At 32.8% G+C, this 115,343-nt stretch carries 75 protein-coding genes (2 of these 75 cut by a window edge); 50 read left to right on the top strand and 25 right to left on the bottom strand.

Going from position 1 to position 115,343, the window contains the following annotated elements:
* The 6 genes from ACXAG4_RS00610 to ACXAG4_RS00585 form a co-directional block, all read right to left on the bottom strand.
* On the bottom strand, nucleotides 1–444 hold the 5' portion of the coding sequence (locus ACXAG4_RS00610; protein ID WP_475294145.1) for a DUF4249 domain-containing protein. 366 nt of this gene lie to the left of the window's left edge; 444 of the gene's 810 nt are visible here — the first part of the coding sequence; its start codon is at nucleotides 442–444; its stop codon lies beyond the left edge, outside the window.
* A gap of 4 nt (nucleotides 445–448) precedes the next feature.
* Nucleotides 449–2,818 carry a TonB-dependent receptor gene (locus ACXAG4_RS00605; protein ID WP_475294144.1) on the bottom strand — a complete coding sequence of 790 codons (2,370 nt, stop codon included), beginning with the start codon at nucleotides 2,816–2,818 and terminating at the stop codon, nucleotides 449–451.
* 76 nt (nucleotides 2,819–2,894) lie between these two features.
* Complete coding sequence (locus ACXAG4_RS00600; protein ID WP_475294143.1) at nucleotides 2,895–5,105, bottom strand: NADP-dependent isocitrate dehydrogenase; 2,211 nt, start codon at nucleotides 5,103–5,105, stop codon at nucleotides 2,895–2,897.
* Between the two features lie 773 nt (nucleotides 5,106–5,878).
* Entirely contained in the window at nucleotides 5,879–6,232 is a 354-nt protein-coding gene (gene rplS / locus ACXAG4_RS00595; protein WP_147131071.1) for a 50S ribosomal protein L19, read from the bottom strand.
* A gap of 157 nt (nucleotides 6,233–6,389) precedes the next feature.
* Nucleotides 6,390–7,067 (bottom strand): tRNA (guanosine(37)-N1)-methyltransferase TrmD, encoded by a 678-nt coding sequence (gene trmD / locus ACXAG4_RS00590; RefSeq protein WP_475294142.1) that lies wholly within the window; start codon nucleotides 7,065–7,067, stop codon nucleotides 6,390–6,392.
* Between the two features lie 119 nt (nucleotides 7,068–7,186).
* A complete protein-coding gene (locus ACXAG4_RS00585) occupies nucleotides 7,187–9,667 on the bottom strand; it encodes a TonB-dependent receptor (protein WP_475294141.1) in 2,481 nt (826 codons plus the stop codon).
* A gap of 250 nt (nucleotides 9,668–9,917) precedes the next feature.
* On the opposite strand from ACXAG4_RS00585, the gene ACXAG4_RS00580 reads away from it, so the two are divergent.
* From ACXAG4_RS00580 to ACXAG4_RS00555, 6 genes are all read left to right on the top strand, one after another.
* On the top strand, nucleotides 9,918–11,873 hold the full coding sequence (locus tag ACXAG4_RS00580; RefSeq protein WP_475294140.1) for a peptidylprolyl isomerase: 1,956 nt from the start codon (nucleotides 9,918–9,920) through the stop codon (nucleotides 11,871–11,873).
* A 27-nt stretch (nucleotides 11,874–11,900) separates the two neighbouring features.
* Entirely contained in the window at nucleotides 11,901–12,725 is an 825-nt protein-coding gene (locus ACXAG4_RS00575) for a peptidyl-prolyl cis-trans isomerase (protein WP_475295226.1), read from the top strand.
* Complete coding sequence (locus tag ACXAG4_RS00570; RefSeq protein ID WP_475294139.1) at nucleotides 12,709–14,145, top strand: peptidylprolyl isomerase; 1,437 nt, start codon at nucleotides 12,709–12,711, stop codon at nucleotides 14,143–14,145. The genes ACXAG4_RS00575 and ACXAG4_RS00570 overlap by 17 nt, the downstream gene beginning before the upstream one ends.
* Before the next feature lie 3 nt (nucleotides 14,146–14,148).
* Nucleotides 14,149–15,102, top strand: coding sequence for an AAA family ATPase (locus ACXAG4_RS00565; RefSeq protein WP_475294138.1), 954 nt, complete (start codon nucleotides 14,149–14,151; stop codon nucleotides 15,100–15,102).
* Between the two features lie 224 nt (nucleotides 15,103–15,326).
* Nucleotides 15,327–18,107: a bifunctional aconitate hydratase 2/2-methylisocitrate dehydratase gene (locus ACXAG4_RS00560; RefSeq protein ID WP_475294137.1), complete on the top strand. Its 2,781-nt coding sequence runs from the start codon at nucleotides 15,327–15,329 to the stop codon at nucleotides 18,105–18,107.
* A 201-nt stretch (nucleotides 18,108–18,308) separates the two neighbouring features.
* Nucleotides 18,309–20,576 carry an aconitate hydratase gene (locus tag ACXAG4_RS00555; protein WP_475294136.1) on the top strand — a complete coding sequence of 756 codons (2,268 nt, stop codon included), beginning with the start codon at nucleotides 18,309–18,311 and terminating at the stop codon, nucleotides 20,574–20,576.
* 181 nt (nucleotides 20,577–20,757) lie between these two features.
* On the opposite strand, the gene ACXAG4_RS00550 is transcribed toward ACXAG4_RS00555, so the two are convergent.
* Nucleotides 20,758–21,081, bottom strand: coding sequence for a YtxH domain-containing protein (locus ACXAG4_RS00550; protein ID WP_475294135.1), 324 nt, complete (start codon nucleotides 21,079–21,081; stop codon nucleotides 20,758–20,760).
* 110 nt (nucleotides 21,082–21,191) lie between these two features.
* On the bottom strand, nucleotides 21,192–21,866 hold the full coding sequence (locus ACXAG4_RS00545) for a hypothetical protein (protein WP_475294134.1): 675 nt from the start codon (nucleotides 21,864–21,866) through the stop codon (nucleotides 21,192–21,194).
* Nucleotides 21,867–22,066: 200 nt separating this feature from the next.
* Between ACXAG4_RS00545 and mazG the strand changes: the two genes are divergently transcribed.
* The 5 genes from mazG to proB all read left to right on the top strand — a co-directional run bounded on the left by mazG (nucleotide 22,067) and on the right by proB (nucleotide 25,438).
* Entirely contained in the window at nucleotides 22,067–22,840 is a 774-nt protein-coding gene (mazG, locus tag ACXAG4_RS00540) for a nucleoside triphosphate pyrophosphohydrolase (RefSeq protein ID WP_475294133.1), read from the top strand.
* A gap of 335 nt (nucleotides 22,841–23,175) precedes the next feature.
* Complete coding sequence (locus ACXAG4_RS00535) at nucleotides 23,176–23,613, top strand: GNAT family N-acetyltransferase (protein WP_475294132.1); 438 nt, start codon at nucleotides 23,176–23,178, stop codon at nucleotides 23,611–23,613.
* Nucleotides 23,614–23,623: 10 nt separating this feature from the next.
* On the top strand, nucleotides 23,624–23,815 hold the full coding sequence (locus ACXAG4_RS00530) for a hypothetical protein (protein ID WP_475294131.1): 192 nt from the start codon (nucleotides 23,624–23,626) through the stop codon (nucleotides 23,813–23,815).
* A gap of 35 nt (nucleotides 23,816–23,850) precedes the next feature.
* Nucleotides 23,851–24,657: a pyrroline-5-carboxylate reductase gene (proC, locus tag ACXAG4_RS00525; RefSeq protein ID WP_475294130.1), complete on the top strand. Its 807-nt coding sequence runs from the start codon at nucleotides 23,851–23,853 to the stop codon at nucleotides 24,655–24,657.
* A gap of 1 nt (nucleotide 24,658) precedes the next feature.
* Complete coding sequence (gene proB / locus ACXAG4_RS00520; protein WP_475294129.1) at nucleotides 24,659–25,438, top strand: glutamate 5-kinase; 780 nt, start codon at nucleotides 24,659–24,661, stop codon at nucleotides 25,436–25,438.
* 86 nt (nucleotides 25,439–25,524) lie between these two features.
* Here the strand turns inward: proB and ACXAG4_RS00515 are convergent, their stop codons facing one another.
* From ACXAG4_RS00515 to ACXAG4_RS00465, 11 genes are all read right to left on the bottom strand, one after another.
* The gene (locus ACXAG4_RS00515; protein ID WP_475294128.1) at nucleotides 25,525–27,462 is read right to left on the bottom strand and encodes a DUF349 domain-containing protein; all 1,938 of its coding nucleotides are present in this window, start codon (nucleotides 27,460–27,462) and stop codon (nucleotides 25,525–25,527) included.
* Nucleotides 27,463–27,556: 94 nt separating this feature from the next.
* Nucleotides 27,557–28,300: a shikimate dehydrogenase family protein gene (locus ACXAG4_RS00510; RefSeq protein WP_475294127.1), complete on the bottom strand. Its 744-nt coding sequence runs from the start codon at nucleotides 28,298–28,300 to the stop codon at nucleotides 27,557–27,559.
* Nucleotides 28,297–29,316, bottom strand: a complete 1,020-nt coding sequence (locus tag ACXAG4_RS00505) for a DUF368 domain-containing protein (protein WP_475294126.1) — start codon at nucleotides 29,314–29,316, stop codon at nucleotides 28,297–28,299. The genes ACXAG4_RS00510 and ACXAG4_RS00505 overlap by 4 nt, the downstream gene beginning before the upstream one ends.
* Nucleotides 29,316–30,236: a polyprenyl-phosphate transporter gene (locus ACXAG4_RS00500; RefSeq protein WP_475294125.1), complete on the bottom strand. Its 921-nt coding sequence runs from the start codon at nucleotides 30,234–30,236 to the stop codon at nucleotides 29,316–29,318. The genes ACXAG4_RS00505 and ACXAG4_RS00500 overlap by 1 nt, the downstream gene beginning before the upstream one ends.
* Before the next feature lie 53 nt (nucleotides 30,237–30,289).
* Entirely contained in the window at nucleotides 30,290–31,678 is a 1,389-nt protein-coding gene (locus ACXAG4_RS00495) for a tetratricopeptide repeat protein (RefSeq protein ID WP_475294124.1), read from the bottom strand.
* A 155-nt stretch (nucleotides 31,679–31,833) separates the two neighbouring features.
* Nucleotides 31,834–33,015, bottom strand: a complete 1,182-nt coding sequence (locus ACXAG4_RS00490) for an aspartate aminotransferase family protein (protein WP_475294123.1) — start codon at nucleotides 33,013–33,015, stop codon at nucleotides 31,834–31,836.
* A gap of 89 nt (nucleotides 33,016–33,104) precedes the next feature.
* Nucleotides 33,105–34,868 (bottom strand): OstA-like protein, encoded by a 1,764-nt coding sequence (locus ACXAG4_RS00485; RefSeq protein ID WP_475294122.1) that lies wholly within the window; start codon nucleotides 34,866–34,868, stop codon nucleotides 33,105–33,107.
* Nucleotides 34,869–34,980: 112 nt separating this feature from the next.
* A complete protein-coding gene (locus tag ACXAG4_RS00480; protein WP_475294121.1) occupies nucleotides 34,981–36,255 on the bottom strand; it encodes an adenylosuccinate synthase in 1,275 nt (424 codons plus the stop codon).
* Nucleotides 36,256–36,268: 13 nt separating this feature from the next.
* Nucleotides 36,269–36,721 (bottom strand): Fur family transcriptional regulator, encoded by a 453-nt coding sequence (locus tag ACXAG4_RS00475; protein ID WP_147131029.1) that lies wholly within the window; start codon nucleotides 36,719–36,721, stop codon nucleotides 36,269–36,271.
* Nucleotides 36,722–36,750: 29 nt separating this feature from the next.
* The gene (locus tag ACXAG4_RS00470; protein WP_475295225.1) at nucleotides 36,751–38,970 is read right to left on the bottom strand and encodes a RelA/SpoT family protein; all 2,220 of its coding nucleotides are present in this window, start codon (nucleotides 38,968–38,970) and stop codon (nucleotides 36,751–36,753) included.
* Nucleotides 38,971–39,032: 62 nt separating this feature from the next.
* Entirely contained in the window at nucleotides 39,033–39,611 is a 579-nt protein-coding gene (locus tag ACXAG4_RS00465; RefSeq protein ID WP_475294120.1) for a non-canonical purine NTP diphosphatase, read from the bottom strand.
* Between the two features lie 230 nt (nucleotides 39,612–39,841).
* Here ACXAG4_RS00465 and ACXAG4_RS00460 point away from each other — a divergent pair, with 230 nt between their 5' ends.
* From ACXAG4_RS00460 to hpf, 3 genes are all read left to right on the top strand, one after another.
* Nucleotides 39,842–42,769, top strand: a complete 2,928-nt coding sequence (locus ACXAG4_RS00460; RefSeq protein WP_475294119.1) for a PAS domain-containing sensor histidine kinase — start codon at nucleotides 39,842–39,844, stop codon at nucleotides 42,767–42,769.
* A gap of 11 nt (nucleotides 42,770–42,780) precedes the next feature.
* A complete protein-coding gene (locus ACXAG4_RS00455) occupies nucleotides 42,781–43,197 on the top strand; it encodes a response regulator (RefSeq protein ID WP_475294118.1) in 417 nt (138 codons plus the stop codon).
* 113 nt (nucleotides 43,198–43,310) lie between these two features.
* Nucleotides 43,311–43,610 (top strand): ribosome hibernation-promoting factor, HPF/YfiA family, encoded by a 300-nt coding sequence (gene hpf, locus ACXAG4_RS00450; protein WP_475294117.1) that lies wholly within the window; start codon nucleotides 43,311–43,313, stop codon nucleotides 43,608–43,610.
* A gap of 30 nt (nucleotides 43,611–43,640) precedes the next feature.
* Here hpf and rlmH read toward each other — a convergent pair whose 3' ends face one another.
* Nucleotides 43,641–44,114, bottom strand: a complete 474-nt coding sequence (gene rlmH, locus ACXAG4_RS00445; protein WP_475294116.1) for a 23S rRNA (pseudouridine(1915)-N(3))-methyltransferase RlmH — start codon at nucleotides 44,112–44,114, stop codon at nucleotides 43,641–43,643.
* Between the two features lie 127 nt (nucleotides 44,115–44,241).
* On the opposite strand from rlmH, the gene nadC reads away from it, so the two are divergent.
* The 3 genes from nadC to priA all read left to right on the top strand — a co-directional run bounded on the left by nadC (nucleotide 44,242) and on the right by priA (nucleotide 48,565).
* Nucleotides 44,242–45,099 (top strand): carboxylating nicotinate-nucleotide diphosphorylase, encoded by an 858-nt coding sequence (gene nadC, locus ACXAG4_RS00440; RefSeq protein WP_475294115.1) that lies wholly within the window; start codon nucleotides 44,242–44,244, stop codon nucleotides 45,097–45,099.
* A gap of 83 nt (nucleotides 45,100–45,182) precedes the next feature.
* Complete coding sequence (locus ACXAG4_RS00435) at nucleotides 45,183–46,109, top strand: YihY/virulence factor BrkB family protein (RefSeq protein WP_475294114.1); 927 nt, start codon at nucleotides 45,183–45,185, stop codon at nucleotides 46,107–46,109.
* Nucleotides 46,109–48,565, top strand: coding sequence for a replication restart helicase PriA (priA, locus tag ACXAG4_RS00430; RefSeq protein ID WP_475294113.1), 2,457 nt, complete (start codon nucleotides 46,109–46,111; stop codon nucleotides 48,563–48,565). Before ACXAG4_RS00435 ends, priA begins: the two co-directional genes overlap by 1 nt.
* Nucleotides 48,566–48,648: 83 nt before the next feature.
* On the opposite strand, the gene ACXAG4_RS00425 is transcribed toward priA, so the two are convergent.
* Nucleotides 48,649–49,344 carry a LytR/AlgR family response regulator transcription factor gene (locus ACXAG4_RS00425; protein WP_147131013.1) on the bottom strand — a complete coding sequence of 232 codons (696 nt, stop codon included), beginning with the start codon at nucleotides 49,342–49,344 and terminating at the stop codon, nucleotides 48,649–48,651.
* Between the two features lie 200 nt (nucleotides 49,345–49,544).
* Between ACXAG4_RS00425 and rpsF the strand changes: the two genes are divergently transcribed.
* The 7 genes from rpsF to hisS all read left to right on the top strand — a co-directional run bounded on the left by rpsF (nucleotide 49,545) and on the right by hisS (nucleotide 57,082).
* A complete protein-coding gene (rpsF, locus tag ACXAG4_RS00420) occupies nucleotides 49,545–49,883 on the top strand; it encodes a 30S ribosomal protein S6 (RefSeq protein WP_147131011.1) in 339 nt (112 codons plus the stop codon).
* 2 nt (nucleotides 49,884–49,885) lie between these two features.
* A complete protein-coding gene (gene rpsR / locus ACXAG4_RS00415) occupies nucleotides 49,886–50,182 on the top strand; it encodes a 30S ribosomal protein S18 (protein ID WP_147131009.1) in 297 nt (98 codons plus the stop codon).
* 13 nt (nucleotides 50,183–50,195) lie between these two features.
* Nucleotides 50,196–50,648, top strand: coding sequence for a 50S ribosomal protein L9 (gene rplI / locus ACXAG4_RS00410; protein ID WP_475294112.1), 453 nt, complete (start codon nucleotides 50,196–50,198; stop codon nucleotides 50,646–50,648).
* A 132-nt stretch (nucleotides 50,649–50,780) separates the two neighbouring features.
* The gene (locus ACXAG4_RS00405; RefSeq protein WP_475294111.1) at nucleotides 50,781–53,915 is read left to right on the top strand and encodes a TonB-dependent receptor; all 3,135 of its coding nucleotides are present in this window, start codon (nucleotides 50,781–50,783) and stop codon (nucleotides 53,913–53,915) included.
* 61 nt (nucleotides 53,916–53,976) lie between these two features.
* A complete protein-coding gene (locus tag ACXAG4_RS00400; RefSeq protein WP_475294110.1) occupies nucleotides 53,977–54,843 on the top strand; it encodes a glycerophosphodiester phosphodiesterase family protein in 867 nt (288 codons plus the stop codon).
* A 24-nt stretch (nucleotides 54,844–54,867) separates the two neighbouring features.
* Entirely contained in the window at nucleotides 54,868–55,335 is a 468-nt protein-coding gene (locus tag ACXAG4_RS00395; protein WP_475294109.1) for a DUF6495 family protein, read from the top strand.
* A gap of 124 nt (nucleotides 55,336–55,459) precedes the next feature.
* Nucleotides 55,460–57,082, top strand: a complete 1,623-nt coding sequence (gene hisS / locus ACXAG4_RS00390; protein ID WP_475294108.1) for a histidine--tRNA ligase — start codon at nucleotides 55,460–55,462, stop codon at nucleotides 57,080–57,082.
* Between the two features lie 62 nt (nucleotides 57,083–57,144).
* Here the strand turns inward: hisS and ACXAG4_RS00385 are convergent, their stop codons facing one another.
* Nucleotides 57,145–60,387, bottom strand: coding sequence for a DUF8202 domain-containing protein (locus tag ACXAG4_RS00385; protein ID WP_475294107.1), 3,243 nt, complete (start codon nucleotides 60,385–60,387; stop codon nucleotides 57,145–57,147).
* Between the two features lie 228 nt (nucleotides 60,388–60,615).
* Nucleotides 60,616–62,187, bottom strand: a complete 1,572-nt coding sequence (locus ACXAG4_RS00380; protein WP_475294106.1) for an alpha-L-fucosidase — start codon at nucleotides 62,185–62,187, stop codon at nucleotides 60,616–60,618.
* A gap of 218 nt (nucleotides 62,188–62,405) precedes the next feature.
* Between ACXAG4_RS00380 and ACXAG4_RS00375 the strand changes: the two genes are divergently transcribed.
* The 9 genes from ACXAG4_RS00375 to ACXAG4_RS00335 all read left to right on the top strand — a co-directional run bounded on the left by ACXAG4_RS00375 (nucleotide 62,406) and on the right by ACXAG4_RS00335 (nucleotide 83,893).
* On the top strand, nucleotides 62,406–66,620 hold the full coding sequence (locus tag ACXAG4_RS00375) for a hybrid sensor histidine kinase/response regulator (protein WP_475294105.1): 4,215 nt from the start codon (nucleotides 62,406–62,408) through the stop codon (nucleotides 66,618–66,620).
* 172 nt (nucleotides 66,621–66,792) lie between these two features.
* Nucleotides 66,793–69,978, top strand: coding sequence for a SusC/RagA family TonB-linked outer membrane protein (locus tag ACXAG4_RS00370; protein ID WP_475294104.1), 3,186 nt, complete (start codon nucleotides 66,793–66,795; stop codon nucleotides 69,976–69,978).
* Between the two features lie 58 nt (nucleotides 69,979–70,036).
* A complete protein-coding gene (locus ACXAG4_RS00365) occupies nucleotides 70,037–71,947 on the top strand; it encodes a RagB/SusD family nutrient uptake outer membrane protein (protein WP_475294103.1) in 1,911 nt (636 codons plus the stop codon).
* Nucleotides 71,948–71,997: 50 nt separating this feature from the next.
* On the top strand, nucleotides 71,998–74,043 hold the full coding sequence (locus ACXAG4_RS00360; RefSeq protein WP_475294102.1) for a SwmB domain-containing protein: 2,046 nt from the start codon (nucleotides 71,998–72,000) through the stop codon (nucleotides 74,041–74,043).
* A 106-nt stretch (nucleotides 74,044–74,149) separates the two neighbouring features.
* Nucleotides 74,150–76,033 carry a sulfatase family protein gene (locus ACXAG4_RS00355; protein ID WP_475294101.1) on the top strand — a complete coding sequence of 628 codons (1,884 nt, stop codon included), beginning with the start codon at nucleotides 74,150–74,152 and terminating at the stop codon, nucleotides 76,031–76,033.
* Nucleotides 76,034–76,180: 147 nt separating this feature from the next.
* On the top strand, nucleotides 76,181–78,004 hold the full coding sequence (locus ACXAG4_RS00350) for an arylsulfatase (RefSeq protein WP_475294100.1): 1,824 nt from the start codon (nucleotides 76,181–76,183) through the stop codon (nucleotides 78,002–78,004).
* A gap of 274 nt (nucleotides 78,005–78,278) precedes the next feature.
* Nucleotides 78,279–79,805 (top strand): alpha-L-fucosidase, encoded by a 1,527-nt coding sequence (locus tag ACXAG4_RS00345; RefSeq protein WP_475294099.1) that lies wholly within the window; start codon nucleotides 78,279–78,281, stop codon nucleotides 79,803–79,805.
* A 109-nt stretch (nucleotides 79,806–79,914) separates the two neighbouring features.
* A complete protein-coding gene (locus tag ACXAG4_RS00340; RefSeq protein ID WP_475294098.1) occupies nucleotides 79,915–81,411 on the top strand; it encodes a sulfatase family protein in 1,497 nt (498 codons plus the stop codon).
* A 28-nt stretch (nucleotides 81,412–81,439) separates the two neighbouring features.
* On the top strand, nucleotides 81,440–83,893 hold the full coding sequence (locus ACXAG4_RS00335) for a glycoside hydrolase family 2 TIM barrel-domain containing protein (protein WP_475294097.1): 2,454 nt from the start codon (nucleotides 81,440–81,442) through the stop codon (nucleotides 83,891–83,893).
* 56 nt (nucleotides 83,894–83,949) lie between these two features.
* Here the strand turns inward: ACXAG4_RS00335 and ACXAG4_RS00330 are convergent, their stop codons facing one another.
* Complete coding sequence (locus tag ACXAG4_RS00330) at nucleotides 83,950–84,972, bottom strand: LacI family DNA-binding transcriptional regulator (protein WP_475294096.1); 1,023 nt, start codon at nucleotides 84,970–84,972, stop codon at nucleotides 83,950–83,952.
* A 139-nt stretch (nucleotides 84,973–85,111) separates the two neighbouring features.
* Between ACXAG4_RS00330 and ACXAG4_RS00325 the strand changes: the two genes are divergently transcribed.
* From ACXAG4_RS00325 to ACXAG4_RS00265, 13 genes are all read left to right on the top strand, one after another.
* On the top strand, nucleotides 85,112–86,767 hold the full coding sequence (locus ACXAG4_RS00325; protein WP_475294095.1) for a sodium:solute symporter family protein: 1,656 nt from the start codon (nucleotides 85,112–85,114) through the stop codon (nucleotides 86,765–86,767).
* Nucleotides 86,768–86,790: 23 nt separating this feature from the next.
* Nucleotides 86,791–89,070, top strand: a complete 2,280-nt coding sequence (locus tag ACXAG4_RS00320) for an FAD-dependent oxidoreductase (protein WP_475294094.1) — start codon at nucleotides 86,791–86,793, stop codon at nucleotides 89,068–89,070.
* Nucleotides 89,071–89,114: 44 nt separating this feature from the next.
* The gene (locus ACXAG4_RS00315) at nucleotides 89,115–90,206 is read left to right on the top strand and encodes a glycoside hydrolase family protein (protein WP_475294093.1); all 1,092 of its coding nucleotides are present in this window, start codon (nucleotides 89,115–89,117) and stop codon (nucleotides 90,204–90,206) included.
* A 7-nt stretch (nucleotides 90,207–90,213) separates the two neighbouring features.
* Nucleotides 90,214–93,384, top strand: coding sequence for a glycoside hydrolase family 2 TIM barrel-domain containing protein (locus ACXAG4_RS00310; protein ID WP_475294092.1), 3,171 nt, complete (start codon nucleotides 90,214–90,216; stop codon nucleotides 93,382–93,384).
* A 28-nt stretch (nucleotides 93,385–93,412) separates the two neighbouring features.
* Nucleotides 93,413–95,503, top strand: a complete 2,091-nt coding sequence (locus ACXAG4_RS00305; RefSeq protein ID WP_475294091.1) for a hypothetical protein — start codon at nucleotides 93,413–93,415, stop codon at nucleotides 95,501–95,503.
* 95 nt (nucleotides 95,504–95,598) lie between these two features.
* Nucleotides 95,599–96,717, top strand: coding sequence for a glycoside hydrolase family protein (locus ACXAG4_RS00300; RefSeq protein ID WP_475294090.1), 1,119 nt, complete (start codon nucleotides 95,599–95,601; stop codon nucleotides 96,715–96,717).
* 2 nt (nucleotides 96,718–96,719) lie between these two features.
* Nucleotides 96,720–97,841, top strand: coding sequence for a glycoside hydrolase family protein (locus tag ACXAG4_RS00295; protein ID WP_475294089.1), 1,122 nt, complete (start codon nucleotides 96,720–96,722; stop codon nucleotides 97,839–97,841).
* Nucleotides 97,842–97,873: 32 nt separating this feature from the next.
* On the top strand, nucleotides 97,874–99,568 hold the full coding sequence (locus ACXAG4_RS00290) for a glycoside hydrolase family 2 protein (protein WP_475294088.1): 1,695 nt from the start codon (nucleotides 97,874–97,876) through the stop codon (nucleotides 99,566–99,568).
* Nucleotides 99,556–100,803, top strand: coding sequence for a glycoside hydrolase family 16 protein (locus tag ACXAG4_RS00285; RefSeq protein ID WP_475294087.1), 1,248 nt, complete (start codon nucleotides 99,556–99,558; stop codon nucleotides 100,801–100,803). Before ACXAG4_RS00290 ends, ACXAG4_RS00285 begins: the two co-directional genes overlap by 13 nt.
* 54 nt (nucleotides 100,804–100,857) lie before the next feature.
* Nucleotides 100,858–102,141 carry a glycoside hydrolase family 117 protein gene (locus ACXAG4_RS00280; protein ID WP_475294086.1) on the top strand — a complete coding sequence of 428 codons (1,284 nt, stop codon included), beginning with the start codon at nucleotides 100,858–100,860 and terminating at the stop codon, nucleotides 102,139–102,141.
* Nucleotides 102,134–102,964, top strand: a complete 831-nt coding sequence (locus ACXAG4_RS00275) for a hypothetical protein (protein WP_475294085.1) — start codon at nucleotides 102,134–102,136, stop codon at nucleotides 102,962–102,964. The genes ACXAG4_RS00280 and ACXAG4_RS00275 overlap by 8 nt, the downstream gene beginning before the upstream one ends.
* 18 nt (nucleotides 102,965–102,982) lie before the next feature.
* Nucleotides 102,983–105,310 carry a hypothetical protein gene (locus ACXAG4_RS00270; protein ID WP_475294084.1) on the top strand — a complete coding sequence of 776 codons (2,328 nt, stop codon included), beginning with the start codon at nucleotides 102,983–102,985 and terminating at the stop codon, nucleotides 105,308–105,310.
* Nucleotides 105,285–106,760 (top strand): sulfatase family protein, encoded by a 1,476-nt coding sequence (locus tag ACXAG4_RS00265; RefSeq protein WP_475294083.1) that lies wholly within the window; start codon nucleotides 105,285–105,287, stop codon nucleotides 106,758–106,760. The genes ACXAG4_RS00270 and ACXAG4_RS00265 overlap by 26 nt, the downstream gene beginning before the upstream one ends.
* Before the next feature lie 13 nt (nucleotides 106,761–106,773).
* Here the strand turns inward: ACXAG4_RS00265 and ACXAG4_RS00260 are convergent, their stop codons facing one another.
* Nucleotides 106,774–107,931, bottom strand: a complete 1,158-nt coding sequence (locus ACXAG4_RS00260) for a hypothetical protein (RefSeq protein WP_475294082.1) — start codon at nucleotides 107,929–107,931, stop codon at nucleotides 106,774–106,776.
* Nucleotides 107,932–108,052: 121 nt separating this feature from the next.
* Here ACXAG4_RS00260 and uxaC point away from each other — a divergent pair, with 121 nt between their 5' ends.
* From uxaC to ACXAG4_RS00240, 4 genes are all read left to right on the top strand, one after another.
* On the top strand, nucleotides 108,053–109,456 hold the full coding sequence (uxaC, locus tag ACXAG4_RS00255; RefSeq protein ID WP_475294081.1) for a glucuronate isomerase: 1,404 nt from the start codon (nucleotides 108,053–108,055) through the stop codon (nucleotides 109,454–109,456).
* Nucleotides 109,457–109,465: 9 nt separating this feature from the next.
* Nucleotides 109,466–112,300, top strand: coding sequence for a glycoside hydrolase family 2 TIM barrel-domain containing protein (locus tag ACXAG4_RS00250; protein WP_475294080.1), 2,835 nt, complete (start codon nucleotides 109,466–109,468; stop codon nucleotides 112,298–112,300).
* Nucleotides 112,301–112,378: 78 nt separating this feature from the next.
* Nucleotides 112,379–115,207 carry a glycoside hydrolase family 2 protein gene (locus ACXAG4_RS00245; RefSeq protein WP_475294079.1) on the top strand — a complete coding sequence of 943 codons (2,829 nt, stop codon included), beginning with the start codon at nucleotides 112,379–112,381 and terminating at the stop codon, nucleotides 115,205–115,207.
* Between the two features lie 8 nt (nucleotides 115,208–115,215).
* Nucleotides 115,216–115,343: the beginning of a sulfatase-like hydrolase/transferase gene (locus ACXAG4_RS00240; RefSeq protein ID WP_475294078.1), read on the top strand. It continues 1,714 nt past the right edge of the window; the window shows 128 of its 1,842 coding nt (coding positions 1–128); the start codon lies at nucleotides 115,216–115,218; its stop codon lies off the right edge, out of view.

Genomic DNA, 115,343 nt, shown 5'->3' with positions numbered 1-115,343 from the left:
GGCCTTTATTTCAATATCTTCACCCGAAAAACCACCATTATCATTTTGTTCCACAAAATCAATAGGAACAACGGGCATTAAGGTTTCTGTAGCTGTATAGGTTTGGTTTTCGTAAATTACAGTAAGCTTATATTCCATGTTAATTATGGGCGCAAAATTGTAGTTTTTATAAGAACCTTGAAACTCTTCATTAAAAGTAAAGGTATTGTTATCAGCATCAGTAACTGTAACAATTGCGCCGGTTGCAGGTGGTATATTAACATCAAAATAGGGTGCGGTTAGGCTTAATTTTATTTCTTGTTCATTACCTGTAGTGCCTTTTTCCCAAGAGAGTGTTGCATCAATTACTAATCTTGGTGGCGTGTTTTCTAAATCTACATCAATAACATCTTCACAAGAAAACATTAAACAAAATAGAGTTAATAAGGTTATTATTTTTTTCATGATGTTAAAACTTAAAATTATAAGAAACAGATGGCACTATACCAAAAATGGTAAGTCTTGTAGCTTCATTTTGCATTTTATCAAAGTTTTTTCCAAAGGAAATAGATGCTGCATTTTTTCTGTTGTAAACGTTGTAAATACTAAATACCCAGTAGTTTTTCCAGTTTTTTTCGCGTTTTTGTTTAGGGGTATAATTTACCGCAATATCTAACCTGTTGTAAGACGGCAACCTGTTTTCATTACGTGCACCAAAATTAGGAATATTTACACCGTTATATTCATATTGGCTGTTTGGAAACGTTACTGGTTGCCCGGTTTGAAACAAAAAATTAGCATTTAATTTTATACGATTGCTTAAATTATAGCTTGATGTAATTGAAATATCATGAGTTTTATCATAAGGTGTATTGTACCACTGGCCATTGTTAATACCTATTTCATTGGGTGTTCTGCCTTTTGTTTGTTGCTCAGATTTTGAAAGCGTGTAGGCTAACCAACCTTTAAAACGTCCTTCGTTTTTTCTAAATAAAAATTCTAAACCATAAGCTCTGGCATTACCGTTTAAAATAACTTGTTCAATGGCGTTGTTAGCAATTAAATCGGCACCATCAATGTAATCTATTCGGTTTTTTATGGTTTTGTAAAAGCTTTCAACTTCTAATGAAAATAAATTATCATTAAAATCTTTAAAATAGCCAACAGCATATTGGTGCAACTCTTGCGGTTTTATGTATTTGCCACTGGGTGTCCAAATATCTAAAGGCGTTGGTGCGTTGGTGTTTGATAGCAAATGTAAATACTGATACATTTTGTTATAACTGGCCTTTACAGAGCTTGTATTGTTTAACTGATAAGCTAAAGAAAATCGTGGTTCTAGGTTAAAAAAGCTTTCAATAACATCACTACGTTTAAAGAATTGAGTATCTGTAGGTGTGGCTTTTTCGTAAATTTTTAAATCGTTATTAAAAACTACAGCTTGGTTATTTTGGTAAACGTTAAGTTCATCTTGCCCTAACCTTAAAAACGAACTTAAGCGTAGGCCGTATGAAAGTGCTAGCTTTTTGCTTATTTTATGTTCAACATCAAAATATAAAGCGTTTTCAAATGCATATTTATCTATTAGTTTAAATGGATTAATACCTGAACTAGATGATGTTGGGTTAATTTCACCTGGATTAAATTTATGATAAATACTATTTAAGCCATATTGAAGTTTTATTTTGTTGTTAAGGTAATGTTTAAAATCATATTTAATGTTGAAGTTTCTAATACCGGATATCCAATCAAACTCAACAAAATTAAGTTTTAAATTATAGTCGTAATCTGAATAAATGAGTGATAAGTTTGAAAAAAGCTTATCAGAAAACAGGTGGTTCCATCTAAAATTTAAAACCGTATTGCCGTAGGTGTTTTCAAAAGTATCTTCAATACTAAACACATCTCTTCCAAAATAACCTGATAAGTAAATATTGTTTTTACTGTTTAATTTATAGCTTAATTTGGTGTTTAAATCGTAAAAATAGGCCTTGTTTTCAATATCAAAAAGTGGTAAAAATAGGTGCGCGTAACTAGATCTTCCACCTAATAAAAAAGAACCTTTGTCCTTTTTTAAAGGGCCTTCGGCCAATAACCTGCTAGAAACTAAACCAATGCCACCATTCATGTGAAATTCTTTACTATTTCCTTCTTTTTGATAAATATCTAAAACCGAAGAAACGCGTCCGCCATAGCGTGCAGGTATTCCGCCTTTGTAAAGACTTAAATCTTTAATGGCATCTGGATTAAACACAGAAAATAATCCGAATAAATGTGATGAATTGTAAATAGTAGCTTCATCTAAAAGAATTAAATTTTGGTCTGCAGCACCACCACGTACGTTAAAGCCAGAAGCGCCTTCGCCAACCGATGTTACACCAGGTAAAAGGGTAATGGCTTTTATAATATCAGCTTCACCCATAACAACCGGAATTTCTTTAATTGTTGAAGACGTGAGCTTGTTAACGCTCATTTGTGGCTTTTTTATACTTAATTTTTCAATGTTTTCGGTAATTACAACGGCATCTAAATCTTCAATGGCATTTTTTAAACTGAAGTTTTTGGTAATATCAGTATTAAGCTGAATAGTATCAGTAAGGGTAGTGTAGCCTAAATAGCTAATTATCATTTTATAAGTACCCTTTGGTAGCGTTATTGAAAAGAAACCATATTCATTTGTAGTTATACCGGTTTGCAAATCGGGAAAAATAATGTTTACACCAATAAGTGTCTCGTTACTTTTTTCTTCGGAAATGGAGCCGCTTAACGTAAATTTTTCTTGCGCATTAATTGAAAAACAGAAAAAAATGGAGAGTACCCATAAATATGAGATTTTCATGCAATAACAATTTTTTATAAATGTATAAAAAAAGCTCCTAGAAAAGGAGCTTTTAACAAGTTGTTAGGCTTTTTGTTTAACCTATTATTTTATTAAATGTTTCACTTGGTCTCATAACTTTACTAGTTAGAGCCTCGTTAGGTATGTAATAACCATCAATATTTGTGGGGTTACCTTGTATGCTGTTTAACTCATTAACAATGGTGTTTTCATTATTAGCTAATGCCGTTGCAATGGTTTTAAACTCTTCTTTTAAAGTAGCATCTTCATTTTGGCTAGCTAAAGCTTCGGCCCAATACATAGCAAGGTAAAAATGACTGCCTCTGTTATCTAACTCACCAGCTTTTCTAGAAGGGCCTTTTTTGTTTTCTAATAGTTTTTCAGTGGCGTCATCTAAAGCTTCACCTAAAATTTTAGCTTTGGTGTTATTGTTAACTTCAGAAAAATGCTCTAAAGAAACCGCTAAGGCTAAAAATTCACCTAAAGAATCCCAACGTAAGTGGTTTTCTTCTACTAATTGGTCAACGTGTTTTGGAGCAGATCCACCAGCACCAGTTTCAAATAAACCACCACCATTCATTAATGGTACAATTGATAGCATTTTAGCACTGGTACCAACTTCTAAAATTGGGAATAAATCTGTTAAATAATCACGTAAAACGTTTCCTGTAACAGATATAGTGTCTTCGCCATTTTTAATTCTTTCACAAGTGAAAAGCGTAGCATCAATAGGTGCTAAAATTCTTAAATCTAATCCGTTTGTGTCATGATCTTTTAAGTATGTGTTTACTTTTTTAATAAGTTCTGCATCATGAGCTCTGTTTTCATCTAACCAGAACACAGCAGGAGTTTCAGAAGCTTTTGCACGTGTAACAGCTAGTTTTACCCAGTCTTGAATAGGAGCATCTTTAGTTTGGCACATACGCCAAATATCTCCAGTTTCAACGTTGTGTTGCATTAATGTGTTACCAGCAGCATCAATTACAGATACTGTTCCGTTAGCTTCAATTTCAAAAGTTTTATCATGCGATCCGTATTCCTCAGCTTTTTGAGCCATTAAGCCAACGTTAGGAACAGTTCCCATTGTTGTAGGATCAAAAGCACCGTGTTTTTTACAGAAATCTATAGTTGCAGCATAAACACCTGCATAACTACTATCTGGAATAATTGCTTTTGTATCTTGTAATTCACCTTTAGCGTTCCACATTTTTCCTGATGTTCTAATCATTGCTGGCATTGAGGCATCAATAATTACATCACTTGGTACGTGTAAGTTTGTTATACCTTTATCTGAATTTACCATAGCAATTGAAGGTCCGTTTTTGTAGGTAGCTTCAATTTCGGCTTCAATTTCAGCTTTTTTATTGGCAGGTAATTCGTTAATGCGCTCTAGTAAGTTTCCTAAACCAGAGTTTACATTTACGCCTATGTTTTCTAAAGTTTCACCATATTTTTCAAATACATTTTTAAAGTAAGCTTTTACTGCATGCCCAAAAATAATTGGGTCGCTTACCTTCATCATGGTACCTTTCATGTGTAGCGAAAAAAGAATGTTTTTTTCTCTAGCATCAGCTACTTGGGCTTCTAAAAAGCTTACTAATGCTTTTTTGTTCATTACTGTTGCATCAATAATTTCGCCTTCTAAAATTGGGAAACTATCTTTTAAAACGGTTTCAGTTCCGTTTACATCAGTATGTACAATTTTAATATTTGTAGCCTTGGGTAGTGTTACAGATTTTTCGTTGTGTGCAAAATCATTGTCTTGCATGGTGGCTACGTGTGTTTTAGAATCGCTAGTCCATTCACCCATAGAATGCGGATTCTTTTTTGCGTAGTTTTTTACTGCTTTAGGTGCGCGTCTATCAGAGTTTCCTTCACGTAAAACAGGGTTTACGGCACTACCTTTAATTTTATCGTAGCGGTTTTTTATATCCTTTTCAGTGTCGTTTTGCGGTTCATTTGGGTAATCAGGAACTGCAAAACCTTTAGATTGTAATTCTTTTATAGCACCTTTTAACTGCGGAATAGAAGCACTAATGTTAGGTAATTTTATAATATTAGCTTCTGGTTTTTTAGCTAATTCACCTAGCAATGCCAAATCATCTGGAACACGCTGATCTTCGTTTAAATAGTCTGGAAAAACAGCTAAAATTCTAGCGGCCAAAGAAATATCTTTGGTTTCTATGTTAATTCCTGCAGACTTAACAAAAGCCTGAACTATAGGTAAAAAAGAACGTGTTGCTAAAGCCGGAGCTTCATCGGTTTTTGTATAAATAATTTTAGACATTAGTATTGCTTTTTTTGTTTAAAATGGTTGCTAAAAATTGTTGGATAAATAGAAGATACATTTTTAGCGATGCGAATATACAAAATTAGACTAGATATAACAGCCTAATTACTAAATGAAAATGTTAAGAAAGATATAATTGTTATAATGGTAAAAAACTGGTTAGCCACTACTTTTTTTGTAACGAAAAGGAGCTTTGTTTGTTAAAAAACAAAAGCCATATCACTGTAGAATTTAATCTGCTTTGATATGGCTTTTTCTTTGAAAAGCTTAAAAGCTATTTCAAGGAGGAACATTTGTTAATTTTCAAAATGTATTGACCTAATTACCAAATGCTCAAAAGTATTGTTTTTCTTAATGCTATTAGTCTTTTTACTTAGTTAAACTAAAAGAATAGCATTGCTTAATTTACAGAATGTACTGGTGTTTAAGCTTTCAACTATATTTTGTATTTAATTTTCATAATATACAGTTTAAATATAGTATCATGGTTTTTAAATAATCACACATACACATGATGCTTTAAAACCTAGAAAAACAATAGTGTAATAAAGAACGTTACATTATTTAGATGCACTTTTATAATTTTGAAATGAAAACAATATTATTTATTTGTGTATCTATTGTAAATATAGAACATTTTGGTGTAAAATAACGTTTTTTAAATATTTAAATATCAACAGGTTATAAACTACAGTTGTCAACTTTTGTTAATAACTAAAAAAGCCTTGATTTTATAATCAAGGCTTTTTTTATATGTTTTTGTAGAAATTTTACTTGTTTCTAAGCTCTTTAATTCTAGCTTTTTTACCAGTAAGACCTCTAAAGTAGAAAATACGAGCTCTACGTACTTTACCACGTTTGTTAACTTCAACTTTTTGTAATGCAGGTAAGTTTACAGGGAAGATACGCTCAACACCAATAGAACCAGACATTTTTCTAATTGTAAAAGTTTCTGAAGCACCAGATCCTCTACGTTGTATTACAACACCTTTAAAAAACTGTGTTCTTGTTTTATTACCCTCTTTAATTTCGTAATAAACAGTAATAGTATCACCAGCACTAAATTCTGGTAAGTCTTTTCTTGTTACAAATTCGTCTTGTACAAATTTTACTAAAGATTCCATCTTTGTATTTATTTTATAAATGGTTGATTCAGAACAACATTCACGATTTTCGCCAGAGGTTAACCCGAAATTGGCTGCAAATATAATTAAAAAGTTATAAGTAGAAAGTAAAAGGTTTAGTTTTTTGTTTTATTGTTAGATGTTAGTGTTTGAAATACTATTCATCTAACAAATCGGGTCTGCGTTCTTGGGTGCGTTTGTATGCTTTGTTTTCGCGCCATTTTTCAATTTCAGGAAAATTACCACTAAACAGTATTTCGGGTACTTTCCATCCGTTATATTCTCTTGGGCGTGTGTAAATTGGTGGTGCTAATAAATTATCTTGAAAAGAATCGGTTAAGGCAGAGGTTTCATTGCCTAAAACACCTGGAATTAGCCTAATTACAGCATCGCAAAGTACGGCAGCTCCTAATTCGCCACCCGATAAAACATAATCGCCTATAGATATTTCTTTGGTTATAAAATGGTCGCGCACGCGTTGGTCTACACCTTTATAATGCCCGCATAAAATAATAATGTTTTCTTTTAGTGATAGTTGATTGGCAATACCTTGGTTTAGGGTTTCTCCATCGGGTGTCATGTAAATTATTTCATCATAATGTCTTTCGGCTTTTAAGCCAGAAATACATTTGTCAATAGGCTCAATCATCATAACCATACCTGCGCCACCACCAAATTGGTAATCGTCAATACTTTTGTAATTATCGGTAGCATAATCTCTTAAATTGTGAAAATGAACTTCAACCAAATTAGCATCAATGGCTCTTTTTAAAATTGAAGCTTCAAACGGACTTTTAAGTAATTCTGGTAAAACGGTAATAATATCTATACGCATTGTATTATTTTATAATGGACAAAGATAGTTTAATTGTTGTTTTTAAAATACCTAAAAACACAAATAGCGATTTTTATTGAATAAAAATCGCTATTAAAAAAAATTATTAAGTGTGTGTTTTAAAACTCTCTTTTACCAAATTCACTATCAATAAATTTAGCTTTGTTTTTACCGTTTTTAAAGGTGTAGGTTAAGTTTAGTGTAACCATATCTACCTCGTAAATGTAATTTGTTGTGGTGTAAAACTCATTGGGCCTAAAGGTTGTAATGCGTTGCTCATTAGTATCTAAAAGTCCCATATCAATATTTTGCCACTGTAGGGTAGCGGTTAACCTATTATTTAAAAACGCCTTTTGAAAAGTTAAGTTAGGTGAATAGTAACGCGAGTCTTCACCTTGTGCTGTAACTCTATCAGATAAATAATTGAAGGTGAATTGAAGCGAGGCATTTTCCCAAAAACTGTAAGTAGAATTTAAGTTTATTGAATACATGGTAGCTTTTGAGTTTACATCTCTATTATCAAACTCGCCATCAATTTTATAGTTGTAAATATTTGCACCAATAAAATTACTCCAGTTTTTTGTTGGTTTTAGGTTGGCGCCAACTTCAATACCAATAGCTTTGGCATTACCAACATTTGAATAAATTCTATTTAAAATAGTGTCATTATAAGTGGTATTTACTCTGTTTACTAAGTTTTTTACGTTTCTGAAGTAGCCTGTAGCAAAAATAGAATTACCGCCTTTTATTTTTTTAGTAATACCAAGTTCAACTAAATCAATAAATTCTGGTTTAAGGTTTGGGTCTCCTTGTTCTAAGGTTTCAGAGTGTTCACGCTCAGGGAACGGATTCATTTTAAAAGTTGTTGTACGCTCTACACGTTTGCTATAAGCGGCTTTAATGTTTGTTTTATCATTTATTTCATATTGAATAGAGGCCGAAGGATATAGTTTTGTAAAGTCATATTCATAGGTTTCATCTATGGTGTTGGCTTTATCTTTTAAATCTAAAGTTCTATCACTAACTTCAACTCTGGCGCCAGCGCTGTAATCCCATTTTCCTTTTTTGCCTGTAAGTTGTGCGTAAACAGAGTGAATGCTTCGTTTTAAGTTAACTTCACTTGAAAATTCTGGAACTAATACAAAATCATCATTAAAATCTGTGCGTCTTTCATATACAAAATCGCCTGTATGATCTAAATTTCTGTATTGATATCCAGTTTCTAAAGTACCAAAAGAAAAAGGTTTAAAACTATAATCTATTTGTGCGCGTAAACCGTTTAATGGGTTGTCATTAGTGTTGTATTCATCTTGATAAAGAATTGAATTATCAGGATGTCCTAAATTTTGGTTAACGGTTGGGCCACCTAACAGTGTGTATTCGTATAAAAATGATGTAGATAATTTAGAGTTGTTATTAAAGGTGTGTGCATAATCAAAACTACCCAAAGCAAAATCACTTTTTCTAATTCTTAAGTTATGATTGAAATATTGAAATGTATAATCTCTATCAGCATCAGTGCCATTGGCAGGTGTTATGGCGTGGTTATCAAAATACACAATATCAGCTAACCTGTCTTTACTGCGTTTACCGGCAAAAAAGCCTAAAGAGAATGTGTTATTATCATTAGGAGTGAAATCTACAGTAAAGCGTCCGCTATAGTTTTCTTCATCAAAACTACGTTCGCCAGTTGATGGAAATTGTGTGCGCGTATTATTAATAATGGTGAAAACATTACCTTCGCGTCTTCCGCCTAAATCGTTACGTTGGTAGCTTGCGCCTAAAGAAACATTCCATTTATCATTTCGCATGTTGTAAGTACCATCAATACCGTATCGTTGGTGCGCTTTGTCATTGTCATACGTTTCAATAGAAGGTAAACCACCTTTAATGTTTATTTGGCCAAATGCGCCATTTGTAGCGCCTTTTTTGGTAATTATGTTAATTAAACCTGCTTTTCCTTCGGGGTCATATTTAGCTGAAGGAGCTGTAATAACTTCAACACGTTCAATAGCATTAGCAGGTAATTGCGCTATTAATGCGCTTGCGTTACCCTGTGTTGGTTTTCCATTAAGTAAAACTACAAAACCAGAGCTACCTCTTACATTAATTTCACCTTGGCCATCAATACTTACAGATGGTAGGTTTCTAATAACATCAACACCAGAGCCTCCTTGAGTATTTTTAAATTTTTCGGCATCAAAAACTTGCCTGTCAATTTTATTTACAACGGTAGCGCGTTCTGCTTGTACTACAACTTCGTTTAACGCATTGCCAAGTTTTAATTGTAAAATACCCAAATTTGTGGTGCTTTTTGTATTGGTAATTGTTATATTTTTTAAGGTTGTAACATCATAACCAATAAAAGATGCTTCAATATAATATGTGCCTTTTTTTAGGTTTTCAAAAGTGAACTCGCCATCTATATTAGTAATAACACCTGTAATTAGTTCTTGCGTGTTTTGGTTAAAAATAGCAGCGGTTGCATACTCTAAAGGGGTGTTTGTTTCGTCTACAATTTTACCTTTTAGTTGCCCAAAAGAAAAGGTAAAGCTCATTAATAAAGCAAAGGTTGTTAAATATTGAATAGTTGTTTTCATAAATTAAAATAGATTTCGGGGTGCAATTTACACCCATAAAAAATGTGGTATTTGGTCTATTTGAAAAATTTATGGTACAATTGAATTAAGAGTGTTAAATTGGTGTTAAAACAAGTGTTTTAAATGTAATTGAGTAGCACAATTTTAATCAATTATTTAAGTTAAATAATAAAGCATTGCCAAAACTAGAGTTACTTGCATAATAGCTTTATATTAGTATTTTTGTAGCCGCTTGAATAATTTTTAATCCATGAAATTAGCATATTTATTTACATTAGTATCAATACTTTTTTTTAGTGTTTGTAATGCACAGTTAAAAACAGATGAAGTACTTTTTACAATTGGCAATGAACCTGTTTATGTGTCTGAATTTTTAAGAGTTTATAATAAGAATTTAGATTTGGTAAAAGATGAATCTCAAAGAAATGTAGATGAATACTTAAAACTATTTACCACTTATAAATTAAAATTAAAAGAAGCTAAAGCACAAAAACTTCATGAAAAAGCATCATACAAAACAGAGTTAGAAAGCTACCAAAAGCAACTTGCTAAAAGTTTTATGAAAGATACTAAAGTAACAGATGCTTTACTTGAAGAGGCTTACCAAAGAATTTCATTTGACGTTAATGCAAACCATATTTTAATAAAACTACCTAAAAATGCAAACCCAAGTGATACTTTGGTTGTTTATAACAGGCTTTTAAAATGGCGAGAAGCAGCTTTAAATCAAGGTTTTGAAACCATTATGAAGCAAAAGCACGATGGTAAAAATGTGTTTGGTGAAACTTTAGGATATTTTTCTGGTTTTAAAATGGTTTACAGTTTTGAAAATGCGGCCTTCAATACACCCGTGGGCGAAATTTCTATGCCTTTTAGAACGCGTTTTGGTTACCATATTATTCAGGTTTTAGATAAGAGAAAATCTAAAGGAGAGCGCACCGTTGCTCATATTATGGTAACAGAAAAAAAAGGTGATACTTTAAACACTTCTGAAGAGCGTATAAACGAAATTTATAACAAATTTAAACAAGGTGAAACCTTTGAGAGTTTAGCTAAACAGTTTTCAGATGATAAAAACTCAGCAGTTAACGGTGGAAGAATGGCGCCATTTTCTAGCGGACAATTAAATGCGCCAGAATTTGAAAAAGTAGCTTTTGCTTTAGAAAATAAAGGTGATGTTTCAGAGCCTATTAAATCGGCTTATGGTTGGCATATTGTTAAACTAATTGATAAAAAACTAATACCACCTTTTGAAGATGTTAAAGCAGATTTGTTAACAAAAGTAAAAAGAGACGATCGCTCAAAACTTATAGATGATGCTTTATACAACAGCTTAAAAAAACAATACAACCTAACCGAAAATAATGCAGCAATACCATATTTTGTATCTATTTTAAATGAAGATTATTTTAAGCGTAGTTGGCGTTTACCAGAAAATTTCAATGCAGAAACAACATTGTTTACCATTGCAGATTCAACCTTTACATACAATAATTTTGCAACGTATTTGTTAGAAAAACAGCAAGGTAGAATAATAAAAAAACCATTAAACACATTTGTTAATGAGCATTACAATACATTTTTAAATGAAACTTTAGTGGCTTATAAAGAAGCTCGTTTAGAGTTTGAAAATGAAGACTATGCCCATGTACTATCTGAATACAGAGATGGCTTATTGTTGTTCGATTTAATGGAAAATACCATTTGGAATGCTTCAAAAACAGATTCTGTTGCCATAAAAGAATACTACCAAAACAATAAAGAAAACTATAAAACACCACAGCAAATTGATGCTGTTGTAGCTTCAGCTTCAAAACAAAAAACATTAAAAAAAGTTGCTAAAATGCTAAACAAAGGTGTGTTAGTTAATACAATAAAATCGCAATTAAATACTAATGGCAATACCAACGTTATTTTTACAACAGAGGTTATGGATGCCAATAATGCTTTATTGCCCAAAAAACTGCCCTTTAAAAAAGGAGTTTCTAAAATTTACGAACATAATGATGCTTATGTTTTAGTACAAATTAAAGAGGTGTTACCGCAAACTCAAAAATTATTTGAAGAAGCTAAAGGCAATGTAATTAGCGATTATCAAACCCATAAAGAAAATATTTGGGTTAATACTTTAAAAGAAAAATACCCTGTAAAAGTAAACCAAGCGGTGTTAAAAAACGTAAAATCAATAATAAAAAATAAAAGCTAAGTGCGTAGTAGGTTTGTAGTAATTTTAATGCTGTTATTTTTAGTGTCTTGCAACTTTTTTAAAAGTACAGATACCCAAACTGCTATAGCAAGAGTTAATGAATCATATTTATATTATGATGATATTAAAAATCTAGTTTCGCCTGAAACAAGCCCGCAAGACAGTACGCTTATCATTCAAAATTACATAAATAAATGGGCAACCCAACAGCTGTTAGTTGATGGAGCCAAACTTAATTTAAGCGAAACAAAACAAGAGGCTTTTAATAAACTTGTAAACCAGTATAAAAATGATTTATACACAAAAGCTTACATGGAAGCACTTGTAAAACGTAGCATTGACACCGTTGTTAGTACTACTGAAGCCGAAATGTATTATGAAAATAATAAAGAGGTATTTAAATTAAATGAAGACTTAATTAAATTTAGGTACATTCACGTAAATGAAAATATTAATAACCTAAAAGATATACAAGATAAGTTTGAGCGTTTTAATGAAACAGATAAACAAGAGTTAGATTCTATTTCAATACAGTTTACATCATATTCTTTAAATGATTCTATTTGGATAAAGTTAGCTCAGGTGGTTGATAAAATACCAGTAGTTACTGCAGAAAATAAAAACGAATTGTTAAAAAAATCTAATTTTGTGCAACTCAAAGATTCATTAGGAGTATATTTGATGCAAATAAATGACGTGCTGTTAAGAAATAATACAGCGCCGCTAGAATATGTAAAGCCTACAATAGATCAAATAGTTATTAATAAACGAAAACTAGAACTTATTAGGCAGTTAGAAAAAGATATTACAAAAGATGCTATTAAAAACAAACAATTTGAAATTTATAAATAATACACAAGCCCTAAAGGTTTTATTTACAGTGCTTTTAGCTGTAAATGTACTATCTGCTCAAGAAATTATAGAAGATAAAGTTGAAACAAAACCAACTAAAAAAACAGATAGTGTTTCATCAACATTTCAATCTGTAAAAGTTGATGGTGTTGCTGCCGTAGTGGGAGATTTTATCATTTTAGAGTCTGATATTCCCAAAGAAAGAGAACAAATTCAAGCAGCAGGTGGTAACGTTGATGGTGTAACAGATTGTGAATTAATGGGCTCTTTATTAGAAAATAAACTCTACGCACACCATGCTATTCAAGATAGTATTCAGGTTTCGGATGCCGAAATTAGAGGTCAAGTAGATTATCAAATTCAGCAATTTTTACAATATTTTGGCGGCAACATGGATAAGCTTCTTAAATATTATAAAAAGGAAGACGAGCAAAGTTTTAGAGATGAAATGTTCGAAATCAACAAAAACAATCAGTTAGCATCAAAAATGCAAGCTAAAATTGTTGAAGCAATAGAAATTACTCCTGAAGAGGTAAGAGAATATTTTGATAAAATACCAAAAGACCAACGTCCATCATTCGGTACAGAGTTAAAAGTGGCACAAATAGTAGCAGAGCCAAAAGTATCAGAAGAAGAAGAACAACGCATAATTGATAGACTTAATGGTTTTAGAGAAGATGTTATGGAAAGAGGCGCAAGCTTCAGGTCTAAAGCCGTACTTTATGGTGAAGATCCAGGGCTTAAGCAATCAGGTTACATTTATACTTTAGATAGAAAAAAGCCAAGAATGGTAAAAGAATTTAGACAAGCAGCCTTCGCTTTGCAAGAAGGTGAAGTGTCTGAACCTTTTAAAACAGATTTTGGTTATCACATTGTATATTGTCAAAAAATTAGAGGTCAGCAATATGATGTTAGTCACGTTCTTTTAAAACCAAAAGTATCAAATGATGCCATAAAAGAAGCAAAAGAACGCCTTGAAAAAGTAAGACAGCGTATTATTGATGGCGATATTACTTTTGCCGAAGCTGCCAGAGAAGCCAGTGATGAAAAGGAAACAAAAAATGATGGTGGCCAATTAATTAACCCAGAAACACAAGATTATAATTTTGAATTAACAAGAATGGATACTGGCTTGTATGCACAAATTCAAAATTTAAAAGATAACGAGGTAAGTTTGGTGTTAAAAGATGAAGATAATAGAGGTAACACCAAATATAAAATTTTAATGGTAACCGATAGAATTGACGAGCATGAAGCAGATTATGCTAGAGATTTCTTAAAAATAAAAGAGTTAGCATTAAAAGAAAAAAAGCTTAAAGCCATTGCCAATTGGCAGTCTGAAAAAATAACAGACACCTATATAAACATTAACGGCACTTATAGAGATTGTAACTATACAAGTAACTGGTTAAAAAAATAGTATATGTCTGACGTAGCAGCAATTGAACAATTTGTAACAAAGTATAAAGCATTAAAGCAAGAAATTGCAAAAGCTATAGTTGGTCAAGATGAGGTAATAAACCAAATACTGATTTCAGTTTTTTCAGGAGGGCATTCACTTTTAATTGGCGTGCCTGGTTTAGCAAAAACCTTAATGGTAAACACCATTGCACAGGCTTTGGGTTTAGATTTTAAACGTATTCAGTTCACACCAGATTTAATGCCAAGTGACATTTTAGGTAGTGAAATTCTTGATGAAGACCGCCATTTTAAATTTGTAAAAGGCCCTATTTTTGCTAATATCATTTTAGCCGATGAAATTAACAGAACACCACCAAAAACACAAGCAGCTTTATTAGAAGCAATGCAAGAAAGAGCCGTTACAGTTGCTGGTCATCATTATAAATTAAATTTACCTTATTTTGTATTAGCAACCCAAAACCCCATTGAACAAGAAGGAACATATCCATTACCAGAGGCTCAGTTAGATAGGTTTATGTTTGCAATAAATTTAGAATATCCTTCGTTTGAAGAAGAAGTTGAGGTTGTTAAAGCCACAACAAGCAATAACAAACCGGTAATAAATTCACTTTTTTCAGCAACCGAAATCACTAAATTTCAAGAAGTTATTAGGCGAATTCCTGTGGCCGATAATGTAGTAGAATATGCAGTAAATATGGTTGGTAAAACAAGACCAAATAGTAACACTGCCGCAGACTTAGTAAAACAGTATATAGATTGGGGCGCTGGCCCAAGAGCATCACAAAACTTAATTTTAGCAGCCAAAACACACGCAGCAATTCATGGTAAATTTTCACCAGATATTGAAAACGTTCAGGCTGTTGCTCACAGTATTCTTCGTCATAGAATTATAAAAAACTACAAAGCCGAAGCTGAGGGTGTTTCAGAAAATGAAATAATAAGTAGTTTATTTTAAAATTTAACCCTTAATTTTTTGTGAATAACGTAAAATTAAGCGCTTCAAAATATTAAAATCGCAATCATTTTATTTTAAAATACCACTATAATTAAAACGTATTGTAAGTGACTGTATTCGCATGTTTATTTTTAAATCTTTGTATTAATTTCGTATTTTGCGAAGCTTTTTTTAACAAAAAGTAAACAGTTTCAACCCAACTTAAACATTGAAATATTTCTTTTATGAATACTTATAATGATTATCTCAAGGAGATAGAAGCGCGTAAAGCGCAAGGGCTACACCCTAAGCCTATTGATGGCAGTGAATTGTTATCTGAAATTATTGCTCAAATTAAAGATGAAAATAACGAGCATAGAAAAGATTCTTTAAACTTTTTTATATATAACGTTTTACCGGGTACTACCAGTGCTGCACGTGTAAAAGCAGATTTTTTAAAAGAAATTATTTTAGGTGAAACTAAAGTAGAAGAAATTACTTCAGAATTTGCTTTCGAGCAATTATCTCACATGAAAGGTGGACCATCTGTAGAAGTACTTTTAGATTTAGCTTTAGGTGAAGATAAGGCAATTGCTGAAGCTGCAGCTAAAGTATTAAAAACACAAGTATTTTTATACGAAGCAGATACCGATCGATTAGAACAAGCAATGAAAGCTGGTAACGCTATCGCAAAAGAGATAATTGAAAGTTATGCACAAGCTGAATTTTTTACAAAACTTCCTGAAGTTCAAGAAGAAATTCAAGTAGTAACTTATGTTGCTGGTGTTGGAGATATTTCAACAGATTTATTATCACCTGGTGCAGATGCACACTCACGCTCAGATCGTGAGTTACACGGTCAATGTATTTTCGAACATAATAAAGACATGCAACAAGAGGTGTTGGCATTAAAAGAGCAACACCCTGATAAACGAGTAATGTTAATTGCCGAAAAAGGAACAATGGGTGTAGGATCGTCTCGTATGTCTGGTGTAAATAACGTGGCATTATGGACAGGTATTCCATCATCACCTTATGTACCATTTATCAATATTGCACCTGTAATCGCAGGTACTAATGGTATTGCACCAATCTTTTTAACTACAGTTGGTGTTACAGGAGGAATCGGAATTGACCTTAAAAACTGGGTAAAACAAAAAGACGAAAACGGTAACACAGTTGTAGATGCAGATGGCGAGCCAATTTTAAAAGAGGTTTATTCTGTAAAAACAGGTACGGTTTTAACAATTAATACAAAAGAGAAAAAATTATATAACGGAGACCAAGAGCTTAAAGATATTTCAACAGCATTAACACCACAAAAAATGGAGTTTATCAAAGCTGGTGGATCTTACGCTGTGGTTTTTGGTAAAAAATTACAAACCTTTGCTTGTAAAGCTTTAGGTATCGAAATTCCTCAAGTGTACGCAGCTTCTAAAGAAATTACTGTAGAAAACCAAGGGTTAACAGCAGTAGAAAAAATCTTTAATAAAAACGCTGTTGGTACAACACCAGGAAAAACATTACACGCTGGATCTAACGTTCGTGTAGAAGTAAACATTGTAGGTTCTCAAGATACTACAGGTTTAATGACGTCTCAAGAATTAGAAATGATGGCAGCAACGGTAATCTCACCAATTGTAGATGCTGGTTACCAATCTGGTTGTCATACAGCTTCTGTTTGGGATGATAAATCAAAAGCTAACATTCCTCGTTTAATGAAGTTTATGAACGATTTCGGTTTAATTACTGGTCGTGATCCTAAAGGGCATTATCACGCAATGACAGACGTAATTCATAAAGTATTAAACGATATTACGGTAGACGATTGGGATATCATTATTGGTGGAGATTCGCACACACGTATGTCTAAAGGTGTTGCCTTTGGTGCCGATTCTGGTACTGTTGCATTAGCTTTAGCAACTGGTGAAGCTACAATGCCAATTCCAGAGTCTGTAAAAGTAACGTTTAAAGGTAACATGAGAAGTTTCATGGATTTCCGTGATGTCGTACATGCAACCCAACAACAAATGTTAAAGCAATTTGATGGCGAAAACGTATTCCAAGGTCGTGTTATCGAAGTACACATTGGTACATTAACATCAGATCAAGCCTTTACATTTACAGATTGGACTGCAGAAATGAAAGCAAAAGCGTCTATCTGTATTTCTGAAGAAGAAACGTTAATCGAATCTTTAGAAATTGCTAGAGATCGTATCCAAATCATGATTAAAAAAGGTATGGATAACGAAAAGCAAATGTTACAAGGTTTAGTAGATAAAGCAAACAACAGAATAGAAGAGCTTAAATCTGGTTCTAAGCCAGCATTAAAGCCAGATGCAGATGCTAAATATTATGCAGAAGTGGTTATCGATTTAGATGAAATCGCAGAACCAATGATTGCAGATCCAGATGTAAACAACGAAGATCCTTCAAGACGTTATACACACGATACTATTCGTCCATTATCATACTATGGCGGAACTAAAAAAGTAGATTTAGGTTTCGTTGGATCTTGTATGGTACATAAAGGTGATATGAAAATTTTAGCGCAAATGCTAAAAAATATCGAAGCTCAACATGGTAAAGTAGAATTTAAAGCGCCATTAGTTGTAGCGCCACCAACATACAATATTGTAGACGAGCTTAAAGCTGAAGGTGATTGGGAAGTGTTACAAAAGTACTCAGGATTCGAGTTTAACGACGACGCACCAAAAGCAGCTGCACGTACTAAATACGAAAACATGTTGTATTTAGAGCGTCCTGGTTGTAACCTTTGTATGGGTAATCAAGAAAAAGCTGAGCCTGGAGATACTGTAATGGCAACATCAACACGTTTATTCCAAGGTCGTGTTGTAAAAGATGCCGATGGTAAAAAAGGTGAATCATTATTATCATCAACACCAGTTGTAGTATTATCAACTATTCTAGGTCGTACACCAACTATGGAAGAATATGAAGCTGCAGTAGATGGTATTGTATTAACTAAATTCAAACCATCTCAAAAACAATTAGTAATGGCGTAAAAGTCATAATAATTTATAATCAAAAGCCCGAATTTTTTAATTCGGGCTTTTTTATTAACCTTTTCTTATGATAGTTTTTTCAAAATTTTATTAACTTGAACACAATCTAAATTAAGGTGGTATATCAGTAAAACAGCTACTTATATCACTTTTTTTTAATATTTTAGTTTGAATATAATTAAGAAAAAAAAAGAAGAATTTATGGCATTTGACATTAATATGATTAAGGGTGTTTATTCAAAAATGGCAGAGCGTGTAGATGCTGCTCGAAACATTGTTGGTAAACCATTAACATTATCTGAAAAAATATTATACAATCATTTATGGGACGGAACGCCCACCAAAGCGTTTGTTAGAGGAAAAGATTATGTAGACTTCGCCCCAGATAGAATTGCTTGTCAAGATGCAACTGCACAAATGGCTTTATTGCAATTTATGCAAGCAGGTAAAGCCAAGGTAGCAGTACCAACTACAGTACATTGTGATCACTTAATACAAGCCAAAGAAGGTGCCGCAAAAGATTTAAAACATGCAAATAGTGTAAGTAGTGAAGTTTTTGATTTTTTAGAATCTGTTTCAAATAAATATGGCATCGGGTTTTGGAAACCAGGAGCAGGTATTATTCATCAAGTAGTTCTAGAAAATTATGCATTTCCTGGAGGAATGATGATTGGAACAGATTCGCATACGGTAAACGCCGGCGGATTAGGAATGGTTGCCATTGGTGTTGGAGGAGCCGATGCAGTTGATGTTATGGCAGGCATGGCTTGGGAACTTAAATTTCCAAAGTTAATTGGTGTTAAACTAACAGGAAAATTATCTGGTTGGACAGCGCCTAAGGATGTTATTTTGAAAGTGGCCGAAATTCTAACTGTAAAAGGCGGAACTGGTGCTATTGTAGAATATTTTGGGCCTGGAGCTACAGCCATGTCGTGTACAGGTAAAGGTACTATTTGTAATATGGGTGCCGAAATTGGTGCTACAACTTCAACTTTTGGTTATGATGAATCTATGGAGCGTTATTTACGTGCCACAGATAGAAGTGATGTTGCTGATGCTGCCAATACTGTGAAAGAATATTTAACAGCCGATCCTGAAGTGTATGCAAACCCTGAACAGTATTTTGATCAGGTTATCGAAATAAATTTATCTGAATTGGGGCCTTTATTAAACGGTCCATTCACTCCAGATTTATCAACTGAAGTTGGTGCAGCAATGACAGAAAAGGCGGTTTCTAATGAGTGGCCATTAAAAGTAGAATGGGGTTTAATTGGGTCTTGTACTAATTCATCTTATGAAGATTTATCGCGTGCAGCCTCAATAGCCCAACAAGCTTTAGACAAAAATTTAAAAACCAAAGCAGAATTTGGTATAAATCCTGGTTCAGAACAGGTGCGTTACACTGCAGATCGTGATGGTATTTTGCAAGTGTTTGAAAAATTAGATGCTACTATTTTTACCAATGCGTGTGGACCATGTATTGGGCAGTGGGCTAGATATTCAGATCCTAAAAATGCACCTAAAAACAGTATTGTTCACTCGTTTAATAGAAACTTTGCTAAACGAGCAGATGGTAATCCAAATACGCATGCTTTTGTAGCATCGCCAGAGTTAACTGCAGCTATTGCTATTGCCGGTCGTTTAGATTTTAACCCGTTAACCGATAAATTAATTAACGAAAACGGAGAAGAAGTAATGTTAGATGAACCTACAGGTTGGGAGCTACCACCAAAAGGTTTTGAGGTAAAAGAAAATGGTTATTTAGAGCCTGTAGCAGATGGAAGTGGCGTAAATGTTGTGGTAAAAGACGACTCTGAACGTTTACAACTTTTAACGCCTTTTGAACCTATTGGAGATACTTTAACGGGCGCTAAACTTTTAATAAAAGCATTTGGTAAATGTACAACAGACCATATTTCTATGGCAGGACCATGGTTACGTTTTAGAGGACATTTAGATAATATTGCCAATAATACACTAATTGGAGCCGTAAATGCTTTTAACCAAAAAACAAACTTTGTTAAAAACCAGTTAACAGGAGATTATGGTGGCGTGCCAGATGTACAACGTGCATATAAAGCAAAAGGTATTAAAACAGTAGTTGTTGGTGATCATAATTATGGTGAAGGATCTTCTAGAGAGCACGCCGCAATGCAACCACGTCATTTAGGTGTTGCTGCCGTTATAGTAAAATCGTTTGCGCGTATACATGAAACAAACCTTAAAAAACAAGGTATGTTAGGCTTAACATTTGCCAATGAAAACGATTATGATTTAATTGAAGAAGATGATACGTTTAACTTCTTAGATTTAAATGAATTTGCTCCAGACAAGCAATTAACAGTTGAAGTTGTTCATGCTAATGGTAGTAAAGACACAATTAAGTTAAATCACACGTATAACAATGCTCAAATAGCATGGTATAATGAGGGTTCAGCATTAAATTTAATTAAAAAGCAAAATGCTTAGTTTATAAAGCTAACAGGTTTAAATGTAAAAAAAATCCAACTCGTGAGAGTTGGATTTTTTGTTTTACATTAGTATTTATAATGCTGAATTTGATTTTCATCTCATAATCATACAGATTATATCAGTCTTAATAATTACGCTTCTTAGAGGTTATCACATCGCTAGAATCCTTAAATAACTTTCAGCTTGTTTGCTGTAACGTTTTATTTTTCTCTTTTAAAATAGCTAATTGTTTCTCTAAAAATGTAATAGCCCTTTCGGTTTTATAACTAGCCTTTGAAGCGAAATCTTTTAAATCTTCCTTAAATTTTGCTTTACCAGATTCTGCTGCTTTACTAACATCGTCTTTTACCTCATTAAAATCTTTAGTAATTTGATCTTTTATTTCTTTACCTTCTTTGGTAAGTTTATCTCTAGTTATTTTACCTTTTTCGGGAGCCAGTAAAACACCAATGCCAGCACCAATTATAGCTCCTGTAATTAGGGTTCCTTTGTTAATAATCATGTCTTTTTCTTTTAATTTAACTTGCTTTTAATAGTTAGTAGTAAAAGTTGCCAATTTGTTACAAACAAATTCAATACCAGAAAGTTATAGCTTAAATTAAAATAGTAATACTATCTAAGTTGGTAAATAGAACAATAACTATCAGAATTCTTTCCTAATATATTAACTGAAGCTAATGATGCGGCTAGTTTAAATGTAATGGTATCTCCTGCCGCTAAATCTATAGTTGTAGATACATTTCTAAAAGGAGAAGTTACGTTAACCAAAGCAACAATTATACTTGTAAAACTTTGCTCAGCAACTAAAACATTATTTTTATAAATTCCAATACCAAAATCTGTATCAGCACTAATTGTTGAATTTATTCTTATTTGAGCACTTACATGGTAAATACCATCTTGTTTGGCTGTAAATGTATAAGTAGCAGGGTCAAATTCATCATTAGAGTCAATAATTTCATTATCAAACTCAACTAAAGTATAGCCAAAACCAAGGCTTAGTGTAATTAAATGTGCAACATCAGTAGCTGAACTAAATGAAGCTCTTACCATTGAAGGAATAGCTGCATTAACAATATCATTAGCTTCAACTCTATTAACTATTCCGTCTCTAGAAATAACCATTATAGAGTCTTTTATAACTTCCATATTGGTTTCAAGGGTAGTTGTTCTAACTTTTAAGTTGCCATTAACATCTAAAGTAGCCTCTGGGTTTGTTGTACCAATTCCAACTTGGGCAAAACTATTAATTGAAATTAGAAAAAAGAAAACAAAAATTCTGCTCATAATTTTAATAATTTGAATAAAAAAAACGAGAGAAATTTTTTCTTTAAATATAATGAAAAGAATAAAAGGAAAGCCCATATGTGTTTTTTTTTTTTTTTGAAGTAAAGTATTAAAAATTAATGTTTTAATAAGTTTCTTTTACTTTGGAATAAATAATAAGCCATTACGTTCAAAAGTTTTATTTTTACAAAAACATCAAAATGAACTCTAGAGAAAACCAGCTTAAAGCTTTTAATCGTTTACTAACCATAATGGATGAGTTACGAGCGCAATGTCCATGGGATAAAAAGCAAACCATGGAAACGCTTCGTCATTTAACCATTGAAGAAACCTATGAATTAGGAGATGCTATTTTAGATAATGATTTAGAAGAGGTTAAAAAAGAACTGGGAGATGTTTTGCTTCACATTGTATTTTACTCAAAAATAGGAAGTGAAACTAAACATTTTGATATCGCCGATGTATGTAATGAAATTTGTGAAAAATTAATACACCGTCACCCACATATTTATGGTGATGTTACTGTTGAAAACGAAGAAGATGTAAAGCGCAATTGGGAAAATTTAAAGCTTAAAGAAGGAAAAAAAAGTGTCTTGCAAGGTGTGCCTAAAAGTTTGCCAGCACTAGTGAAAGCTAACAGAATACAGGAAAAAGTAGCAGGTGTAGGTTTTGATTGGGAACAACCAGAACAGGTTTGGGAAAAAGTACAAGAAGAACTTCTTGAATTTAAAGAAGAAATAAAAACAGGTAATAAAGACGCTATGGAAAGTGAATTTGGCGATGTACTTTTTTCTATGGTAAACTATGCAAGATTTTTAAACATTAACCCAGAAAATGCTTTAGAGCGTACCAACAAAAAATTCACAAAAAGGTTTCAGTATTTAGAAGAAAAAGCAAAAAAGTTAAACAAAAATTTAAAAGACATGACTCTTGCCGAAATGGATGTTTTTTGGGAAGAGGCTAAAAAACTTTAATTTTTTGTAAAATTATTCTTAATAAAATTTATAAGCATCTTAACATTAGTAATTTGCTATAAGCGGTGTGTTTTACTAAATTTGCACCATGAACAAAATTCATAATAAGCGTAACGCCAGAGTTTTTAACTTCAATTTTCTAGTTTTTAGAAATCAATCAGATAAATTCATTCCACCTTCGCTCTAAAAAACTTCAATTTATTCTAAGCATACGTGCTTAAAGTAATGTTAGTTAACCGTTTTAAGTGGTTAACTAATTTTGCATGTCTATTTGTTATTTGAACACTTTGGTTTTTGGTATGTTTTACAGCCATTAATAGTTATACCATTATTACATGATTATTAAAACTTTTGACGCTTTTTCAAAGTTGTCAATTATAGAAATTAATAAAGTAACCAACTTTATATTAGCTAATTATGCCCAGTTTAGAGAAACTAAAACGGCCATACGCAAATCTATTTTGTATGCTATTAAAGAAATATCGGGTTTGGGTGGTTTTGTTTTTTTGGTAGAACATAATAATGTTATTGTAGCAGCTGCTGTAGTTAATAAAACAGGCATGCATGAATATTTAGCTGAAAACATATTAGTGTATTTAGCTGTACAAGAAGAGTACCGAAGACAAGGTATTGGTGATATGTTGGTAAAACATATTTTGTTGTATTGCAAGGGAGACATAGCAATTCACATTCATAAAGATAGTAAGGTTATTGAGCTTTTTGAAAAACATGGTTTTAAACCAAGAAATATTGAAATGCGATTAAAAAGATAAAAAAAACAACATGGGAATTATAAAAATTAAAAGAAGAACAGTAGTAGAACAAAGGTATGCTAAAAGTATGGGTGTATTAATTACACAAGTTACATACATAAAAAAACACATTTTAGGAATGCCTTTTAAAACACTGCACAAATATCGTAAAACGTATTATGGTAAAGTAAAAGACTGTAGAGACTGCGTTTTATTTGTTTAGAAAAAATCAAAATTAACAAATAACTAAATAAACAAATGAAAATACTAGTAATTGGCGCCGGTAACATGGGCCTAACGTATGCCGAAGGCATGTCTAAATCCAAACTGTTAAAGAAAAAAAACATTATGGTTTTAGATAAATCTGAAGAAAAATTAAAAGAACTAGATCAAATGTCGCAGTTTGATGCTTTTAAAGAATTAGAAGACTGTGTGCCAAAAGCAGACATCATTTTTATGGCAGTTAAGCCATACCATGCCGAAAGTGTATTTAAAGCCATACAACCCTTAGTAAAGCCACAACAAATAGTAATCTCTATAATGGCAGGTGTTACCATTGAAACAATGAAAAACCTAACAGGTTTAAATAAAGTTGTTAGGGCAATGCCAAACTTACCTGCAAAAATAGGTAAAGGTTTAACATCATACGTTACTTCGGCTGAGGTGTCAAGAATTGAAAAATTAACCATTGAAAGCCTTTTAGATACCACAGGAAAATCTATTGAAGTGTCAACAGAACAACTCATTGATGCCTCAACAGGAATTTCAGGTAGTGGGCCAGCTTACGTGTTTTATTTTATGCAAAGCATGATGGAAGCTGCACTACAAATGGGATTTTCAAAAAACGACTCGGTAACCCTTGTAAGCCAAACATTTACAGGGGCTGTAGAATTATTTAACCAATCAAATTTATCGCCAAATTCATGGATGGAGCGTGTAGCTTCAAAAGGAGGAACTACCAGAGCTGCGCTAGATTCTATGGAAGATAATAACGTAAACACATTAATTAAAGAAGCTGCTTTTTCTGCATTTAATCGTGCAGTAGAGTTAGGTAAAGAACATTAAAATGGCTAAAGAAATTAAAGAAAGAATAGTTATTAAAGTTGGTACTAATGTTATGACCAACAAAGATAACAGAATAGTAAGACCAGTTTTAAAGCGTTTAGTATCACAAATTGCCGAACTTTATGAACGCGATATTATGACAATTTTAGTGTCTTCAGGTTCTGTAATAGCAGGTAAAGAGGTACTTGGCAAATCTAAAATTGAAGATAATACGCAACGTAGGCAAGTATATTCGGCCATTGGGCAACCTAGAATGATGCGTTTGTATTACAACATTTTTCATGATTATGGTATGAAATGTGCCCAAGTATTACCAACAAAACGCGATTTTAGTCCTGGTGTTCACAGGCAAAACATGATTAACTGTTGCGAAGGGTTACTTTCTGAAGGGGTTATTCCTATTGCAAATGAAGATGATGCTGTATCAGTAACCATGTCTATGTTTTCTGATAATGATGAGCTTGCAAGTTTAATTGCGCAATTATTAAATGCAGATAAATTAATTATTTTAACTGATATTGACGGACTTTATACGGGCCACCCGGAAGAAGATGACAGTAGTTTAGTAAAAGATGTTAGTCCAGAAGAAGACCTTTGTAAATATATTAAAGATAGTGGCAAAGTTGAAGGCGAGGGCAGAGGAGGTATGGGTTCAAAGCTTGATTACGCACAACAAGCTGCAGCTAAAAACATACCTACTTTTATTGCAAACGGCAAAAAAGATAATACCATTATTGATATTATTGATGGAAAATCTATTGGTACAAAAGTGTCTTTGTAGATTTTTCATACAAATGGAATTAATTAAAAAAAGGCTTTATAAAATGTAGCTACATTTTATAAAGCCTTTTTAATGATGTTGTTTTTTTAGTATAGATTTTTAATTTTTTGAAGCTTACTTTTCCATACGTTTAAAGCATCTTTATGAGATTTTATGTTGTTTCTAACTTCTTTCACCAAAGGGTTGTCATCATCAACATTTGTAAAAAATTGCAGGTTATTTTCTAACTGATTAATTTTACCTTTAACTTCATCAATTTTCTTTCTTATAAAAATACGTTCGTTATCTAAATCTTTAGTGTTTTCAGTTGTATCAATATTATCAAGTCTGTTTTCAAACTTAATCATTTCCACCTCATTTTTTTCAATTTCTAATGAAGCAAATAATTCATCAATGGTTTTTTGAAATTTTCCTTCAATATAACGCTTATCATTAGGTATTTTTCCAATAGATTTCCATTGGGTAATTTTATCTTTTAAAAACGCTATGTTTTCTTCTTTAGTGCCTTCTAATTTTAAATCTTTTAATGTGTTTAGTAATTCGTTTTTCTTATTGAAAGCTTCTAAAGTTTCTTTGTTTTGAGCATTTCTACTTGCGTGTAATTTATCAAAGTAGTGGTTGCACGCGTTTTTAAATTGTTTCCAAATTTTATCACTATCACGCCTTGGTACATGACCAATTTTTTTCCAATCGGCTTGTATTTTTTTCATTAAAGGCGTTGTAGCTTCATAATCTTCGCTATCCTTATTATCTTCAGCTATTTTAATAAGTTCTAGTTTTTTTTGAAGATTTGTGTATTGTTCCTTTTTTAGATCTTTATAGAAAGCATTCTTTTTTCTGTTAAAAGTTCTAACAGATTCTTTAAATTTTGCCCACGTATCTTCATTTACTTTTATGGGCACTTTACCGGCATTGAAAAAGTCGTTTCTTAGTTTTTCAATTTCCTTAATTTTCTTTTGCCAAGCATTGTGTGTATTGGCATTGTTTTGATTGGTGATAGCATCAATATTAGCTATTATTTCAAGTTTATGTTCTAAGTTTTTTTCGTAAACTTTATCAATTTCTTTAAAATAAACTTGCCTTTTGTCATTTATAACTTTGGTGGCGGCTTTAAAGCGTTCCCATATGGTTTCTCTATGTTCTTTATCAACAGGACCAAGTTCTTCTTTCCACATTTTATGTAGCTCTTGCAGTTCTCTAAAAGCATACATGGCGTCTTCTTCTTTGGCTAATTCTTCGGCGCGCTCAATTATTTTTAGCTTTTTTTCTAGGTTGTGTTTAAAATCTAAATCTCGTAAATCTCTATTTAGGTGAAGAAAATCATAAAAAATTTCAACGTGGTGGTGGTAGCTATTCCAGGCATTGTTGTATTTATCTCTAGGAATTGGGCCAGTATTCCGCCAGCGTTCTTGTAACTCTTTAAAGTGTTTGTATGTTGTATTTATGTTTTCATCAACATTAATTAAACCTTTTAGTTCTTCAATTATTTCTAGCTTTTTAGCTAAATTTTCTTTTAGGTTTTTTTCAATGTTTTGGTAGTGGTCATTGAGTTTTTTACGGTAATCTTTGTAGGCTTGTTTAAACCTTTTTTGAACCGGTGATGTGTAATAAAAATCTATTTCATTTCCACCATCGTTTATAAATTCTTCTTTTTTATCGTCTATTAACGCCTGAAATTTAGTTTTAAAAACACCATTTATTGTATCTACATGCGATTTTATAGCTTGAACTTTTTGATTTTTTAATAAGTTTTCAAGTTCTATAGCTAAGGCTTCCAAAGACATGGAATCGTATTCTTTTGCAGCAATTTTATGTCTGTCTTTATTGCCTTCGTCTTCGGCATCTTCAGCATTTGATTCTTCAATTTCATTTAATACATCATCATCGGTATTTTCATCAGTTTCAGTATTGTTTGAAGTCTCATTAGCATCAACATTAGTGGTTTCTAAAGTACCATCTGTTGATTCTTTATTTAGGTTGCTATCGGTTCCTTCAGTGTTTTGTAGATTATTAGTGTCAGACATTTTGAAAAATGTTAAGGTTCAAAAAAACAATTCTTTTAAACACTAAATATACTAATAAATAGATTTACAATGAATAAATTCTGAATTTAAAGTTTTACAATGTAAGATTCCAAATTTCCCAAGCTTTTTCAGCCTGTTGTTCCAGCATGTTTAAACCGTTAATAATTGTGGCGCCTTTTTGTTTGCCATGGTTTAAAAATTTGGTTTCTTCGGGGTTGTAAATTAAATCAAAAAGTACGTGGTTTTTTGTAATTGCGTTGTACGGAATGTTAGGGCAATCTTCAATGTTTGGAAATGTGCCTAAAGGTGTGCAATTAATTATTATTGAATGGTTTTCAATATCTTTTACGGTAAGTGTGTTATAGGTAAAGGTTATGCCTTTACGCATGTTTCTAGAAACATAGTTAAAGTCAATACCCAACTCATTTAAAGTATAAGCAATGGCTTTGCTAGCTCCACCTGTGCCTAAAATTAATGCTTTTTTATGTTGAGGTTTTAAGTGTGGTTTTATTGATTTTTCAAAGCCATAACAATCGGTATTATAGCCAACTAGTTTACCTGATTTTGTGACTTTAATGGTGTTTACTGCACCTATTTTTGCTGCTTTTTCATCAATATCATCTAGAAAGGGCATAACGGCTTGTTTGTAAGGTATTGTTACGTTCATACCTTTTAAACCTTGTGTGTTTTTTAAAATTGAAGGAAATAATTCTATAGTTTCAATATCAAAATTTTCATAGGTGGTATTGGATATATTTTCTTTTTGAAATTTTTCTTTAAAATAAGTTCTTGAAAATGAATATGAAATATTTTTTCCTAAAAGTCCTAATTTGTTCATGCTTTTACGTTTCTAGTTTTTTGTCCGTACCATTCTAAAGCTAAAACAATAATAACGCCAAAGGCAATAAATGCAATAGCTACAAGGGTTTCTTGGTTTATGTTAGGAATGAATCGTTTGTAGTTTTCAATAATTTTTTCGCCGTTAGAATCTAATATAAAATTACCGTTTAAATTGGTTTTGTAATTGGTTTTTTTCCAAGGCCAAACTACGCCTAAAGAACCAATAATAAAGCCCATTAAGAGTGAAATTGTTGTGTTACGGTAATGTTTTAGTACGTAATTTAATATATGTGAAAATGTTACTAAACCAACTACCGAGCCTAAGGTGAACACCGCTAAAACTTTAAGCATTTTTATGCGTTGCGGATTGTTTATAAATGAAAAATCGGCAGAAAGCACATTAAATAGTGTGTCATATAATGCATTAACCGAGTCTACCAATAGCAATACATAATTACCAAGTAAAATAAGAATAAAAGAGCCTGAAAACCCTGGTAAAGTCATACCAGATACACTAATTATGCCGCAAAAAAACACAAAAAACAGGTTGTCGTTCTCTCTGGCAGGATCTAAAAAACTTATACTAATACCTATTAAAATACCTATGGTTAATGATATGTATGCTTTTGTACACCAACCTTCAAAATCTTTACTCATGTAATAAATTGAGCCTATAATCATTCCGAAAAAAACACTCCAAACGTATAATTGGTAATTGATAATAAGGTAATCTAAAAGTTTTGAAATACTGAAGTAGCTTACAATCATTCCGAAGAAAAGTAAGCCTAAAAAGCGTCCGTTTATGTATTGATAAAAACTTTTAAACCTACCGTTAAGCAACAGTTTGAAAGCTTTGCCATTTATTTTTTGAAGTGAATAAATAAACTCTTCATAAAAACCAGCCACAAAGGCTACAACACCACCAGAAACTCCAGGAACTTTATTGGCAGCTCCCATGGCAAGTCCTTTCAATACTAAAAACACTTTATCTGTTAATGTTCTGGTACTTTGCATTATTGTTTTTTAGAACCTAATTTTTCTAATATAAAAATTGTGAAAAAGCCTACTAGCATTAAAGCTATGGCAAACGCTAATTGGTTATTACCATCAAATGAAAATGGCGAAATACTTTCTTGTAGCAATGGTGTTTTTTCGCCTTTAGAGTTTGTGTACCACGTAAGTGTATTTTTCCAAGGCCATACTTTGTTTAATGAGCCAAATATAAAACCCGTTAAAACCGCCAAGGTAGCGTTATGGTAATTTTTAAAAAGCCATTTTAAAACATGACTAAAACTTAATAAACCAACCAATGCACCTAGAGAAAAAATGATTAGTTTTTTTACATCAAAATCATGTATAGCGTTGCTTAACGTTTTATAAGCGCCTAAAATAATTAAAATGAAAGATCCTGAAATACCGGGTAAAATCATGGCACAAATGGCTATAGACCCCGCAAAAAATAAAAAATAATCACTCGTTGAGCTTTCCATTGAAGGTAATGATGAAATATAAAAAGCCGCAACAGCACCAACTATTAAAGCTACAACAGTGCTTGCATTCCATTTTGTAATTTGCTTACCAACAAAATAAATACTGGCAATTATTAACCCAAAGAAAAACGACCAAATGAGTATTGGATGATTTTCTAAAAGGAACTTTGCTAATTTCATAAAAGATACAAAACTTACAATAATACCACACATTAAGGCTAATATAAAGTTGCCATTTGCTTGTTGCCAAAACGGTTTAAGGCCTTGTTTAAAAAGCGTTTTAAAAAGCGGTGGTTTTATATTGCTAATAGTAGCAATTAATTCTTCGTAAATACCAGATATAAAAGCAATTGTGCCGCCAGAAACACCCGGAACAGCATCGGCAGCGCCCATGGCAATACCTTTTAAAGAAATTATAAGATAGTCTGTAAAACGTCTTTGCATTTGTTTGGTTTTTTATACAAAACCAAAGGTATACATTTTAGTTAAAGGTTTTGTTATAAGGTTTGTTTTATTATGTTTTTTACAACAATTCTGTTTGAAACATCAGGAAAAAGTTCATCTATTATAAATGAAAACTCTTGGTTAAATTTAAGTCCGTTTTTTAAATGAAATTTGCCTTTATCATTTTCATTTAATTTGAAATATAAACCTGCAAGCCTATATTCTAGTTCTGCATTTTCAGGATAAAATTCCATGGCTTGTTCAAAATTATAAATAGCGGCTTCGGCTTCACCTAATTGTATAAGTAAATCGCCTCTTGATAACCACGTGCTTAACTCATAATTACCTAAATCTAAGGTTTTTTTAAAGCCACGTTCGGCTTCTTCAATAAAATTTAATCGTTGATTTATTTGCGAATATAATTTCCAATAAGCTACATTTTCAGAATCTATATTAATAGCTTTATTTATATAATATAAAGCTTTTTGATAGTTTTTTTGCTTGTTGTAAAATTTTGTAATGGCAATCCAACCCTTGTCTAACAATGGGTCTTCGTGTACCGTTTTGTAGTAATATTGTACCGCAAGTTCATAATTTTTAAGTTTTTCATAACAAGAACCAATGCGCAAAAGGGCAAACGATGTTGGATCTTCTAGCTTTAAAGTAATGGTATAGTTTTCAATAGCCTCTTCATAGCGTTTTAAGCGTTCTAAAACTTTACCTCTTTCAAGGTATGCGCCTACAAAGCTATCATCTGAAATAATGGCAAAATCAAAGGCAGCTAGTGCTTTTTTGTATTTTTTTAGTGCCAAGTATTGTTTGCCTAATTGATGCCATGCTACTTCTGAATACGGGTTTTTATCTAAAAATATGTTTAAGTATGAAATAGCATCTTCATTTTGATTTAAAAACTCAAAGCAATAAATTATGTTGTAAAGCGCTGAATAGTCTTCAATATCTTCTTCTAAACATTTCATAAAATAAGTTTTTGCCTCTTCGTATTCATCTAAAAATAAATACTCCATACCTATAAGTGAATATAGGTCTACGGCATCATCAGTGAGTTCTAAGGCTTTTTTTAATACTTTAATTGCTTTAGTATGATTGTCTTTTTTTGAAAATATATTTGCCTTTTGAATGTAAATTTCTTCATTAGTGGGGTCTAAACTGTACAACTCATTAAGTAATGTGTCTGCTTCTAAAAGTTTATCTTCAAAAACAAAAACTTCAACTTTAAAAAGTTTTAAATTAACAGAGGTTGGATGTTGATCTAACCCTAGTTTTATGGCTTTTTTTGCTAAGGCTATTTTGCCTTGGTTGAGATAGTGGTGAATAATGTTTTCAAATTCTTCAGAATCAAAGAAAAACACATGATTTGTTTTCAACATTGATTCAAATTTGGTAAGCGGCAAATTGTGGTTGTCTTCTTGACTAAACTCCATAAGCACATTTGTAAATTTCTACACTAATAAATTTAAACTTCTATTGGTTTAATTTTGAAAATTGCTGTAAATGTTTTTAACAAAGTAATGAACAGTTTTGCTCCTTGGTGTTTTTTATGTTTGTTTTCTGATATTCAGATTTTTAAGGTGTGTTGTTAATTTGATATACTATTTAAAACGTTGATAATAATACTGCAGCCTTTTTTTATTTCTTCTTCAGAAATGGTTAAAGGCGGTGTAATTCTTACAGCTTTAGGTTCAAAAAGAAGCCAAAATAATATTAAACCTTCGTCTTGAGATTTTAGTATTAATTGATTGGTAATTTCAGCAGAATCTGTAATTAAAGCTAGCATTAAGCCTTTGCCTCTAATTTCTTTAATCAATGGGTGAATAAGTAGTTTTCTAAAAAGTTTTTCTTTATCTAGTGTTTGTGCTATTAAGTTAGTTTGGGTTATTTCTTTAAGTGTTGCTAATGCCGATGCTGCAATTACCGGGTGGCCACCAAAGGTTGTTATGTGCCCAAGTTTAGGGTTGTCCATAAGTAAATCCATGAGTTTGCCAGATGCTGTAAATGCGCCTATAGGCATGCCGCCACCTAAAGCTTTTCCTGTAACTAAAATATCTGGAATACAGTTGTAGTGTTCAAAACCAAATAGTTTTCCTGTTCTGCCAATGCCTGGTTGAATTTCATCTAAAATTAATAAAGCGCCAACAGCATTGCATTTTTTTCTAACCTTTGCTAAATAATTACTTTCAGGTTCAATAAAACCTGCGCCACCTTGAATGGTTTCTAAAATTACACAGGCTGTTTTGGTTGTAATTTGTTCTAAATCTTTTTCAGAATTGAAATTTATAAATGATACATCGGGCAATAATGGCCTAAAGGCTTGTTTACGTTCTTCATAACCCATAACACTCATTGACCCCATGGTGTTGCCGTGGTAGGCCTTATTTGCTGCAATAATTTGACTTCTACCTGTTGCACGTTTGGCTAATTTTAAAGCACCTTCAATAGCTTCGGTACCAGAATTGGTTAAATATGTTTTGTTTAAAGAGCTAGGTAAATTATTTGCTAATAGTTTTGTTAGTTGAACGGCGGGTGCTTGTATGTATTCGCCATAAACCATTACGTGTAAATATTTGTCTAATTGATTTTTAATGGCACTAACAACTTTTGGGTGGTTATGCCCAAGTGGTGTAGCTGAAACACCTGCAACAAAATCTAGAAAAGTTTTATTTTCTGTGTTGAAAATGTATGATCCTTTTGCGTGCGAAACTTCCATGGCTAAAGGATGCGGAGAGGTTTGTGCTTGGTGTTTTAAGAAGTTTTTATACATCTTTTTGTAGCAAAATTAATTTTTTTGTGTAGTTTAACTGAGGAGAACCATTCGACTAGTATTGTTTTATTTTAAAGTAGTTTTTGTATTTAAATTTGTTTTTTAAGCTGTTTTGGTTTTAACTTATCTTTTTTTGAATCTACTTTTTTTAGGATGATATTTTCTGAAGCCCTATTTCCCGCTTGATTAATACGTTCAATTAACGCTTCATCAAAAAAGTCTTTTGGTGGTTCATAATCTGCTAATCCTTTAATTTTTGGCAATTTTAGTGGCGGATCATCTTTAAACAAATCTTCAACACTTGTTGGTCGTTCTGTTTCGCGCCAATCAAAACCTCGTAGCTTTTTATCACGTTCTTTAAACTGAGATTCTGGTGTAAGTGTACCGTCTACTTGATTGTACCTTGTGTATTCCTCAATAGCGCCTTCATCAAAAAGTATGTTAATACTTCCAGCTTTTGCTTTATCTATGCCTATTAATTCTTGCTCATCGTTTCTTGCATAAAATATAGACTCTGCATTTTTGGTAATATCAACTTGCCTTAATTGGTTTTGTTCGTTAAATAAGCCTTTTAAGCGTAAGCCGTAAATTTGATTATATCCGTTTTCGCTAATGGTATCTTTGCTTATTATAAAAGCGTTTTCAAACACTAAAAGCGAGTCTAATTTTTCAGTTTTAGGGTTTGATATTAAATGAATAGTGTCACCAGTCATTTGGTTTTCTACATTCCACATAATGGGCTTTCTTTTTGCTGAAAACCTATCGGAAGTGCCAAATTTGCTCAAGTTTATAAGTTTTGTAATACCTGTTTTTTGATTTGAATGAATAGAATCTGCTTTTCCGCTTAAATCAGATTTATAAATTTTAGCATTATAATAGGCTCTAACAATTCTGTTTTCAGGTTTGCCAGTAACCATAATTTTATCGGCATGCATGTAAATAGAATCATTTTCTTGAACGGTGATGGCTAAGGCTTTTTTTGTTATAAAAACAGAATCTTTTTCTTCGCCTTTAAAAACTTCGGCATAATGCCCTTTTATAATGCTGTGGTTAAGTGTGTCTGTAACTTTTATATTGTTTGATGCCGATGCAAAGTTTTTGGCATTGTCAAGGTATAAACTATCACCTTCTATAATACGATTATCATAATTAATACGCGCGTTTTTTAAGGCGTAACCCACTTGGTTTTCGGTGTCATAAAATCCTTTTTCACAGTAAGTTTTACTTTCTGGGGTTGTAATGGTTGATGGTCCAAAAAGGTAAGCATGTCCAGTGTCAGAATAATAATCGAAATAATTAGAATTTATGGTAGAGCTATCATTTACCAAAACAACATTTTCAACAAATTTAAATTTGTTTTCTTGCATGTAATGCCTACCAATTTTGCTAGTAATTGTAACCGTTGAATCTTTTACAACCTTACCGTTACTTCGGTAAAAAGCTTCTTGTTTTAATCTGTCAAAATAAATAGTATCAGAAGAAATAGTTGTTTTTGGGTCTTTCAAAACAACCTCACCACGTGCTAATGCTAATTGTGTAATACCGCTATATTCAATGTATTTAGATGTCATATTAACGGTATCGGCTTGTTTCATTCTAACATTGCCATAAGCTTCAATAAAGTTTTCGTTGCCGTAATGAATGGCTCTGTCACACCAAAGCTCAATACTTTCGTGACCAACGTGAACTTGTTGAGAGTCGTCTCTGGTTAGTATTCTAGCGCCAGGGTAATTAACTTCATCAACGTTTAATCTACCGGCGTATTTTATTTCAATTTTCTTTTTACTTTGGGCGTTAATATTAAAAACGCCACAAAGAAATATTAAAAAATAAGTAAGAAGTTGCTTGTTCAAAATAAAAAATATTTACAGCAAAAATAACGATTATTATTACGTTTCATTATGTTGAAACAAAAAACGCTCCAAATTATTTTTGAAGCGTTTTTTTATGAGTTTAGAATTTTATTTATTTCCTAAAAATAGTTTGTTTTCTGTCTGGACCAACAGAAACAATAGTAATAGGAATTTCTAGTGCTTTTTCTAAAAAGTCTATATAATCATTTAATTCTTTTGGGAATTGTGATGCATCACTCATTTCGGTTAAATCTGCTTCCCAACCTTTAATTTCTGTATAAATTGGTTCTACATTTTCAGCTTCAATATTGTAAGGTAAATGATTAATAACTTCTCCATTGTATTTGTAGGCGGTACAAACTTTTAAGGTTTTGAAACCAGAAAGCACATCGGCTTTCATCATGTTTAATTGTGTAACACCGTTTACTTGACATGCGTATTTTAGGGCTACTAAATCTAACCAGCCGCAACGTCTTTTACGGCCTGTAGTAGCACCAAATTCATTACCAACACGCCCCATAGTATCACCATCTTCATCAAATAACTCAGTAGGGAATGGGCCCGAGCCAACGCGTGTTGTGTATGCCTTGAAAATACCAAATACTTCGCCTATTTGGTTAGGTGCAACGCCTAAACCTGTACAAGCGCCGGCAGCTGTAGTGTTACTAGATGTAACAAACGGATAGGTACCAAAATCTATATCTAATAATGAGCCTTGAGCACCTTCAGCTAAAATAGTTTTAGCATTTTTTTGAGCTTGGTACATGTATTCTTCAGAATCTATAAAGGTTAAAGATTTTAAAACATCAACTGCTTTAAAAAATTCATCTTCAAGTTCTTTTAAATTATACTCTATGTCTACGTTGTAAAACGAAATCATAGATTCATGTTTATCGGCTAAATTTCTGTAACGTTCTTTCCAATCGGCTAATTCTAAATCGCCAACTCTAATGCCGTTTCTTCCGGTTTTATCCATGTAAGTTGGCCCAATACCTTTAAGTGTTGAACCAATTTTGGCTTTTCCTTTTGAAGCTTCGCTTGCGGCATCTAATAACCTGTGTGTTGGTAAAATTATATGCGCTTTACGCGAAATTAAAAGTGATTTTTTGTAGTCTATATTTTGTTCGGCTAATTTATCTAATTCGCCTTTAAAAATAACAGGATCTATTACAACGCCGTTACCAACTAAGTTAGTAGCATCATCATGAAAAATACCTGATGGTATGGTGTGTAAAACGTGTTTTTTGCCGTTGAAAACTAAGGTGTGTCCTGCATTTGGACCACCTTGAAAACGTGCTATAATGTTGTAGTTGTTAGTTAATACGTCAACAATTTTTCCTTTGCCTTCGTCTCCCCATTGTAGTCCTAGTAGTAAATCTACTGCCATTGTAAAAAAATAGTTATTTAGTTGATTTTCTGTTTCCGTAGAAATAAAGCGAATGGTTGTTTATTTCTATATCAAAAACTTCTTCTATGGTTTTTTTTATTGATTGTATTCTTGGGTCGCAAAACTCTATAACTTCGCCAGTATCAGTTAAAATAACGTGGTCATGTTGTTTATCAAAATACGATTTTTCATAATGCGCCTGACTTTGCCCAAACTGGTGTTTTCTAACCAAACCGCACTCTAAAAGTAGTTCAATAGTGTTATATAATGTTGCTCTAGAAACTCTATATTTTTTGTTTTTCATATTTAGATATAGAGATTCTATATCAAAATGTTCTTCGTTGTTATAGATTTCTTGAAGTATAGCGTAACGCTCAGGTGTTTTTCTGTGCCCGTTACTTTCTAAAAAGCTGGTAAAAACGCTTTTAACTATTTCTTGATTTTTATTATCTGCTTTTGCACTCATAATTTTTCCGGAGCAAATTTACACTTTTTTTACACTCTAGTAACCTTATCTATACCATTAATTTTTTTTAGTTTTTCAATAAGCTTTTTTATGGTGTTGTTATTTTTAACTACAAGGTTTATTTTTCCTGTGAAAAGCCCATCATTACTTTCAAAATTTAAGCTTTTCATATTTACATTCATGTTAGATGAAATTATTTTAGTTATTTCATTAACTAAGCCCATATTATCTATACCGGTGATAACTATTTTACCTAAAAATTCTTGTTGTGTAGAGTCTACCCATTTTGCTGGCATAATGCGGTAGGCGTAGTTAGATTGTAGGCTTATTGCATTTGGACAGTTTTTTTTGTGAACTTTTATGCCATCGGAAACTGTTAAGAAACCAAAAACAGGATCGCCAGGTATTGGGTTACAACAATTGGCTAATTTATAGTCTAATTTTTCTTCTTCTTTACCAAAAACTAAAGAATCATACCTTACAGCAACGTCTTCTTTTTCTATATCATCTTTTTTAACAGTGGCCTTTCTTGTAATTTTATTTTTAATAAAACTCATTAAGGCATTGCTTCTAGATGATGCAAAGTTTTTTAGCATGGTATTGTCTATACTACCATTGCCAATTCTATAAAATAAATCTAAACTTGTTTTTAGTTTGAAATAGTTAACAAGCTCATTGGTTGATGCTTCGTTTAATGTAATTTTAAGTTGTTTTAATTTGCGCCTTAAAATTTCTTTTCCTTCTTCGCCAATGCGTTTTTTGTCTTCTCTTAGAGCCGATTTTATTTTACTTCTAGCCCTGGCGGTTGAGGTATAATCTAACCAGTTGGGGTTTGGTTTTGCGGTTTCAGAGGTTAAAATATCTACTTGATCGCCACTTTTTAACTCATGGCTAAGTGGTACTAATTTACCATTAACTCTGGCGCCACGGGTTTTCATGCCAACTTCAGTATGAATATTGAAAGCAAAATCTAGTGCGGTGGCACCTTTTGGTAGAGATTTTAAATCGCCTTTAGGTGTGAAAACAAATATTTCTTTTGAATATAGGTTTAGTTTGAACTGCTCAACAAAGTCTACCGCATTGGTTTCGGGGTTTTCAAGTGCTTCTTGTAAACGATTAATCCAAGCGTCAAGGTTGTCTTCTTTTTCACTGTCTTGTTTGTATTTGTAGTGTGCAGCATAGCCTTTTTCGGCTATTTCATTCATGCGTTCGCTTCGTATTTGTACTTCAACCCAACGCCCTTTGGGGCCCATAACGGTAATGTGTAATGCTTCATACCCCGTGGTTTTTGGAGATGAAATCCAATCACGCAATCGTGTTGGGTTTGGCCTAAAATGATCAGTTACAATAGAGTATATTTTCCATGCAAAAAACTTTTCGTTTTCAACATCACTTTTATATATAATTCTAATAGCAAACTTATCATACACTTCATCAAAAGAAACCCCTTGTTTTACCATTTTTCTTTTAATAGAGAAAATAGATTTAGGTCTTCCTTTTATGGTGTAATTAAAAAGTTCTTTGTCTAATGATTTTTTTATAACATCACTAAACTGCTCAATATACTTGTCTTGTTCTTCTTTACTTTCTTTAATTTTACCTAAAATATCATAATAGGTATTGGGCTCGGTGTATTTTAAGCCAAGGTCTTCAAGTTCGGTTTTAATATTATAAAGCCCTATTCTGTGCGCTAATGGTGCGTAAATATATAGGGTTTCAGAGGCTATTTTTTCTTGCTTGTCTGGACGCATAGAGTCCATGGTTTGCATGTTGTGAAGCCTATCGGCAATTTTTATAATTATTACCCTAACATCATCGTTTAAAGTAAGCAGCATTTTTCTAAAATTTTCTGCTTGTAAAGACACATCCATGTCTTTTTCTTTACTTAAAGACGATATTTTTGTTAGCCCATCTACAATGGTGGCAACTGTTTTGCCAAAGCGTTTTTCAATGTCTTCAATATTGTAATCGGGGCTGTCTTCAACAACATCGTGCAGTAAGGCAGCGGCAATTGATGTGCCATCTAAACCAATTTCTTGTGCTACAATTTTTGCAACTGCTAAAGGGTGAAAAATATAGGCTTCGCCAGATTTTCTTCGTTGGTTTTTATGCCCATCTAGAGCTACTTCAAAAGCGCTTCTTATAAGTTTTTTATCGTCATCAGAAAGCGTGGTGTAGCTTACCTTTAAAAGCTCTTTGTAGGCTTTTGTAATTGCTGCATTTTCTATTTCAATTTCTTCGGCTGTCATCATAGATTAAAGGTAACATAAAGAAAATTAACAACCAATAGGCATGGTGGTTTTTGTGTGGTTTATTTTATGGTTGACAAAAATTCAACTAACAAATTAATAGCTTTACCTCTGTGGCTAATTTGGTTTTTGGTAGTTAAATCCATTTGAGCAAACGTCTTGTTGTGGCCATTGGGTTTAAAAATGGGGTCATAACCAAAGCCTTTTTCTCCTTGTTTTACTTGGGTAATTTGCCCTTTGCAAATACCGGTAAATGTTTCTGTTTTATTATTTAAATTTAATGCAATAACAGTTTTAAACTGCGCATTACGGTTAGTGTTGTTGTTTAAGTCTTGCAGCAACTTAGTCATGTTGTCTTCGGCGTTTTTTTGTGGGCCAGCAAATCTTGCTGAATATACACCAGGTGCACTATTTAAAGCTTCGGTTTCTAAGCCTGTATCATCAGCAAAACAATTATAATTGTAGTTGTTTTTAATGTATTCGGCTTTTTGTTTGGCATTGCCTTCTATGGTTGGTTGGGTTTCAGGTATATCTTCAAAACAATTAATATCTTTTAAGCTAAGTAGTGTAATATGGTTAGGTAATAAAGCTTGTACTTCTTTTAGTTTGTTTAAATTGTTTGTTGCAAAAACGAGTTTCATTGTTTTGATTTTTAAAGTAATAATGATGTTTTTATTTATAAAACTATATGTTTTTTTAAATATCTTTGTAGCTTTAAAAGTAAAGTTTTTCTAACAAAAAAATCCTCTCAACTTTTTTGTTAGTTTTTTAATGCAATTTTAATATTTGGGTTGAAATTTATAAAATACTTTTAATTTTTTTTATTTAAGAAGAAGGTAAGTTGCTGTTTTAGTTTTAAATTAAAGCAGATATGATTAATACCCAACATAAAATTAGAAAAGGGGCGCTCCTTTTTATTGTTACCAAAATATTGGTGTTAATAATAGTTTTACTAATTATTGATGGGAATATTAGTGAACGAAAAAAAGACAATGCACTTATAACAAGCGCTAATCAGCAAATAGTTTTAAGTAAAAAAATATCTCAAACAATAATTACGCTGCAAAAAAGTGTAGCAACTTCTAATAATTTTGATGAAATACCAAGTTTAGCAAAAGCTTTAAAACAATTTAAAAGTACTCAAAGTTTATTAACTAATCATATTAATTTACAACAAAACAATGATGTTTCAGCAACTCTGCTAAAACAAAGCAAGCTATATTTTAATAGTATAGTTTCATCAACCAATAACGTTATTAACTACCCTAATAAAGAAGTTATATCAAGCTCATTAAATACTATTAATATAGCCAAAAGCAAATATGAAGCAATAATTATAAAATTATCGCAAAATTTAGAGCAACAAGCATCAAATAATTTAAATGGTTTAATGCATACTGTTTGGTTTTTGGCAATTATGTCTGGTGTCATTGTAATAGGTTGCTTCTTATTAATACTTGGGCCTTTATTTAGGCAATTCATTAAAAAAAATAAAGAATTAATTAAGGCTCAAAAAGAAATTGCATTTACTAAGCAAAAAATTAAAGGTAATTTATCTCAGGTTTCAAAATTGAAAACCGATATAGAAATACAAGAACGTTTTAATAAAATATTAATAGAACAAGCTCCCACATCTATAGCTATGTTAGATACCAATATGGTGTATATAGCAGTATCGCAAAAATGGAAAAAAGATTACAAAAAAGAAGGAGAAACAATAATAGGAAAATCGCATTACGAGGTGTTTCCTGAAATTGGAGACGATTGGAAAAAAAAGCACCAAGAATGTTTAAATGGTGCTGTTGATGCTTGTGATGAGGCTCCTTTTGTTAGAGAGGATGGCACTGTGCAGTGGATTTTCTGGGAGGTAAGGCCATGGTTTAAAGCCGATGGAGCAATAGGCGGCCTTATAATGTACACCGGCGATATTACAGAACAGCGCAAACAACGTTTAGAAAAAAAACGCGCCGAAGAAATTATAGAAAATACCAATGGAGTAGCAAAAATAGGCGCGTGGGAGCTAGATTTAGTAAAGCAAACAGTGTATTGGAGCAAAATGGTTTGCCAAATACATGAGGTTCCTATTGATTTTACTCCAGAATTAAATACCGCTATAAATTTTTACAAAGAAGGAAAAAGTAGAGATACTATTACAGCAGTTGTAAATAATACTATTGAAACTGGAGAACCTTATGATGTAGAGTTAGAAATTATTACCCAAAAAGGCAACTTAAAATGGGTAAGAGCCATTGGACAAGCAGAGTTTAAATTGGGTGAATGTGTTAGGGTTTTTGGTGTTTTTCAAGATATAACCAAGTCAAAAAATACTGAGCAAGAATTATTACGAAAAAATACACTTCTAAATCAAGCCGAAGAAATAAACATGATGGGGCATTGGGTACTTAACCAAGAAACCAATAAAATGCGTTGGTCTACAAGTATGTATAAAATAATGGGGGTTAATGATAGTGTGCAAAACCCTACGCTAAATACTATTTTAGAAAGAGCACATCCTGATGATGTAGATAGACTAAAATTACATATAAAAACAGTTTTAGAAAATAAAATTGTAAACAGTGAAATTATATATAGAATTGTAATGCCTAATGGCAATTTAAAAACACTGCAAGTTAGAGGTGAAATTGAGTTAGATGAGCATAATAATATTCTTGAAGTTTTAGGAACATGCCAAGACATTACGCTTCAAAGAATGGCAGAACTAAAATTTAGAGGCTTGCTAGAATCTGCACCCGATGCAATGGTTATTATAAATGACGAGGGCAAAATTCAAATTATAAATAAACAAACTGAAAAATTGTTTGGTTACAGCCCTAGCGAACTCATAAATAAACCTGTAGATGTGTTAATACCTAAACGTTTTAGTAAAAAACATAAATTACACACACAAGGTTTTTTTACAAATCCAAAATCAATAAATTTATTAGAAACCTCAGAGTTTTATGGTATTAATAGGTTTGGAGAAGAGTTTCCTGTGCAACTAAGCATAAGTCCGTTAGAAACAGAAGAAGGTTTATTAGTCTCGGCTGCTATAAGAGACATATCTGTGCAAAAAGAAGCAGAAACACGTTTAATAAAATCAAAGGAAAACCTTGAGGTTTTAGCAGATAAATTAGGAAAACAAAATACCCAGTTGGCAGATTTTGTTCAAATTACCTCGCATAATTTACGCGCACCAGTAAGTAATTTAAATGCACTTTTAGATTTATATAATACTGCTGAAGATAATGAAGAAAAACAACTTTTGTTTGGTAAGTTTGAAAAAGTAATAGGTCATTTAACATTAACTTTAAGCACCTTAGTTGAAGCCTTAAAAGCTAAAAACGATAAAGCTGTAATTAAAACAGTGTTTTTTGATGAAACATTAAATAGAACAAAAGAGGTGCTAGCGGCACAAATTGCTGAGAAAAATGCAATTATAACCGATGATTTTTCACAAGTAAACAAAATATCATACAACAAGATATACTTAGAAAGTATTTTTCTTAACTTAGTTGAGAATGCCATAAAGTATAGTGCAAAAAATAGAACCCCAGAAATTCACGTGAGTTCAGAGCTAGTTGAAGGTAAAGTGGTTTTAAAGTTTAAAGATAACGGCCTGGGGATAGATTTAAAAAAGCACGGGCACAAATTATTTAAATTAAACAAAGTATTCCATAGGCATCCAAACGCAAAAGGCGTTGGTTTATTTATGACTAAAGTACAAATAGAAACAATGGGTGGTTCAATAGCGGCAATAAGCGCTGTAAATGAAGGCACAACATTTATAATAACCTTTTAAATATAACAAAAATGAATAGCGCTTTAAATGTATGTGTAGTTGATGATGATGAAATATACCAATTCACAATAACAAAAATTTTAAAATCTATTGAAATTGCTGAAAATGTTACCATTTTTTCTGATGGCGAAGAAGCTTTTGATTTTTTAATTGATAATTTAAATAATGAAAAAGAATTACCCGATGTTATTTTACTAGATATAAATATGCCAATTATGGACGGTTTTCAGTTTATGGAAGAATACATAAAAATAAAACCTAAAGTTGGTAAAAAAATAACCATTTACATGGTGTCTTCATCTGTTGATCCTATTGATATTGAAAAAGCAAAAAGTATCAGTGAAATTTCAGATTATATTATAAAACCAGTAAGCCCTGGGCAGTTAAGAGCTATTTTAACCCAATTGCACGAAAATGGTAAAATTTAACGTGTAGTAAATTCACTTTAAAATGTAAAAGCCTCAGTATTTTTACATGACAAATCTCATCTTTTATCTGTAACATTCTTTTTAATTTTATACTTATAAAAAAAGAAAGAATTATGACAGTAAACATTCAATATGTTCATATGCAAACAAGTGATGCTATGAACCAGTACGTAACCGAAAAATTAAATAACCTTCATAAAAAATATGAATGGATAATTGGTGCACAAGTACATTTTGAAGTAGAACATAATGCCAAAACTAAAGGCAAAATATGTAAAATAGAATTAAGTGCACCAGGACCCCGAATTTTTGCAAGTTCAAACGAAGAAAATTACGAAGAAGCTGTAAAAGAAACCATTAAAGATTTACAAATTCAGCTTAAAAAACGCAAACAAGTTTTTCATAATTATTAATAGTTTTTCAATAACCTTACCGCCAACAGATTATCTGTGGTGGTAAGGTTCATTTTTTAATATTGTAAAACCACGATATAGCTGCTCAATAAAAAATAAACGTACCATTTGGTGCGAAAACGTCATTTTTGATAAGGATACTTTTCCGTTGGCTCTAGCATAAACATCTTCTGAAAAACCATAAGGGCCACCAATAACAAATACTACATTTTTAACACCAGAGTTCATGTGTTTTTGTAAGTAATTAGCAAAATTAACCGAGGTAAATTGCTTACCATTTTCGTCTAAAAGTATTAAAGTATCGGCGTTTGAAATTTTACTTAAAATTAGTTCACCTTCTTTTTGCTTTTGTTGTACCTCACTTAAATGCTTGGTGTTTTTAATGTCTGGAATCACTTCAAAAGAAAACTTTATATAAAACCCAAGACGTTTAATGTATTCATTTATAAGTATTTGTAGTTGGTTGTTGTCGGTTTTTCCAATGGCAATAAGGCTTATAGTCATAATAATAAAAATAGCGTTTGTTAATTAAGAAATCTTTATTTAAAATCAGAAAAAATAAAAATTTCATAAATCTAAAATTTAAAAAAGTAAATCTATTTATTATTTTTGTGCGAAACCAATAAAAAATATGATTACACAAGAGCAGTTTGACCAAGAAGTTAGATCTATAATTGCAAATGCCATTAGAGAAGATGTTGGAGATGGCGATCATAGTTCTTTAGCCTGTATCCCAGAAAACGCTCGTGGGCGTGCAAAACTTTTAGTAAAAGATAAAGGTATTATTGGAGGGGTAAATTTTGCAAAGAAAATATTTGCCTACGTTGATAAAAACTTAAAGTTAGATGTACGCATTGAAGACGGTACAGAGGTTAAGTTTGGTGATGTTGTAATGTATGTTGAAGGCCCTTCGCAATCCATTTTAAAAGCAGAGCGTACCGTGCTAAATTCAATGCAACGTATGAGTGCTATTGCCACAAAAACAAGGCATTTTGTTGATTTGGTTAAGGGCACAAACACCAAAATTTTAGATACTCGAAAAACAACACCAGGCATTAGAGTATTAGAAAAATGGGCCGTTAAAATTGGTGGTGGTGAAAACCATAGGTTTGCATTATATGATATGATTATGCTTAAAGATAATCACATAGACTTTGCTGGTGGTATTACAAAAGCCATTGAAACATCTAAACTTTATTTAAGAGAAACGGGCCGAGATTTAAAAATTATGGTTGAAGCTAGAAATCTTATTGAGGTTGAAGAAATACTTAGGAATGATGGTGTTTTCCGTATTTTACTTGATAATTTTGATTATGAAGATACCAGAGAAGCGGTAAAATTAATTGGCGATAAGTGTTTAACAGAATCTTCTGGTAATATAAACGAAACTACCATTAGGCATTATGCAGAGTGTGGCGTAAACTACATATCATGCGGTGCTTTAACACACTCCGTTCATAACATGGATTTGAGTTTAAAAGCTATGTAATAATTGTAGTTTTAACCTAAATATTCTTATATCTGCAATTATAAATTTAATAACTTTGTATTACAAGCTAAATACAAAGTTATATGAGTAAACCCATTGAAGACAAACTAGAAAAAATACCTCTATTAAACGTCTTAATGCGGTTTTTAAAAAAAGTTAAGCTACCTGGTTTAGAAGGCTTATCGTTTTATGATTTGTTAGAGCTTTACATTATAGGTATAGTTAAAGGGGCATTAACAACCAGAGCAAGTGCTATTGCTTTTAGTTTTTTTATGGCACTTTTTCCGTTTTTGTTATTTGTACTGTTTATTATACCGTATATTCCTGTTGAGGGTTTTAAAGGTGAGTTTTTAGTGTTTTTAGAGTCGTTTTTACCACCAAACACATCCGATTTTTTTATAAATAATATTTTTGAAAACATAGACCAATCACAACGTGGTGGGTTATTATCATCTGTATTTGTATTGTCAATTGCTTTAATGGCAAATGGTGTAAATGCAGTGTTTTCTGGTTTTGAAAATTCTTACCATGAACAACTTACACGTAATGTGTTTAAGCAATATTTATACGCTTTAGGTATAGCTCTAATTTTAGCGTTTTTGTTAATACTAACTATTGCCTTTTTAGGGTATTTTCAAATATATGTAGTGCAAGGTTTATTAAATGCTTTTGCCGTTGATGCTCAAAATGTGTTTTGGGCAAATTTTGCTCAATATTTATTTTTTGTGGCCATGATATATTTAGCAACAGCAACATTGTATTATTTTGGAACCCACGAAGGCCGAAATTCAAAATTCTTTTCTGTGGGCGCAATTTTTACAACATTATTAATTATGCTTTCATCATATTTGTTTGGTATTTATATTGAAAATTTTGGACAGTATAATAAGCTTTACGGTTCTATTGGTGCTTTGTTAATATTGCTGTTTTACCTTTGGTTAAATGCAAATATTTTGCTGTTGGGTTATGAGTTAAACGCGTCGTTAAACAAACTTAAAAAAGGCGTTTAATGCAGTATTTTATTGATGTTATTTTGCCCGTACCACTTCAAAAGTTATTTACATATAGTATAACTGAAGCCGAATCTACTTTTTTAAAAGCAGGTATGCGTGTTGCAGTGCCTTTTGGTAAAACCAAAATTTACACTGGGTTGGTTTTTAAAATTCACAACCAAGCACCAACGGCTTATGAGGCCAAAGAAATTCATCAAATTTTAGATGAAAAGCCAATAGTAAATAATATTCAACTGCAATTATGGCAATGGGTTTCTACGTATTACATGTGTACATTAGGTGATGTTTTACGCGCAGCCTTACCAAGTGCATTTATTTTAGAAAGCGAAACTATAATTACAAAAAACAATAAAAATAAAATAGATGAAACTATTTTAAAAGATGATGAGTTTTTAATTTATGAAGCGCTTCACCATCAATCATCTTTAAAAATACATGATATTTCTAATATTTTAGATAAAAAAAATGTACTACCAGTAATAAAAAAACTCATTGAAAAAGAGGCTATTATTGTTGAAGAAGAAGTGTATGAAAAATATAAACCAAAATTAGTACGCTATGTTAAATTACATGAAAATTATACATCTAATAATCAGCTTCAAAATTTATTAGAAGATTTAGGAAGAGCACACAAACAAAAAGAAGTTGTGCTAAGTTTATTTTCATTGTCGGCCAAAACAAAAAAGCCTGTAAAAGCAACCGATTTAACAGAGGTTAGTGGCGCATCTTCAGCAATTATAAAAACATTAATAGATAAAGGTGTTTTACAAGAATACCACATTCAAACAGATAGAGTACAATATGATGGTGATGATGATAATGAAGCTTCAAAACACCTAAACAACCATCAACAAACAGCTTTAAACGAGATAAACCAAAGTTTTAAAACACATAAAGTTACTTTGCTGCATGGTGTAACATCATCTGGTAAAACCGAAATTTATGTAAAACTTATAGAAAATGTTTTAAAAGAAGGCAAGCAAGTTTTGTATTTATTGCCAGAAATAGCGTTAACAACGCAATTAGTAAGTAGGCTACAAAATTATTTTGGAGACCAAGTGGCTATTTTTCATTCAAAATATTCAAATCATGAACGTGTTGAGGTGTGGAATAACGTTTTAAATGCTTCAGCAAAATCAAAAATAGTGTTAGGCGCTAGGTCATCAATATTTTTACCATTTAACAATTTAGGCTTAATTTTAGTTGATGAAGAGCATGAGCAATCTTTCAAACAATTTGATCCGGCACCACGTTATCATGCTAGAGATACAGCTATAGTTTTGGCCGCATTACATAAAGCAAATACACTATTAGGTTCTGCAACACCAAGTTTAGAAAGTTACTTTAACGCAAAACAAAATAAATATGGTTTTGTTGAATTAATGCACCGTTACAATAATGTGCTTATGCCAGATATTGAATTGGTTGATATTAAAGATAAGCACAAACGTAAACGCATGAAAGGGCATTTTAGTGATAGGCTTATTGAAGAAATAACCGAAGTTTTAGATGAAAAAAAGCAAGTCATTTTATTTCAAAACCGACGTGGATATTCGCCAATTGTAGAGTGTAATACCTGCGGGCATTCACCACAATGCCCAAATTGCGATGTAAGTTTAACCTATCATCAATACAGAAGCCAATTACGCTGTCATTACTGTGGTTATGCTGTAATTATGCCTAAAACTTGTATGGCCTGTGGTAGTCCAGATATTGATAGTAAAGGCTTTGGTACTGAACAAATTGAAACTGAAGTAAAGCAATTATTTCCAGAGGCTAATGTTGCTAGAATGGATTTAGATACCACACGAGGTAAATTTGGTTACGAAAAAATAATAACCGCTTTAGAACAACAAGAAATTGATATTTTAGTAGGTACACAAATGCTAACCAAAGGTTTAGATTTTAGAAATGTAAATTTAGTTGGTATTATGAATGCCGATAACATGCTGAATTTCCCTGATTTTAGAGCGCATGAACGCAGCTACCAACTTATGGTGCAAGTAGCTGGTAGGGCAGGACGTACCGAAAAACGGGGTAAAGTGTTAATACAAACATACAACCCGTACCATAACATACTACAGCAGGTATCTATCAATAGTTATGTAGATATGTTTAATGAGCAAATGAATGAGCGTTATAATTTTAAATATCCGCCAATTTTCAAACAAATAAAAATTACATTAAAACATAAAGATTATAATAGGGTTGAAACCGCCTCTATTTGGTTTGCAAAATCACTTAGGCAATTATTTAATACAAATGTTTTAGGGCCAGAAGCACCGCCTGTAGCAAGAATAAGAAACCAATATCACAAAAACATTTTAGTTAAAATTCCTAAAAAGCAATCGTTATCAAAAACAAAAGAAGCTATTATTAAAATAAACAATAGCTTCTCTAGTATAAAAGATTTTCGGTCGGTTAAAGTAATCTTAAATGTTGATAACTTTTAGTGAAATAGAAATTTGCGTGCAAATTTCGTAATTGAATTTATCTCGAAGTTAAACGGGATTTCATTCATATATTTGTTGTTCGCTTAAATATTATTTAAAGCATCAACAAGTTGTGTTTTTTTGTTTCGGCTTAAAGGAATTTCATAAGCGCCAACTTCAACATTTTTGCTGTTAAACCTGTCAATTTTATCAAGGTTAACAATATAAGACTTATGGATTCTTAAAAATTTACCTTCTGGTAATTCAGCTTCAAAAGCTTTCATTGTAGAAAGTACAACTAAGCTGGTTTCTTCAGTAACTAATTTTACATAGTCACCTAAAGCTTCAATCCATTTAATGTCTTTTATATAAACTTTACGCTTTTTAAGGTTACTTTTAACAAAGATGTGCTCACCCTCTTCTTCGTTTTGGTTCATTAATAAGCGGTGGTGTTCTAAAGCTTTTTCTACAGAAGCATTAAAGCGTTCTCTAGTTATTGGCTTGTGCAAATAATCGGTAGCATCATAGTTAAATGCTTTAAAAGCATACTCAGTTTTACCGGTTACAAAAATAATTTGCGGTTTTTTGTTTAATACGTCTAATAATTCAAATCCGTTTAATACTGGCATTTCAATATCTAAAAAGATAAGATCTACTTGGTGCGTATTCAGTCCATTTTTAGTCTCTAAAGCGCTACTGTACTCTGCTATTAAATTAAGCGAAGGGTGATTTTCAACAAGCTTAACAATAGACAGACGTTGTATTGCTGAATCGTCTACTACTACACAGTTTAAAGTCATAACATTTTATTATTTCGGTTAAGATATCGACAATAGTACAAAAAATTACGGTAAACACCAAAAAACATCGATAAACAACATTTTTTAACATAATTTTAACAAAAATATTCTGCGTCACAATATAATGAAATTATTGTTGTTTTATATGTAAATATTATTTATTTTTGCAGCCAATTTTTTAACAATAAAATAGATTTATTATGAATCATTATGAAACTGTTTTCATCTTGAATCCCGTTTTATCTGAAGATCAGATAAAGGAAACAGTAAAGAAATACGAAGATTTTCTTGTTTCTAAAGGTGCTAAGATGATATCAAAAGAAGATTGGGGACTAAAAAAATTAGCTTACCCAATTCAAAACAAGAAAAGTGGTTTTTATCACTTATTTGAGTACACTGTTGCCGGTGAAGTAATTGGAGATTTAGAATTAGAGTTTAGACGTGATGAGCGTTTTATGCGTTATTTAACTGTATCGTTAGATAAACACGCAGTAGCTTGGGCAGAAAGAAGAAGAGAAAAACTTAAACAAAAAGCTTAATTATGGCATCATTAGATCAACAAGCAAAAGGAAAAAAAGACGGTGAAATTAGATATTTAACACCGTTAAACATTGAAACTAACAAACAAAAGAAATACTGTAGATTTAAAAAATCTGGTATTAAATATATAGATTATAAAGATCCAGATTTCTTATTAAAGTTTGTAAACGAGCAAGGTAAAATTTTACCAAGACGTTTAACAGGAACTTCATTAAAGTACCAAAGAAAAGTGTCTGTAGCTGTAAAAAGAGCACGTCACTTAGCTTTAATGCCATACGTAGCAGATTTATTAAAGTAAAATACCGATAACAATGGAACTTATATTAAAACAAGACGTTGAGAATTTAGGATTTAAAGACGATGTTGTAACAGTAAAGAACGGTTACGGTAGAAACTTTTTAATTCCAACAGGTCAAGCTATTTTAGCTACCGTTTCAGCAAAAAAAGTATTAGCTGAAAATTTAAAGCAAAGAGCTTTTAAAGAAAAGAAAATTATTGATGATGCCAATGCTACAGCTGAAGTATTAAAAGCATTAGAAATTAAAATAGCATCAAAAGTAGGTGCAGGCGATAAATTATTTGGTTCTGTAAATAATATTGATGTTGCTGCTGCCTTAGAAAAAGAAGGTCAAACAATTGATAAAAAATTCATCAATGTAATTGGTGGTAACGTAAAACGTTTAGGTAAATACAATGCTGTTGTGCGTTTACACAGAGAAGTATCTGTAGATTTACCTTTTGAGGTTGTTGCACAAGCAAATTAATGTTAACAAAAAGTTAATAAAATATTATCATAAAAAAAGGCTACTCAACTGAGTAGCCTTTTTTTTTAGTAATTTTGTACTGCATGTTTACTATGCATGCATAATAGACTAACTCATTTTAAAACAATTCACATGAAAAAATCAACTACTTTAATTTTCTTCTTGTTTTGTAGTTTACTTGGTTTTGCTCAAGTAACAACATCAAACATTAAAGGCCTTATTGTTGATGGCAGTTCAGAGCCACTTCCGGGGGCCAATGTTGTTGCTATTCATACACCAACAGGTACAAAGTATGGTGCAGCTACAAACTTTGATGGAAGATTTAACCTTTTAAATTTAAGAGTAGGTGGGCCTTACACCATTACTGTAAGTTTTATTGGCTACCAAGAACAAACATTTAACAATGTGTTTTTAACCCTAGGTAAAACACAAAATATTGATGTTACCTTAGCTGAAGACAGTCAACAGCTTGATGCTGTGGTAATTCAAGGTTCTGGCGGTACAGGTACTTTTGGTAGTGACCGTACAGGTGCAGAAACCAGTGTAGGTAGAAGAGAATTAACAAGATTACCAACAATTTCAAGATCGCAAGCAGATTTTACACGATTAGAACCAACAGCAAGTGGAGGTTCATTTGGTGGTAGAAATGACCAGTTTAATAACTTTTCATTAGACGGGGCTATTTTTAACAATCCATTTGGTTTAGATGCAGCAACACCTGGTGGGCAAACAGGAGCACAACCAATTTCGTTAGATGCTATTGATCAAATCCAAGTATCTACAGCGCCGTATGATGTAACACAATCTGGCTTTACTGGAGCCTCTGTAAACGCTGTTACTAAAAGTGGTACCAATGAATTTCATGGTACTGTTTATGGGTTTACCAGAAATGAAAAAATGACTGGTAAAAAAATTAAAGGTGAAGATGTTACGCGTCCAGATTTAAACCAAACGCAATACGGTGTAAGTATTGGCGGACCAATAATAAAAAATAAATTATTCTTTTTTGCAAATTTTGAAAAAGATGATAGAGATGATTTAGGAACCAACGGCTGGGTACCAAACACTGGCGCTAGTGGTATTAATGAATCTAGAGTTTTAGAAAGTGATTTAATAGCGGTTAGAGATGCGCTTTTAGCACAAGGTTATGATCCTGGAGCTTATCAAGATTTTACACACGCATCACAATCTACTAAAGGTATTTTTAAATTAGATTGGAATATTAACGATAAAAACCGTTTAGCATTAATTTATAACTTTTTAGATGCTTCGCAGCAAAAACCTGCGCATCCATCGGCTATATATCCACGTGGTCCTGGTGCTTCTACACTTCAATTTCAAAACTCAGGTTATGAGCAAGTTAATGAGTTAAATTCGGTGCAGTTAGAGTTAAATTCAACAGTCTCAGAAAGTGTTACAAATAAATTACAAGTTGGGTATTCACACTTTAATGATTTTAGAAATCCGTTTTCAACACCAGCACCAGTAATTAATATTTTTAAAGATGGATCGCCATACATTGTTGCAGGTCACGAGCCATTTTCAATAAATAATAAATTAGACCAAAAAGTAATTCAGTTAACCAATAACTTAAACTTTTTTAAAGGAAACCATACTTACACTGTTGGTTTTTCATTTGAAAAATTTGAGTTTGATAACTCCTTCAACTTAAAAGGTTATGGTTTTGATGTTTTTGGAAGTGTTGATATTAACGAATTTGATGCCGCTGCGTACGATTTTGCAGCAGCACAAGCTACTTTTAATGCAAGAAATGCGCAACCAGAAGGAACAGATGGTGGTTGGTTACTTGCTGAAACTAATGTAGGCCAATTAGCATTTTATTTACAAGATGAATGGGAAGTAAATGATAAATTCAAATTAACCTACGGTATCCGTTTTGATAAACCACTATTTTTTGATACCGCAGATAAAGCACAAAATTTTATTGATACTGATAATGGTGAAATTTATTTACCAGACACGCAATATTTTGATCCTAATACTGGCGAGCCTTTGTTAATAGATTCTACTCAAATGCCAGGTAACGATTGGTTAATTTCTCCAAGAGTTGGTATTAATTATGATGTTAATGGCGATAGCTCATTACAAATACGTGGTGGTACAGGTATATTTACTGGGCGTTTCCCATTTGTATGGATTGGTAACCAAGTAAGTGGTGTTGATGCATTTTTCTACCAAGCGGTAGATCCCGATTTTAAATTTCCACAAGTTTGGAGAACTAATTTAGGTATTGATAAAAAATTAGAAAACGGTATTATTTTAACTGCCGATGTATCATACACCAAAGATATTAACGGTGTGCATGTGCAAAATTGGGGATTAAATAAGCCAACTGGCCAACTACAAGGAGTTGATAACAGAGCTGTTTATGCAGATGCAGACCACGCAAAAGCTACATTACCTTGGGGAGAAGTTGTAAATGGTAACGCGTATGTTATGACAAATTCTGATAAAGGTAGAATTTGGAATGCCTCTTTAAAAGCTCAAAAAAGCTTTGATAACGGCTTGTATACAATGCTTGCATATAGTTATTTAAATGCCAAAGACGTAAATTCTATTGAAGCTGAAATTACCGGTGATGCCTTTAACGGAAATCCTGCTTTAGGCAATGTAAATAATGATGTGTTAAACTACTCAAAATATGGTGATACACACCGTTTTATAGGTGTTGCTAGTAAAAAATGGACGTATGGAAGTGATAAATGGTCTACTACAATTTCTACATTTTTTGAGTATGCTCAAGGAGGACGTTTTAACTACACTTACGGTGGAGATATTAATGGCGATGGTAGTGGTATTAATGATCTTATTTACATACCAACATCATCTGAAATTGGTCAAATGCAATTTGCTAATACTGCCGATGCGCAGGCGTTAGAGAATTACATTGCTCAAGATGATTATTTAAGCGACAGACGAGGTGAATACGCTGAGCGTTACGGAGCTTTAGCACCTTGGAGAGGACGTTGGGATATTAAATTATTACAAGATTTTAAATTTAATGTTGCTGAAGATAAAACAAACACGCTTCAACTAAGTTTAGATATTTTAAACTTTGGTAATTTACTAAATTCAGATTGGGGTGTTATTCAACAACCAAACAACACACAACCTATTGGTGTAACTTTTGATAATGCTGGCGCACCAGTTTATACCTTTAACGGTAACCAAACTAAAACCTTTGGTTTTGATTCTAGTTTGGCATCGCGTTGGCAAGCCCAAGTAGGTTTACGTTACATTTTCTAGAATACTAGTAGTAATATTATTAAATTTGCGCTTCTAAATTTAGAGGCGCATTTTTTTTATTATGAAATATTTACTAGTTTTTTTTCTTCTTCTGGGGCTATCATGTAAGCAAACAGCTAATCAAACAGAACAAAATAAACCATCGGCTTTATTAAGTTCGTTTGCGTATTCACCAAAAGCATCAACAATAATAAGTGTACATAGAGGCGGAAAAGGCATAAAGAATTATCCTGAAAACTGTTTAGAAACACTTCAATTTATTAACGATAGTATAAAAGGAGCCATCTATGAAATTGATGTAGCTTTAACTAAAGATAGTGTATTGGTTTTAATGCATGACAATGCAATAAACCGAACCACAACCGGAAACGGTAAAATTTCAAATTTCACTTACAAAGAACTTTCAGCATATTATTTAAAAGATGATTTTGGAAATGAAACACCATTTAAAATACCGTTATTTATTGATGTTTTGCAATGGGCAAAAAAGAATAATGTAATTTTAACGGTTGATATTAAACGAGGCGTTTCTGTGAAAAAAGTAGTAAATTTAATTAAAGAAGCGCTAGCTCAAGACATAGCCATAATTATAACTTATAGTATAGAACAAGCAGTAGCTGCTCATAAAGTTGCTCCAGAGTTACTATTATCAGTTTCAGCTAGAAACGAAAAGGAGCTTGATTGGTTAATACACTCAAAAATTCCCACCCAAAATATGTTAGCCTTTACAGGTACACGCTTATCATCAAAAACATTATATGATAAGATACATTCTTACGGAATAAAAACAATTTTAGGAACATTAGGTAACCTAGATAAACAAGCACAAGCAAAAAATGATTCATTGTATAAAGTATGGTCTAAAAACGGCATAGATATTATTGCTACAGACAGATCTTTTGATGCTTATAATGCAATAACCAATTAAAAAAATAATCTTTAAAGAGTTACAATGAAATATTCAAGATTAACAAAAGAACAATTTGAAGAACTACATAAAGAGTTTATAAACTTTTTGGCAACACAACAAATAACTGCCAGTGAATGGGAAAATTTAAAAGTAAATAAACCCGAATTGGCAGAAACAGAATTAGATGTGTTTAGTGATTTAATTTGGGAAGGTGTTTTAAACAAAGCTGAATATTTAGAACATATTTCGGCAAAACATATGTATTTGTTTTATTTAGGCGAAGAAAACATGCAAGCCATTGTTATTAACCTAAAAAATGATGTAGACATTACAACTACTGAAGGTTACAATTGGTTACGTGAAAATTTAATGGATGAAAATGTTGAGTTTTTACAGGCAAATAAAGATTACACCGAAGATAAAAACTTAGATAAGTTTAAAATGATAGAACAAGGCGCCGTAATTACTAAAGGCGATTTGTTTAAATATTTTAATAAACTTATAAATTAAGGTTTTATTCCTGCTAATGCAGGAACCTTTTTCAAGATAAACAGTTATTTTTGTTATTCCGTGTTTTAATACGGAATCTATTTTATAATTTTTAAAAGAGATACCTGTATTTACAGGCAGAATTATGGCTCAAAAACCAAGTATACCAAAAGGCACAAGAGATTTTAATCCAGAACAAGTAGCAAAACGCAATTATATTTTTAATACCATTCGTGCTGCTTTTGAAACGTTTGGCTTTCAACCCATAGAAACACCAAGTTTTGAAAACTCAAGTACTTTAATGGGGAAATATGGCGATGAAGGTGACCGCTTGATTTTTAAAATTTTAAATTCTGGTGATTTTTATAGTTCTATAATCAAGGATGATGCAGTTACACGATATGGGGTTGATGTTTTTTTTAAAATACTTAAAAAAATAATAGGAAATGATCAAGGAACACTTAGAAAATCTGTTGAAACTGAACTAAATGTAGGTTATGAAAAAAATGAAGTTTTTAGAAATGATTTAAAAAAATACATTTTTAAAATTAAAGAAATAGATTTTGAGAAGATTCTTCCTTTAAATGGAGAAGATAAGGAGAGGGTTGAAAAAATAATTTTATCAAATAGTATTAGGTTTATTCTTTTCAATTCAAAAACTCATATATCCAAAATCTCAGAAAAAGCATTAAGATATGATTTAACCGTGCCTTTTGCACGCTATGTTGTACAACATCAAAACGATATTGAATTTCCGTTTAAACGCTATCAAATTCAACCTGTTTGGAGGGCAGATAGACCACAAAAAGGACGCTTTAGAGAGTTTTACCAATGTGATGCCGATGTAGTTGGAAGCAAAAGTTTGTGGCAAGAAGTTGAATTTATTCAGTTGTACGATACCGTGTTTTCTAAATTACAGTTAGAAGGTGTTACAATAAAAATAAACAACCGTAAAATATTATCAGGTATTGCTGAAGTTATTGGTGCAAGTGATAAATTAATAGATTTTACAGTAGCCCTTGATAAGCTTGATAAAATAGGCGAGGAGAAGGTAAAAGAAGAAATGCTAAGTAAAGGTATTCCTCAAGAAGGTATTGATAAACTTCAACCTTTATTTACGCTTTCTGGTGCTTTTGAATCTCAAATAGAGAGTTTAAAAACTATTTTATCAACCTCAGAAGAAGGCTTAAAAGGCATTGAAGAATTGGCATTTATTGATAATGCCATTACTGCTTTAGGTTTAAAAACAGCAACTTTACAATTAGATGTTACTTTAGCACGTGGCCTAAATTATTATACCGGGGCTATATTTGAAGTTTCAGCACCAAAAGGCGTAAAAATGGGCTCTATTGGTGGCGGTGGAAGATATGACGATTTAACGGGTATTTTTGGTTTAAAAGATGTAAGTGGCGTTGGTATTAGTTTTGGTTTAGATAGAATTTACTTAGTGCTTGAGGAGTTGAATTTATTTCCTGAAACTGTAAATAAAAATGTTGAGGTTTTATTTATAAATTTTGGTGATAACGAAGCGCTTTTTAGTTTTAAAGCTATAAAACAATTACGCGCACATGATATTAATGCCGAATTATATCCTGATGCTGCTAAAATGAAAAAACAAATGATGCATGCTAATAAGCGTAATATTCCGTTTGTTGTTTTGGTTGGTGAAGAAGAAGTAAAATCAAACACTTACACGTTAAAAAACATGATAACTGGTACGCAAGACAACCTTGAATTATCTCAATTAATTAAAGCTGTAAAAAAATAAAAAGAAAAGCCCTTAATAAAAATAAGGGCTTTTCTTTTTTAAGGATTTATTCAGTATAAACACTAGTTTATTACTACTTTTTTAGAAATAGTTTTATCATCTATTTCAACGTTTAAAATATAAGTGCCAGATTGTAATTTTAAAGTTTCAACAGCAATGTAATCTTCATTGGTATTTAGGGTTTTATTAATAAATGATTGCCCTAAAATGTTGTGTAATGAAACAGATTTTATGTTTTCATTTATTGAATTAATAATAACAATTTGATTGCTATTATTAGCGTAATGTATTTGAAGATTTTTAGTTTCAAATGTTTCATTACTTAACGCGTTTGCGGTTGTAGTGCCAAACGTTAATTCAAATCTATCAAGATATTCTCCCGCATTCATGTAAGTTTGGTAATTGCTATCCTTTATGTTGTGGTATAAATTAAGCGCTTTATCATGTATGAAAATAGATTTATCTTCATCTATATTTTCTAAAGAATCAATTTTTAAAGTAATTAAACCCGCTTTATTAATTGTAACACCAAGTGGCAAAACTTGTGAACTATCAAAATTATTTACGGCCTGTATTATTAATTTTGAATTAAGTAAAAACCAGAAGGCATCCTCTTTGTTGTTTTCAATTAAAACACCTTCATAACCCAAATCAAAATTTGTTGTTGCATTGGCATCTGCACCTAAAAGCAGCTCACGATGATACCCTGTAGGTGTGCTTATTAATAAACGCAATTTTTGTCGGGTATCAGTTTCACTAATTTTACTGGTGATGTTTTTCAATTTTTCAGATTCATGAGCTTTTACTTCTTCTTTTTTGAAAGTTCTTTGGGTATTATTAAAAGTAATTTTTCCGCCGCTAACAGTTGTGTTATTAATATTACTATTTACTGTTGAAGATACAATAAATCCTTGCCCAACAGAAACCTGTTTACTAGGTGCTGTTGTTTGCTTTATATTGGGTGTATTTAAGCGTGTATTGTGTGTAAGTGCCTTAACGCCGCCCATTAATGTGTACATTGCATAACCACCGTTATACTCTAATGGTTGGTGTGAGTTTGCAGCAAAATGATCCCAATAATAAATGGTGCCATTAATAATATTTTCAGTGTTATTTCCGCCGTTTAAAACCGATATGTTATCTTTTATAAATACATCAGCATCAATAGCAGATGGATACGGATTTCCAATTAAATAGTTGTTGTTAGCAACAATGTTTAAGTTAATATCACCATTATTTGGTTGCCCTTTAAACACATAATTTTGGTTGGTGTTATTTGTTCCCGGCCCTTTCATAGTAAAGCCTTCACCAGCTTTAATGGCACCTGTACTTCTAACATGTTGCCACTGCGAGCAATTTATGTTAGGGTTGTTGGCGTATTTCCAAATCCAATAATCGGCAATTTTAACAGGCGATGATGTGCCGTTATACCCCGATGTTAAAAAACCGATATTATCTAAAACACTTTTTGCAGTATAATTTGTATTACTAGTAGGGGCAACGGGAGATGACCAATAGTTATAAGTATACGTGTTTGCTGTACCTTGTTGGTTTAGTTCTAAAGAGCCAATGCTACTAGAATCATAAAAACTACCAAGTGTTTGTATAAGTTGAGATTTACCTTCTAAATCAATACTACCGTCTATTTTTAAATAATGCGTAACAGTTAAAGCGTACCCTGTTTTATCATTGTTGTTGCCAGTTAAAACTAAAGATCCGTTAGGGTTTACAATTAATCCCAAAACATTTCTATCGCCGTTATTTTGTTCAGGAATTAAATTGTTATTATCATTACTTAAAGTAGTATTGTGATTGATAACAGCTATAGCATTGTTAATGGTTTGGTTTGAAAAACTACAAGATTTTGCGCCAGGGCTATATTGCACATTACCGTTAAGCCACGTATTTGGGTTGTCCCAATGGCCATTTTGAGCTGTTTGGTAAGGCAAAGGAGCTGTTTGTGGTTCCAATCCATTAAAGTTAATCATATAAGCATCGTTATTGTATTTTGATGCGTCTTTTATACTTCCAAAAACCACTGTGTTCATAGGGTAATAACCCAATAAATCTTCCCAAGAAACTGTATTAATATCATTTTTTTCTGTTGAAGCGGGCAGTACTTTACCCGCAACATTACATTGAGCATCTTCTTTAATTTCTTGATTCATAATGAACCGAATTTGGTTTGCGGTTAAAGCAGTTTTCCAAATTCTAATTTCATCAATACTACCATTAAAATAATTTTTTGGAGTTTTATGGTTTGAAGCACCAATTAAAAAATGGGCATCGTTGCTGTTTTCTATAGCAGGTTTTGTTGATGTTTGACTTTCCAGAATACCATCAACATAAAGCATAAACGTGTTGCTATTACTGTTGTAAGTTACTGCAAAATGAAGCCATTGGTTTTTTAAAATAGCTGTTGAAGCTTCAATATTATAACTGTTATTATTGTTTTTCCAAGTAAATTTAAACGTGTTGTTAATTGTTGTTGAAACATTATAACCATTAGTGTTGTTAAGTTTTGAAACAATATCAAAGTTACCATTTGAAGCCAATTTTACCCAACCACTAAGCGTAAAGCTTGTATTGTTTAAATTGTGAACATTGCCAGCGCTTAAAAATGAATGTGTGTTTTGAAATGAAGCTGCTCTAGGGATTTCTGGTGTTATTTGAGTTGAAGCAAACGTAACATATTTAGTACCTGTAAAATAAAAACTAGCCTCAAGTTTTGTGCTGTTAGCTTTCATAGTTACAGATGTTACATTACTGGTGAAATTTTCATCATCGGCAATTAACATCACATAAGTACTATTGCTACTTTTTGTACTTAAAACCAAGTGTTCAGGAATTGAAATTTTAATAGTAGGTATAGTATCTGTAACAACAAATTTCCAAATTCTTGCAATAGCTATAGCGCTAACATTGGTTGCCGTATTAGGTGTTGAAGCACTGTAATTTACGGTTATTGTAGATGCCGTTGATGTACTTTTGTTATTATGCCCACATGCAAGAAAACTTTTGTTGTTAAAAAAAGTTTCGGTGTTTAATGTTGCTATTGTTTTAATGCCAATGGTAATATTGTTATTTGCAGCCTGAGATTGTTTTTTATTTAAGTTTGAAGCATCATCTCTACCAATTACAATTACGTTATTGTTATAATTTGCATTTTCAGATATATTCCAAATATTATTACCACTAGAATCCGTGTAGTTTTGGGCTGTATTATTTTGTGAAAATATTAGTGTACCGAAGCACAATAATATTTGCAAAGGCAAATACCTTGAAAGAGGGACAATTATTTTCATTATTGGTTAAGTTTTTAGCTTTGGGGGCTAATTACTCGTCAAAAGTATAAATAACATCTTTTAAACGCAAAAATAATCGACTAAGTGTTGTTTTTGTTTTTGTTTTGAAAGAATAAGGCTTCTTTTTTATGTGTCTTTTCAATAGAGGGAATAATTTATAATGATATTCATAAAAAAACCTCAGATGATTAGTCTGAGGTTTTAAGCTTTTATTGAAAAGAGATATTGTTAATCTACATGAGCATCAACAGCACCACCAATATTGTTTTCAGTATAGCCTTCTAGCGTTATTTTGTAAGCATGCGCATAATTTGAAGGATAATTTTCTGCAGCATTAATTATAAGGCCTTCATCATTTCTTTCCCAAGTAATAGTTTCATTACTACCTAAAAGTTCAATGCTTTCAATTTTTGAATTTAAAAGACCAATTTGTTTGCTAAAAGATTTAATAACTGTTTTTTCAGAAGGTTTATCCATTACAATGGCATAAAATTCTTTGTCAGATTTTTTAGTAAATCTTATATCTTTATTAGTGTATTCAATTTTTAATTTTTCAACTTTATGGCCACCTTCAGGTAATCTTGTTGGACCTTCGCCAAAAATAGTATAAGGTCTTGTGCCATAAATAGCATCTCCGTTAACTTCTAACCAAGCGCCCATTTCAGTTAATAAATTAGCCATAACATTAGGAATAGTACCGTCAGGATTTGGCGGAACATTTAATAACATTAGCCCGTTTTTTGATACAATATCAACAAGAATATCAATAAGTTCATTAGGTGTTTTAAATTTGGCACCTGGTCTGTAAAACCAAGCCCCTGGTGATGTATCTGTTAACCAAGCATTTTCTTTAGGTTGGTTTGGGCGGCCTCTTTCATAATCTTTAACAGCAGCATTTTCATTAAATGTGGTTTCTTTGTAGCAAACCACTACGTCTTTTCCCCATTCTAAACCTTTGTTATAGTAATACGCTAAAAATTCTGTTCTACATTCTTCAGTCATGTTTTCCAACCACCAGTCAAACCAAATTAAATCGGGTTGATAAACATCAATAAACTCTTTTAATTTTGCCCACCAATCTGCATAAAACTGTGCGTCAGGAGTATCAGAATCTATGGGGTGTGGGTTGGTGTATAAATCATAATCTTTAGGGTTTATACCGCCATGTGCGTGTGCTAGCGCAAAATATTTCCAAGTAAAAGCATGATGAAAAGACCCCATAAATTTCATGCCTCTGGCTTCAATTTCTTTTTTTAATTGGGCAGAAGGATCAATACCACCATAATTCATAGAATTCCATCGTGTAGATTTTGCATCCCACATAGCAAAATTATCATGGTGCATAGCTACTGGTCCTGCAAATTTAGCACCAGATTTTTCAAATAATTCGGCCCAAGCTTTGGCGTCAAAACCAGAAGGATTAAATTCTTCAATTATATGTTTATATCCGTATTTTTTTGGATTTCCATATTTCTTTTTGTGATGAATGTAATTATTTGATGGTTTTCCGTTTTTGGTAGGTACTTTTTTGCCATCTTCATACATTTTCATTCCGTGCCAACCAGCATACCACGTATCTGGATCTCCACCTACAAAAGCATTACTAACAGGGCCCCAATGGGCATAAATACCAAACTTAGCATCTTGAAACCAATCTGGTGTGGCATTTACAGTGTTAACAGATTCCCAAGTAGCTTTGTATGGTTCTTTTTTTGTGTTTTGTGCATTTAAGTTTAAGGCAACGTTTAAGCCTAAACCTAAAAGTAATGATAATTGGCGCGTTTTTTTAGTTAATCGCATTTTAAGTGTTTTTTTATTAATTGAAATATCTTTTATTCTTTTTAAACGAGATACCTGACAATACAAAACTAAATGTAAACCAAAGTAAGTTTTAAGACATATGATTTAGTTTAGGCTACAAATGATTTTTAAAATGAAATTAAGAGCAACAAGTGTCTTTTTCATTTTAAATTACATTGTATATTTATATTATCTCTCAACAGAATAGTACATTAATTATGACCTTTAACAAACGTTTCATTACTACATTATCTAATATTATTGTTTTCTCAATAATTCAAATTATTAATGCCCAAAGCAATATAAATTTTGAGCGTATTACCACAAGCGAAGGTTTATCACAAAGTGATATAAATTGTATATATCAAGACCATGAAGGTTTTATGTGGTTTGGTACTTTTGATGGTTTAAATAAATACGATGGCTATAAGTTTGATAATTATGTGCCTAACCCAAACAACAAAAATAGCATTAGTAGTAACATAATATTTACTATTAGTGGCGATAAAAAAGGTAATTTATGGATTGGTACCACCGGTGGCGGATTAAATAAATTTGATAAAAAAACCGAAACGTTTACTAAGCATTATCACATAGAAAATGATAGCACAACAATAGATAGTGATATGGTAAGAGTAGTTTTTGTTGATAATAAAGACAAAGTTTGGGTAGCTACCGATAAAGGAGTTAATTTATTAATAGATGAAACACCAAAAGGTAAAATGATATTTAAGCGCTTAGAGCTTCCATTTAATAAAATAATAAAAACAATTTACCAAGATAAAATGGGTACCATTTGGTTTTCTGCTACTGAAAAATTATTTGAACTTGTTGAAACTAATGATGGCACGTTTAAATTTAAAAAACTTAATTACAGCCCCGATGTACTCAATAGCACTATTTCATATTTAGGTGAAGATAAAAAAGGTAATTTACTAATTGGCACCACAAAAGGCTTATTTGTAAAGAGCCTAAAACACAAAAAAAGAAAAGCAAAACAAGTGCTGAAAACTGCCGTAAAATCTTTGGTTATTGATAATGATAATAATTATTGGGTGGGTACCAACAAAGGTGTTTTTCAATATGAACTCAATGATAAAGGTAGGCAATTAGTAAAAGAAAATCACTTCACCTATGATCCTGTTAACCCAAATAGTTTAAGTAAAAACTTGGTTAATTTATTGTACAAAGATAAAACAGGCATTATCTGGATTGGTACTAACGGTGGTGGCGTAAATAAAGTAAACCCCAAGAAAAAACAATTTCTTCATGTAAAAAAAACATCAAGCCCCAATAGCTTAAGTTATGACAAAATTAGAGCGCTTTTTGAAGACAGTTTAGGTAATGTTTGGATTGGTACTGAAGGCGGAGGTCTCAATTTACTTCCTAAAAATGAAATAGGTAAATATAAAAACTTTAAAAAATTTGAAAAGGTTTTAAGAGGTTTTGCGCTACAAGAAGTTGAAATAAACAACCGAAAAAAATTATTAATTGGCGATGGAAATAAACGTGGCTTATATATGTTAGATATTGAAGATGCCACTAATAAAACCAACACCAAAACAGAACTGTTATTAGAAACCACAAATAGTGTTTTTTCTATATTAAAAGATACAGACAATACCATTTGGGTAGGCACATACAATGGTGGTGTATATAGAATGGTGAAAAATAAAAATGGGTCTTACAATGTGTCTGTATTTAAAAATAACCCAGAAAATAAGTACAGTATTTCTAATAATATTATAAGGTATATTTACCAAGATAGTAAAGGGAATATTTGGTTTGCAACAGGTGATGGCTTATCAAAACTAGAATATAATGAGCTTTTAGAAGAAGACCCTATGTTTGATGTTTATAAAACAAGTAAAGAAGATACTAACTCTATAAGTCATAATTACATTATGCCAATATATGAGCATTCATCTGGCGATATTTATATAGGAACTTTTGGTGGCGGCCTAAATAGGTATATACCACCTAGAAATGGCAGCTCTGAAAAGTTTATGAGGTATTACCAAAAAGATGGTTTAGCTAATAATGTAGTAAAATCTATTTTAGAAGACCATTTGGGACATGTATGGATATCAACAAATAAAGGACTTTCAAAGTTTAACCCAGAAAATCAAACCTTCAAAAATTATGATGTAAATGATGGTTTGCAAGACAATGAGTTTCAAGAATTAGCAGCTTTAAAACTAAGCTCAGGAGCTTTAATGTTTGGTGGTATTAACGGTTTTAATGTGTTTACACCAAGTCAAATAAACGATAATGTATTACCTTCAGAAACCATAATATCAAATTTTTCAATTTTCAACGAAAAAATAAAAGTAGGCCAAACATATAATGAAACTGTGGTTTTAGATAGTGCTATAGCCTATAAAAAAAATCTAAACTTAAAGTATAATCAAAACAGTTTTGCAATTGAATTTACAGGCTTGCATTATGAAGCACCACTAAAAAATAAGTTTTCATATAAATTAGAAGGTTATGATAAAAATTGGATAAACTCAACATCTAATAATAGATATGCCAATTACACCAATATAGCACCCGGAAATTACACGTTTAAAGTAAAATCATCAAACAGTGATGGTGTTTGGGATACCACACCAAGTACATTAAATTTGTATATAGCACCACCTTTTTGGAAAACAAATTATGCCTATTTTATATATACATTGCTTACAATTGGGCTTTTATTGGCCTTCAGAAAATATACCATTATAGGCACAACCCGAAAGCATCAATTAGAATTAGATCAATTAGAAAAGGAACAAAAAGAAGAACTTCAAAAAATAAAATTAGAGTTTTTTACTAACATTTCACATGAGTTTCGTACACCTTTAACACTTATAAAAGGACCTTTAGATTATTTACTAACATCTAATACAACAAAAGATAATGAAGTAGTGCAAGAGCAAGCACAAATCATGCTAAAAAACACCAATTATTTATTACGGTTGGTAAATCAGCTTTTAGATTTTAGAAAAATAAACCAAGGAAAAATGAGGCTTGTATTACGCAATACAGAAATAATTAGCTTTGTAAAAGATATAGGAGAGCCTTTTCAGTTTATAGCACACAAGCAAGATATAGATTTTAATATAGAATCACCGCATAAAAGTATTAAAGCATGGTTTGATCATGATGCGCTTGAGAAAATAACTAAAAATTTACTGTCAAATGCATTTAAATTTACGCCTGCAGGCGGTGAAGTTACCGTTAATATTTTTAAAGAAACTAATGAGCTACAAAACCAAAGTACAGATTTTGTAATAATAAAAGTTAAAAACACGGGAGTTGGTATTAGTAAAGATGATATTGAAAATATTTTTGAACGTTTTTACACCAAAAAAAATAAAAAGCGAAATACCAATTTTCAAAACGGAGCAGGTATTGGTTTAGCCTTCACTAAAAATCTTATAAATTTTCATCAAGGCACAATTAGCGTTGAAAGTGAACCTAATAAAACAACTACTTTTATTGTAAAATTGCCACAGCGTAAAACAGCTTATGAAAACATACCAGAAATAAGTATAAAAGAAAAAAACGAAAGCGATTTTCTGGTAAGAAGTTCAGAGCAAGAATCGTTTGCAATTCAATTAAATGATGAAATAACAGATTCTCAAATATCAAGTTATCGCTCTAAACTCCCCGTTTTATTAGTAGTTGATGATAATAAAGATATAAGAAGTTTTATAAAGCGTGCTTTAGGTGAAACATACAAAGTATTAGAGGCTGAAAATGGAGCCGAAGGTTTAGAAATAGCCAATAAAGTAATACCAAACATAATACTAACCGATGTTATTATGCCGGTAATGGACGGTATAGAACTTTGTAATAACTTGAAAGCACAAAACAAAACTAGCCATATTCCTGTAATTATGTTAACAGCAAAATCTTCAAACGAAAGCGAAATAGAAGGTTTAAAAATAGGAGCCGATGGTTACATGAAAAAACCATTTGATATAAATATTTTAAAATTAAAACTTAGTAATATTTTAAAGTATAGAGAAGGTTTAAAAAAGAAATTTAATAGAGAAATAACACTGCAGCCAGAAGAAGTTACCGTAACATCATTAGACGAAAAGTTCTTGAAAAAAGCCATTGAAATTGTTGAAAAACATATGATGAATACAGATTTTAATGTAGAACTTCTGGTGAAAGAAATGGGTCTAAGTCGTAGTAATTTATACGTTAAATTTAAAGAGCTTACGGGGCTTTCATCAAGTGCGTTTATTAGAAACATTAGACTAAAAAGAGCAGTTCAACTTTTAGAGCAAAGTAATTTTTCAGTAAAAGAAATTATGTACATGACTGGGTTTAATACGTCATCATATTTCTCGCAATGTTTCAAAAAACAATTTGGTATGTTACCCAGAGAATACGTAAAAAAAATAAAAGCCGAAAAAGCCAAAGCTTCACAATAAATATTTTATTTGTAAAACCATTTGTTTGATTTCTTTGAAAATAAAACCCTTGTTTTTACAAGGGTTTTTCTGTTTTTAAAATCATATCTAACAAAATTAAACTCATATCTAAAGTACATACAGTTAAATAATTTCAAAATTTGTTACACTAACAAATAAAACAGACTAAATAATGAATTTGAAATTATTTTATTATTGTAAATCCAAGGTGTTTATAACATACTTTTTAGGTGTTTTGTGCTTAGGTTTTACAAGTGCGCAAACAACCACAATAAGTGGTAATGTAAAAGCAGAAGGTATGCCACTACCTGGTGTAAGTATTTTGGTAAAGGGTACAAGCACAGGTGCAGTGTCAGACTTTGATGGAAACTATGCCATTAAGGCTAATGCAAATGCTGTATTAGTTTTTAGTTATTTGGGTTATGAAACCCAAGAAGTAGCTGTAAATGGTAAAACACAGTTAAACGTTATCATGCAAACAGATTTATCTACACTAGAAGAAGTTGTTGTAGTAGGTTACGGTAAACAAAAGAAAAAGGAAGTTACAGGCGCTGTAGGGCAAGTAAAGGCCGAAGTTCTTGAGCAAACAACCACATCTGATATTGGTGCCGCTTTACAAGGGCAAATAGCAGGTGTAAATATTGCATCTAGTTCTGGTGCACCAGGTGAAGAGGCCAATATTTTAATACGCGGTTTTAGTTCGTTAATTGATGGCCAAAATAGTCCACTTTACGTTGTTGATGGTATTCCTTTTGATTCAGATCCACAACTAAGTATTAGAGAAATTCAAAGTATAGACGTTTTAAAAGACGCCGCATCAACATCTATATATGGTGTGCGTGGAGCAGGTGGTGTTATTTTAATTACCACAAAGCAAGGTAAAATAGGGCAAATGGATATTCGTGTGAATACAGAATATGGTATGCAAACCATAGCTTCAACATTTCACAACATGACTAAAGAAGAATATACATACTTACACCTGCTACGTGGAGCTTTAAATACAGATAAACCTCAAGGAGGTGTAGATGGTGATATTCACAGAAACTCTAGCTATTTTACTAATAACACCAATATTGGTGATGTACTTTTAAATAACAATGCTATAATTCAAAACCATTCAGTAAACGTATCAGGTGGTAAAGACGGTTTAACCTATAATTTTAATGCCAATTTTTACCAACAAGAAGGGGTGTTTTATAATTCAGATTATAAAAGGTTTAACGTACGTGCAAATACACAATTTACTAAAGGTAAATGGAAAATTACAACAGGTTTAACCTTTAAAAGAGATGAGAAATTAGTGCCATGGAGTGGTATGATGAATAGAATTTATGAGTATCAATCTTTTAAACCAGCAGTAAATTTAGATGATGATGCTCTAGCTAATATATCTGAAATTAGTTTAGATGACCCAACCGAAGATTGGAAATTAAACGAAGCCAGAAACTTGGCTAATGCTTTAAGAAATATTAAAACCCAAGAAAATAGAGATGGTAACAGTCATGCTGGAAATATTCAGTTTGAATTAGAAGCTACAAAGTATTTAACTTTAACAGGCCGTTTTGGTATAACTTACAATGACCAAAAGTGGGTAAGAATTATACCAAGATATGATATTTATAATACTGATGGCGATTTAATTGTTAACCCAAACAACATCACATCTCAAACGGTTACAGACCTCACTTCTTCAAAATTAACATCAGAACAGTTTGCAACCTTTAATAAGCAATTTGGTAAACATAAAATTACGGCGCTTTTAGGTACATCTTTTGAAAAATCTAAAAACGAACGTTATCAAATTGAAGTTAGAAATAACTTAAACCCAGCCATTACAGTACTTGATAATTATGAACTCATTTGGGATATAGAATCTGGCGGACAAGATTTTACCAGAACATTAATAGGTAATATAGCCAGAATACAATATAATTTTGATGGTAAATATCTTTTAAGCGCAAGTGGAAGGTATGATGGCTCTTCGCAATTTAGTGAAGATAACAGGTGGGGTTTTTTCCCATCAGTATCTGTAGGTTGGAACGTAGACCAAGAAAACTTCTGGCATCCGTTTAAAAAAGTAGTAAACTCATTTAAAATTAGAGCAGGTTACGGTACTGTAGGTAATGATAGGTTTTCACCATATAGCAACCAGCCTGTTGTAGAACCAGGTAGAGATTACGTGTTTGGTAGCAATAGCCCTTCAGGAGATGTAAACAATCCAACAAATGAACAAGGTGCATTAGGTACAACACAATTAGAATATGAAAATGAAAATCTTGGTTGGGAAACATCAGTTGAACAAAATATAGGAGTAGATTTAGGGTTGTTTAAAAATAAACTAACACTATCTGCAGATTTATATAAAAACGAAAAGAAAGATTTATTATATCAAATAGTAAATCCGCCATCAACAGGTGTATCGGGTGAATTTAGAAATACAGTTTTTAATGTTGGTAACATGGAAAACAAAGGTTTAGAACTTGCTGCAAAATATAACTACAGAGGCAAAAAAGGCTTTAGTTGGAATGTGTCAGGAACATTAACAACCAATCAAAACATTGTAACAAAAACAAGTTTAAATAACCCAATTATTTATTTAGACAGAGGCTTTATTTCAACCAAAGGAACCAGAGAACTCGTAACAGTAATTACAGAAGGTTATGAAGCTGCGGCTTTCTTTTTACGTGAAACAGCTGGCATTATTAAAACACCAGAGCAGTTAGCAGAATACCAATTAATAGACCCAAGTGCCAAAATTGGTGAACTAATGTATGTAGACCAACCGACCGTTGATACAAACGGAGATGGAATACCTGATGCAGGAGATGGTACTATTGATGATAATGATAGAGTATATGCAGGTTCTGGTACTCCAGATTTTGAAACCGGGTTAAACTTTTCAGCAAAATATAAAGGAATAGATTTTAGCATGCAATGGTACGGTTCATTTGGTGCTGAGGTTATGAATGGAAGTAAAGCCTATGCCTACCAAGCAGGTGTGCATAAAGATTTATTTTACTCATGGACAGAGCACAACACAAACGCTAATATTCCTTGGTATAACGGTAATAACACAAAATCATACAGAGGAGCTTCATCGTTGTTTCTTGAAAATGGAGATTTTGTTAGACTTCGTAACATAACGCTAGGTTTTTCATTCCCTAAAGATGTTATTGAAAAAATGGGCTTAAGTAAATTTAGGTTTTATGTACAAGGCCAAAATTTATTAACCATTACAGATTATTCTGGTTTTGATCCAGAAGTTGGTGGTAATGGTTTAAGTACTCGTGGTATAGACCAAGGTAGATACCCAATAGCTTCACAAGTTAAGGCAGGTATCCAACTTCAATTTTAATATAAATATTATGAAGATGGAAAAAAAATATAACGAAATAAAAAATAAAGTGTTAATAATGAAAAAGACATTTATAAAAGGCTTAATTCCGCTACTTATCTTTGCCTGTACATTACAGTCGTGTGTAGATGAATTAGATCAAGTAAACCCTAATGCTTTAACATTAGGTACATTTTGGCAATCAACGGCCGATTTAAACACGGGTTTAAATGCAGTTTATGCAGCAATGAGAGATGAAGATATTTTAGGTATTCTTTGGGATTATACACGTACTGATATAGCGGTGCCGTTTTCACAAAGAAGCAATGCTACAGGAACACCTATTTATGATCAAACATTTGATTTAACAACCAATGAAGTACAAAACAAATGGGATGCCTGTTACATAGGTATATTTAGAGCAAACCAAGTAATTGATGCCTACAATAGGTTAAATCCCTCGGCTAATGATGAAACTGCAAACTTAATTTTAGCTCAAGCACGAGCATTAAGAGGTTATTTTTATTACACACTGCATCATACTTTTAACAATGGTTCAGTGCCATTATTTGAAACGGTACCAACAGATTTTAATGATTTCCAAATAGCATTTTCATCATCCGAAGAAATTAAAACATTCTTTAGAGCAGATTTGCAATACGGTTTAGATAATTTACCCGCAACATATAATGCGTGGCAATCTAATGTTGGTGGCGGAAACCTTGGTAGAATTACCGCTGGTTTTTGTGAAGCCTTATTAGGTAAAAGTTACCTAAACGAAAATGATTTTACCAATGCAGAAATATATCTTAAAAACGTAATTGATAACTACAACTATCAATTAGCTGATGATTTATCAGAGTGCTTAACAGGTATTGCAGAATTTAACAACGAATCAATTTTTGAAATTAACTATTCATATGATGCTAACCCTTTAGGTTTAGATGAGCAAAACCTATCACAACGAATTTCACACTTTTTAAATGATGGTAATAGGGTACAATTTACATCGTGGTTAACACTTAAATACAGAAACGAAAGACCAGATCCTGCAGATCCTGCAAATTATGTAAATAGAAATGTTTATGATGCTAGTGGAGATTTAGAAAGTGTACAAGAAAATGTATTGAGAATGTACAGTTGGCGTATGAATAATTCAGTATCATCGGTTGATGATAGAGATGATACAATGTATGGTGTTGAATTGGCTGAATACGGTAGAGCCACATCAGCCGCAGCACACGCAAGACAAACACCAAACTTTATTAAAAAATTTACTGGCTGGAATACAAATAACGGAGGTTTAGGAGAAGATGAAGGTCCTGAAAAAGATAACAGGTCTGATATTAATATACCAATAATGCGTTTAGCCGAAGTATATTTAATGTATGCTGAATGTATGATTGAAAAAGGCAATTTATCTGAAGCATTACGCTATATAAACCGCGTTAGAAAACGCTCGCATTTAATTTTATTAGGAAGCTCATCCGATGCCGGGGCAGAATTTTCAGGGTCAGCAACGTATTATAATGATATTGATTTAGATTTAACCAACGGCGAAGAACCAGTAACGCTTCAAAACCTAATGGAGCATTTAAGGTTTACCGAAAAACCTTTAGAATTAGCGCTTGAAGGAAATCGTACTATAGATTTAAGGCGTTGGGGTGTTTGGAAACAGCAATTAGAGCAATTAGCACAATTTGAGTATGACGCGTGGCACTTTAAAAACAATGCCGTGGGTAAAAACCCAACCAGATGGCGATGTTTTATAATGCCAGCAGGCGAGGTGCCATCATACCCAGCAAATACTCAAGCACCAGATTATGCTTTTAGGCAACCAGCTAACTTAAACGCTAATGCCAACAGAAGAACAAATGAGCCTTTTTTAAGAGATCATCTTTTAGGTTCTCAAAATTTTATTGAAGAGGTACACAGTTATTTGCCAGTACCGCAAGATGAAATTAATGCTAATTTAAATTGGAATCAATAATTTATGTTAGGGTTTTATAAAACCACTGCATAAAGCAAAAAATTAAAATTATGAAAAAAACAAATAATATATTAAAAACAATATGTTTGTTATCATTACTCATAAGTTCTTTTGTTAGTTGTAATGATGACGAATACGAAGCTCCAGGATCATTTGTAGACCTCTCAATAACCATGACCTCAGGTGCTGCTGCAGAAAGAGAATCTGAAGTTAATAGATTTTTCTCTTTTTCCGATATTTCAGCAGGAGCAGAATATAGCGAATGGAGAATACCAAATTCAGCTTTCTTTTTAGAAGGCCCAATACCTAATAATTTAGATAATCATGATGCATACATAGCAGAACCTTCAAACAGAAAAGTATCCTCAGAAAAAACCGTACATGTACTTTGGAAAAAAGGAGACTCTTTAACTAAAGTAGGCTATTTTGGGGTGTTTCCAGATTCAACATCGTTTAGGTTTCCAGCCTATTGGGATTCTGATTTAGGCGAAAATGTTGAAGATACTATTAAAACCGTTAAAAGAAACGGTAAATGGGTAGCAGAATACTGGTTTAATATTGATGTGTATGATACCGTAGTAGCAACACCACAAGTTAGGTATTTAGATGAAACCATACTAAACCATAATAACACACAAACTGTAACTTTAACTTTTGGCGATAAATTAATTTTTGAAGATTTAAGCGGCTTGTTAGAAAATAACAATGCAAGGCCTAATACTACTGTTTGGAGAATGCATACTACTGAAGAAAACGAAGAAGACCAAACAAATGTATACAGAAGTAGTTACACGCGTACAAATTTAAGAGAGCGTGTAATAGATACCATTACATTTGATGAACTAGGTGAGTTTAGAGTAGAGTTAACTGCTACAAGAGAAAGAACAGATAACTTAAAGCAAAATCAAAATTCATATAATATACCCACTATATTTAATGTAATACCGTTAACTGAACCATTAGAGCAAACAGGTACAGTTGTTGAAACCGACATGGATATTGTTGAAGTTACACTAAGCTATAAAATACAACCGCTAGAGGGCACTGTAGTTGATAATTTTTTAGTTGAAGTTGATGGTGTTGAAAAAACAATAACCACAATAACAAGAAATGCTAATGGTACAAAACTATTAATAGATTTATCTGATGATCCAATACTACCCGAAGATGATGGTAAAACCGTTGTAGTATCTTATGACGGGGCAAGTAATTTGTTAAAATCTTTTGATGAAAGACCACTTGAAGCATTTACGGATGTACCAATTGATGTATACGTGCCAACACCAACAGATAAAATAGGCAGTATTGTAGAAACAAATACCGATGTTATTCAAGTAACATTTAATCAAGATTTAAATCCAGATTCTGTAACAAACGCCACAAATCCAGCAGCAGGTTTTTCAATTATACTTAATGGTAGTACAGCTACAATTAGTAATGTAGCTGTTAATGCAACAAATCCAGCAATATTAGAATTTACAATTGCTGAAGGTGTATATCAAGATGATGTAATTACAGTAGCTTATACAGGCCCCGGTGAAATTAGAACTATAGGTGGCGGATCTTTAGCAAATTTCGCTGCAGACACAGTAGAACCATACTTTGAAAATTTATTTACTGATGGTTCTTTTGAGGATACTTTTGGCGATTATTGGTTTGAAGGAGCAAGTGGTTCTGGTGCAATTGTAGAGTTTTCAACAGATCAAGCTTTTAATGGTACACAAAGTGTAAAGCTGACAAACGATAAACCAAGATTAGAGTCTGGTAGAAACCTAAATTATGAAGCAGGTGAAACCTACATCATTTCATATAGACGATACATTCCTACCAGTGTAGATTTTGAAGCAGGTTTTAGAGCAGCCGATGCTGGCGAAAAAATTTGGTATGATTTAGGTAGTGGAAGTAGAGCGGTTACTCCAAGATGGTTTACAAACGGAGACCCTGTAAAAGATACTTGGGAATTGGTTGAGGTAGAAATTACACCAGGTGCATTAAGTAATGTTGGTATTAGGTTTCAACCAGTACCAACATCAGGAACTGTCTATACTTTATACTTTGATGATTTTAAAGTTTACAAAAAAGAATACAGACCATAAAACCAAGTTTGTATAACTTTTGTACATATTTTAAAAGCTCTTGCACATGGTGTCAAGGGCTTTTTTAAGTATATTTCGGCATCAATTAAACACTTAACAATACAATATGAATTTTAATTTAAAACCTTTATTTTTTTTAATGGTAGGTTTATTGTTTTTAAGTTGTAAACAGCAACAAGAAAACGTTCAAATAGACCCGCCAAACATAGTTTGGATAACTTCAGAAGACAATTCAAAACACTACATGAAATTGTTTGATGAAAACGGTGTTGCAACACCAAACATTGAGGCATTAGCAAGCCAAGGTGTAGTTTTTAACCATGCATTTTCAAATGCGCCAGTTTGTAGTGTAGCGCGTTCAACGCTAATTTCGGGAAGTTACGCTCCAAGAGTTGGTGCACAGTTTCATCGAAAAATAGAACAGGTGCCAATGCCAAATGGTGTAGAAATGTATCCTGCTTATTTAAAAAGCGCAGGTTATTATACCACAAACAATGCTAAAGAAGATTATAATTTTGTAAAAAGTGATTCCGTATGGGATGATTCTTCAAAAAAAGCAACCTATAAAAACAGAAAAGAAGGGCAGCCATTTTTTCATGTTGTTAATTTAGGTGATTCTCATGAAAGCAGACTGCATTTTTCTGAAGAAAAAATGAAAAATAACCCAACAAAAACAGATGTTAATACTGTTTTTGTACAACCTAATCATCCAAACACAGAGGTGTTTAAATACACAAATGCCTTTTACAGAGATAAAATGGTGCACATTGATAAGCAATTAGGTGATATAGTAAAAGAACTAGAAACTGATGGCTTATTAGATAATACTATTATTTTCTATTTTGGAGATCACGGAGGTGTGTTACCAGGAAGTAAAGGTTATATTTATGAAACGGGTTTACATGTGCCTTTAGTGGTTAGGGTGCCAGAAAAATATAGACATTTGGTTAATGCTAAAATTGGCGGAAGAGAAGATGCTTTTGTAAGTTTTAAAGATTTTGGGCCAACACTTTTAAACTTAGCAGGTATTAAAGTTCCTGAAGGTATGGATGGTAAACCTTTTATGGGTGAAAACGTAACCAAAGAATACCTTGCAAGTTGCGATGAAACTTATAGCTATGCCGATAGGTTTGATGAAAAATATGATATGGTACGTACCGTTAGAAAAGGTAAATACAAATACATGCGCAGTTACCAACCATTTAATTTTGATGGTTTAATGAACAATTACCGTTATAAGCAATTGGCTTACAAAGAATGGGCTAAATTATATGATGAAGACAAATTAAACGAGGTTCAAGCCGCATTTTTTAAAGAGCGACCAGTTGAATTACTGTTTGATGTTGAAGCAGACCCCTACGAAACTAAAAATTTAGCAAATGATGATAACTTCAAATCTAAATTATTAGAATTGAGAGAAAAGTTAAATAATTGGGTAGAAAGTATGCCAGATTTATCATTCTATCCAGAACATTATTTAATTGAAAATGCTTTTGATAATCCTGTAAAATTTGGTCAAGATCATAAAGAAGATATTAAGCGTTATATAGATATTTCTAACCTAAGTTTATTGCCTTTTAATGAAGCAAAATCAACTTTAGAAAAAAGTTTAAATTCTTCAGATCCTTGGGATAGATATTGGGCATTAATTAACTGTAGTATTTTTGGAGAAAAAGCTAAAGAATTTATACCAAAAATAGTTGAAATATCTAAAACAGATTCAGAATTAATTAACAAAGTTAGAGCAGCAGAATACCTTGGCTTAATAAAGCATACAAGCCCTGTAAAAGTAATGACAAATGCACTTTACCAATCAAAACAAGCAGCAGAAGCATTATTAATAATAAACTGTATTGTTTTAATGGATCAAGAACAAGGAGGTCATAAATATCAGTTTAATATAGATGTTAATAAAATTGACAAAGAAATCTTAAAAGTAAAAGAACTAGAACGTAAAATGGATTACATAAAAAATACAATAAACAGTTAGTAATTTAATACGTTATAAAATTAGTAAAGCCTATGAGAAATCATAGGCTTTTTTTAACCATATCAAATACTGAAAAAATCATTTGATATATAACTAAATTAAAGATATGTATAGCTTTGTTTAAACATTCAAACTAAATTAAACCCAATGAAATTTTATTTAAGTCTATTTACTGTAGCGCTTCTATTTTTTAATTGTGCCGAAGCAAAAAAGCAAACAACAAAAAAAACTTTTAAAAAGCCTAATGTTATTCTTGTTATAACAGATGATCAAGGTTATGGAGACATTGGAGCACACGGGAATAAGGTCATAAAAACACCAAATATTGATGCATTGCATAGCGAAAGTTACAGGTTTACAGATTTTCACGTGGGGCCAACTTGCGCACCAACGCGTTCTGGTTTAATGACGGGTAGATACGCCAATGAAGTTGGTGTTTGGCACACCGTAGGCGGTTGGTCTTTATTAAGAGAACAAGAAAAAACTCTAGCCGATATGTTTACCCAAGCGGGTTACGCTACAGGCGGATTTGGCAAATGGCATTTAGGAGATAATTTTGGCTTTAGGCCAGAAGATAGAGGTTTTCAAGAAACCGTAATGCACGGTGGTGGCGGTGTAGACCAAACACCAGATTATTGGGAAAATACTTATTTTGATGATACTTACTTTCATAACGGTAAACCTAAAAAATATGAAGGTTACTGTACAGATGTGTTTTTTAGAGAAGCCACAAGGTTTATTGGAGAGAATAAAGACAAACCTTTCTTCTGTTATATTTCAACAAATGCACCGCATGGTCCGTACCATGTGCCTGTAAATTATTATAATATTTATAAAGATTTAGGAAATGATGTTCTAAAAGATACACAAAAGCGCTTTTATGGTATGATTACTAATGTTGATGATAACTTAGGTAAACTTCGTAACACATTAAAAGAAATGGGAATTGCAGATAACACAATCTTAATTTTCATGACAGATAACGGTACATCGGCAGGATATTATAACAAAAAAGGAAATATTACCGGCTATAATGCAAACATGAGAGGAACCAAAGGCAGTGAATATGAAGGTGGGCATAGAGTACCATTCTACATTTATTGGAAAGATGGAAACTTAGCTACAGGCACAGATATTAATCAATTATCGGCTAATTTAGATGTAATGCCAACATTAGCAGAATTGTGTAAAATAGATTTACCTCAAAATCATTTAGAATTAGCAGGACAAAGTTTAGTGCCTTTCATACAAAACCCTGATAAAAAAGATGATAGAATGTTGGTAACAGATTCACAAAGAATTCAAGTACCGGAAAAATATCGAAAATCTTCAGTAATGCAAAACAAGTGGCGTTTAGTAAATGGTGAAGAACTTTATAATGTTGAAGATGATAAAGGGCAAAAGAAAGATTTAGCTGAAGAACACCCTGAAAAAGTAGCGCAAATGCGTTCGTTTTATGAAAAATGGTGGCAACGCGTGTCTGTGCAATTTAATGAAGAAGTTTACATAAAAATTGGAGCACCACAAGAAAATCCTGTTACATTAACATGCCACGATGTACATGCCGATAATGGTAAACAACCATGGAATCAGCGCTATATTAGAAGTGGCGCAAACGGAGAAGGTTATTGGGCTATTAATGTTTTAGAAGAAGGTGATTACCAAGTGTCTTTAAGAAGATACCCAATAGAAGCAAATGTTATTATAAACGGAACTGTGCCAGCAATTACAAAAGATGAAAAACCAGGATTAGAAAATGCCTATGCTGAAGGCGAAAATTTAAATTATGTTAAAGCAAACATTAAAATTGGTGAAGTAATTAATCAATCAGTTAAGGTGTCAAACACAGATAAATCGGCTAATTTTAATGTGCATTTAAATAAGGGTAAAACTAAACTGAATGCAAGCTTTTTTAATGCTGAAGGTGAAGAAAACGTAGCCTATTATGTTTACATAACTAAAAAAGGATAGTACTTTAAAATCAGTTTTTTTTAATAAATGAGGCGTCTATTTCAGACGCCTTTTTATTGTATAATAGTTATTAAAAACCATTTATTGCTATTTTTATTCACTTTCTTACTTTTTAAACTTTTTGTACAAATTAATTTTACGTCAACCAATAATATCAAGAAGGTAATTGCTTAAAAAAAATCAATTTAACCAATATGTTATAGGTTTTGAATCGTATGTCTCATTAAAGCACTAAATAATTAGGCATATTTGTTTTGGTCACTTAAACAAAAACATGAAACTATTAAAATTAGTTATAACAACAAGCATATTTCTATTTGCATTAAACGTTTCTGCTCAAAAAGAATACAAACCAACTTGGGAATCATTAAAAAAACATAATGCCGTTCCACAGTGGTTTGCTAATGCCAAACTTGGCGTGTATTTTCATTGGGGTGTATATTCGGTTCCGGCCACCGATGGTGAGTGGTACCCGCGTTGGATGTACGTTCCAGACAGAGATGAAAATCTTTGGGGCGGAAAAGTATATAAAAAACACCGTGAAACTTACGGAGAAGATTTTGATTATCATGATTTTATTCCCATGTGGAAAGCACCTAAGTTTAACGCCAAAGAATGGGTAGACATGTTTGAAGGCATGGGTGCTAAATTTATTGGTTCAATAGCAGAACATCACGACGGATTTTCCCTCTGGGAAAGCGAGGTAAACGAATGGAATTCTGTAGCTAAAGGTCCAGGAATTGATGTGGTAAAAGCCATTGGTGAAGAAACCAAGAAACGTGGTTTAAAATTTATGGCAACTTTTCATCATGGATTTCATAACGTATTTTATCCAAAGCCCGATTTATCGTATTTACGTCCTGTAACCTTAAGCAAGTATAGCTATGTTTACCAAAATTGTGAAGTACCGCAAGATGAAAAGTACAAGAATCTATACTGTAACATGGATTACAAAGAAGCCCAAGATTTGTGGCTTGGAAAGTTAAACGAAGTCATTGAGGCACATTGTCCAGACTATATTTGGATGGATTTTGGGCAACGTTTCATTTCCGAAGACTACAGAAAACAATTCTTAACAAACTACTTTAATAAAGCTGAAAAAGAAGGTAAAGATGTAGTTGTTAATACAAAAGGAGATTTCTTTCCAACGGAACTGGCAGTAGTTAATGTAGAACGCGCAACAATGGAAGATATAACACCAGAAGTTTGGATTACAGACTTTATTTTAGGTAGCAGTTGGTGTTACAATAAAGAAAAAAGAACAGCCATTAACCCTGCACAAGCCATTAGAATGTTGGCAGAAGTAGTAAGTAAAAACGGTGTAATGTTATTATCTGCAGGCCCTATGGCAGATGGCACAATGCCTGAAGAACAGGTGAAAGCTATGGAAGGCATAGGTGCGTGGATGAAGCTTTATGGCGAATCTATTTACAACACCAAACCATTTGTAACATTTGGAGAGGGAACAACGGTTTTAAAGCGAGATGAAGCCGATGCTTGGAATGAATATGGTGCTATAAAAAAGGGCTTAAATAAGTTGAATGCTGAAGATATTAGGTTCACCCAAAAAGGAAAGGTGGTTTACGCTATTCAGTTAGGATGGAACGAAAAGCAACCTGAAAGAACTTTAAAGGTTTTTGCAAATGAAGCTAAAGGTTTAAAAATCAAGTCAGTTTCTGTATTAGGAAGTAAGGAAAAAATCAAATGGAAAAAGACTAAAGATGGCTTACAAGTAAGACAGCCTAAGCAAAAGCCGTTAGAGGCTAAAAAAGCATTAGTGTATAAAATAAAAATAAGATAAGTATTGTCAGACTGAGCGCAGTCGAAGTCTCATTTCAGGAGCCTACAAAAAAAAGTAGATGCTGAAACAAGTTCAGCATGACATGAACTAACAAAATTCAAAACAATATATGAAAACTAAACTAATTCCACTTTTATTTCTGCTTATAGCAATATCTGCTTATGCTCAAGATAAACCAAATATCATCTGGATTTTTAGTGATGATCATTCCTATCAAACTATTGGAGCTTATGGCGGTAGGCTGCAAGATATAAACCCAACACCTAATTTAGATAAATTAGCTTCAGAAGGTATGATTTTCAATAAATGTTATGTGGAAAACTCCATTTGTGCACCTAGTAGAGCGGCTTTACTTACGGGAAAAATGAGTCATTTAAATGGAAAATTCACCAATACAAAAAGGCATCCTTTTAATCATGATCAGCAACAGTTTCAAAAGATTCTAAGAAAGAATGGGTATCAAACAGCAATGATTGGTAAAATCCATTTAGATGGTAATATACAAGGGTTTGATTATTGGGAAGTATTATTAGGCCAGGGTTCATACGTAAATCCGGTGTTACTTTCAGAAGAAGGTGAAAAAAAATACCAAGGTTACACAACTAATATAATAACAGATAAATCTTTAGATTGGTTAGAAAATAAGAGAGATAAGAACAAACCTTTTATGATGATGTTGCACCACAAAGCACCACACAGAGCTTGGGTACCTAGTAGAGAGCACATGACTTTATACGAAGATATTACAATTCCTGAGCCAGATAATATGTTTGATAATTACAAAACAAGAACTACTGCGGCACTCGGACAAACCATGAGCATTTTAAAAGATATGAATTTGCACAGAGATTTAAAAATGATTGAGGCCGAAAATGATTATTGGAAAGTAACAAAAGGCATTGATGATAGATTTGATGCCAGAAGAGAAAAATATAAAAACCTAGATTTAGAAGGTGATGAATTACTTAAGTTGAAGTACCAAATCTACATGAAAGATTATTTACGTTGTATTTATAGTGTAGATGAAAATATAGGTCGTGTTATGGCATATTTAAAAGAATCAGGCTTAGATAAAAATACCATTGTAATGTATTCGTCAGACCAAGGATTTTACATGGGAGAACACGGTTGGTTTGATAAACGTTTTATGTATGAAGAATCATTTAGAACACCGCTAATTGTAAAGTGGCCCGGACAAACTAAACCAGGAAGCATAAATAAAGATTTAGTACAAAACATAGATTTTGCTGAAACCTTTTTAGATATAGCGGGAGCTCCAATTCCAGACGACATGCAAGGAAAAAGCCTCGTGCCCATTTTAAAAGGTAAAACACCAAAAGATTGGAGAAAAAACCTCTATTATCATTATTACGAATATCCTGGAGCACACTCAGTTCGTAAACATGAAGGTATAGCAAACAAACGCTATAAACTCATTAGGTTTTATGGTGAAGATGTTAAAAATGAAGAAGAATGGGAGTTTTACGATTTAAAAAAAGACCCTGCCGAAATGAATAATCTGTATCCAAAATTAAAAAATAGCAGTAAAATTTCAGTAATGAAAAAAGAACTATTAAAACTAAAAAAACAATATAAAGTAATTTAATACCAATTTAAAATTCAAAATAAAAACAATGAACAAACTATTTAGTTTACTCTTTTTTGTAGCTTTAAGTATAAGCAGCTTATGCGCACAAAATTTAAATTTTAACGACTCTTGGAAATTTTATAATGATAAAGCAGAAGGTGCCGAAAATATATCTTTTGATGATTCAAAATGGCGAGATTTGAATCTCCCACACGATTGGGCTATTGAAGGACCTTTTGACGTGAAATATAATGCACGCGCAGGTGGATTACCTTTTCACGGCACAGGTTGGTATCGAAAGCATTTTAAAATGGATGCTGATGCCAAGGGTAAAGTGGTACGTTTAGAATTTGAAGGCGCCATGTACAATGCACATGTATGGGTTAATGGGGAATTTGTTGGAAATCGCCCATACGGATACATTGGATTTGAATTTGATGTAAGTAAGTATTTAAAGTATGATGGTTCAGATAATTTAGTAGCTGTGAGATTAACACCCGAAGATTTATCTTCAAGATGGTATCCTGGGGCAGGTTTATACCGTTCCGTTTGGTTAAAAATTGATAACCCTATTCATGTAAAACAATGGGGTACATTTATAACAACACCAACGGTAACATCAAAAATTGGGGTTATTCAAAATGAAACAACAGTGGTTAATAATAGTAATACAAACGCCACGGTAACAGTAAAACAAGAGTATTTTAATGCTGAAAACAAACTAGTAGCTTCAGAAACTGAAGATATTACTGTAAAAGCCAACGCTACAGCTGTTTCTGCGCTATATACTAAAATTAAAAACCCTTTAATTTGGGATACAGAAACCCCACATTTATACAATGCAGTAACAACTATTTTAGGTGGTAATGAAGTTTTAGATACCTATAAAACACGCTTTGGAATAAGAACCATAGCTTATACAAAAGATGGTTTCTTTTTAAATAACAAACCAATACGCTTTAATGGAGTGTGTTTACATCATGACAATGGAGCGCTTGGTTCTGCAGTTTATAGAAGAGCCGATGAGCGTAAACTTCAAATTATGAAAAGTATGGGTGTAAACGCTATTCGCACAAGTCACAACCCGCCTTCAAGAGAATTTTTAGAGTTGTGTGATGAATTAGGGTTACTAGTTCAAGATGAAGCCTTTGATGTTTGGAAAATGGAAAAAGTACCTAACGGGTATAATGTGTTTTTTGAAGAATGGGCAGAGCGTGATATTAAAGATATGGTTTTAAGAGACAGAAACCATCCATCAATAGTAATGTGGAGTATTGGTAACGAAATTATTGAACAAAAGGATAAAAAGAACGGTTGGAAAACAGCTAAAATATTAAATGATTATGTTAAGGAATTAGATAGAACCAGACCAACATCGGCAGGTTTTAATAATTATTCAGGGCCTTATGATAATAATATGGCGCAACAAGTTGACATTGCAGGTGTAAACTATAAACCAACAAAGTATAGTGAAATTAGAGAAAATTATCCTGAAATGCCTTTATATGGCTCTGAAACTTCAAGTTGTACAAGTAGTAGAGGAGTGTACCACTTACCAATTGAAAAATATAAAACTCATGAATCTAAACACGTAACTAGTTATGATTTAATTGGCCCACCATGGGCATATCCTCCAGATGTTGAGTTTCATTTTCAAGAACAAAACCCGCATAGTATGGGAGAGTTTATTTGGACTGGGTTTGATTATTTAGGAGAGCCAACACCATACGGCGGAAAAGATAATTCAACCAACGGGTATTGGAATGCAGATTGGCCATCGCACAGTTCATATTTTGGTGCGGTAGATTTATGTGGTTTCCCAAAAGATAGATTCTTTTTATATCAAAGTCAATGGACAACCGAACCTATGATTCACTTACTACCACATTGGAACTGGAAAGGCATGGAAGGACAAACCATTCCTGTGTATTGCTATACGAATTGCGATAGTGCCGAGTTATTTGTAAACGGAAAATCAATGGGTAAACGTGTTAAAGGTAAAGATTTAACAGAATTAAAGGTTGATTTTTTAAGGTACGAACCAAAAACATTTCAATCTAAATACAGGTTGTCTTGGGATGTACCATACGAAGCAGGAACAATTAAAGTAGTTGGTTATAAAGATGGAAAACAAATTTTAGAAAAACAGATAAATACAGCAGGAAAGCCAGCAAAAATAAGCTTATCTGTTGATAGAGAAGAAATAAATGCAGATGGTGAAGATTTAGCTTATGTAACAGTTAGAATTGAAGATAAAAACGGAAACTTATGCCCGAATGCAGATAACCTAGTAAACTTTTATGTAAAAGGAACAGGTGAATTATTAGCTGTTGATAACGGAAACCAAACCAGTGTAGAGTCTTTTCAAGCAAATCACAGAAAAGCTTTTAGCGGTATGTGTTTAGCTGTTGTGAAAGCAAAAGATATTAAAGGGAAAATTACATTGTACGCAAAATCTAGAGGATTGAAGTCTTCAAAAATTGGAGTAATTTCTAAATAATACAAATAACCTTAAAACTAAAAGCCAGTATCTTAAATATGAGTTGCTGGCTTTTTTTAAAGCACAAGTTTATCTTTAATAGATGATTGCCTAATATTAAATTCGCCATTCATAACAATAGTTTCTATAGGTGCGTTTTCATCTTCAATTCGTTTTAGTAAAAGTTCAGCAGCTTTTTTAGCCATATCATATGTTGGTTGTTTTACGCTACTTAACGGTGGGCTCATCAATTCAGCTATTCTAGTTTCGGTAAAACCTACAAAAGCTACGTCTTTAGGAACAGCGTAACCATTTTCTTTAAGCTTTTTAATGGCACCAAGGGCAACCATATCATTCACACAAAAAAAGGCATCAGGTATATCATGGTTAAAAATTAAATCTTCAATAACTTCCATACCTTCTTTAGCTAATAAACCGGCTTCAATAATTTTATAGTTTTCTTTAGGAAAATTATGTTTATTCATTGCTTTTTTGAAACCCTGAACACGTTCATATGAAACAGATAAATCTTTATAGCCAGACAGGTGATATATTTTTTTATAACCCTGCCTAATTAAATGTTCGGTGGCAAAAAAACTCCATTTTAAATTATTAAAAACTACTTTTGAAACTGGCACGGTTTCTTCTATTCTATTTAAAAACACAATGGGGTAACCATCTTTAATTCTGTCTTGGTAATATTTCATGTTTCTATTGCCGGTAGTTGGAGCAACAATTAATCCATCAACCATGTTGCTAATTAAGGTTTGAGCATTCATAAGCTCTAAATCTTCATTTTCATCAGATTGCATTACCAAGACTTGATAACCTTTCAAAATTAAAAACTCTTGAAGTGCAATTACAATTTCAGAATAATATTCGTTTATAAATTCAGGTACAACAACACCAATATTTAAAGACCTTTTTTGGCTTAGTTTTTTAGCAATTGGGTTAGGCATGTAGCCCATTTCTTCAGCAGTTTTTAAAATGAGTGCTTTGGTTTCTTTTTTAATATCATATTTATCATTGAAGGCTCTTGATACTGTAGAGACCGAAACGTTCAATTTTTTTGCTATGTCTTTAATAGTGTAGTGTTTCATGAGGGTAAATATAGTGATTTTCGGTAACGTTTTCGGAAATTTATATTGTTTTCGGTAGCGTTTCCGAAGATATATTTAAGACTTTTTAGTTTAGATATATGTTCTGGGGTTATCTTTAAAAGAAATTAATCTTTTTTTTATGAATAATATTGATATTATTGTCATATTGGTGTTTACAGCACTAGTTTTTATCTGCGGTATGAGTTTTTCAAAAGCAGGTAAAAATATGAAGTCGTTTTTTGCTGCAGGAGGCGCATTGCCTTGGTGGATGAGTGGCTTATCGCTTTTTATGAGTTTCTTTTCTGCAGGTACATTTGTAGTTTGGGGTTCTATTGCTTACTCAAGTGGTTGGGTAGCAGTTTCTGTGCAATGGACTATGTGTATTGCAGGAATTATAATAGGGTTCTTTATAGCTCCTAAATGGCAAAAAACAAAAGCTTTAACAGCAGCGGAATATATTACAGACCGTTTTGGGAAGACCACGCAAAAAACATATACCTATTTATTTTTATTCATTTCATTATTTACAACAGGCGCTTTTTTGTACCCTGTAGCTAAAATTGTAGAAGTATCTACAGGAATTCCTATAGTTACAAGTATAATTGTTTTAGGAATTCTAATTCTTATTTATACTGCAGTTGGCGGCTTATGGGCTGTAATTGTAACAGATGTTTTACAATTTATTGTACTAACTGCTGCTGTTTTAATAGTGCTACCGTTATCATTTAATAAAATTGGTGGTATTGATAATTTCATAGCTAAAGCACCTGAACGATTTTTTGAGTTCACAAATAATGAATATTCGGGGTTATTTATGGTAGCTTTTTGTTTGTATAACTTATTCTTTATTGCCGGAAACTGGGCTTATGTGCAGCGTTATACTAGTGTAGCAACTCCAAAAGATGCAAAGAAAGTAGGTTGGTTATTTGGAGCGCTATATACAATAAGTCCGTTAATTTGGATGTTGCCTCCAATGATATACAGAGTACTAAATCCAGATTTACAAAATTTAGCAGATGAAGGCGCGTATTTACTAATGTGTAAAGAGGTATTGCCAGTAGGTATGCTAGGGTTAATGTTAGGAGGCATGGTGTTTGCAACTTCAAGTTCTGTAAATACAACACTTAATATTTCAGCTGGAGTATTAACAAATGATTTGTACAAAAATATATTCCCTAATACAAGTGGTGAAAAGTTAATGAGGGTTGCTAAAATTGCAACAGTGGTTTTAGGAATATTAACCATTATTGTAGCGCTGTTAGTACCGTATTTGGGAGGTATTGTAGAAGTAGTATTGAGTTTAGGAGCAATAACTGGTGGCGCTATGTTTTTACCGCCACTTTGGTCTCTGTTTTCAAAACATCAAACAGGGAAAACCATATTATTTGTAACCATTACGTCATTAATAATTAATTCATTTTTTAAGTTTATTGCTCCAGAAATGTTAGGTGTTTCCTTAAGTCGCGCTACAGAAATGGCTGTTGGTATGGGCGTGCCTATATTATTAATGGCTTTACTAGAAATTTATTTAATAAAAACCAATAGTGATACTTCAGCCTACGATAATTACGAAAAAATTAGAAATGAAAAATTGGTGAATGCTACAGAAGAAACATCAGGAGATGATTCTGAAGGAAATAAAAGAGGAACTAAAGTTATTGGTATAGGCGTAGCTTCTACAGGTGTGCTTATATTAATATTATCATTTTTAGCAGAGTCAGCAACTACGTTAGTGGCCGGTATGGGAATAGCGATTCTAATACTTGGGGCATTCATAATAAAAAAATCAAAATAGTATAAAAATAAAATTGCGTTTCAATGATAATAGAAACTTTCAATAAAGAAAAAAGAAACAATAAAACAATCACTATTGAGTGCGATTTAAGCATAACAGGAGGTGGAACTGCCGGTGTTTGTGCTGCAATTACAGCCGCAAGGCAAGGTACTAAAGTAGTGTTAATACAAGATAGACCTGTTTTAGGTGGTAATGGTTCATCTGAAGTTCGTTTATGGATTTTAGGAGCCACTTCGCATATGGGAAACAACAACCGTTGGTCTCGTGAAGGCGGTGTTATGGATGAAATTTTAGTTGAAAATTTATACCGAAACCCAGAAGGTAACGCCGTAATTTTTGATACTGTTTTACTTGAAAAAGTGTTAAATGAAGAAAACATAACGTTACTTTTAAATACAAGCGTTTATGATGTTACCAAATCTAGTGATACACAAATAGAGTCTGTAACAGCATTTAATTCTCAAAATTCAACCCAATATATTGTTAAAGCACCATTGTTTTGTGATGCTTCAGGTGATGGTATCGTAGCCTTTAAAGCAGGCGCATCATTTAGAATGGGTGCAGAATCAAAAGAAGAATTTGGCGAGTTATTTGCTCCAGATAAATCTTACGGAGAGCTTCTAGGGCATTCTATGTATTTCTACAGTAAAAATACCGATAAACCGGTGAAATTTAAAGCACCAGAATTTGCCTTAAAAGACATAAAACAAATTCCAAGATATAAAGCTATTGGTAAAGATGATAAAGGGTGCCGTTTTTGGTGGTTTGAATATGGCGGACGAATGGATACCATTCACGATACTGAGCATATTAAATACGAACTTTGGAAGGTAATTTACGGTGTTTGGGATTACATAAAAAATTCAGGTGAGTTTGAAGATGTTGATAATATGACCTTAGAATGGGTTGGTACCATACCAGGAAAACGCGAAAGCCGTCGTTTTGAAGGACTGTACATGATGAAACAACAAGACGTTATTGAACAACAAACCTTTGATGATGCTATTGCACACGGTGGTTGGGCCATAGATTTACATCCTGCCGATGGGGTTTACAGTAACCTTTCGGCTTGTACACAATGGCACTCAAAAGGGGTGTATCAAATTCCGTATCGTTCGTTTGTAAGTAAAGATATTGATAACTTATTTTTAGCAGGCAGAATAATAAGTGCAACACACGTTGCTTTTGGCTCTACGCGTGTTATGGCAACAACAGGTTTTTGCGCTCAAGCCGTTGGTATGGCAGCTTCAATTTGTACTGAAAAACAACTAAAACCAGCCGATATTTTAAATAATAACGAAATTAAAAACCTTCAAAATAGATTAAATATTGAAGGGCAAAGTATACCAAATATTCCAATAAAAGCAGAAACTAATTTGTTAAATGAAGCTGAGGTTGAAGCCTCTTCAGAATTGCAATTAAGTGAAATACCTTCAGATGGGAAATGGTTTCAATTAAATATTTCGGCTGCTCAATTATTACCTTTAAAAGCTAAAGAAAACTACCAATTTAAAGTATTGGTAAAAGCTGAAAAAGCAACAAGTTTACATGTAGAACTAAGAACTTCAGAAAAAAGTAAAAATTACACACCAGAAGTTATTTTAGATACACAAACCTTCAATTTACAAGAAGGAGAGCAAACTATAAGTGTTAGTTTTTCAAACGGAATGCCTCAAAATCAGTACGGTTTTGTAACGTTTTTAACAAATGAAAATGTAAGTATAAAAACAAGTAAAAAGCGCTATTCAGGAGTTTTGTCGGTTTTTAATGGTGTTAACAAGGCCGTGTCAAACAACGGAAAACAAGTGCCACCACCAAATATTGGTGTAGATGAGTTTGAATTTTGGACACCACACCGCAGGCCCGAAGGTGAAAACATTGCCATGGCAATTACCCCAGCAATTAAAGCATTTAATACTGAAAATTTAGGCAATGGTTATGTGCGTCCGTGGGGGCAAGTTAATGCGTGGGTTGCCAGTTTAAATGATAAAACACCAACTTTAAAAGTAGCTTGGAATGAGGCTAAAGAAATATCAGAAATTAAATTGTTTTTAGATCCAGATTACGATCATCCTTTAGAGTCAACCCTTATGGGGCACCCCGAAGAAATAGTTCCTTTTATGCTTAAAAATTATGTAATAAAAGATTTAGAAGGTAATACTTTACAAACAGTTGAAAATAACTACCAAGCCATAAACACATTGAAGTTTAAAGAGCCGGTAAAGTTAAACGGATTTGTAATAGAGGCAGAACACCCATCAAAAGATGTACCAGCAGCAATTTTTGAAATATTATGCAGATAAAAATTAAACTTTTTGTAATAGTAGCTTGTATGTCATTTTTAAAAATGGCATGCCAGAAAAAAGATGAGTTGAATTTAGGAGCTATGGTGCAACCAGTTTCTGAAAAACACAAGTTTATTAGCGAAGATTACCATATATGGGGAGCCTCAGTAGTTAAAGGTGATGATGGAAAGTATCACATGTACTATTCTAGATGGGAGTATGAATTAGGGCATATGGGTTGGGTTACAGATTCTGAAATTGCATATGCGGTTGCAGATAAAGCTGAAGGCCCTTATGCGCACGTTAACGTGGCGTTACCTGCTAGAGGAAAAGAATTTTGGGATGGCACAACCACACATAATCCTAATATAGTTAAGAAAGATGGAAGGTACTATTTGTATTATATGGGATGTACTTCTCACGTTAAAGCAGTTCAACCAACATCTATGAAAAATAAAGACTGGTGGGTTTATAGAAATAATCAAAGAATTGGGGTAGCATGGTCTGATAATCCTGAAGGCCCATGGAATAGACTTAACGAACCTGTTATAAGTGTAAGTAATAACCCAAATGCTCCAGATGCACTTGTTGTCACAAACCCAGCCATAAATGTGGGGCCAGATGGCAAAATGTTTGCAGTGTATAAAGCAGTAGCAAAGACCAAAGATTGGAAGCCTGTAGATATGGAAAGTGATGATACTTGGAAGGTGTCAAAAGGAGGTAATGTACGTTACATGGCGGCATATGCTGATAATCCACTTGGGCCATTTACTAAGTACGAAGGAACAATATTTGAGTTGAAAGGCGAGGAAGAAACTCATATGATTGCAGAAGACCCATATGTATGGAGTCAAGACGGGAAATACTATGCTTTGGTAACCGATATAAAAGGAGCTTTTACAGGAGATTATGGCGCCATTGCTCTTATGGAATCTAATAATGGGAGAGATTGGGTACAGTCAAAGTACCCTATGGTAGTACCTGGCAAAATTCTGAAAGAAGATGGCACAAGAACAGAATATAAAATTGAACGTCCACAACTATTGGTGGAAGATGGCAAACCAACTTTCTTATTTGGTGCTTTAGGTATAACAGTAAACGGAGTTCACAGGGGGCATGCATGCAACCTTAGAATTCCACTTAAATCGAAATAAAAATAAAATGAAAAACTCTTTTCTAATTCTAATCACAATACTGCTAGTAGGCTGCAACCAAAAAAAAGTCATTATTAATAATGACGAGCTTTCATTAAATGGTAATTGGAAATTTTATACCATTTATGGTGAAGGTTCTAATTATTTAAACATAAAGGAAACAGAAAACGACATTATTATTGATAACAAAAGTGAAAATATAGAAATAAAGGGGCAGTGGAGAACTGTTACATCTGCTCAAAGAAGCACACATTTTTATAGAGAAGATTACTTAGCTCATAACTTTACTAATACAAATTTAGGAGGCGGTAATAAAGAAGACGATTCGCACGTAAGATATTATCCAAATTTTAAAAAATCAGGCTATTTTGAAGCATTTACGTGGTATCCCTTTGGCTCTCACATGACACCTCAATATAATATAAAGCATGCAGAAGGAATATCTACAAAATATTTAAATCATAGAATATTTTGTAATGAATGGATAAGCCTTGGCATATTTAAATTTAATAAAGAAGATGAAAATTATGTTGAATTAACTGCAATAACAAGTGGAGAAGTTGCTGCCGATGCTGTTATGTTTAGAGAAATTTCCGAAGAAAAATACCTAAAAGCAAAACAAGAACCTAAACAAGTTTATAAAACAGATTTTGATGATAGCAAATGGTACAATTTAAAAGTACCAGGTCATTGGGGAATGAATAATGATTTTTCTAATTACACCGGTATTGGTTGGTATAGAAAAACCATTAACCTTCCTTCAGGTTGGTCTAAAGCCTCAGATAATCGTTATTATTTAAAATTCGGAGGTGTGTATCACGTATCAAGAGTATACCTAAACGGTAAGTTTATTGGCATGAACAGAGGAGGTTTTACTCCTTTTGAATTTGATGTAACCAACGCTTTAAACTATAATGGCGAAAATGTTATAGCAGTTCAAGCTGATAACAGTGCCATTGTAAGCGCTACTTGGAATTGGGGTGGTATAATTAGAGAAGTCACTTTAACTAAAAACAAAGATGTTAGAATAGATTATCAATATATTCACGCTGAACCTGATTTAAAAACAGGTACTGCAGCGTTGAAGCTAAGAGTTAAAATAGAAAATAACTCAAACCAAAAACGAACACTAGCAATTACTTCAAAAATATTTGATAACAAAGAAATTGGCTCATTAAATAAAACCGTAGATATTGAGCCAAATGCAGTAAGTAATTACCATTTAGAGACAACATTAAGTGCCGAAGATGTTGAGTTGTGGCATTTTGATAATCCTAAACTTTACGAAATCAAAACAAGTATTTCTGAAAATGAAAATATTTTAAATGAAAAAGCAGATAACTTTGGTATAAGAAAAATAGAATTAACTAATTCTAAAATGCTTTTAAACGGAGAGCAAGTGCGTTTAGCAGGGTTTAATAGAGTTAGTGAGAGTAGATATTGGGGCTCATCTGAACCCACAGAAGTTTTAGAAAGAGACATAGATTTAATGAAAGAAGCAGGCGCTAATTTTATGCGTATAATGCATGGAACACAAAACAAAAAGCTTTTTGAAATTTGTGATAGAAAAGGTATTATGCTTTTTGAAGAAATAAATGTAAGAGATTTAGATAATGATGAGTTTAGGGCTCAATACTATCCGGTGTCTCAATTTAATAATGAAACAAGTGTTAGCGTTAATTCTGAAACACAAGAGGTTTTGGTTCTAGACGAACCTTATGTTTTAACAAAATCTGCCGTAGAAAGTAAATCTGAAGTAGCCAATAAAAACTATTTCCTTGCTAAGTATTGGTTAAAAGGTATGATAGAGCGCGATATTAATCACCCAAGTATAATAGGCTGGAGTGTTGGTAATGAATTAAATAATCATTTTGAATACGGAAAAGCAGCTATAGATTATGTTAAAAAAGAATTAGACCCGTATAGGTTAGTTGTGTGTGTAAGTAACTCAGGGCAAAAAGAAGAATATACACCAGAAACAGATCCAAATACTTTTTCTGATTTAATAATGCACAACATGTACACGTGGCAAGGTGAACCACAAGAAATTTTAAATACCTTAAGAGAAAAATGGCCTAATAAACCTATTTTTCTTTCAGAGTATGGTTTTGGTCCTTTCCCTTCTACCGGAGTTGATGTTGATGATCCTGTAATTTCCAAATGGATGCAACATTTTAGAGGCAAAAACAATTTTGTAATAGGTACATCATTATGGACATTTAACGATTACCGTAGCGGTTATGCTGGTACAACAGCCGAAGAAAACAGGGTTTGGGGTATCATAACAACATGGAGAGAAAAAAGACGCTTGTTTAACAGAATAAAAAAAGAACACGCACCTGTTCATGATATTAATATTACTAACGTAAATTTTGATGATAATAAAGCTGATATTCTTATACCAATTAAAAGTAGAGCAAATTATCCTAGTCATAATATGTATGGATATAAACTAGAATATCAATTTAAAAACACTAAAGGTAAAACAGTTTTTAATGAAAGTTTAAAATTACCAGATTTAAAACCAGAAGATGGCGAATGGAAAGGGCAAATATCTTGGAGTAAATTACCAGATGATATTCTAGATTTAACGGTAAGTTTAGTAACGCCAACAGGCTATTCAAGGTTTGATAAAACCATATCTTTTAAAAATGCAATAACGCCAAAAATTAAAGAAATAATTTCAGGTAAAAATAACTTTAGAATATTTTTTGATAAAGTTCCTAATGCTACCGAGTATTATTTAGAGTACCATTTAGGTAATAATCAAAATATAAAAACTACAGCAAGTACAATTGATAATTATATTGATGTTGAGGTGTTAAACAACAATGAAAAAGCGTTCACATTTAAACTTTTCGCAGTTAATGATAAAGGAGTTAGTACCCCTTCAAAAGAAGTAAAAGCAACATTAAGTAATAAAATATTACCACCTATTGTTTGGGATGCATTTATAACCAATAATAAGCTAGTAATTGGTTATTCCAGTCATGAAGATGATAGTAATTACATCGTAAAATATGGTGCTTCAAAAGATAATTTAGACAAAGAATTTACCTCAAATGTAAGAGGTATGATGTCAATTGATTTAAGCGGAGAGAAAGCAGTTTATTTAAAAATAAAAAGAAAGAATAGCGGACAAGAAAGTAATTGGTCCAATATTGTAGAGGCAAAATAATAGTACCTCATAAATAAACGTAATTAAGATGAAGAAGATAGTTTATATTTTAGCCATAATTAGTTTAATTGTTTCTTGTTCTAAAAAAAACGATAAACAAGACATAAAAGAACTAGCGGTTATTAATTCTAAACTAAAATTAGCTGAGGTAACATTAAAACCAACCTTAAAGAGTGACAATATAAATATACCAGAAGGTTACTCGGTTAAGGCTAATGACAGTGTGCAGATAATAATTTATCCAGATCAATTGCTTGAGTTAAAAAGTGGGAGTTTTGTTAAAAATAGTCTGGATAGGTCGAAGTATTTCACCACTATGGGCACACTACAAGGATCCAGATATACAAACCCTCAATGGGAAATGATGAAGCCCACAAGATCCCTGGGACCACATTTAACTGGAATAGACAAAAATTACAAAAAAAATAAACTCATCAAGAAAAAGGTTAAAGAAGTCACGCAAGGGTCTATAAAAAGACTTAAGGAAGGATTTAAATCAAATCAGGACTTTAAATGGGCCATTGCAGGAATTTCGAGAACATATCCATCCTGGATGAGGAAATCGGGAGATGTATACGACGCTGTAGAAAATGAATATTTTGAGTTGGCAGCCTTACAAGTCAGTGCATGGCTCGATGAGTTGGAAGCACACAATGTACCTTTACCTACTTGGTACACCGTACAGAATGAACCCAAACAAAGCTGGGATATTTCTAAAATTGGGGAGTTTCACAAGATTATGGCCAATTCTATACAGAAAAAACATAAAGACGTACAAGTTTTTGGGCCTTGTTGGGCATGGACTTTTCCAGGAAAAGATTTGGGTTATTGGCATAAGTTTTATGCTGACTTTATCGCGGCAACTCAAAATGCGTTGAGTGGCTACGATTTGCACACCTACTCAAAAGGATATTGGGCGTATGATTCCATTAACTACAAAGGAAATCGTAATGACATGACCAAAAAACAAAATCATCCCAGTTTGTTCAAAGGCATGTATAACGGAAATGAAACTGTTTATGATTTTGGTACTTTAGAGAGTCAATTGAATATGATTCAGGCTGTACAGAATACCTTGTACAATGTTGGCCCAAAACCCGTAATTATTTCAGAATACGGAAGACAATCCATTTCACCACAATTTGGTCCTTGGGAGAATGACTTTAAATTTTTCCTGTATATGACGACTGTAATCCGGCAAATGATGCTATACATGGACCAACCAGAGGTGCAGTTAGCCGTACCTTTTATTCTTTCGCACAGCGACTTTGGTTATGCACCAAACAGAGGTCAGGCCGTTTACAATTTGGAAAATGACCCTAATAATAAAAAGCATAGTATAACCCCGTTTTTACAATTCTATAAATATTTTAAAGATGTAAATGGTGAAAGACTGTATTATGAAGAAAAAACGTCTCAAAAGAATTTCAGTAATTACGAAGTCTTAAGAGATGGGAATTTCATTTACCTGATGGCTCATTATGGTAAAACTATTGGAGAGTTCACTCTTAATTTAGATGTAACACTTGATGGTATAGATAACGATAACATAGCGGCCATGGAAATAAAGCGCCTAAAATGGGAAGGGGAATATCCAAAACCGCATAATAGTGTGGACTTCAGTGGTAGTCTAATCATTGATTCTGATTACAAATCACTCGCATCATTAAAAAATATTAACATTAGTGGTGAAGAGACTGTAATAGTAAGAGTGAAACTAAATAATGCTACTCAACCAGTATTTAAAGTGGTAGAGGAAGCTTTTTATGCAAATGGGTACCTAGCCAAGGTTCAGAAGGATGCTCCTCACGAAATGAAGTTTGATTTAAAAGATGCTTCGGCAAATGCTTCAAAGTGTTTTGTAGATGTTGCCTTAGCTGTAGATGAAGGCATGAATGATTCTCCAAGTTTTAACTTTAACGGAAAAGACTTAGGGAAAATTCTTGACTACAGGCATACAGCGGGAATTACAAAATACAATGCAGTAGAAAGAGTGGAACTTCCAATATCTTTTTTGAAGCAAGGCGAAAATACTTTGACTATTGAGTTTGACAAAAGTGTTTCGAATAATGACATCTATGTGGTTTCAGCTAAATTGATTGTACAGACTGAGCAGTAGTTTGAGAATTGTTACAATACTTGAGAATAGTAAAGACTGATTGTCATTAGTGGTACTATTTAAAGATTAATACTTGTTAAATAAAAACAATAAATATGAAAAGACTTGTTAGTATAATTACTATTGCCCTTGTACTAATTTCCTGTGGAAAGAAAGAAAGTAAGCAGGAAATAAAGAAACAGGCGGTCATAGATTTGCAATTAGAATTGGGTAAGGTATCTCCAAAATCGGTATTTGTTAATGATACTATTAGTATTTGGGGAGGTTCTTTAATAAAAGGAGAAGATAGTCTATATCACATGTTCTATTCCAGATGGCCGAAAAATTTGGGTTGGGAATGGTTGACCTATTCAGAGATTGCGCATGCAACTTCCAAATCACCTTTCGGTCCATTTACTCATCAAGATGTGGCCTTACCTATGAGAGACCATTCAAAATGGGATGGAACTACAACTCATAACCCTACAATTCACAAATTTAATGGTAAATATTACTTATACTATATGGGAAATACCGGAGATTTAAAAACACCTAGCATTCCAGGTAAACCCGCATTTAACTGGATACATAGAAATAATCAACGTATTGGGGTTGCTGTATCTGAAAGCCCTAACGGACCTTGGAAAAGGTTTGATGAGCCAGTAATAGATGTGTCTCCTAACAACGATGCCCATGATGCATTAATGGCATCTAATCCATCTATTTGTAAAATGCCCGACGGAAAATTTTTAATGGTGTATAAAGCTGTTGGAAAAAAGAGAAAACTTCCTGGAGGTGGTCCTGTAGTGCACTTAGTTGCCATTGGAGATTCTCCTACAGGTCCATTTAAAAAGTATCCAGACCCTGTCTTTACAATGCAGGGAGAAGATTTTCCAGCCGAAGACCCATATATATGGTATCAAGATGGGAAATATAGAGCTATCGTAAAGCGTATGGGGTCTAATGATGGGAAAAGAGAAAAGTCCTTAATTCATTATGATTCCGAGGATGGGATTCACTGGAATGAGGCTAAATATTTTCTAGTGTCTGATAAAACCATTACTTGGGAAGACGGGTCAAAAACAAAGTTTGAACATTTAGAAAGACCACAGTTATTTTTTGAAAATGGGAAAGCTGTAGCATTATTATGTGCTGCAGATTCACTTGATGTGAATAACGTATTGCATTCGTTTAATATTCAAATACCTCTTAAAATTACTAAACATACCAAATAAACATGAAAAGACTTTTAAGTGTAATTATTATTGTACTTGTTACTATCTCTTGTGGAAAAAAACAAGACAAACAGGGAGCAAAGAAGGAAGCTGTTATAGACTACCAAATTGAGTTTGAAAAAGTATCTCCAAAATCAGTTTTTGTAAACGATACAATGAGTATTTGGGGCGGTTCATTAGTTAAAGGCGAAGATAACCTTTACCATATGTTTTATTCAATTTGGCCTAAAAACATTGGTTGGGAATGGGTTAATTATTCTATCATAGCTCATGCCACCTCAAAGTCTCCATTTGGTCCTTTTGAATATAAAGGCGATGCTTTACCAGATAGAGGCACTAAATTTTGGGATGGTTCCACAACACACAATCCTACGGTACACAAATTCAACGGTAAATATTACCTGTATTATATGGGTAATAAGGGCGATAAAAAAATTGTTAGCGTTCCAGGAAAACAAAAAATAAACTGGGTACACAGAAACAATCAAAGAATAGGTGTGGCTGTTGCAGATACCCCAAATGGCCCATGGAAACGCTATGATAACCCCGTTTTAGATATTACATACAACGATTCTTTGGCACACGATGCGCTTATGACATCAAACCCCTCAGTTTGTCAAATGGCAGATGGTAAAATTTTAATGGTTTATAAAGCTGTTGGAAAAAAAGGAAAAATGCCAAATGGTGGACCAGTAGTGCATATGGTAGCTATAGCAGACTCGCCAATAGGACCTTTTAAAAAATATCCAAACCCTGTGTTTACTTTTGAAGGAGAAACCTTTCCTGCAGAAGATCCATACATTTGGTATCAAGATGGGAAGTACCGCGCTATTGTAAAGCGTATTAAACATGAAGGAAAAAAACGTGTATTCTCTTTGGTTCATTATGATTCTGAAGACGGCATAGAATGGAATCAAGCCAAACATTTTGAGATATCAGACCGTACAGTAACATTCACTGATGGTAGAAAAATAAAATTTGACCACCTTGAGCGTCCGCAAGTGTTTGTTGAAAACGGAGAGCCTGTGGCGCTTTTATGTGCTGCCGATACTATTGATGTTAATAATGTACGTCATTCATTTAACATTCAAATTCCTTTAAAAATTACTAAGCATAAAAATTAATAGCCGTGAAAATTCAAATGTATCTTTTTTTAATGTTTGTTGTTCTATTTAGTTGTAATAACACCCAAAATGACATTGTAGGAAACCGTATATCCTTAGACGGAACATGGAATTTTTACGCTTCAAATGATGTGAATGAAACAGAAGTTTTAACACAAAGCACCATAAAATGGGATACAATACAAGTTCCTGGAAATTGGGATACTCGTGAACGCTATTCAGAATATGTTGGAAAAGCATATTACCAAAAAGAATTTAGTTTACCTAAAAATTGGAAAAGCAAACAAATAAGATTAAAATTTGATGCGGTTTATGAAACTGCCAAAGTTTGGTTAAACGGTAAGTTTTTAGGTGAACATGTAGGTGGTTATACACCTTTTGAGTTTAATATAACAGATGAAGTACATTTTCAAAAATCTAACTCTGTGGTTGTTATGGCTAATAACACTTATAAACGCGGTGCTTGGTGGGCATGGGGCGGTATCAGTAGAGACGTTTCTCTACTAGCCAATAATAATGTTAGAATTGTTTACCAACACATTACTTCAGAGCCCGATTTTGAGACTAATAAAGTTAACTTCATTATTAAATATAAGTTAGAAAACAACGGAGCGGAACAAGCTTCTGTAAAAATAAATTCAAATATAGCAGGTATTCATAAAGATTCTCTATCTGTAACTATAGATAAAAATGACGAAGCAGTATCATATTTAAAGTTTGAAAAACCACTTTCTGATGTAAAATTGTGGCATTTTAATCATCCTAATTTATATGAATTACAAAGCACTATTTCAAAAAATAATGATCAATTAGATACAGCTTCTGATAAATTTGGAATCAGAAAATTTAAAGTTCGTGGTGAACAATTCTTCTTAAATAATGAAGCCGTTAGAATGAATGGCGTAAATCGTGTACATGACCATCCCGCCTACGGAAACACAGAACCAGATCATTTAGTAAAGCAAGATATGCTTGATATTAAATACAACTTAGGATGTAATTTTTCTAGGTTAATGCATGCTCCGCTTTCAAAAAACATATTAAAATTATGCGATAGTATTGGTTTTTTATTAGTTGAAGAAATTCCTGTTTGGGGAGAAAAAGACCCAAATTCAGTTCCTAATAACCCTGTTACAAAAAGATGGTTAGAGGAAATGGTAGAGCGTGATTATAATCATCCGTCAGTGGTTGCTTGGAGTGTTGGTAATGAATTAAGAACTGTTGAACCTAAATGGGGAAAACAACATCTTACTAAAGACCAGTATGATTATGTAAATGAAATGATTGATTATGTTGGAACATTAGATAAAACAAGACTAAAAACCTACGTGAGCAACACATCATATCAAGGTGGCGAAATAGGAAATGAACCTTATGAAAAAGTAGATTTTTTATGTGTAAACAGCTATGGGCATGCCATTAAAATTCTGGAAAAAGTACACGATAAGTTTCCTGGAAAGCCAATGTTTATTTCAGAAATAGGAAAAGGTCAAATTGGTCCAGCACCCGATGCCGTTTTGCATGATGACCTCGCTACTTGGTTAAAAGAACTAAAAGAATACCCTTTTATAACAGGCGTATCAATTTGGAGTTATAATGATTACAGAAGCAACTACAAAGGCACGCCAGAATCTGGTTTTAGAGAATGGGGTATTGTAGATGAAAGACGAAACAAAAAGAAAGCATACAATCAACTTAAAGAAGCATACAAAACATGGGAAAATTAATTAATATTTGTTTAATTGTATTGAGTATATTGTTTTCAAGTGAGGTTGTGGCTCAATTACCATCTCATATTGAAGACAATTACAAATTAGTTTGGGAAGATGATTTTAATTACAAAAATGCGAAATTAGATAAAAATTGGGAGTCGCAAAATGGACCAAGCGGACATATTTTATGTAGCCGTTGGCGAGAAAATGCTGTAGTTAGAAATGGCGAATTACACTTAGATATAAAAAAAGAAAAAAGAGGCGGACAAGAATGGACGGCAGGAAATATATGGACCAAGCGAAAGTTTAAATACGGCTATTTTGAATGTAGATATAAGTATGCAGGAGGTGAAGCCACCAACAATTCATTTTGGTTAATGACCAAACCAAGAAAAGAACCTAAAGAAGGCAAAATTTTTGAAATTGATATTAATGAAGGTCATTATCCAAATGAAATTAGTACCAACATTCATAATTGGTCAGATATTACAGTAAACGAAAAAGGAAAAAAAACGCATCCTAGTTTTAACCAAATGTTCTTTTTTGGTACAAAACCAGAATATTCCATTCAATTAGAATTGCCAGTTGAAACCCAGAAAGTACGATTTGTTTCAAACAATAGTTCAAGGTTTAACCTTGGTGAGTTTAGAATTTATAATGTTATAGAATCTGGAGAATACCCTGAAGTGTTTTCTCAAACAGCAGATACTGATATTGAAGGTTTAGTAAATCATGCTAAAGCAACTAATGTTATAATTACCTCTAGCGGAGCTTCTAACCCAAAAGCTACAACAACAAAATTAGTAGATGGAAACCCTTATTCGTCTTGGGCAACTCAAAACGAAGGTCAAAAGTGGGTAGAGTTTTCTTGGGATAAACCTATTAAAATTGGTTGTGTGCAATTCACCAATGGTTGGAGAGATAAAAATAAAAACTGGCATGGTTTAGTGCCTGAATATAAAGTACAGTATTTAAAAGATGGGCAATGGCGAGATATATCTGTGCTTGATGCTACTAAAACCAATGATTTTTCTAAAGAGTTCCATACATACGGTTTAGAATGGACTGAGGATGAATTGGTATTTTACTTTGATGGCAAAGAATTACGACGAACCAAAAACGAATTCTGCCATAGCGAAGCCCCAATTTGGTTAAGTTTAGCTCTTATAAAATGGCACGGAACAGTAAAAGATGATTTAGATGGCAAGAGTATGAAAGTAGATTATGTAAAATATTATCAAAAGAAATAAAAAGAACTAAAATTTAATAAAGAAGATATAATGCAGAGAACTAAACTAATTTATTTGGCAATAATATCACTATTGATAGTTTCTTGTAACCAACAGGTAGACCATAAAGAGCCCAAAGAAGAAACAAACAAAGAAGAACAATCTTTAGAAGATTTAGAAGGATATCCTTGGGAAATACCACAAACAAAACCAGATCGTCCTTTAAGTGCTGCAAACGAAAGATTGTATGATAGATACATGGCGCCAAGGCCTCAAGATAACGAACTGTTTTCGCAATTTAGATATACCGAACTAAAAGGTTTTGATTATAATAATGGTGATGGTACTGTTTCTAGAAGAGACCCTTCAAAAATTATTAAAGAAAATGGTAAATATTATGTATGGTACACCTATAGAAATACCGCAAAACCTCCTGTTGGTTTTACCAATGCCCATTTATCTACAGACAAAATACCTTCAACAGATTGGGATTTGGCAGATATTTGGTATGCAACATCTAAAGATGGAATTACTTGGGAAGAACAAGGACCAGCAATTAAAAGGCCTGAAAAACCTGCTTTAGGATGGCGTTCGGTAACTACCACAGATATATTAAAATGGGAAGGAAAATACTATTTATATTTTCAAGCGTTTAATGAAGCTAGCGGAACAAAAGGAGATCATTGTCCTGTGGCTGCGGCTTATGCAGATTCACCAGATGGCCCTTGGACTATTGTAGATCAAGAAATTATTCCAAATGGAGCACCTGGAACTTGGGATCAGTATTCAATTCACGATCCGTATCCGTTAGTTTATAAAGGTAAAGTTTACATCTATTATAAAGCAGCTTATGGTGTTCGTCCAGAATATTTAGTAGCAGCAGGTTTAGCAATTGCAGATAGCCCATTAGGCCCATTTAAAAAGCACCCTTTAAATCCTTTGTTTAACTCAGGGCATGAAACAGCAATGTTTCCTTTTAAAGAAGGAATTGCGGCGCTTATAACTAGAGATGGTAATGAAAATAGTACTATTCAATACGCTCCAGATGGCGTAACTTTTGATATAGCTTCTGTTACTGCACTTTTACCTTTTGCAGCAGGCGCATATATTCCTGATGCTTTTAATAGTAACGGTAATGGTAGAGGAATTACATGGGGAGTATCTCACTTTACAGGTCACCAACCAACAGCAGGAAAAAGGAAAAAATATAGTTTCTTATCGCGTTTTGATTGTGATTTGAGTTTAGATTTAAATGACCCAGAATTGAAATCTACACGTCTTTATTTAGATACAGATGTGTTCTTTTCTAGAAAATTATCAAAAAAGCAATTAGAAAGAATAAAAAATACCAATGAATAAGAAAGCCACTATAAAATATCTAATAGTATTATTAGGTGTTTTTGCATTTCAAAATTTGAAAGCCCAAGAACCACCTAAAAAAGTTAGAGCTAAATATAAATCTAAAATTGACTGGAATATATCGGACAATTTTAGCTCACTAGATAGAAGTAAATGGACTTTTAGAAGACCAGATAAATTAACTGGTGATAGCGAAAAATATGTAAGTATAGTAGATAAATCATATGTAAGTATTCATTGTGATGTGTCCGATAAAAAAGGAGGTGGTATCTCTGGTTTAAACTACTGCCGTTTTGGTTTTTTTGTGACTAAATTCAGAATTAGAGGTATTGAAACTAACGGGCCCAAATCTCACACGCATCCTGCTATTTGGGGGTATAGAAATAATATGGGCGTAGAAAACAGAAATGCCCCAGTTGAAGGTGATGATTGGATGGAGCTAGATTGGGTAGAATACTTCGCATGGAGTAAACAAAATTGTTGGGATATTGATGCGCCACCGAATTTAGATACCAAAAGACATAAAGAGTTAATAAGTGTTATGCTAGAGCATGATGTGAAAACTAAATTTGGAGATTGGGAAGTTGTAGGCTTAGAGTTTCACCCAGACTATATGCAAGCCTGGGAATTTGTTAATGGTGAATGGCAAAAATTAGGTAGAAAAGTGCCTGCAGGAAAAGAACAAAATCGAGATGTTATGAAAAATACATGCTTTCAAAATATGCACTGGATTATATCAAACGGCTATTTCGGTCATAAAAATGGATCGGATGATGATTCTTGGCTAGATGTAGATTATTTCCATTATTATCCCTTAAAATAAATAAAAATTTAAATGCAAATGAAACTTAAATTAACATTATCTATTATATTTCTAAGTTTAGGGTTAAATAATTTAATTGCCCAGAAAGATTTTAATTTTGCAGAACTACTTCCAGAAAAGTTTGATAAAGCAAACATCATTCAAGAAGAAAATTATAATGTTTGGGGTACCAATATCCTAAAAGGTAAAGACGGAAAGTATCACGCTATTTATTCGCGTTGGCCAAAGTCTAGAGGACATCATGGTTGGGTAACACATTCTGAAATTGCGCATGCCGTTTCTGAAAATTTAACTGGACCATATAAGTTTAAAAACGTGGTATTACCAGCACGTGGAAATAAATATTGGGATGGTGATTGTACTCATAATCCACATGTAATTGAGCAAGATGGAAAGTATTACCTATACCATATGGGTAATCATGGTAGTGGGTATTGGGATAATACACCAGATGACCGCATGCCTTCTATTAAAAAGGATAAAGAATGGTGGGTTAATAGAAACAACCAACGTATTGGTGTTGCAGTTACAGATGATTTAAATGGAGAGTGGAAACGTTTTGACAAACCATTAATTGATGCCACCAACGGACGTTGGATGACGTCTACCCCAACAGTTACCAGAAGAAACGACGGTAAGTTTTTGATGGCTTACAAATATGTAGAAGCACATCCTAAGTTCAAAAAAGGAAAAGTAGTGCATGTAACGGCTGTAGCAAGTTCTCCATTAGGGTCATTTACAGATACTAATATTCCGTTTATAACGCATCCAACAGCATCTTTTGCAATAGATGATCATGTTGAATGGATTTTCAACGGAAATTATTATTGTCTAGCAAAAGATTCGCGAGGCGCTTGGGGGAAACATCCAGACGGTTCTACATTGTTGTTTGAAGGCGATGATATGGGCTTGGATTGGAAACCAGCTAAGAACTTTGTAGTGATAAAAGCAGGAAAAATTGAATGGACAGATGGTACCGTTACCAAAACTCAACGAACGGCCGATATGCCAAAATTCTACATGGAAAATGGTATTCCTAAGGCTTTGATAATTGCAATTCTTCCGAAAGGTAGTGAAGATTCTTATTCATTGGTAATTCCATTGAAAACGCCTAAACCTGGAACTGAGGCCTTTCCTTATCAGGTGACTGAGTATTCAGATGATTATAAATTAAGCGCTGCTTTAGACAGAAGTTTTAATCAGTACCCTTCACACGTAAATGCAGAAAATGAATTGTACAGTCAGTTTAAATACACCAAATTAACTGGTTTAGATTATAATGATGGCGATGCTACCATAACACGAAGAGACCCATCAAAAGTACTGTATGAAGATGGTAAATACTATGTTTGGTATACAAAGCGCGAAACGCCTGTAGCCCCAACAAAAAGGTATACTAAGGACTATAAATCATCTGAAGGACAAAGTACGTGGAATGACTCTATTCCAACTACCGATTGGGATTTAGCAAGTGTTTGGTATGCCACTAGTAAAGACGGATTCCATTGGGAAGAGCAAGGTGTGGCGGTCACTAGACCAGAATATCCAATACCAGGTTGGAGGGCTGTTGCAACGCCAGATATCTTAAAGTTTAAAGGAAAATACTATATATACTATCAAGCTTTTACAGAGCCAAGTGGTGTTAGAGGAGATTATTGTCCAGTTGGAGTAGCATATGCCGATAATATTAATGGTCCTTGGACGCACGTTAATGATGTTGTTATTCCAACAGGAGCAAAAGGTGAATGGGACCAATTCGCTATTCAAGCACCAACACCTTTAGTCCATGATGGTAAAATTTATGTGTATTATAAGGCGGCTTTCAATAGGCCTGGTACGGTATGGAGTGGCATCGGTTTAGCAATCTCTGATAATCCCTTAGGACCATTTAAAAAGCATGAGCTAAACCCCGTTCAGAATTCAGGACATGAGATTTGTTTCTTCCCTTGGAAAGAAGGTGTTGCATCTTTAACAATTCGTGACGGTTCGGAGCATTTCACCATTCAATATGCAAAAGATTGGGTGAATTTTGATGTTATGGCTATAACCGAGTTCATGCCAACTGGCCCAAATGCTTATATTCCAGATGCATTTTCAGATAATAAAGACGGACGAGGCATTACTTGGGGAATAGGTCACTTTATTAATTTCACAGGAAAAAACACTAAAGGTTGGCATTCAGAATTATATCGTTTTGATTGTGATTTAAGTCTAGATGTTCATGACCCAGAAATGAAATACCATAATTATCGTTTAGATCCGCAGTTTTATTTCAATTTAGGATTAAGCGATAAACAAAAAGAAAGAATTAAAAAACAAAATGAGGAAGTTAGAAACAATGAATAAACTAAGCATATTATTTACGGCTTTAGTATTAACGTTTGCAACGTCTTGCAAGGACAAGGAATCTAAAGAAGAAAAGCCAGCTGTTCGTCCAAACATCATTTGGATTAATGCTGATGATTTAGGTCGTGAATTGGCTTGCTACGGTAACCCAGATATAAAAACACCGCATATTGATAAATTGGCACAACAAGGTACGCTATATGCAAATGCATATTCAAATGCGCCCATTTGTTCATCTAGTAGGTCGTCTCAGATTACTGGTATGTATCCAACAACAGTTAATTGCTTAGACCACAGAACCATTAACATGACCCAACTTCCTGATGGGATTAAACCAATTACCGATTATTTTAAGGAAGCTGGTTATTTCATTACTAACGGAAGTGGTAAAGACTATTTAAAGAAAGGAGGTAAAAAAGATTATAATTTTGTTCCAGAAATTAAATACGATGGAAAAGATTGGAGTGAGCGTGCTGAAGGACAACCGTTCTTTGCTCAAGTACAAATAAAATACCCGCATCGTGTGTTTGAACATCATGAAACAAATCCAATAAACCCAGAAACAGTAAAACTTCCAGGTTGCTATCCAGAGCATCCATTATTAAAAGCAGATTGGGCTTTATACTTAGAATCTGTTCAAAAATGTGATGATATTGTAGGTTGGGTCATGAAACGATTGGAAGACGAAGGTTTAGCAGAAAATACCATAGTGTTCTTTTTCGGTGATCATGGGCGTCCGCATTTAAGAGATAAGCAATTTTTATATGAAGGCGGACTTCAAATTCCGTTAATAGTGAGGTGGCCAAATAAAGTTGATGCAAACAAAGTAGATGATAGATTAGTAAGTTTGGTAGATGTTGCAGCAACAACTATGAAAATTTCAGGTTTAGAAACGCCTTATAAATTACACGGAAAAGTATTTATAGGAGAGGAGCAAGAAAAACGAGACTATGTTTATGGTTTCCGTGAAAGAGCAGGTGATGCAGCAGATGCTATTAGAAGTATTACCGATGGACGTTATAAACTTATTTGGAATAAAGAACCAGAAAGACCGTGGATGCAATTATCAAGCTATAAACGCAGCGAGTATCCGGCTTTTACTGTGTATAGAGTGCTTCATAAAAAAGGAGAATTAAAAGCACCCTATAACCAGTTTATGGCCGAAAGCAGACCAGAATTTGAATTTTTCGATTTAAAAGATGACCCGAATGAGTTCAATAATTTGGTAGATGATGCATCTTATTCAGAGCATCTAAATAGATTAAAATCAGAACTTAAGAGCAAACTAGAAATTTACGATAAAAATCAAGTTCCAGAGTCTGAAGAAACCGTTCAAAAAGGAGTAAATGGCTCTCAAAATTACTTCAAAAAGAAGATGAAAAAATTAGGGTTGCCAGAAGCACCTTCAGATGAAGAATTGTTAGATTATTGGAATAAAACACTTCTGTAAGAAAGTGTAATATTTAAAAAGGAACAACCGTGTTTAGCTTTAAACTCGTATTAGTTCTATCTTGTCCTTTTACCTCAAAAACAGCTGTAAAAAAAGCGTTGTTTTTGAGGTAATTATCATAAAATTTTTGAATACTATCCTTATTAGTAAAATACTCTAACGTAGCACTAACGCCAATATCATGCTGGGAGAAAAACACAAAATGTTCTGTGTTTCCACTAGGATATTTAGAAACTACAGCATATTCATGAGAAACATTAAAGGTGTTTAAATTGTAAATACTATCATTTAATTTTGGATGATCATGTAACTTTAATGTAGTGCTAGAAATTTCAAAGTAAGGATTAGCTTCATTAAAGAAATACAAGAATTGATTATCGTTCTTACTAGGTCCTACATAAATAGCATTGCCTTCTTTTATTTCTGAAGCTGAAGTTTGCGTTGAAAATCTAATAGAAAATGCTTTATCATAATTTTGAAAAAACGATTGCAGCTTTTGAGCAGATAATGCTGCCATTCTAGTAGAATAAGAGTAGTTAGCAGGTCTTATACTATCTCTTAGACTTGGATTTTTATCAATAAAGTTGTAAAAATCATTAGTGTTATTAATAGAAAAATCTCTAGTCCAGCCATTATTTTTAGTAATGGTTTTTCCTGTAACTCCAAAATGATCTCCAATATAGAGGTTTGTTGATTTGTTATTCAATAAAAAAGGTTTCCACAATCTTGGTTTAGTATTAGGTAGACTAATTTTAATAGTGACTAATATAGATAAACAAAGAAGTATGTATGGCAATAATTTAAACCAATTAATTCTTTTTAAAAGTGTGGCTTTTTCTTCGGCTTTATAAAAACTTACATGATATTGGCCTTTATCAATTTTTATGCGCCAAGTATCTTCTTGACCTTCAGTTTCATAAAATTGGGTTATTTTTTTTCTAAGATTATGAACATTTACACGAACTCTGGGGTTACTTCTATCTCCAGCATTTTCACTTTTAAAAAACTCAATATCAATAACACTTTCTTTTAGATGTGAGCCTTTTTCACTAGCATTATATAAGTATTGCAAAAGCGCTACACTTGTAGGAGCATTTTTAAAAGTTTTACTCTGTACAAGTTTCTTTACTATGCTATCTTTTTTGTAGTCAGTTTTTTTTGAGGTTATCATTTTTTCTACCTATATCATACTTTAACCGTTATAGTTACCGTTAAAGTTGCGTTAAAGTTAATAAAATAGAGTCTTGTAATTACTTTTGAGAGAATGTTTTTTCAATTAATTACTAAGTAATATGAAAGCCTTTCTAGACGATAACTTTATTTTAGAAACAGAAACTGCTTGCAAACTCTTTCATGATTATGCATCTAGTATGCCAATTATAGATTATCATTGTCACTTAATCCCGAAGCAAATTGCTGAGAATAAGAATTTTAATAATTTAACTGAACTTTGGTTATATGGTGACCATTATAAATGGAGAGCTATGAGAACCAACGGCGTATCTGAGAGGTATTGTACAGGAGACGCCAGTGATTGGGAGAAGTTTGAAAAATGGGCGCATACAGTTCCACACACTTTAAGAAATCCATTATATCATTGGACACACATGGAATTAAAGCTTTATTTTGGGTATGATGGCATTTTAAATGGAGATACCGCCAAAGAAGTTTGGGACTTGGCTAATGCAAAATTGCAAACAGATGCCTATCGTCCACAAGGATTATTAGAAATGATGAATGTAGAAGTGGTTTGCACCACAGATGACCCTACAGATGCTTTGGAGTATCATATTCAAATTGCCGAGAGTGATTGTAATATTAAGGTATACCCAACCTGGAGACCAGATAAAGCTATGGCGGTTGATGATGTTGAGGCGTTTAACGATTACATGGTAAAACTTTCTGAAGTTTCTGGTATTTACGTAAATTCGTTTGAGGACTTAATTAACGCATTAAAGAAAAGACATGATTTTTTTGCTGAAGTAGGATGTAAATTGTCAGACCACGGCATAGAGGAGTTTTATGCTGAAGAATATGAACCAACCGAAATAAGAACAATATTTTTTAAGGTGCGGTCTGGAATAGAATTAACTTCCGAGGAAATTCTAAAATTCAAATCGGCTATGATGTATGAGTTCGGAGTCATGGATCATGAAAAAGGCTGGGTACAACAATTTCATTACGGAGCAATTAGAAATAACAATACAAGACTGCTATCCAAATTAGGACCAGATACTGGTTTTGACTCCATTCATGATGTGAATTCTGCCGCAGCTATGTCTAAATTTTTAAACGGTTTAGATAAAGAAGACAAATTAGCCAAAACAATAATTTATAATTTAAACCCTGCACATAATGATGTCGTGGCAACCATGATTGGTAATTTCCAAGACGGAAGCGTTCCAGGTAAAATGCAGTTTGGTTCTGGTTGGTGGTTTTTAGACCAAAAAACAGGTATGGAAAATCAAATGAATGCGTTATCTAATATGGGGCTATTGAGCAGGTTTGTTGGCATGCTAACAGATTCACGTTGTTTAATTTCTTATTCAAGACATGAATATTTTAGACGTATTTTATGTAATTTACTGGGCAATGATGTAGAAAGCGGTCTCATAAATAAGGACATGGATTTATTATCTAAAATGGTAAAGGATATCTGTTATTATAATGCCAAAAATTACTTCAACTTTAACTAAATTAAAAAGATGCAGAGATTAAAACTAATTATAATTGCATTAGTACTTTTTGGGCAGCAATTAGCTTTTTCACAATCAGAAACTACTCAAATCCATTATTTATCAGGAACAGATAAAGATAATTTGGTGGAGTGGGATTTCTTTTGTTCAGACGGAAGACAAAGTGGTAAATGGACTAAAATAGGTGTGCCTTCTTGTTGGGAACAGCAAGGGTTTGGTACTTATGATTATGGTACTGCTACCGGAAAGTTAGTTTTGTCTTCAGAATATGGACTCTACAAGCACAAATTTAGTGTGCCCAAAAATTGGAAAAACAAAGACATTAAAATTGTTTTTGAAGGTGTAATGACAGATGCACAAGTGAATATAAACGGTAAAATAGCAGGCCCGATTCATCAAGGTGCATTCTATGAATTTAAGTATGACATTACCAAGTTATTAAAATATGGGGCTGAAAATGTACTGGAAGTAAAAGTAAATAAAATGTCCGCCAATGAATCCATCAACCATGCTGAACGAGGTGCTGATTTTTGGGTGTTTGGTGGTATTTATCGCCCTGTATATTTAACGGTTGCACCAAAAGATAACATTGATAGGATAGCAATTGATGCTAAAGATGATGGGCAAATCACTGCTTATGTATTTATAGATTCCAAAAAAGCCAATGATATTGTAGTAGACCTTCTTGATTTAAATGGTAAAAAAATTCAAAATATTAAGATTGATATTGTAGTTAAAGAGTTTGGTAGATGGCGAATTAGTGGAAAAGCTGATAATGTAAAAACCTGGAATCCAGAATTTCCCAACCTTTATAAACTTCAAGTTTCGTTATTAGGTAAAAACAAAAAAATGTTACATAAAGTTGAAGAACGTATTGGTTTTAGAACCGTTGAAGTTTTAGAAGGCGATGGGATTTATGTTAATGGTGAACGCATCAAATTTAAAGGGGTTAACAGGCATGCTTTTCACCCAGAATCAGGCAGAACCACATCTAAAAAGATTAGTATTGAACATGTTGAATTGATGAAAGGAATGAACATGAATGCGGTTCGCATGTCGCATTACCCGCCCGATGTCCATTTTTTAGAGGTTTGTGACTCACTCGGTTTATTTGTTATCGATGAAATTTGTACATGGCATAATCCAATGTTAGACACTAAAGTGGCAAGAAAAATTGTAAAGGAAACTGTGGTTCGTGATGTAAATCATCCATCAATATTAATGTGGGGAAATGGAAACGAACAAGGCTGGAATCCCGAAGTCGATGATGATTTTGCTAAATGGGATATTCAAAAGCGAGAAGTAATTCATCCATGGAGCATTTACAAAAAGACCAACACTATTCACTATAGTCATTATCATTCTTTAATTAATGATTCGTATTCAAAGGAAAAAATATTATTTCCAACCGAATTTCTTCATGGTGTTTATGACGGCGGACACGGGGCTGGACTTGAAGATTATTGGTTAAGAATGTGGAATTTACCATTAAGTGCAGGCGGTTTTCTTTGGGATTTTGCCGATGAAGGCCTTGAAAGAACCGATAGAAGTAATGAAATAGATTTACAAGGAAATAAGGCCAATGATGGTATTGTTGGCCCATATTTAGAAAAGGAAGCTAGTTACTTCACTATTAAAGAAATATGGTCGCCAATATTTATTGAAGATAGATTTATAAAAGATGATTTTAACGGCATTTTCAGAATAGAAAACCGCTATCATTACACTAATTTAAATCAAATTTCCATGACCGCTAAATGGGTGAAGTTTGAAGGACCAAAAGGTGATTCTCAATCTAAAATACTTTCAGAAAGTAAAATAGAATTACCAAAGTTATCACCTGGTGGAAAAGGAAAGTTCTACGTTGAAAAACCATCAAATTGGAAATCGGCTGATGCTTTGCATCTTACTGCTGTTGATGTTTACGGAAAAGAAATTTTCACATGGTCTTACCCAGTATCTACACCCAAAGAAGTTAGTCGTCCGCTAGTTTCTTATTCTGGAAATGGGGACATTAAAACAGAAACAAAAGACCAAAAAATAACGGTTGAAGCCAATGGTATGTCTTATGTTTTTTCAAAAGAAACAGGCATGTTGTTGGAGGTGAAAAAGGGTGATAATTTGATTCCGTTAAACAACGGGCCAATCATTTTAAAGCAGAAAGCAAAGATTGAAAGCATAACCGTTACACCCTTAGATGATAAAGTTGAAGTATTGACCATTTTTGAAAAAACCGACAAATCTCCAGGTTGGTCAACGGTTAAAGAATACGCTTCAGATATCATTAAATGGACGATTCACCCCAACGGCTTGCTGGATTTAAGAGTAGAATTTAAAGGTTATAGAAACTTAAAAGGTTATCGAGGTATCACATTCTCATTCCCAGAAGATGAAGTTGCGGGTATGAAATGGCTTGGAGATGGTCCATACCGTGTTTGGAGAAATAGAATGAAAGGCACACGGTTCCAAGTTTGGGAAAACGATTATAATAATACCGTAACAGGAGAAGTTGGTGAAGACCAATTTGTGTATCCGGAGTTTAAAGGTTTCTTTTCAAGTTTGTACTGGTCTAAAGTTAAGGGTAACAATAACAACGGATTTACAGTATACTGTAGAACACCGCACACCTATTTAAGGATGTTAACACCGCAAGAACCAAAACAGAATAAAAAGGGAAAAACGCATCCTGAATTTCCGGAAGGAGATATCTCTTTTGTTATGAATATTCCAGGTATTGGTACTAAATTTCAAAAGCCTGAAAGTATGGGGCCACAAGGAAATCCAGAACATTATTTTGGAAATGATGATGAGCCAATAGTTATAGATTTAACTTTTGAGTTTTAATATAACAAAAACGTAGTTGTGTCATACTGAACCCGTTTCAGCATCTCATAAAAACAAACCGCTTAAACCAAACCACCAATGAGACTATTTAAAACATTACTTTGCTTTTCTCTGTTGTTCTTCGGAAATAACATCGTTGCAAATGCTCAAAATCAAACCCAAATAAAATACCTGTCAGGAACATATAAAGACAACACCGTAGATTGGGATTTTTACTGTTCAGAAGGCATGCAAAGTGGTAAGTGGACCAAAATAGGAGTGCCTTCATGCTGGGAATTACAAGGTTTTGGGAACTATAATTATGGGCGCGATTATAAAATACCAAAGGAATACCATAAGGAGTATGGGCTTTACAAACATAAATTCAATATTCCTGAAGATTGGAAAAACAAGGAAATAAAAATTGTGTTTGAAGGGGTTATGACCGATGCCGAAGTGAAAATAAACGGTAAGTCGGCAGGCGCAAAACATCAAGGGGCTTTTTACGAGTTTAAGTACAACATCACTAAACTTATCAAATTTGGTAAAGAAAACGTAATTGAAGTTAAAGTTAACAAATGGTCTTCTAATGCCTCTATTAATTCAGCAGAACGCAATACAGATTTCTGGATTTTTGGAGGGATTTATCGCCCTGTTTATTTAGAAGTTTTACCAAAAGCACATATAGAGCGCGTTGCTATTGATGCTAAAGCTAATGGCAATATTACAGCCGAAATTTATACCTCATCAAAGAAAGCAACATCAGTACAAATAAAACTTGCAGACTTAAAAGGGAATAAGATTCAAGACTTAAATGCCAACATTAATATGCAGGAAGGTAAGTTGACACTTTCAGCGAAAGCTACCAATATAAAAACATGGAATGCAGAAAAGCCTAATTTATACCAACTTCAAATTGATTTGCTAGATAAAAAGGGAAATTCGTTACACTCAATTTCTAAACGAATAGGCTTCCGAACGGTTGAAATAAGAGAAAGTGATGGCATTTATGTAAACGGCAATAAAATTAAATTTAAAGGCGTTAACAGGCATAGTTTTCACCCAGAATCTGGACGAACAACATCAAAAGCATTGAGTATTGAGCATGTAAAGATGATGAAGGACATGAACATGAATGCCGTGAGAATGTCGCATTACCCACCCGATGTACATTTTTTAGATGTTTGTGATTCTTTAGGACTTTTTGTTATTGACGAACTATGTACATGGCACACCCCTTATTTAGATACCACAGTTGGTAAAAAGTTAATTAAAGAATTGATTGTGCGTGATGTGAATCATCCATCAATTTTAATTTGGGCAAATGGTAATGAAACAGGATGGAACCTGAAACTAGATAACGAATTTCCAAAATGGGACATTCAACAGCGTGAAGTGATACATCCATGGAATTCATTTAAAAAGATGAATACCATGCATTATCCAGATTACTACAAGTTTGCGTTTGATGCACCAGTAAAGGATAAAATCTACTTTCCAACAGAATTTTTACATGGCTTGTATGATGGCGGACATGGTTCTGGTTTAGACGATTATTGGAAACAGATGTGGCATTCTCCACTTGCCGCAGGAGGTTTTCTCTGGGATTTTGCAGATGAAGGCGTTGTAAGAACAGATAAAGGCGGCATTATTGATGTAGATGGTAACCATGCCCCAGATGGTATTGTTGGACCATACGGCGAAAAAGAAGGAAGCTATTTTACCATTAAAGAAATATGGTCACCTATTTACATTGCTGATAGGTATATTAGAGATGATTTTTCTGGAGTATTTCAAGTAGAAAATCGCTATCATTTCACCAATTTAAACGCGTGTAAAATGATTGCAAAATGGGTGAATTTCAATGGGCCTAATGGAACTGCTGATGTAAAAGTGCTTTCGGAAAATAATGTGGAACTTCCTGATTTATCACCAGGAGCAAAAGGAGAATTTACTGTAAAAAAACCAGACAATTGGAAAGAGGCAGATGCCTTATTTTTAACAGCTATAGATATTCATGGCATGGAAATTTTTACTTGGTCTTATCCTGTAAAAACAGCTAAACAGATTAATGAAAATCATTTAGATTTCACAAGTTCTGGAAGTATTAAAACACAAAAATCAAATGAAATAATATCTGTTAGAGCTAATGGTGTTGAGTTTAAATTCTCAAATAAAACAGGATTATTAAAAGAAGTTTTGAAGAACGGATCTCTAATTCCTTTAAAAGATGGTCCAGTGCTCTTGGGGAATAAAACAGATTTGGAAAATGTGGTGGTAAATACTTTTGAAGATAAAGTAGAGATTATTGGTTTGTTTAAGAAAAGAAAGAAATACTACGATTGGAAAGAAAATAATGAAATGACTCAAGATTTCTTCAAATGGACTATATACCCTAACGGATTACTCGATTTAAAAGTTGAATTAAGAAATCAAAAAATTGTAGAAGACTATATGGGAATTACCTTTTCTTTCCCCGAAGATGATGTTAAAGGCATGAAGTGGTTGGGTGATGGCCCTTACCGCGTTTGGCGTAACCGTATGAAGGGAACAAGATTTCAGGTTTGGGAAAACAATTATAATAATACTATAACAGGAGAGTCAGGGTGGGTGTATCCTGAGTTTAAAGGGTTTTTCTCTAGTTTAAATTGGATGAGGTTGTATAGTAAAAGTAGAAATGGGTTTACCGTGTATTGTCATTCCGATTTAATATTTTTAAGAATGCTTACACCCGATCAACCGGCAGAGCCTAAACAAGGTGCAACGGTGCGTAATTTTCCAAAAGGAGATATTTCGTTTGTAAAAAACATACCAGCTATGGGAACTAAATTTATGCCAGCAAGTTCGTCTGGGCCTCAAGGTAGTGTAAAGCACTATTTTGGTAATGTAGATGAGCCAATAACAATTAATTTAACCTTTCAATTTTAAAAAAAAACATGCAACTAAACTATTCTAAATTTACATTTTACAGCTTCTTTTTGCTAAGTATTGTCGTGTTTGGTCAAAAACAAAAAACGAGTCAGCAACCCAATATCCTTTTTGTACTAACTGATGATCAAAGGTA

The sequence above is a fragment of the Seonamhaeicola sp. ABD4_175 genome (assembly GCF_056160885.1).
The sequence above is the reverse complement of the archived record's forward strand: the minus strand, read 5'-3'. Positions and strand labels throughout refer to the sequence as shown.

Bases quoted from the DNA above. Each gene is read 5' to 3' on its own strand.
- ACXAG4_RS00605 (WP_475294144.1), bottom strand. From the start codon at position 2,818: ATGAAAATCTCATATTTATGGGTACTCTCCATTTTTTTCTGTTTTTCA.
- ACXAG4_RS00600 (WP_475294143.1), bottom strand. From the start codon at position 5,105: ATGTCTAAAATTATTTATACAAAAACCGATGAAGCTCCGGCTTTAGCA.
- rplS (WP_147131071.1), bottom strand. From the start codon at position 6,232: ATGGAATCTTTAGTAAAATTTGTACAAGACGAATTTGTAACAAGAAAA.
- trmD (WP_475294142.1), bottom strand. From the start codon at position 7,067: ATGCGTATAGATATTATTACCGTTTTACCAGAATTACTTAAAAGTCCG.
- ACXAG4_RS00585 (WP_475294141.1), bottom strand. From the start codon at position 9,667: ATGAAAACAACTATTCAATATTTAACAACCTTTGCTTTATTAATGAGC.
- ACXAG4_RS00580 (WP_475294140.1), top strand. From the start codon at position 9,918: ATGAAATTAGCATATTTATTTACATTAGTATCAATACTTTTTTTTAGT.
- ACXAG4_RS00575 (WP_475295226.1), top strand. From the start codon at position 11,901: ATGCTGTTATTTTTAGTGTCTTGCAACTTTTTTAAAAGTACAGATACC.
- ACXAG4_RS00565 (WP_475294138.1), top strand. From the start codon at position 14,149: ATGTCTGACGTAGCAGCAATTGAACAATTTGTAACAAAGTATAAAGCA.
- ACXAG4_RS00560 (WP_475294137.1), top strand. From the start codon at position 15,327: ATGAATACTTATAATGATTATCTCAAGGAGATAGAAGCGCGTAAAGCG.
- ACXAG4_RS00555 (WP_475294136.1), top strand. From the start codon at position 18,309: ATGGCATTTGACATTAATATGATTAAGGGTGTTTATTCAAAAATGGCA.
- ACXAG4_RS00550 (WP_475294135.1), bottom strand. From the start codon at position 21,081: ATGATTATTAACAAAGGAACCCTAATTACAGGAGCTATAATTGGTGCT.
- ACXAG4_RS00545 (WP_475294134.1), bottom strand. From the start codon at position 21,866: ATGAGCAGAATTTTTGTTTTCTTTTTTCTAATTTCAATTAATAGTTTT.
- mazG (WP_475294133.1), top strand. From the start codon at position 22,067: ATGAACTCTAGAGAAAACCAGCTTAAAGCTTTTAATCGTTTACTAACC.
- ACXAG4_RS00535 (WP_475294132.1), top strand. From the start codon at position 23,176: ATGATTATTAAAACTTTTGACGCTTTTTCAAAGTTGTCAATTATAGAA.
- ACXAG4_RS00530 (WP_475294131.1), top strand. From the start codon at position 23,624: ATGGGAATTATAAAAATTAAAAGAAGAACAGTAGTAGAACAAAGGTAT.
- proC (WP_475294130.1), top strand. From the start codon at position 23,851: ATGAAAATACTAGTAATTGGCGCCGGTAACATGGGCCTAACGTATGCC.
- proB (WP_475294129.1), top strand. From the start codon at position 24,659: ATGGCTAAAGAAATTAAAGAAAGAATAGTTATTAAAGTTGGTACTAAT.
- ACXAG4_RS00515 (WP_475294128.1), bottom strand. From the start codon at position 27,462: ATGTCTGACACTAATAATCTACAAAACACTGAAGGAACCGATAGCAAC.
- ACXAG4_RS00510 (WP_475294127.1), bottom strand. From the start codon at position 28,300: ATGAACAAATTAGGACTTTTAGGAAAAAATATTTCATATTCATTTTCA.
- ACXAG4_RS00505 (WP_475294126.1), bottom strand. From the start codon at position 29,316: ATGCAAAGTACCAGAACATTAACAGATAAAGTGTTTTTAGTATTGAAA.
- ACXAG4_RS00500 (WP_475294125.1), bottom strand. From the start codon at position 30,236: ATGCAAAGACGTTTTACAGACTATCTTATAATTTCTTTAAAAGGTATT.
- ACXAG4_RS00495 (WP_475294124.1), bottom strand. From the start codon at position 31,678: ATGGAGTTTAGTCAAGAAGACAACCACAATTTGCCGCTTACCAAATTT.
- ACXAG4_RS00490 (WP_475294123.1), bottom strand. From the start codon at position 33,015: ATGTATAAAAACTTCTTAAAACACCAAGCACAAACCTCTCCGCATCCT.
- ACXAG4_RS00480 (WP_475294121.1), bottom strand. From the start codon at position 36,255: ATGGCAGTAGATTTACTACTAGGACTACAATGGGGAGACGAAGGCAAA.
- ACXAG4_RS00475 (WP_147131029.1), bottom strand. From the start codon at position 36,721: ATGAGTGCAAAAGCAGATAATAAAAATCAAGAAATAGTTAAAAGCGTT.
- ACXAG4_RS00470 (WP_475295225.1), bottom strand. From the start codon at position 38,970: ATGACAGCCGAAGAAATTGAAATAGAAAATGCAGCAATTACAAAAGCC.
- ACXAG4_RS00465 (WP_475294120.1), bottom strand. From the start codon at position 39,611: ATGAAACTCGTTTTTGCAACAAACAATTTAAACAAACTAAAAGAAGTA.
- ACXAG4_RS00460 (WP_475294119.1), top strand. From the start codon at position 39,842: ATGATTAATACCCAACATAAAATTAGAAAAGGGGCGCTCCTTTTTATT.
- ACXAG4_RS00455 (WP_475294118.1), top strand. From the start codon at position 42,781: ATGAATAGCGCTTTAAATGTATGTGTAGTTGATGATGATGAAATATAC.
- hpf (WP_475294117.1), top strand. From the start codon at position 43,311: ATGACAGTAAACATTCAATATGTTCATATGCAAACAAGTGATGCTATG.
- rlmH (WP_475294116.1), bottom strand. From the start codon at position 44,114: ATGACTATAAGCCTTATTGCCATTGGAAAAACCGACAACAACCAACTA.
- nadC (WP_475294115.1), top strand. From the start codon at position 44,242: ATGATTACACAAGAGCAGTTTGACCAAGAAGTTAGATCTATAATTGCA.
- ACXAG4_RS00435 (WP_475294114.1), top strand. From the start codon at position 45,183: ATGAGTAAACCCATTGAAGACAAACTAGAAAAAATACCTCTATTAAAC.
- priA (WP_475294113.1), top strand. From the start codon at position 46,109: ATGCAGTATTTTATTGATGTTATTTTGCCCGTACCACTTCAAAAGTTA.
- ACXAG4_RS00425 (WP_147131013.1), bottom strand. From the start codon at position 49,344: ATGACTTTAAACTGTGTAGTAGTAGACGATTCAGCAATACAACGTCTG.
- rpsF (WP_147131011.1), top strand. From the start codon at position 49,545: ATGAATCATTATGAAACTGTTTTCATCTTGAATCCCGTTTTATCTGAA.
- rpsR (WP_147131009.1), top strand. From the start codon at position 49,886: ATGGCATCATTAGATCAACAAGCAAAAGGAAAAAAAGACGGTGAAATT.
- rplI (WP_475294112.1), top strand. From the start codon at position 50,196: ATGGAACTTATATTAAAACAAGACGTTGAGAATTTAGGATTTAAAGAC.
- ACXAG4_RS00405 (WP_475294111.1), top strand. From the start codon at position 50,781: ATGAAAAAATCAACTACTTTAATTTTCTTCTTGTTTTGTAGTTTACTT.
- ACXAG4_RS00400 (WP_475294110.1), top strand. From the start codon at position 53,977: ATGAAATATTTACTAGTTTTTTTTCTTCTTCTGGGGCTATCATGTAAG.
- ACXAG4_RS00395 (WP_475294109.1), top strand. From the start codon at position 54,868: ATGAAATATTCAAGATTAACAAAAGAACAATTTGAAGAACTACATAAA.
- hisS (WP_475294108.1), top strand. From the start codon at position 55,460: ATGGCTCAAAAACCAAGTATACCAAAAGGCACAAGAGATTTTAATCCA.
- ACXAG4_RS00385 (WP_475294107.1), bottom strand. From the start codon at position 60,387: ATGAAAATAATTGTCCCTCTTTCAAGGTATTTGCCTTTGCAAATATTA.
- ACXAG4_RS00380 (WP_475294106.1), bottom strand. From the start codon at position 62,187: ATGCGATTAACTAAAAAAACGCGCCAATTATCATTACTTTTAGGTTTA.
- ACXAG4_RS00375 (WP_475294105.1), top strand. From the start codon at position 62,406: ATGACCTTTAACAAACGTTTCATTACTACATTATCTAATATTATTGTT.
- ACXAG4_RS00370 (WP_475294104.1), top strand. From the start codon at position 66,793: ATGAATTTGAAATTATTTTATTATTGTAAATCCAAGGTGTTTATAACA.
- ACXAG4_RS00365 (WP_475294103.1), top strand. From the start codon at position 70,037: ATGAAAAAGACATTTATAAAAGGCTTAATTCCGCTACTTATCTTTGCC.
- ACXAG4_RS00360 (WP_475294102.1), top strand. From the start codon at position 71,998: ATGAAAAAAACAAATAATATATTAAAAACAATATGTTTGTTATCATTA.
- ACXAG4_RS00355 (WP_475294101.1), top strand. From the start codon at position 74,150: ATGAATTTTAATTTAAAACCTTTATTTTTTTTAATGGTAGGTTTATTG.
- ACXAG4_RS00350 (WP_475294100.1), top strand. From the start codon at position 76,181: ATGAAATTTTATTTAAGTCTATTTACTGTAGCGCTTCTATTTTTTAAT.
- ACXAG4_RS00345 (WP_475294099.1), top strand. From the start codon at position 78,279: ATGAAACTATTAAAATTAGTTATAACAACAAGCATATTTCTATTTGCA.
- ACXAG4_RS00340 (WP_475294098.1), top strand. From the start codon at position 79,915: ATGAAAACTAAACTAATTCCACTTTTATTTCTGCTTATAGCAATATCT.
- ACXAG4_RS00335 (WP_475294097.1), top strand. From the start codon at position 81,440: ATGAACAAACTATTTAGTTTACTCTTTTTTGTAGCTTTAAGTATAAGC.
- ACXAG4_RS00330 (WP_475294096.1), bottom strand. From the start codon at position 84,972: ATGAAACACTACACTATTAAAGACATAGCAAAAAAATTGAACGTTTCG.
- ACXAG4_RS00325 (WP_475294095.1), top strand. From the start codon at position 85,112: ATGAATAATATTGATATTATTGTCATATTGGTGTTTACAGCACTAGTT.
- ACXAG4_RS00320 (WP_475294094.1), top strand. From the start codon at position 86,791: ATGATAATAGAAACTTTCAATAAAGAAAAAAGAAACAATAAAACAATC.
- ACXAG4_RS00315 (WP_475294093.1), top strand. From the start codon at position 89,115: ATGGCATGCCAGAAAAAAGATGAGTTGAATTTAGGAGCTATGGTGCAA.
- ACXAG4_RS00310 (WP_475294092.1), top strand. From the start codon at position 90,214: ATGAAAAACTCTTTTCTAATTCTAATCACAATACTGCTAGTAGGCTGC.
- ACXAG4_RS00305 (WP_475294091.1), top strand. From the start codon at position 93,413: ATGAAGAAGATAGTTTATATTTTAGCCATAATTAGTTTAATTGTTTCT.
- ACXAG4_RS00300 (WP_475294090.1), top strand. From the start codon at position 95,599: ATGAAAAGACTTGTTAGTATAATTACTATTGCCCTTGTACTAATTTCC.
- ACXAG4_RS00295 (WP_475294089.1), top strand. From the start codon at position 96,720: ATGAAAAGACTTTTAAGTGTAATTATTATTGTACTTGTTACTATCTCT.
- ACXAG4_RS00290 (WP_475294088.1), top strand. From the start codon at position 97,874: ATGTTTGTTGTTCTATTTAGTTGTAATAACACCCAAAATGACATTGTA.
- ACXAG4_RS00285 (WP_475294087.1), top strand. From the start codon at position 99,556: ATGGGAAAATTAATTAATATTTGTTTAATTGTATTGAGTATATTGTTT.
- ACXAG4_RS00275 (WP_475294085.1), top strand. From the start codon at position 102,134: ATGAATAAGAAAGCCACTATAAAATATCTAATAGTATTATTAGGTGTT.
- ACXAG4_RS00270 (WP_475294084.1), top strand. From the start codon at position 102,983: ATGAAACTTAAATTAACATTATCTATTATATTTCTAAGTTTAGGGTTA.
- ACXAG4_RS00265 (WP_475294083.1), top strand. From the start codon at position 105,285: ATGAGGAAGTTAGAAACAATGAATAAACTAAGCATATTATTTACGGCT.
- ACXAG4_RS00260 (WP_475294082.1), bottom strand. From the start codon at position 107,931: ATGATAACCTCAAAAAAAACTGACTACAAAAAAGATAGCATAGTAAAG.
- uxaC (WP_475294081.1), top strand. From the start codon at position 108,053: ATGAAAGCCTTTCTAGACGATAACTTTATTTTAGAAACAGAAACTGCT.
- ACXAG4_RS00250 (WP_475294080.1), top strand. From the start codon at position 109,466: ATGCAGAGATTAAAACTAATTATAATTGCATTAGTACTTTTTGGGCAG.
- ACXAG4_RS00245 (WP_475294079.1), top strand. From the start codon at position 112,379: ATGAGACTATTTAAAACATTACTTTGCTTTTCTCTGTTGTTCTTCGGA.